This window comes from Bradyrhizobium sp. NBAIM03 (assembly GCF_020194055.1).
In the GTDB taxonomy this organism is placed as follows: domain Bacteria; phylum Pseudomonadota; class Alphaproteobacteria; order Rhizobiales; family Xanthobacteraceae; genus Bradyrhizobium; species Bradyrhizobium yuanmingense.
Window position 1 is genome coordinate 1 of record NZ_JADYVS010000009.1, and the last position, 110891, is coordinate 110891.

Consider the following 110891-nt stretch of genomic DNA (forward strand, 5'->3'; position numbering starts at 1 on the left):
GCATCACCGGCGTGACCTACAATTCCAAGGGTCTGGGCCTCGCCTCGCTGACCAGCGGTGTCGACTTCATCGATAACGCTGCCACCAACAAGGTGCTGACCAACCTCAACGCCGCCTCGAGCACGCTCCGCTCGCAGGCCTCGAGCCTCGGCTCGAACCTGACGATTGTGCAGGTCCGTCAGGACTTCAACAAGAACCTGATCAACGTGCTGCAGACCGGCTCGTCCAACCTGACCCTGGCCGACACCAACGTCGAGGCGGCCAACAGCCAGGCGCTGTCGACCCGCCAGTCGATCGCGGTCTCCGCGCTGTCGCTGGCCAACCAGTCGCAGCAGAGCGTGCTCCAGCTGCTCCGCTAAGGCGCGGACGACGTCGCAAAGACGATCATGGCGGCGGGGCTTCGGTCCCGCCGCTTTCTTTTTGCGCACGGCTCGGAGATTTCGAGAGGGTAGGCGGTGCTCCGAAAAGTAACCAGCGGTTATGGTTAATGGATCGTAGTCGCCAGGAATTGCCAATGATTTCAGATGGATTGCGCGCCGTGCGCGCACGGTCCGCTCGCTTATGGTGAACCGGCGCTTATGCGGGCTTCATGCGTTTCACCCTTTGTTAGCCATGTCACGGCACGCTGGCCCCGTCACTCGATCCGGAAGCGATCGAACGAAGACGCGTAAGCCAGAAGGGTAAGAGTCATGTCCGGTATTGTTCTCTCTGCGTCGGTTCGTCAGAACCTCCTGTCTCTCCAGTCCACCGCCGATCTTCTCGCCACCACACAGAACCGTCTGTCGACCGGCAAGAGCGTCAACTCGGCCCTGGACAATCCCACCAACTTCTTCACGGCCCAGTCGCTCGACAACCGCGCCAGCGACATCAACAACCTGCTCGACGGCATCGCCAACGGCGTGCAGGTGCTGCAGGCTGCCAACACCGGCCTGACCTCGCTGCAGAAGCTGATCGACAGCGCCAAGTCGATCGCCAACCAGGCGCTGCAGACCACGGTCGGCTATTCCACCAAGTCGAACGTTTCGACCACGATCGCCGGTGCGACGGCGGCGGACCTGCGCGGCACGACTTCGTTCGCCAGCGCGACGGCGAGCAGCAACGTGCTGTATAACGGCACCGCCGGCGGCACCACGGCGGCGAACGGCACCAGCACGCTCGGCGCCACCATCGGCGTCTTCGCCAGCACGGGCGCAACGGCCGGTGACGGCACCACGGCGCTGGGCGGCACCATGACCCTGATCGCCACCAACGGCACGACCGCGACCGGCCTCGCCGGCAACGCCCAGCCTGCCGACGGTGACACGCTGACCGTGAACGGCAAGACCATCACCTTCCGCAGCGGCTCGGCTCCGGGCGCGTCCTCCGTTCCGGCCGGCTCGGGCGTCAGCGGCAACATCGTCACCGACGGCAACGGCAACAGCACCGTCTATCTCGGCACCGCCGGCACTCCGGCCGCGACCGTCAACGACCTGTTGAGCGCGATCGATCTCGCCAGCGGCGTCAAGACGGTCTCGATCAGCTCGGGTGCGGCGACGATCGCCACGAGCAACGGCCAGACCGCTTCGACCGTCGCTGCGGGCGCCGTCACGCTGAGGAGCTCGACAGGCGCGGATCTGAGCGTCACCGGCAAGGCCGACCTGCTCAAGGCTCTCGCCCTGACGACGTCGACAGGTGCAGGCAACGCCACTGTCAACGTCAACCGGACCACGAGCGCGGCCTCGCTGGGTGCGACGATCACCGACGGTTCGACGCTGAACGTCAACGGTCACGTCATCACCTTCAAGAACGCGCCGGTTCCGGGCTCGACCGGTGCTCCCAGCGTTCCGAGCGGCTTCGGTGTCAACGGCAACGTCGTCACCGACGGCAACGGCAACTCGACCGTCTATCTGCAGGCCGGTACGGTCAACGACGTGCTGAAGGCGATCGACCTCGCCACCGGCGTGCAGACCGCGACCATCAGCGCCGCCGGCGTTGCCACGCTTGCGACGGCCACCGGCCAGTCCAACTCGACGATCAATACGTCCGGTCAGCTCAAGATCTCGACCGGCGTCAACGCTGATCTGTCGATCACCGGCACCGGCAATGCGCTGAACGTGTTCGGCCTCGCCGGCAACACCGGTAATGCGACCGCGTTCACCGCGGCACGCACCTCCGGTATCGGCGGCATCGCCGGCAAGACCCTGACCTTCACCTCCTTCAACGGCGGCACGGCGGTCAACGTCACCTTCGGCGACGGCACCAACGGCACGATCAAGACGCTCGATCAACTCAACACCAAGCTGCAGGCCAACAACCTGTCCGCAACGATCGACGCCAACGGCCTGCTGACCATCACCGCCTCCAACGACTATGCGTCCTCGACGCTCGGCTCGACGGCTGCCGGCGGTGCGATCGGCGGCACGCTCACCTCGGCCCTGACCTTCTCGACCGCTTCCACGCCTGTCCAGGATGGCGTTGCCCAGACGGCGCGTGCCAATCTGGTGACTCAGTTCAACAATATCCTCAACCAGATCGACACCACCGCGCAGGACTCCTCGTTCAACGGCGTCAACCTCTTGAACGGCGACCAGCTCAAGCTGGTGTTCGACGAGACCGCCAAGTCGAGCCTGAACATCACGGGCGTGACCTACAATTCCAAGGGTCTCGGCCTCGCCTCGCTGACGGTCGGCGTCGACTTCATCGACAACGCCGCCGCCAACCGGGTGCTGACCAACCTCAACGCCGCCTCGAGCACGCTCCGCTCGCAGGCCTCGAGCCTCGGCTCGAACCTCTCGGTGGTGCAGATCCGTCAGGACTTCAACAAGAACCTGATCAACGTGCTGCAGACCGGCTCGTCCAACCTCACCCTGGCCGACACCAACGTCGAGGCGGCCAACAGCCAGGCACTGTCGACCCGGCAGTCGATCGCGGTCTCGGCGCTGTCGCTGGCCAACACGTCGCAGCAGAGCGTGCTGCAGCTGCTCCGCTAACAAGCGGCTGAAATCACTGACTAAAATCGAGCGGCGGGGCCTTGGCTCCGCCGCTTTTTCTTTGCGTCCGGGGGCGGGCAGGGGCGTTCATCGGCGGTTAACCCTATCCCTTAAACCGCCGTTAACCATACTTTAAAGGACACCTCCTAAAACTGGACAAAAGGCCGGCTTTCCAGTCCGCGCGGCCGATTCGTATCCGGTTCAAGAGGAAGACTCGCCAATGTCCAACATCGTTCTCTCGGCGTCAGTTCGCCAGAACCTGTTGTCGCTGCAGTCGACGGCCGACTTGCTGGCCACGACGCAGGAGCGGCTGTCGACCGGCAAGAAGGTCAACACGGCGCTCGACAATCCCACCAACTTCTTCACGGCCCAGGGGCTGGACAACCGGGCGAGCGACATCAGCAACCTGCTCGACGGCATCAATAACGGCGTCCAGGTGTTGCAGGCCGCCAACACAGGCATCACCTCGCTGCAGAAACTGATCGACAGCGCCAAGTCGATCGCCAACCAGGCGCTGCAGACCACGGTCGGCTATTCAACCAAGTCGAACGTCTCCACCACGATTCCCGGCGCGACCCCGGCCGACCTGCGCGGCACGACCTCCTATGCGAGTGCGACCGCGAAGAGCAACGTGCTCTATACCGGCGCGGCCGGCGGCGTGACCCCGGTCACGGGAACTGCCGCACTCGGCGCCTCGCTCGGTTCGAGCGCCGGCACCTTCACAGGTACGGCCGCGCTCGCGGCCGACGGCACCACCGCGCTGTCCGGCACGGCGACGCTGGTCGGCACCACGGCATCGACCACCTTCGGCACGCCGCCCGCGGACGGCGACACCATCACGGTGAACGGCAAGACCATCACCTTCCGCACCGGCGTTGCTCCGAGCGCCCAGCCGACCGGCTGGGGCCTCGACGCCAGCGGGCACATCGCCACCGATGGCAACGGCAATTCGATCATTTATCAGGGAACGGCGGCGGCGCCCCTAGCGACCGTCAACGACGTCCTCACCGCCATCGACCTCGCCAGCGGCGTCAAGACCGCAACCATCAGCGCAGGCGCGGCGACATTCGCGGTCAGCGGCTCGGCCGGCCCTGTCGGCACGCTTCAGGTAGCATCGTCCATCTCGGGCGGCGGCGCGGTGACGCTGAAGAGTTCGACCGGCGCCGATCTGAGCGTGACGGGCAAGGCCGACTTCCTCCAAGCACTCGGCCTGACGTCCGCGACCGGCGCGGGCAACGCGAACGTGACCGCGAACCGCTCGACGACCGCGGGTTCGCTCGGCACCCTGGTCCAGGACGGCTCGACGCTGAACATCGGCGGCAAGACCATCACCTTCAAGAACGCGCAGACGCCGCAATCGACAGCGAGCGTGGCCACCGGCTATGGCGTCAGCGGCAACGTCGTCACAGACGGCAACGGTAACTCGACGGTCTACATCCAGAGCGCGACGCTGACCGATCTGCTTAACGCGGTCGACCTCGCCACCGGCGTCAAGACCGCCAGCATCTTCAACGGCGCGGCAACCATCTCGACCACCGCGGGCCAGATCCCGTCGTCGGTCAACAGCAGCGGTCAGCTTGCGCTCTCGACCGGCATCAATGCCGACCTGTCGATCACCGGCACCGGCAATGCGCTCAGCGCCTTCGGCCTCAGCGGCAACACGGGAACGGCGACGGCCTTTACCGCGGCGCGCACTTCGGGCGTCGGCGGCATCAGCGGCAAGACCCTGACCTTCACCTCCTTCAACGGCGGCACGCCTGTCAACGTCACCTTCGGCGACGGCACCAACGGCACCGTCAAGACGCTTGACCAACTCAACGCGCAGCTTCAGGCCAATCACCTGACGGCCACGATCGATGCCAACGGCGTGCTCACGGTGACCACCGTCAATGAATACGCCTCTTCGACGCTCGGCTCGACGATCGCGGGCGGCGCGGTCGGCGGCACGATCACCGGCGTTCTCGCCTTCACCACCGCGCAGCCGCCGGTCCAGGATCCCGTGGCGCAGACCGCGCGCTCCAACCTGGTCAACCAGTTCAACAACATTCTGGCCCAGATCGACACGACCTCGCAGGACTCCTCCTTCAACGGCGTCAACCTGCTCAATGGCGACACGCTGAAGCTGGTCTTCAACGAGACCGGCAGCTCCACGCTGAGCATCAACGGCGTGGTGTTCAATGCGGCGGGCCTCGGTCTCAGCAATCTCGTCAACGGCGTCGATTTCATCGACAACGGTGCCACCAACAGGGTGCTGGCCAGCCTGAACGCGGCCTCGAGCACGTTGCGTTCGCAAGGCTCCACGCTCGGTTCGAACCTGTCGATCGTGCAGGTGCGTCAGGACTTCTCCAAGAACCTGATCAACGTGCTGCAGACCGGCTCAGCCAACCTGACGCTTGCCGACACCAATGAGGAAGCGGCGAACAGCCAGGCGCTGTCGACGCGCCAGTCGATCGCGGTCTCCGCGCTGTCGCTGGCCAACCAGTCGCAACAGAGCGTGCTGCAGCTGCTCCGCTAATTCCGCAGCGCAACTTCGCTATTCGAGATGACGCGGCGGAGCTGATGCTCCGCCGTTCTTTTGAGGAAGATCGCTAAGTCGAGATTAGCCGAGATCGACGCGGATCACGCCAGGCGAGTTTACATCGTGCGTGCGTAGATCTAGCGTTGCGCTGACGAAGGACTCCGTGCCCCGTAATTCTGCGGAGTACTTCCAAGCACGATACGTAAGCAAATCTTAAGCGGTGCTGCCTAGGGTTGGGAAAGAAATCCTTAAGCGCGTACAACGCGCTAGGTAACCTCCAGGGTGTGATTGATGTCGAATTCCGCTGCCTCGGCTTATGCGCGTGTTGCAACCACCACCGCATCTCCTCGCGACATCGAGGCGCAGACTCTGCTCAAGGCCGCCAACAAGCTCCAGGACGCGGTGAACAACGCCGATCCGCTCAGCGAGCAGACCATGCAGGCCCTGATGTTCAACCGCAAGCTCTGGACCATCTTCCTGAGCGAGGCGATGCGCGACAGCAATCCGCAGCCGATCGACGTCCGGCAGAAGATCGCCAACATCAGCGTGTTCGTGTTGAGCCAGACCGCAGCGCTGCAGATGAGCCCGCAGTTCGATCACTTCCGTCCGCTGATCGAGATCAACCGCAATATCGCGGCAGGGCTGTCCGGACGGCCGTGACGGAATTCGTGATGGTCGCATCACGAGCACATCGGCGAAACTCGCAATTTAGGCAGGAGCTGATCGCGGCCAGTGGTCTTGCCTCGGCACGCGAACTCCGCGCTGACCGATGACGGCCAGACGCAGAGCAGAAACATCGGCATCGATCGCGTGATCGTTAGGCGCTGAGATCCGTGCTGAGCGGACGCGAGGGCTCGGACTTCATGTCCAGTGCGTGGAAATAGGCACGCCGGCGGAGCATCGCCTCGTCAGGGAACTGGTTCACCACCGTGTCGGTCTTGTCGTTGACGACCTGAAAGACGAAGGACGCGGCCGCCTGGTCGAACACGACCTGGCGCGAGATGTTCTCGTGGTTCGGCAAATCATTGCGCACCGGCGCGCTCGTATCGCTCGCGGCGACCGTTTGCCTCACCGGAAGATCAGTTTGCACAGCATCGTTCGCCGCCGAATTCGACGTCGGTACGATCTGCACGGGGGCCGGGATCCCCACCGGCCTGATGCTGAAATCTGTACTCATGGCAGCCTCCTGGTTGCCTTACGTGAGTCAAATCCCAACCCCTCTAATCACGCAAGCATGGAACACCAGGACTGAACACCCGGTAAGGAAACGTGCCTAACCGCGCGACGCCATCGCCGCGCGGTTTTTCTTAAAATTGTCGGTTGTTCTCGTGCTGCTCAGAGCGAGCGGCTGACCGCAAGCGGCGTGATATGGCGCGGACCTGGCGCTGCGCTGCGCCCGGCGGCCGTATAGGTGTTCGGCACGTTGCGCTTCTGGATCTCGGCGTTGACGCCGCGCACGACGCTTTCGGAAACCGCGTGCGCGGTCGCGAGCACGGTGAGATTGACCTGGAGCATCGCGCGGAACGCATCGTGATGGCGATGCAGCGTCGAGAGCAGCTCCGGCGCGGACTTCGCGAGCTGGTCCTGGTTTGCCTTCAGCTGGCCGACTGCGCTGACGTAGCTGCGCGACAATTCCTGCTTCTTGCCCTCGAGCGTCATCGCCTCGCGGACCTTGCCGGCGCGGACGAGCTCTGTCTCGCGCTCGATCAATCCGAGCAGGGCGCTCATCGCGTCCATTAGGCCTTCGGCGAGCTTGCGCGCCTCGCTGCTGACGGGCGCGCTGCCCGGGCGCTGGGCCTGCATCGGCTGACGTGAGGCGTTGAAATGGTTCATCTCGTTTGACCTTATGCCGTGCGGATCGTTTTCGCCTGCTGCAGGATGAGGGTACGGTAGACGTCGCTGGCGATGCCGACGCCGCCGGCCTGGGCGAAGTTCTTGGAATATTGCTCGGTCAGCATCGAGCGCCATACGCCGGTGCCGGGCGTGTCGCCGAACGGGCCTTCGCCTTTCAGGCCCGAGGTCATCTGCGCGAACATGCTGTTGAGGAACATTGCCTCGAAGTCGGTGGCAGTCTTCTGCGCCTTGGCCTGTTGCTGCGGCGAGACCTTTTGCAGCGCGGCGGCGAGCTCGAAGTCCGGCCGGCCGTTCCGGCTCTCGACCGAGAAGGCCGAATTGGTGGCGAGGCGAGGGGTGTTGATCGCGCTGGTCTGCATCACATCACCTCGATGTCGGCTTCGATGGCGCCGGCGGCCTTGATCGCCTGGAGGATGCTGATCATGTCGCGGGGGCCGATGCCGAGGCCGTTGAGGCCGTCGACGAGCTGCTGGAGCGAGACGCCGTCCTTGACGAGCGCCAGCTTCTTGCCGTCCTCGGTGACGGTGACGCTGCTGCGCGGCGCGACCACGGTGCGGCCGCGTGACAGCGGATTGGGCTGGCTCACTTGCGGGCTCTCGGAGATGGTGACCGTGAGGTTGCCCTGCGCCACCGCGACGGTGGCGACGCGGACGTCGCGGCCCATCACGATGATGCCGCTGCGTTCGTCGATGACGATCTTGGCGGCGAGATCAGGGTCGACCTGGAGCTGCTCGATCTCGGTGAGGAAAGCGACGACGTTGCCCTTGAACTCGGGCGGGATCGACAGCTGCACCGTCGAGGGATCGATCGGCTCGGCGGTCTTGACGCCGAGATAGTCGTTGATTGCGGCCGCGATGCGCTTGGCGGTGGTGAAGTCGGGGTTGCGCAGCGCCAGGCGGACGTTCGGCAGCCGGTTGAGCGCGAACTCGATCTCGCGCTCGATGATGGCGCCGTTGGCGATGCGTCCCACCGTCGGCACGCCGCGTACGATCTTGGCGGCCTCGCCCTCGGCCTGGAAGCCGGAGATCGCGAGCGAGCCCTGCGCCACCGCATAGACGTTGCCGTCGGCGCCGAGCAGGGGGGTGACCAGCAGGGTGCCGCCCTGGAGGTTCTTGGCGTCGCCGAGCGCGGACACCGTGACGTCCATGCGCGTGCCCTGAGTGGCGAAGGCCGGCAGGTTGCCCGTGACCATGACGGCGGCGACGTTGCCGGTGCGGATGGTGGCGCCGCGGATATTGACGCCCATGCGCTCGAGCATCGCCTGCAGCGACTGCTTGGTGAAGGGGATGTTGTTGAGCGTGTCGCCGGTGCCGTTGAGGCCGACGACGAGGCCATAACCGATGAGCTGGTTCTGCCGCACGCCCTCGATATTGGCGAGGTCCTTGATGCGCGAGGTCGCCGCCGCCGAGGTGACCGACAGCGCCAGCGCCGACAGCGCGGCGCAGGCCAACCCAACAATCCTCACCCAACGAACGCCTGGCATCTCTGCTCCCCAAGGCCCCTAGAAAAGGCTCCTCAAATCGGACAGGACTTGCACGACACTCCCATGACGAGCTGGTCCGGCGCTTTCCTTGCGAGCGCTGTGCCAACGCCTGGTGGCGAGCTAGGTGGCTGAATAGCTTGAATAAATCTGTTGCGTCCGCTGTCAGCACTCGTTCGCCCTGGGGAGCGAAACTGCCGCCTGTCGGCAGATTTTGCCGGGCCGTTTACGCACCGTTAACCATAAGACAGCGAAGGTGAGGCATCGATCACCCGGATTCTTTCCGATGCGCATCTACGGACCGAACGGTACGACGCTTGGCACGCCGGCCAGCCAGGCCAAGCGGACGGGCTGCGGCAGTTTCGTGCTGCCCGACACCTCATCTGCGCAGGAGACGCGGAGCGCTGCCGCACCGAAGGCGGCCGCCAACATCGATGCGCTGCTAGCGTTGCAGGGTGTCGAGGAGGATCCGGTCGAGCGCCGCAAGCGCTCGGTCGCCCGCGGCAGGACTGCGCTCGACGTGCTCGACGATCTCAAGATGGGCCTGTTGTCCGGCAATCTCGACGCCTCGACCGTGATGCGGCTGCGTGATGCGGCGGCCCACCTGAAATCGTCCTCAGGCGATGCCGGTCTCGATGCGGTGCTCTCCGAGATCGAGCTGCGGGTCGAGGTCGAACTGGCGAAGGCCGGGCAGGCGTAGTCACGGAGGCTCTTACGCCGCTTCCTCCTTCAACTGCGCATCATAGCGGCGCTGGGCGGCGAGCACGTCTTTCAGATTTTGCTCGGCCCAATCGCGTAAGGGATCCACAGCCGCCGCCAGTGTCAGGCCGAGCTGGGTGATCGAATATTCCACCGTCACTGGCACGGTCGCGATGGCGCGGCGCCTGATCAGGCCGTCGCGTTCGAGCGACTTGAGCACCTGGCTCAGCATCTTCTGCGAGATGCCTTCAATCGTGCGGCGCAATTGATTGAAGCGCATCGGCTCCTCGCGCAAGAGCAAGAGGATCAGCACCGCCCATTTGTCGCCGACGCGATCGAGGATTTGGCGGGTGGGGCAGTTCGCTGCGTAGACGTCGGGTTTCATCGTCGGTTCTCGGAAATCCATACCGTTGCTTGGCATCCGCGTGCCGGTTGTACGCGATCAGTTACCTCAGCGTAATCAGGTAAGCACAAAGTGCTCTCTTAACACCAGCATTCTTTGCGATATCTAGTCTCTGTCAGTTACCATAGAAGCAAAGGAGCCTTCCATGAAAATCGCAGTCGCCGGTGCCTCGGGCCGGGCTGGGTCGGAGATCACCAGGGAACTGTCCCGCCGCGGCCACACGGTCACGGCCATCGCCCGGAACCCGGAAAAGATTGCGGCCCTGCCGAACGTCACGCCAACCAAGGGGGATGTGCTCGACCAGGCGGGCCTCGCCAAGCTGTGGGCCGGTCACGACGTCGCCGTGAGTTCCGTGCACTTCCTGGCCAGTGATCCGCTCAAGCTGATCGGTGCGGCGAAGGACTCCAAGGTCGGTCGCTACCTCGTGGTGGGCGGCGCCGGGAGCCTCGAGGTTGCCCCGGGCGTGAAGCTGGTCACGACTCCCAATTTTCCGGCCCAATACAAGGCCGAAGCGGAGGCGGGCTCGGCCTTCCTGGACCTGCTGCGGCAGGAAAAGGACCTGAACTGGACCTTCATCTCGCCCTCGGCGCTGTTCGAGGAGGGGGAGCGCACCGGCAAGTTCCGGCTCGGGACCGACCAGCTTCTCGCAGATGCGAACGGCAAGAGCTGGATCACCTTCGCCGACTACGCCATTGCGCTCGCCGACGAGATCGAAAAGCCGGCCCACCTGAAGCAGCGCTTCACGGTCGGCTATTAAGGGCGGCCAGCCGCCTCCAAGCCCTCAAGGATAAACCTTCCTGTGCAAGGGCTTGGGGGCGCGGACCGGGCGGTGAGGGAAATATTGTCTGTCACGGGAGGCCACTATATAAGGCCCGGCTCAACGGACCCCGGTCCGTCCGCGAGTCGTTGCTTAAGAAGATAGGCCTCCCTTGGAAAAGTTGAAAAACTACCGACCGACCGACAAAGAGCCTTTCATGAACGACCGGCAGAAGGAGTACTTCCGTTTGAAGCTCCTCGCCTGGAAGGATGAGATCCTCAAAGAATCCAAGCTCACCCTGCAGGCTCTGCAGGAGGAGAACGTGAACCACCCCGATCTCGCTGATCGGGCCTCGTCCGAAACCGACCGTGCCATCGAACTCCGCGCCCGCGACCGCCAGCGCAAATTGATCGCCAAGATCGATGCCGCGCTCCAGCGTATCGAGGACAACACCTACGGCTATTGCGAGGAAACCGGCGAGCCGATCTCGTTGAAGCGGCTCGAGGCCCGGCCCATCGCGACGCTCTCGGTGGAAGCGCAGGAGCGCCACGAGAAACGCGAGAAGGTCTATCGCGACGAATAAGGTCCGAGCCGCAGAGATGCGGCTCTTTGTTTTTGGACGCAGGGCGCCATTTCGCGCCATGCTCCGCATATTGCCCATAGCTTGCCGGTCGCGCCCACCATGGCGACAGCGCGATCGCGAAAAGTGAATCGCGATCAACGGGCTAGACCGGATTGCTCCGAGCTCACGTGAGTTCGGATGAGAAACAGCCTTCACTTCAGGTGCGGGAGATTTTGCGAGTCGCATCAACGAGATCGACTCTGAAGTTGAGACGCTGATCCAGCTGCATCAAGCATCGCTGCAATCAGGCCTGCTGCGACGTCTCGAGACGGGCATTCCCATAAAGCCTGGACCAGCTCAATATTTCCTTAAACGCCAACAACAGGCCGTGGGCCGCATCGGTCAGCTCGTACTCGACCCTCAACGGCTTTTCCGCGAAGACAGTGCGCGACACGAGGCCGTCCTGCTCGAGCTCGCGCAGCTGCGTGGTCAGCATGTGCTGGGTGATGCCGCCGATCGACGCAAGGCGCCGAAACGAACCGCGCCGTTCATCAGCGCAAACAGGATCTCCAGTTTGAGGGGAATGCGGGTCATGAGCACTGTTCTGGTCACCGGCGGGTCGGGCTTCGTCGGCATCCATGTCGTCCTGCAACTTCTGGCCGCCGGCCATGCCGTGCGGACGACGGTGCGACGGCCGGAGCGCCAAGCCGATGTGCTCGCCATGCTGCGCGAGGGCGGGGCGGCGACGCCCGAGAGCGTGGCCTTCGTCACCGCCGATCTGACCCGGGACGACGGCTGGGAGGCGGCGGTCGCGGGCTGCGACTACGTTCTCCACGTGGCGTCCCCGCTCTCGACCACCGTCCCGACGGACGAGAACGAGATGATCATCCCCGCCCGCGACGGAACGATCCGGGTGCTCCGGGCCGCGCGCGCGGCCGGTGTCAAGAGAGTCGTCATCACCTCGTCGCTGGGCGCGATCGGCTATGGCCATCCGCCGCGCGACAAGCCGTTCGATGAGACCGAATGGACCAATCTCGCCGGTGTCGACGGCCAACCCTACGTCAAGTCCAAGACGCTGGCCGAGCGGGCGGCTTGGGATTTCGTCGCGGGCCAGGGGAATGGGCTGGAGCTGTCGGTGATCAACCCTGCCGGTATTTTCGGGCCGGTGCTGGGGCCGGACTTTTCCGGCTCGATCGAGATCGTCAGATCTCTGCTCGACGGTGCCATGCCGGCGGTGCCGCGGGTCTATTTCGGCGTGGTCGACGTCCGCGACGTCGCCGAGCTGCATCTGCGGGCGATGATTGCTCCGGAGGCGAAGGGCGAGCGTTTCATCGCGGTCTCCGGCGAGACGATGTCGATCCTCGACATCGCCCGCGTGCTGCGGCGGGAACTCGGGCCCCGGGCGCGCCGGGTTCCGCGGCTCCAGGCGCCGGACTGGCTGGTGCGGCTGGCCGCCCGCCGGATTCCGCTGCTGCGTGCGGTCGTGCCGATGCTCGGAATGATCAGGCATTCCACCAGCGCCAAGGCCAAGTCGCTGCTCGGCTGGCAGGCGCGCTCCAATGAGGAGGCGATCCTTGCGACCGCCGAGAGCCTGATCCGGCTCGGCCTCGTGAAGGGGTGAGGGCACGCCAGCCGCGCTTGTCAGGCCGGGGCGGGGATGCTGAAGTGCCGCCTTGGACTGCGTAGCGTGGGAGGCGGCGCCGATGGACAAGATTCTCGAAGCCGCAAAGGCGATCGCGCTGGCGCGCCGCAACCACGCCCCGCTCGCGGCGCTGGAGCGGCCCCCTGCGGACGAAGCCGAGGGCTATCAGATCCAGGGCACCCTGCACGATCTGCTGCTGCCGCATGTCGGTCCGCTCGTCGGCTACAAGATCGGCTGCACCAGCCAGGTGATGCAGGACTATATCGGTATCCCGCACCCTTGCGGCGGCGGCGTGTTCCAGAAGGGCGTCCATGACAGCGGCGCCAAGCTCGCCGCCTCCAATTATGTCCGCGTCGGCGTCGAATGCGAGATCGCGGCGCGGCTGAAGCGGGACCTTGCCGCCGGCGAAGCGCCCTTCACGGCCGAATGGGTCGGCGAGGCGGTCGAGTCCTATCACCCCGCGATCGAGATCGTCGACGATCGCTACGTGAAATGGGAGACGATGGGCGCGCCGACCTTGATCGCCGACGATTTCTTTGCCGCCGGCTGCGTGCTGGGCCCATCGGTCCCGCGCTCGTCGGTGCCGGACCTCAAGGCGGTCAAGGGCCGCGCCATCGTCAACGGCGAGGAGGTCAGCCACGGCACCGGCGCCGACGTGCTCGGCCATCCCCACAACGCGCTCGCCTGGCTCGCCAACCATCTCGCCGCCGAAGGCAAGGGGCTGCACGCCGGGCAGCTCGTGCTCACCGGCAGCCTGGTGAAGACGCTGTGGCTGAAGGCCGGCGACAAGGTGCGGATGGAGCTGGACGGGCTCGGCGTGGTGGAGGCGGAGTTTACGTGAGGGGGCAGGGGGCACATCGGCACTCTCCGTCATTGCGAGGAGCTCCTGCGACGAAGCAATCCAGAATCCTGTTGAGGAGACAGACTGGATTGCTTCGCTGCGCTCGCAATGACTGAGTTTGGGGCAACAGCGTTGCTAAAATGTCGCGAGCTCTCTCGCTGTGCGCAGTTTCTGAATTTTAGATGGGACGCATCTTGCGCCCGCCGGCAATCGGGTCTATGAGCCCCGTCCCATTCAACCTGCGCGTTCAAAATTGAGGAGACCAGCCGTGAGTACTTTGTGGCGATCGACACATTCCGTGCCGACGCTCTCAGTGCGTCCGGCTGACAGTCATCCAATCATGTTGAACGACAATGGCACAGTCATTGACTCAGCGCCGGCGGGAGGCCGAGCGCACGCGGGTTGAAGCCTACGAGCTGTCGCTGCGGCACGTGTCGCAGCGGACGCGTCCTCCACCGGATTTCGAGAACGCGATCAAAGAGGCCAGGCGTGGCTTCGAGGCGAACGTCCTTCGCGATGCTTCGGCATGGAAGCCGCAGCTGAAAACTCGCGACGCGGCGCGTCTTCGTCTTGGCGCCGCCCGCTATCTCTTTGCGCGCTATCCTGTCGCTGAGCATCTGGAGCAGATCTGGATCGACAGCGCGGGACTGAGCCGCGACGAGATCATGTTGCGCAAGCGATGGTATGTCGTGGCTGCCGGCGGCGGTTCGCTCTACGCCGCCGGTGCGGCCGAATGGCTGTCTCGCAAGGAGGTCCATGCCTTCCTCAATCCGTTGGGGAAGGTCGGCTTCGAGGCTGCGATCTGGCAGGCGATTGCGCGTTCCTATGCGACCGATCCCGCTGTTGCGATGCGGATCGCGCGCACCAGGATCACGCAGACGCAGCGCGCTCAGCATCGCTTCTGGCGCGAGGTGGTGCGCTTCTTCTGCGCGCAACCCACCACGGTCGAGGACATGGATGACTTCCATGACTACCTCGCCGATTGCCACCGGCGTGATCCAGAGTACACCCTCAAGGGGCGTTCACTGGTCTCGCTTGGGCGGCAGATGCGCGAATGGCATCGCGATCTCGATGCGATTGCTCGTATCGAGGCCGCACGCCGTCGCGCCGAGGCGGCGCGAAACCGTGCGGGGGGGCTGGCAGCAGGCCCCGAGCAGAGCGAGGACCGTTGGCCCGGTGCAGCGATCGCGGACTGGTCATGGACCAAGTCGTCCAAGGACCGCGCCAAGCGCGAAGAATATGTCGTGGTCCAGTTGCGGACCGCAGCCGATCTCGTGGCTGAGACGCGGGGCATGCGTCACTGCGTCGCCACTTACGCGACAAAGTGCATTGCCGGGCATGCCTCGATCTGGTCGCTCCGTCGCCGTGCCTCGGGTGACGTCCAGCGGCTACTGACCATCGAGCTTGATACCCGTTCCAGGGCGGTTCAGGTTCGCGGGTTTGCGAACCGTCCGCCGTTTGCCGAGGAGTGCAAGATCCTCCAGCGATGGGCGCAAGCACGCGGGATCATGCTGCTGTGAGAGAAGCCTGCGCCGCTTCGGCGGCGCAGGCAAAATACATGCGGCCCTCGCCAGGGGAGCTAGCGAGGGCCGCGTAGTACATCGTCGTTCGCGCCTTTAGTTCGCGAGCACGATGTGGGAGCTCTTGAAGGCGCTTAGAAGGGCAGCAGCACGTCCATGACCTGCTGGCCGTAGCGCGGCTGCTGCACGTCGGTGATCTGGCCGCGGCCGCCATAGGCGATGCGGGCCTGGGCGATCTTGGTGGAGTCGATGGTGTTGTCGCTCTGGATGTCTTCGGGGCGGACGATGCCGGCGACGATCAGCTCGCGAATTTCGAAGTTGACGCGGATCTCCTGCTTGCCTTCGACCACCAAATTGCCGTTCGGCAGCACCTGGGTCACCACCGCGGCGACGTTGGTCTGCAGGGCTTCCTTGCGGTCGACGCTGCCCTTGCCCTCGCTCGAGGAGGTCGAGTCGGCGGTCAGGACGCGGCCCGGCAGGATCTTGTTGGCCTGGGTGATGGTTTGGGCGCCAATGAAGTTGGTGATTCCCGAATCTTCCTTGTTGCTGCGGCTGCGCGAGGTGTCGTTCTCGATGTTGGCCTTGTCGGTGATGTTCACGGCTACGGTCAGGAGATCGCCGACCTGGCGGGCGCGCTGGTCCTTGAAGAAGGCGCGGCTGCCGTTGCGCCACAGTGAGTTCGGATTGTAGGAGGCGACCTCGGGCTTGGGCATCGGCATCTGCACCGGCTTGTAGCCGGGCTGCGTCGTCGGATTGTCGATCGCCGACAGCTTCGGCTGCTCGCCGATCTGCGACAGGCGGTCGATCGAGGAGCAGCCGCTCGCCAAGGTGCAAGTCGCCAGCAACAGGGCAGAGATCGCGATGCGACGAAGGCGGGAGGCCGAACTAAACGTGGACATGAATTTACTCTGACTTGGCTGGAGCTTGCGAGAGGCGGGCTTGCGAAAGCTGGGCTTGGGCGATCTGGGCCGGGTTTGCCGGCTGGATCAGGTTCTGTGCGAGGGCTGCGGCGGCGGGCACCTCGTCACGCTTGATCGACGAGGTCTGCTCGACCGCCGGCGCCATCGGCGCGGACTGGCTGGCGCCCTGCACCGTGACCTGGCCACGGCCGGTGACGATGCCAGTCAGCGTGCGCTTGGAGTGCAGATTGAGCACGCTGACGGTGTCGCCCTCGGCGCCGCTCTCGATCGCCTTGCCGCGCGTGGTGAGATAAAGGCCGGGCACCTGGTAGATGATGGTGACCGCCTGGTCGCGCACCACGAAGTCGGGCCTGACGAGGTCGGCAGCGCGGATCGGCGTGCCCGCGCGCATTCCTCGGCGCAGCTGCATGCCGATGCTGCGATCGCGCGAGGCAGGCTCGCCGGCGACCTCGGCCTTCGGCCGGCGCTCCAACGACAGGTCGGAGGATTTCAGCAGATCGGCGCGGTCGATGTCGCGGGTCAGCACGGCCACCTCAACCGTCTCGATCGCGGTGCCGGTGAAGCGCAGCTTGGTCGGCGCGGCATTGCCGTCGTTGGCGATCTCGAAGGCGATGTCGAAACGGCCGCTGCGGGCATCATAGCGGGTTGCGACCGGCTGCAGCGCGCCGCTGTTGGAGGCGTCCAGCCGCATCTCGGCGACGCTGCGGTCGAACGTGATGGTGATGTTGGCGGCGTCTCCGAGGCCGAAGCGGCGCTCGAGCGCCGCGGCGACGGCGTTCTCGATATCCTTGCTCGCGAGCGTGCGGGCGAGGCGGGTGACCTGGACCTCCTTGATGTCCCCGGTCATGACGCCGATCACCTGTTTGGCCCGCAGCACCGACAGGACCTGGCCGACCGTCAGCGTGCCGGTGGTGCCGAGATCGGGCGAGCGGTAGACCGGGATCAGCGCGGCCGATCCGGCGTTGTCGATGAGATCGCCGATCCGCACCACGTCCGAGGTCACCGTGACGCTTGCGCGCAGCGTCGGCGCGGCGATGAAATCGTTGGCGGCCGCTGCCGGGAAAGCCAGCGCGACAAGAGTGGAGATGGCGGCGAGGGTGGCGCGGATCATCGTCATCACCTCAGCGGAACAGCGCCGTGGTCGATTGCATCATCTGGTCGGCGGCGCTGATCACCTTGGCGTTCATCTCGTAGGCGCGCTGGGCGGCGATCAGGTCGCTCATCTCCGAGACGACGTCGACATTGGCCTGCTCCAGGCTGCCTTGCGTGAGCTTGCCGTAACCTTCGGTGTTCGCGGTGCCGTCCTGCGGCGCACCGGACGAGGGCGTCTCGGTGAACTGGTTGTTGCCGACCGGCTGCAGGCCCGCCTTGTTGATGAAGCGCGTGACGCCGATCTGGCCGACGATCGAGGAGGTGGTTGAGCCCGGCAACGTCACCGAGACCTGGCCCTGCTCGCTCACGGAGATGCCCGAGGCGTTGTTGGGAATGGTGATGGTGGGCTGCACCGGATTGCCTTGCGCGGTGACGACGCGGCCCTGATTGTCCATCTGGAAGGTGCCGTCGCGGGTGTACTGGAAGGTGCCGTCGGGCATCAGGATCTTGAAGAAGCCCTCGCCCGAGATGGCGAGATCGAGGTCGTTGCCGGTCTGCGACAGCGTGCCTTGCGTCATGCTGCGCGGCGTGCCGACGGTCTTGACGCCGCCGCCGATGTCGACGCCGACCGGCAGGATGGTGCCCTGGTCCGACGACTGGGCGCCGACGCGGCGGACGTGCTCGTAGATAAGATCCTGGAACGCCGCCGTCTGCTTCTTGAAGCCGGTGGTGCGGAGGTTGGCGATGTTGTTGGAGATCACCTGAACGTTGAGTTCCTGTGCCGCCATTCCGGTCGCTGCGGTGTGAAGCGCCTGCATCTCAGTTCTCCTTCAATCAGGCCGGAACGTCGGCGAGCTTCTCGATCGCCGATTTATGGAGGTCGCTCTGCTGCTGCAGCAGGTTGGCGACCGCGGCGTAGCTGCGCATCACCTCGACCATGCGGGTCATCTCGCCGACCGCATTCACGTTCGACTTCTCGACATAGCCCTGCTGCAGGGTGGACTTGGTGTCGGGCTGCTGGTTCGCCGAGCCGGCGGCATAGAGATTGGCGCCGAGCTTGGTCAGCTTGGCCGGATCGTCGAACGAGACCATGCGGATCTTGCCGCGGATCGAGTCGGTCCGCGCCGTGCCCTCGAGCACCGTGACGGTGCCGTCGGGCGCGACGTTGATGTCGTGGTCGGTCGGCTGAAAGGTGATCGGGCCGGCATTGCCAAGCACGAGATTGCCGTCGGCGGTGACGAGCTGGCCGGTGCTGTTGAGCGAGAACTTGCCGTCGCGGGTATAGAACTCGCCGCCATTGGCCTGCACTGCGAAATAGGCGCCGCCGTTGATCGCCATGTCGAGCGGATTGTTGGTCGGCTCCAGCGGCCCCTGGCTGATGTTGCGGAAGGTGCCGCGGTCCTGGACATAGGAGACCCGGCGGTCGCGGCCGATGAAATTGTCCTCGCGCGCGTTCGAGTTCAGATATTCCTCGAACAGCGAATGGTCGGACTTGAAGCCGTTGGTGTTGGCATTGGCGACGTTGTTGGCGATGACATCCATCTGCCGTTCCAACGTCATCTGCCGTGACAAGCCGATCAGACGCGCGTTCTGCATCGGAAATCTCCCCTGAGCGGATCTGCCATTTCGCTCTCCCAAGCGCCTTTGGCGGACCCCGTGACCGAGACCGTCGGGCTCTCCCAAGCCGTGCGGTCTCGGGCCTGTCTCAGCGAAAGCCGTGCCAATCAGGAAAATCACGTAACTTCAATGTGTTGGCGACTTTCGAGGGGCGCGAGCAGGCGGCAGAAAGGTTCTGTTAGCCATGTTTGCCCGGCAGATTTTTCCTAGCGGCGGCCCAATCGAAAGATTCCGTTAACCATTATTACCGTAGCGTTTGCGCATCAGAGGAGCGCATTGCGCTGGGGCATTCGTATCGCGTCATTGTCTGCCAGGAGGCTTCGCTCTTTCGACCCCTTTGAGAGATGAACGGGCGCGGCAACCATGGCAGAGAACGAGGAAGGCGGCGCAGCCGCCGAGGGCGCGGAAGCCGCTCCGCCGAAGAACAAGCTCAAGCTCATCATCATGGTCGTCGGCGTGCTCGCCGTGCTCGGCGGCGGTGCTGCGACCTGGTTCTTCTTCTTCCGTCATAGCGGCGATGAGCATCATGCCGAGGCCGCGCCGCCGCCGAAGCCGCCGGCCTTCGTCGACGTTCCCGACCTGATGGTCAACCTCGCCGGTTCGCCCGGCGAGCGCGTGCAATATCTGCGGTTGAAGATCGTGCTGGAGCTGAAGGAAGAGAAGCAGATCGAGGCGATCAAGCCGACGATGCCGCGCGTCACCGACATCTTCCAGACCTATGTGCGCGAGCTGCGCCCGTCCGACCTCAACGGTTCGGCCGGCATCTTCCGCCTCAAGGAGGAGCTGACCAAGCGCGTCAACGCGGCGGTCGCCCCGATCCAGGTCAGCGCCGTGCTGTTCAAGGAAGTCGTGGTCCAGTGAGCATGACGGACTAGGGATCATGGCGGGCAACGACCAAGTCGACCAGGATGCAATTGCCGCCCAGTGGGAGGCCTCGCTCGATAGCGAGGATCCCGCCGAGGCGGCAAAGGCTGCCGCCGAGAACGAGCTATCGGAGACGATGGCCCTGCAATGGGCCGCCATGGTCGAGGACGGCAGCCGCGATCTCGGCACCGGCAAGAATTCCGGCGAGCGGGTGTTGTCCCAGGAGGAGATCGACAATCTCCTCGGCTTCACCGTCGGTGACGTCACGCTCGACGACCATTCCGGCATTCGCGCGATCATCGATTCGGCGATGGTCTCCTACGAGCGCCTGCCGATGCTCGAAATCGTCTTCGACCGCCTGGTGCGGTTGATGACGACCTCCTTGCGCAATTTCACCTCTGACAACGTCGAAGTCTCGCTCGACCGGATCACCTCGGTGCGCTTCGGCGATTACATGAACTCGATCCCGCTGCCCGCCGTCCTCACCGTCTTCAAGGCCGAGGAGTGGGAAAACTTCGGCATGGCGACGGTCGATTCCAACCTGATCTATTCGATGATCGACGTGCTGCTCGGCGGCCGCCGCGGCACCAGCCAGCTGCGCATCGAGGGCCGGCCCTACACCACGATCGAGACCGAGCTGGTCAAGCGGCTGGTCGAGGTGGTGCTGGCCGACGCCGAGCAGGCGTTCCGGCCGCTGTCGCCGGTGACCTTCTCGATCGACCGGCTCGAGACCAATCCGCGTTTCGCCGCGATCAGCCGTCCCGCCAACGCCGCGATCCTGGTGCGCCTGCGCATCGACATGGAAGACCGCGGCGGCAACATCGAGCTGCTGCTGCCTTACGCGACCATCGAGCCGATCCGGGGCGTCCTGCTCCAGATGTTCATGGGCGAAAAGTTCGGCCGCGACCCGGTCTGGGAGGGCCACTTCGCCACCGAGATCGTGCAGGCCGAGATCGCCGTCGACGCCGTGCTCTACGAGGCCGACATTCCGCTCAAGCAGCTGATGCGGCTCAAGGTGGGCGACACGCTGCCGCTCGACATGCGCGCCGACGCCAACGTCACCGTGCGTTGCGGCGACGTCACGCTGACCGAGGGGCGGATGGGCCGGGTCGGCGACCGCGTCGCGATCCGTGTGACGAAACCCTTGCGCAAGCCAAGTACGACACTTGCGATGTTCGAGAAGGTGGACGAGCAGAACAAGATGATGGAGGCCCCATGAACCACTCCCTGGGAATGGCGATCGAGACGCTGGTGGCTATCCTGCTGATGCTGACGATCGTCTACTGCGTCACGCTCAACAAGCGCTTGAGGCGGCTGAAGGCGGACGAGCATTCGCTGAAGGCCGTCATCGCCGAGCTGATCACCGCGACCGAGATTGCCGAGCGCGCGATCGGTGGGCTGAAGCTCGCCGTGCGCGACGTCAACGAGAACCTCGGCAGCCAGCTCGCCGCCGCGACGCAGATGTCGGATCAGCTCTACAAGCAGCTCGGCGAGGCCGACAACGTGGTGCGGCGCCTGTCCAAGATCGCGATCGCCGCGCGTCCCGTCACCAATCCGGAGACGGTCGCCGCGCCCGCGGCCAAGCCGTCGTCCGCGAAGGCAGTGGCGGCGGCCGCCGAAGCCTTCTCCGAGCGCCGACGATCCAACGGCCTTGCCGCATGAAGCCTGGGTATGAAGTCCTTTCGTAACATCCGCGTCATTCCCGTCGTCCTGGTCGCCGTCGCCGGCCTCGCCACGCTGAAGGTGGCGGGCCTTGCGATCAACGGCGGCTATGTCTTCGACTACAAGCCGAACCAGGGCAAGAAATCCTGGGCGGAAGAGAACCTGAATTTCCCGACCGGCCGCGAGGATCCCGACATCACCGGCTCGACCCCTGCGCCGAAGGAAGCACCTAAGCCGGCAGCGCCCGAGACCAAGATGGAGGGTGGCACCGTCGTCAAGATCGACGAGGGGCAGCCGCAGGTCTCGGCCGCGGAGCGCGCGATCCTGGAACGGTTGCAGGCGCGGCGTCAGGAGATCGAGGCGCGCCAGCGCGAGATCGACATCCGCGAAAGCCTGCTCAAGTCGGCCGAGAAGCGCATCGAGACCAAGGTCGAGGAGATGAAGGCGGTGGAAACCCGCATCTCCGCGACCCAGGCCGAGCAAAAGGCCGCCGAAGCCCAGCGCATGAAGGGCCTCGTGACCATGTACGAGGGCATGAAGCCCAAGGATGCCGCGCGGGTGTTCGACCGGCTCGAAATGGGCGTGCTGATCGAGATCGCCTCGGCGATCGCGCCGCGCAAGATGTCGGACATCCTGGGCCTGATGTCATCGGAAGCCGCCGAGCGGCTGACCGTCGAGATGGCCCGCCGCGCCAATGGCGGCGGCGATCAGTCCGCCTCGGCCGGCGAATTGCCCAAGATCGACGGCAAGCCGACGCAAAAGCCGAATTGAGGGCTCGAGGAGAAGCGCGCTTTCAATCCGCGCGCTGTCGACTGAAGCCCAGAGAAATGCCTCGTGCGCCTAATTCGCGAAGGCCTGTTGCACCCTGCGAACAGGCGGGCGCAACTGCTGCTCCATCTGGGCGAGGATATTGACCTGCTGCTTGATCAGCGCCGCCTTTGAGACGCGGGTCACGAGCTGCAGGGTGCTGTGGCAACAGGCACATTCATATGTCTTCAGGGCATATCCTCTTGCAATCGGGACGATCGCGACGACCGCTCTTGCTCTGCTACACACAATGCAACCGGCTTCTCCGCTCATTGATTACCCCCAGAGCTAACCAATGCGATTTGCATCGCCGAGATTCACATCTGATTCAGAGTCGCGCGCGAACCGCAACGAGCCGAAGGTTGTGAGTGCGCGCGCTCAGCAACCCGTCAAGGTGGAAATCAGAATCCCGTGGCGGATGCAGCCGGGGCAGGCGGCATCCTCCGGGACTGCGATGACTTGACGCGCGCAGGTGTGAAGTGGCGTACAGTGGTGCTCAAGGCGCCGTCCTACGCTTCGGTCATTCGCAGTCGGCAGCGCAGGAGGAGGCCATGAACTACTCGTCCGCAGCAGAACGCGTCATCGAGGCCGTCAACCGGATGCTCATAGCGGCGATGACATCCGCATGGACATCCGCGCTAAGCCATCAGCATGCCGCGCCGCCGGATGGCGAGGCCGGCAACGATGATCAATCTTCTCTTGGCGAAGAGAGCTCCTCGGCGCCCGATGGCGCCGGGACGCAACACTGAAGAGCCCATTGGCTCGGGGCGTCACAAGATCAGATCGTGCAAGCCGTGGCCGTGAGCCGGACTTGGGCCATGAGGCGGATCAACATCGGGCGGAGATGGTTCAGGCGTGAACGCCAGTTCGAGCCCGTGGAATCCTCCAGCGTGGCCGGGATGACCGGCGAGGTCTAGATGATCCGGCACCACGCTGTGCTGTGAGCCCTGCGAAGCGTTATCCTTGAACTTGAACGACTCGCCGAGCTGCTGCGTCTCGCTTGCAAGCGAATGGTTGGCGCCTCCGCTCGACGACTTCAGAAGGCTCGGATTGAGCGTCGCCTCTGCCATTCCATCGTTGGCACGACCGTGGGCATGCGCCGCCTCGTCGGCGTTTCCTTGAGGCGAGGCGCCGTGATTCCCGGCATTGTTCCCCGGTGCAAGCCCGCGCCCGGCGTGCTGTTCGGCGGCATTCTGGTCAAAATTCAGCGCGGCGATGGCAATGTCAGGCATGTGGCCGCTTCCAGCAATCGCGCCACTTTTGGCCAGCAATGCTGTGTCGGGACCGGCCAGGTGGTCGAAGACAAAACTGGCCTCCGTCGGTGCGGCGACGTATTGCGACATCGTAGACGGTCCGCTGCCCGAAGGAGCTACCGCAACAATAGCGAGTGTTTCGGTCGAGGGCGTTTGCATCGGGTCCGAACTGGAGATGCTCGAATATTCAGTTTGTTCGATCTGGTCCGAAGGCGTATCCAGGTTGTGGAGCGGCTCGCTTGACTGGATGTCCGGACTCTCTGCGAGGAGCGTGCCGTCGCCGCTTCCGGAGTCGGACGAGATTTCGGAAGTGATCGTCATTAGCCCGGCCGCATCACTCTGCAGGGTTGCGGTGAGGTCGGTCAGCTCGCTGGCGACCGCCACTACAGGCGCCGCTGGCGCCAGGATGAAGTCCGAGGCATCGACGGTTGCAATCCCCTGCAAATGGATTTCGAGCAGACTGGAATCGCCGATGTGCAGGGTCTGGTCCGTTGAGTTGACGTACACGATGGTTTCGTTCGACGCGCTGTCATAGATCCAGGCGATCGTATGTGGCGGCACCGTCGTGTTGGTTGAGCTCAACGCCAGGATGGCAAACCCGAGCGCGCCAAAGGCGGTCAGGTCGATCCTGTCCGCTCCCGATGCGAAGTCGGTGATGGTGTCGAACTGACCGGCACGGGAATCGGCAACGAACAAATATGCGAAACGATCGTTGCCATTGCTGCCGGTGAGTTGGTCCGCACCAAATCCGCCGGTTATGGTATCGGCGCCGTTGTTGCCGTTTACCGTATCGTTTCCCGAGCCGCCGTAGATGGCATCATTGCCATCGTTGCCCTTGATCGTGTCATTGCCTGAGCCGCCATAGAGAACGTCCGTCTTGCCGGTCCCATTGACCGTATCACTGCCGGCTCCCGCATAGATGAGCTGACCTGTGTCGCCGCCGCCGGCGATGGTTTCGCTCCCCGGCGTTCCGTACACGTTCGGAGGATCGGAGATCACGACGGATCCGGTGGCCAGGTTGTCAAAATCGTTGGGGTCGGCATCGCTGGCGCCATGAATGGCGACGGTCACCGTCTGCGTGGTACCGTCGATCGCGGTCACCGTGAATGTGTCGGTCAGGGTGTCGCCGGAATCGAGAGCCTCAACCACGCTGTTGTTGTTGTCGAGGGTGTACGTCCATGCGCCGGCTGCGGTCATCGTGAAGGTGCCGTATCCGTCGTCGCTCGCGGTCGGTGAAGAGATCGCGGTGAACGTATTCGGCGCGTTGTCGACGTCGGTATCGGTCAGCGTGCCAGTCGCGATGGGAGCGCCGGGCGAGAAGGTTCCTGCCTCGGTCACTGAGCCGGTCGTGGTGCCGGAAATGAGGGCCGCGTCGTTGCTGCCGTGAATGGTGATCGTCACCACTTGTAGCGTGCCGTCGAGGGTCGTGACAGTAAAACTGTCGGTGAGTGTGTCCCCGACATTCAGCGCCTGCACCGCGCCGCTCGCATTGTCGAGCATGTAGGTCCACGCGCCGGCGGCGGTTAGCGTAAAGGTGCCATAACCATTCGTGCTTGCCTTGGGCGAACTCACCGCAGTGAAGGTATTGGACGCATTGTCGACGTCGGCGGCAAACAGCGTGCCGGTTGCGCTCGGGCTGCCCGGTGTCGCATTGGCAACGCCGCCGGCCTCGGTCACCGCACCGGTCGTGGTGCCGGAAACGATGGCGGCATCGTTGGTGCCATGGATGGTGACCGTCACCACTTGGGCGGTTCCATCCAGAGTGGTCACCGTGAACGTGTCGGTCAGCGTTTCGCCGGTATTGAGCGCCTGCACCGCAGCGTTGGCGTTGTCGAGCGTGTAGGTCCACACGCCGGCAGCCGTCATGGTGAAGGTGCCGTAGCCGGCGGCGCTCTGCGTCGGCGAGCCGACGGCCGTGAATGCATTTGCGATCGTGTCCACGTCGGTATCGGTGAGGGTGCCGGTCGCGATGGGCGTGCCGGGGTTAGCACTGGCGACGCCGCCAGCCTCGATGACGGCGCCGGTCGTGTCGCCGGAGATGACCGCTGCATCACTGGCTCCCTGGATGGTGATCGTCACCACCTGGGGCGTGCCTCCGATCGTGGTCACCGTGAAGCTGTCGGTTAGCGTTTGGCCGGCATTGAGCCTCTGCACTGCGAGGTTCGAATTGTCCACGGTGTAGGTCCACACGCCGGCAGCCGTCATCGTGAAGGTGCCATAGCCGCCGGTGCTCGTCGTTGGCGAACTCACGGCCGTGAACGTATTTGGTGGGTCGTCGACGTCGGTATCGGAAAGCGTGCCGGTCGCAATCGGCGTGCCGGGCGTTCCATTGGCAATGCCGCCAGCCTCGACGATCGAGCCAGTCGTGGTGCCGGAGATGATTGCAGCGTCGTCGACACCGTTGATGGTGACTGTGAACGTCTGACTCGCAGAACTGAGGCCGTCGGAAACCGTGATGACGAAACTGTCGGTCGTGGGCGCCTTCAGCGCGTTGATCGCGATGCTGTCAGGCACGAACGTGTAGGCGCCGCTCGTACTGTTGACGTAGAGCGTTCCGTACGGACCGGGCTTTGACAGGTCGTATGTCACTCCGCCGAGGACCGTCTCGCCGGCGGTCGCCCCTATGACGCCAAAGGTCAGCTTGGCGCTGCCGCTGGTGCTGCTGGCAGCGAAGATTCCGCTCGTCGCAGTGAACGTATCAAACACCACCGTATCGAGCTCGGTCGGCCCCGCTCCGGTGCTGAGTGTCGGCGGTATGGGGTCGAAAACGGGAATGGCGAATGGCGACACAGGCGCCAGCAAATTCTGCAGCGAGGGCGCGTCGGGCTGAATGAAATTGATCGGCTGCAGCGATTGGGTTTTGACGAAGGGAGGCGTGCTCGAGCCATGCGGCCCCTGTCCGTCCAGATTGGCGAGCACGTCCTGCTGTGCGGCGCGCAACTCGTCCATGCGAGCGGCCGAGTTCGCGACCTGATTGACACTGATGGTGGATCCCACTTTCTTGACGATGATCGTTTCGCCGGGATCATCGACGATGATGTGCCGTGGGATTGGCTCCTTGGTCACGAGCTCAAATGCGCCGTGCGCAAGGTCCTTGTAAGTGATGGAGTCGTCATCCAGGAATGTGACGTCCGGGTCCGCGGCCTCGGCATTTTCCGCAACCGAGAAAGTCAATGCTGCAAGCGTCAGCATTCCGAAACCGCCCGCGTGACTTCGGGCGCGAATGCCTGCAATTGGCGTATTCAGCTGGAGAGACCCGGTTTCTGCCAGCCGACCTGGTACGAAACTGAAGCTGCCTCGGGTCACGTCGAACAGGGCTGTAGGTGGCGTGCCTTCGACGTCGAAGACGAATTCGCTCAGCGCGAGGCGAGTGTCGCAGGAGATGTTGAAGAAAGTACCGTCGATAAAGCGAATCGTGATCTGTCCGTCGGCGTCAGTCTCTATCACGTCAGCCCGGTAGACAGGCGCGCCGGCTACGGCCTGTGTGGCGACGCCACTGGCTCGCGTGAGCGTACCGCGGCCGATCGCTGTATGAATATGGCCAATGATTTGGACTGGCAGGGCCGCGGCGGCCCTATTGCCAACCGGGACATCGGATGCAACCAACATGGCTCGACCTCGCCTGGGTGATCAATTCAGGCTCGGCGTGCTGCCATGGTCTTTCGGGGCGGCCCTCGCCAAGGGACAAATGTCCTGGGCGCCGGCAGCCGAAGGCTTGCCCGCCGAAATCATCAAGTCTGGTCCAGAGAGACGCATGGCGCGGGGACGGCGGCGCGTAATGCCATTCCCGGCGCGTATCCCTCCCGCTAAAGTGATTAAATTGACAAACGAGAGCTTATTTAATTTGTGGCGCTTCCGTAGCGTTACGGTAAATTAGGACGATTAAAATTATTAAACAAGAAGTTTATTTATTGCGACCGCGCTTCGCGGTTCAAGAGCGGTTCAAGAAATGAGCCGCCGCTAGTCGATAGGATCTTCTCGGAAAGGGCGGATCATGTGCAGACCTACGACAGCCGCTTTGGCGACCGGCTTGGTCTTGGCGCTAGCCAATTTCTCGCCGAGTGCGGCTCAAGCGCAAGTCGATTCCACCGGGCCCGCCGTCGCCAGCTCGTCTTCCAAACCGATCGGGAAGGTGGCGACGGCCACAGGCTCCGTCACGATCGAACATGCGGGCGCAGTGATCGTTCAAGCGAATGTCTCAAGTGAGCCCGGCCAGGCCAAGAGGGGTGATCCCGTATATCTTGGTGACGTGGTGCTGACCGGAGACGACGGCCGGGTCGGAATAAATCTTAGCGACGGCAGCTCGTTCAATTTATCGAGCAACGCCCGTATGGTGCTGGATCACTATGTGTATGAGCCGGCCGGCAAGTCCAACGCGACCCTGTTCAGTCTTGCCAAGGGAACGTTCACTTTTGTTGCGGGCAATGTTGCGAAGACCGGCGATATGAAGGTCGATACGCCCGTTGCCACGTTGGGGATCCGAGGTACGACGCCGCACATCGAGATTTCTGATGACGGGTCAGCCAAATTTTCGACGCTGATCGAAGAGGGCAAAAGCAAGGTCCTGAAGAAGCCGCCGGCCGGCGCGGCGCCGGAGCCCGATCGAAGCGCCAATCGCAGGCTCATTATCTGTCGGGGATGCTGAGAAGTTTGCTCGGCCGAAGCCGCCGTGATGCCGGCGCAGCGTCCGGCCCGGCAGAGAGACGCAACATGAGTGCTTCGTTTCGCTCGCGGAGTTCGGCGCTTGGTGTGAAAATCGCACGGGCCAGTGTCATCAGGGCAGGGATGCTCATTCTGATCGTTGGACTCTCCGGTTCGTCAGGCTTGGCGCAGACGTCGAAGAAGAGCAGCTCACTCAAGAATATCGAGCTATGTAACGGGTCAGATCGGGTCTCGCCCGAAGCTCGCATCGAGGCCTGCACGGCCTTTATCGATGCGGGCGAGGGGAGCACAAATGGCTTTGCCGTCGCCCACAACAACAGGGGCAATGCCCATAGCGCCAAAGCCGACTACGAAGGCGCGATCAAGGATTTCGTCGCAGCGACCCGGCATAACCCGAATTATGCGAAGGCCTTCAACAACCTCGGAGTGGCCTATCTGAGGACGGGCTCGCACGACCTTGCCCTTGGCGCTTTTCAGGAGGCGCTGAAGCTCAACCCCAACTATGCCACTGCCTTTGCCAACCGTGCGGCAGCGTTCTTGAAGAGGAATGCGTACGACCGTGCAGCGCAGGACTATGACGAAGCAATTCGCCTTGACCCGAAGCTGGAGGCGGCCTGGAGCGGACGCTGTTGGGCCCGGGCCATCCTCGGCGCCTTGCAGGCCGCGATGGAGGATTGCGAGATGGTGCTTCGATCGGGAGCAGGTAACGCCGCGACATACGATTCGCGAGCCCTGATAAATCTGAAAATGGGACAACTCTCCGCGGCTATCGACGACTACAACGCGGCGCTGCGGTACGCCCCCAAGCTGGCGAGCGCGCTGTACGGTCGCGGGGTCGCCAGATTCAAGCTCGGCGACACAGACGGCGGCAATAGCGATATCTCGGCGGCCAGAAGGATCGAGGCCCGAATCGCCGAAGATTTTGTCCGCTATGGGGTGCCGCAAAGGGACTGACAGGCCGCGACATCGTGCAGCCGTTAACAACTGCTTAACCGCCTGCGTCTCAAATTCAAACTCGCGGAACGGCCCCCGCTCCATCCGGCACGGCATGCTGTTCCCGCAAATCAAGACATAGCATTAACAAGTCCTTAATTGGCCAGACCTACAGTCGACGGCACGGGCCGGCGCCAGTGCCGGCATGCCCGCCGAACCGGAAGAAATGCCGCCAATGGCGCGAGAGGCTGCCGCTGGATTTGTGTCGCGAGCCCGCGCATCGGCGCGGAGCTTGTCGCGTCACGCCCGCGCCGCGGCCTTGCTGGCGGCCTGTCTCCTGCTTGGCCTTGCGGCGCCCGGCCGGGCGGCCGATCCGATCAGGGGCGAGGCGACGTTTTCAGCCGGTGGCGGCTTTGCCCGTCTCGTCATCAAGCTCGGCGAGGACGTTCCCTCCGAGGTGACGACCGCGGGCTCAATCCTCGTCATCCGCTTCGACCGGCCCGTCGATGTGCCCGTCGAGCGCATTCCAGAAGGCGCGCCCGATTACGTCAATTCCGCCCGCCGCGACCCTGACGGCGGCGCCATCCGCCTGTCGCTGGCGCGGCGCGTCACCGTGAACACCATGAACGCCGGCGAGCGCACCTTCATCGACCTGCTGCCCGAGGGTTGGAAGGGGCCGCCGCCGAGCCTGCCCATGGACGTGGTCAAGGAGCTTGCCGAGCGGGCACGCGCGGCCGAGCGTGCGCTGCGCGCCCAGCGTGCCGCCGCGGAGTCCAGGAAGCGTCCGCCGATCCGCGTGCGCGCCTCGGTGCAGCCGACCTTCGTGCGCTTCGTGTTCGAGATGCCCGACGGGGTCGGCGTCTCCTCCGTGCTCAACGAGCAGAAGCTGACGCTCGTCTTCAACGCCAATCTCAATTTCGACCTGGCGGACGCGGTTCTCGCCGCGCCGCCGAACGTCGCCTCGATCAAGCAGAAGTCCGATATCGACAAGACCAATGTCGAGATCGCGCTGATCGGCGATGCCGACGTGCATTCGTTCCGCGACGAGAAGAACTACGTCGTCGACGTCTCCTTCCAGCCCGACAAGGGGAAGTTGGCGGCAACGCCCGAGGCGACGATCGCGCAGATGAAGCCGGTCGGTCGCGGGCCGGCGGCTGCCGCTGCCGCTGCACCTGCACCGGAAAAGCCCGCCGCCGAGAAGAAGGACGCCCATCGCGAGATCGCGCCGCCGACCTCCGAGACGATCGCGCGCGAGGCCAGGATCGACATCAAGCCCGAGGTGAAGGTGGAAGCGCCCGCCGCGCTGCCGCCCGCCGAAGCGCCGAAACCGGCAGCCTCTCCCGCGGCCGAAGCGGCCCAACCGCCCAAGGAAGCTGCGAAGCCGGCGGCTGCGCCTGCGCCCGTCGAAGCGCCCAGGGAGGTCGCGAAGGAACCGGTCAAGGATGCCGCCAAGGATGCCGCCAAGGACGCCGTCAAGGCTGCGCCGGCCGAGGTGCCGGTCGCGCCCGCGATTGCCAGCGTCGATGCGCGCCGCGACAGCGACGGCTTGCGCGTGACGTTCCCGTTTCAGGTCGCAACGCCGGCGGCGGCGTTCCGCCGCGGCGACACCGTGTGGCTGGTGTTCGATACGCCGAAGCCCGTCGATGTCGAGGCGATCCGCACCAAGGGCGGCGCGATGATCGGCGAGGTCGGCCGCGTCCCGCTCGACAAGGCGCAGGCGGTGCGCATCCGTCTCACCCGTCCCCTGGTCTATTCGCTGACGAGCGAGGAGGTCGGCAAGGAGACCAACTGGATGTTGACGCTCGCCGACAAGATCCAGGCGACGCCGCTGCCGCTGATGATGTCGCGCAACATCACCGATCCCGCGCTCGCCAATATCGCGATCCCCTTCGCCAATCCGGGCCAGCTGCACAAGCTCACCGATCCCGATGCCGGCGACACGCTCTATGTCGTCACCGCGCTGCGGCCGGTGCGCGGCTTCATCAAGCGGCAGGACCTCGTCGATCTCTCGCTGCTGGAATCCGCGCACGGCATCGCGATCCGGCCGAACTCCGACGAGATCGGCGTCGAGGTCGGCTCCGACAAGGTCATTCTCGGCAAGAAGGGCGGCTTGACCCTGTCGCCGGTCGACATCTCGGCCGAGCGGGCGCCGACCGCCGTGCGCCCGATCTTCAGTCCCGAAGGCTGGCGCAAGGGCCAGTCGGAAAACTTCATGGCGCGCCAGGGCGAACTGATGACGGCGATCTCGGCGGTCGAGCCGGCGCTGCGTTCGCTGCCGCGGCTCGATCTTGCGCAATTCTACATGTCGCGCGCCATGTATCACGAGGCCAAGGCCGTGACCGACGTGATGCTGAGCGATCCGCTCATCAAGGAGGAGAGCGGCGCGCTGATCATGCATGCGATCGCCAACATCCTGATCGGCCGGCCGGCGCAGGGCCTGAAGGATCTCGCCAATCCTGTGATCGGCAACAGCCACGATGCCCAGCTTTGGAAGGCGCTCGCTTATGCGCGCCAAGGCAAATGGGCCGATGCACGCGAGAAGTTCAAGAACGTCGAATTTGCGATCGCCTCGCTGCCGCTCGACATCCAGCGCATCGTGACGATGGACGCGATGCGCGCATCCCTCGAGGTGAAGGACTATGCCGGCGCCTCCAAGCGCCGCAGCGAGATCGAGGTGGTCGGCGTTCCGCCCGAGGCCGCGCCAGGCTTCGCCGTGCTGCGCGGCCGGCTCGCCGAGGCGCTCGGCCACGACAAGGATGCCCTCGACGATTACAAGCTCGCGGTCGCCTCGAATGACCGTCCGGCTGCGGCCGAGGCCAAGCAGCTCGAGATCGCGCTGCGTCAGAAGCGCGACGAGATCGGCAAGGAAGAGGCGCTGCGCGAGCTCGAGACGCTGTCGATGACCTGGCGCGGCGATGCGATCGAGGTCAAGACGCTGCAGATGCTGTCGCGCCTCTATGCCGAGAACGGGCGCTACCGCGATGCGCTCACCGCCGCGCGCACCGCGACGCGGCTGCAGCCGAACGCCGAAGCCTCGCGTCAGGCGCAGGATCTCGCCTCCGAGCTGTTCACGCAGCTCTTCCTCGGGCCGAAGGGCGACGAGCTGCCGCCGGTCGAGGCGCTCGGGATGTTCTACGAGTTCCGCGAGCTGACGCCGATCGGCCGCCGCGGCGACGAGCTGATCCGCCGTCTCGCCGACCGTCTCGCCTCGATCGATCTGCTCGATCAGGCCGCCGAGCTCCTGCAATACCAGATCGATCATCGCCTCGAAGGCGCCGCGCGCGCCCAGGTCGCCGCGCGCCTCGCCATGATCTATCTCGCCAACCGCAAGCCCGACTTGGCCATCACCGCGCTGCGCGCGAGCCGCATCAGCGATCTCTCCGGGGAGCTCCGGCAGCAGCGCCTGCTGCTGGAGGCGCGTGCGCAGAGCGACGTCGGCCGTCACGATCTTGCGCTCGACATCGTCTCCAACGTCGCCGGGCGGGAAGTGCTCCGCCTGCGTTCCGACATCTTCTGGGCGGCGCGGCGCTGGCGCGAATCCGCCGAGCAGATCGAGCTCTATTACGGAGACCGCTTCCGCGACTTCAAGCCGCTCAATGCGGTCGAGAAGAGCGACATCATCCGCGCCGCCGTCGGCTACGCCCTCGCCGACGACTCGATCGGCCTGTCGCGCTTCCGCGAGAAATACGCCCCGCTGATGAGCGAGAGCGCCGACCGTCTCGCCTTCGACATTGCGAGCAAGCCGGCCGCAGCCTCCAGCGCCGAATTCGCCGAGATCGCCAAGCTCGCTGCCAGCGTCGACACGCTCGACGGCTTCCTGCGCGAGATGAAGCAGCGCTTCCCCGACGCCACCGCCCGCGCGCCCGGCGCGCCGCAGGCCAAAGATACGAGCGACCACACCGGCTCGCTGCCCACGATCCCGGTCGTGCGGCAGATCAAGATGACGCGGTAGAGCTCGGTGCCGCGCGAAGCGCGGCCCGTGACCGCGCCACAAACTCGTCATTGCGAGCGCAGCGAAGCAATCCAGACTCTTTCCGCGGCGGCAGTCTGGATTGCTTCGTCGCAAGGGCTCCTCGCAATGACGAGGAGGGAGCGGGGGCTGCCGCTGAGAGCGGAAAGGACGCAGCAGCGAACGAAGCCTTACCCCCCGTAACTCTGCACCAGGCTCCCCGCCACCAGCGACCAGCCGTCGACCAGCACGAAGAAGATCAGCTTGAACGGCAGCGAGATCGTCGCCGGCGGCAGCATCATCATGCCCATCGACATCAGCACGGAGGCGACGACGAGGTCAATGATCAGGAACGGCAGGAATAACAGGAAGCCGATCTCGAAGGCGCGCTTCAGCTCGGAGATCATGAAGGCGGGGACGAGAATGCGTAAGGCGAGATCGTCGGGCGTGGCCGGCGGCGGCTCGCCGGAGAGGTCCAGGAACAGCTTCAGGTCCTTTTCGCGCACGTTCTTCTGCATGAAGCCGCGCAGCGGCACGGAGGCGCGCTGGAACGCGTCCTCGACGCCGATCTGGTTGGCGACGAGCGGGCGGATGCCCTCGTCGTAGGATTTCTGCAGCACCGGGCCCATCACGAAGAAGGTGAGGAACATCGCGAGCGCGATGATCACCGAGTTCGGCGGGGCGGTCGCAGTGCCCATCGCGGTGCGCAGCAGCGACAGCACCACCACGATGCGGGTGAACGACGTCATCATGATCAGGATCGACGGGGCGATCGAGAGCACCGTGAGCAGCGCGATCAGCTGGATCGCGCGCTCGGTGACGCCGCCGCCACCGGCGCCGCCGCCGAGATTGATGCTGATGTCCTGGGCATGCGACGGCATTGCGAGCGAAGCCGCGCCGACCAGGACAGAAAGGAAAAGAACTCTACGCGGGAGGGCCGGCAACCTCACGAAGACGGCTTCGGACGGCCGAGCAGGGAGGCCATCTCGTCTTCGAGATTTTCAAAGCTGGTTTTTTCCGCGGCCGGCTTCGCCGGCGCGGCGGGCGGTGCCGGCGGCTCGCTGCGGGCGGCGCGCGCCGGAGCGGGCGGCGGCTCCGGCGCAACCGGAGGCGCGACCGTTTCGCCGGCCGGGCGGCGCAGGGCAGCCTCGAGCCGCTGCGCCATTTCGGCGAGATTCTGCTCGGCGCTCGAGGGCGCGGCAGCCGCTGCCGGCGGCGGAACGGGCGCAGCCTGCGGCACGGGCGGAGGAGGAGGAGGTGGTGCAGCGGCGCGCTCGGCCCGCACCGGCGGCATCTTCATCGGCTCACTGCCGCGCGGCGGACGCGGCATCAGCGGCGGCTCGCCGCGGGCGATGCGCGGCGGCAGCGGCTCGGGCCGCGGTTCGCGCTCGGGACGTGGCGCGATCGGCTCCGGCGTAAAGCCGCCCAGAGCCGGCTCGCTGCGGCGTTCGGCCAGTGCAGGCGCAGGCCGGCGCACCTCGTCGGCGAAGGATGGCCGCGCGGGCCGCGGCGGCGGCTCGGGCATTTGCGGCTCGGGATGATCGAGCAGCTCGGGCCGCGGCGCTTCGTCGGACCAGCCGCCGGCATCGGGCATGGGGGCAAGGCGCGGCGGTTCGGCGGCACTCGGACGTTGCGGGATCTGGTCGCGGCTGGGCGCGGCGCGAACGATGTTGGGCTCGACGACGATGTCGGTCGGGCCGCCGATCATCAGCAGATGCTCGACATTGTCGCGCCGGACCAGGACCAGCCGGCGCCGGCCATCGACCGCAGCGGCGTCGATCACGGCGAGGCGGGGCATCCGGCCGCGCTGAGTGTTGGCGCCGATGCGGCTACCGGCGAATCGGCGAACCAGCCATGCAGCGACGCCGATCAACGCCAGAACGACGATGAACGCGACGATGAAGGTGATAGGGCTGCCTTGCATACTTGTCCCCGACAAATGGCGCTTTTTTCGTGCCCATGGTCAGTCGAATCGACCACCGGCGGACGATGCCCCAAACTGCGATTTCTTAACGTTCCACGGCAAGTTTTGCCGTCCCCAACTCTTAATAACCCATGAATCGCCCGATCCAAAACGACTTCTTGCCCTGTGCACGTCTCGCCAAACGGCTGGGTTAATGCCACTTTTCGCGGCGTCGAATGGCGGGGCGCAAGAATCAGTTTCGGCTGGGGACATGCATCACGACCGGTCCTTAACCAGCTGTTAACCATACAGGCGGCAAATTCTGCCTAGCGGCGGTCCCTAGGGCCGTCGGGGCGGAGGGAGCCGCGACGATGTCCATCAACGATATTCCGGAACTGTCGGTGCTTCGCACCAAGATGCAGTGGCATCAGGAGCGCCAGCGCGTCCTGTCCGAGAACGTCTCCAATTCCGACACGCCGAAATTCCGGCCGCGCGACCTGGTCGAGCCGAAGTTCGACAAGGCCGGCGCCGTCACGGGGTCCATGGGGCCCTTGGTCCTGACCCGGACCAGCGCCTCGCATTTGGCGCCGTCGGGGGCCCCTTCCGCCTTCGACCAGAACAAGAACGCGGGTTTCGAGACCCGCCCCGCCGGCAATGCCGTCAATCTCGAGGAGGAGATGATGAAGGCCGCCAGCAACCAGATGGACTACGCCGCGGTGACCTCGCTCTATTCGAAGAGCCTGCGCCTGCTCAAGACCGCGATCGGCAAAGGTTAGGCCCTAAAGGAGGCGGATCATGGCAAATGACAGCAGCGACTTCGCCCGCTCCATGGCCATCGCGACCTCGGGCCTGCGCGCGCAGGCCGGCCGCATGCGGGTGATCTCGGAGAACATCGCGAATGCGGACTCGACGGCGCAGACTGCCGGCGGCGATCCCTACCGGCGCAAGGTGCCGACCTTCTCATCCGCGCTCGACCGCACGCTCGACGCGCAGGTCGTCACCCTCGGCAGGATCAAGCCCGACCAGTCCGCCTTCCGCGTCAGATACGAGCCGAACAATCCGGCGGCGGATGCCAGCGGCAACGTCAAATATCCCAACGTGAACTCGGTGGTCGAGATGACCGACATGCGCGACGCACAGCGGTCCTACGAAGCCAACCTCAACATCATCAGTGCGACGCGCCGGATGATCCAGCGCACGCTCGACATCCTCAAGAGCTGAACAGGACATTTGAGCCATGGCATCACCGACAATTGCCGCCAATGCTTACGCCAGCCTCGCCCGCGTGCTGGAGAACACCGGCACCGGCGCCGGCAAGGGCAGCGAACCGAACGGGCAATCCTTCGCCGCGCTGCTGAAGGACGCCGTCGGCAGCGTCGTGGAATCCGGCCGCAAGTCCGACGCGCAGACGGTCGCAATGGCCGCCGGCAAGGCCAACGTGATGGACGTGGTTACGGCGGTCGCAGACACCGATGTCGCGGTGTCCACGCTGGTCTCGGTCCGCGACCGCGTCATCGCGGCCTATGAAGACATTATGAAGATGCCGATCTGATGCGCGCCGTCATTCCGGGGCGCGACGAAGTCGCGAGCCCGGAATCCATGGTGCGACCAACGCTGCGGCTAAATGGATTCCGGGTTCTCGCTTCGCGAGCCCCGAATGACGACAAACAATTTCAGAGTGAGAACTCCCAAATGACCGGACCCGAGACCCTCGACGTCGCGCGCGATGCGATCTGGACCATCGTGATCGTGTCGTCGCCGCTGATGGTGGTCGGCCTCGTGGTCGGCGTCATCGTGTCGCTGTTCCAGGCGCTGACGCAGATCCAGGAGCAGACGCTGATCTACGTGCCGAAGATCCTCGCGATCTTTGCCACGATGCTGTTGGCGCTGCCGTTCATGGCCGATTCGATGCACGCCCACATGCTGCGGATATCGTCGCGAATCATAGGCGGCTGAGGCACTATGCGTGAATTATGCGCATCGACGTCTCGCTGCTGCCGGCGCTCGCCGCTTCCTTCATGCTCGCCTTCGCCCGGGTCGGCGCGATGGTGATGCTGCTGCCCGGCCTCGGCGAGACCAACATCCCGACGCGGATCAAGCTGTCGATCGCGCTGCTGCTCACGCTCATCATCCTGCCGCTGCATCGCAACGCCTATCAGGTCGACATGGGCTCGCTGGCGCCGCTGCTGGTGCTGATGCTGCATGAGATCGCGATCGGCATCGTCCTGGGTGCGACCGCGCGCGTGACATTGTCGGCGCTCCAGGTCGCGGGATCCGTGATCGCGCAGCAGATGGGGCTCGGCTTCGTCACCTCGGTCGATCCGACGCAGGGCCAGCAGGGCGTGCTGGTCGGCAACTTCCTGACCATGCTGGGGGTGACGCTGCTGTTCGCCACCGACAGCCATCATCTCGTCATTGCGGCGCTGAACGACAGCTACAAGATCTTCTCGCCGGGCGAGACCGTGTCGAGCGGCGACGTCGCCTCGCTTGCGACGCGTGCCTTCGCCGCCGCGTTCCGCCTCGGCTTGCAGCTTTCCGGGCCGTTCCTGGTGTTCGGCCTCGTCTTCAATATCGGACTGGGCGTGCTGGCGCGGCTGATGCCGCAGATGCAGGTCTATTTCGTCGGCGTGCCGCTGTCGATCTTCGCGGGCTTCCTGGTGCTTGCCGTGGTGCTCACCGCGATGATGGGCACCTTTCTCGACTACTTCATCGGTGTCATGCACCAGATGATGCCGCTCAAGTGAGGGGGATCGATCGGTGGCGGAAGACAACGATCCCGAAAGTCAAACAGAAGACCCGACGCAAAAGCGCCTCGACGATGCGCTCGAACGCGGCGACGTCGCCAAGAGCCAGGAGATCAACACCTGGTTCATGATGGCAGGCGGCACGCTCGTCGTCTCCACCTTCTCGGGCTCGGTCGGCAGCGGGCTGCTGACGCCGATGCGCAACCTGCTTGCCAATTCCTGGATGATCAAGACCGACGGCAAGGCCCTGCTCGCGCTGATGGAGCAGATCGAGCTCGCCGTGCTTGCCGCGATCGGCGTGCCCCTGTTGATGCTGGTGCTGGCGGCCATCGCCGGCAACATGCTGCAGCACCGGCTGGTTTGGTCGGCCGAATCCCTGAAACCCAAGTTCAACAAGATTTCGCCGGGCGCCGGCTTCAAACGCATCTTCGGCAAACAGGCGGCGGCCAATTTTCTCAAGGGCATCGGCAAGCTGGTCGCCTTGGCCGTGGTCATGACCATGATCCTGTGGCCGGAGCGGCACCGCATGGAGGCGATGGTCAGGCTCGATCCGGCCGCCATGCTCGGCGCCAGCACCAGCATGACCATCCAACTGCTCGGCGCGGTCGTCGCCGCGCTCGCGATCGTCGCCATCGCCGACTATTTCTTCCAGTACCGAAGTTGGTTCCAGCGGCAGAAGATGTCGCTCCAGGAGATCAAGGAAGAGTACAAGCAGTCCGAAGGCGACCCCCACATCAAAGGCAAGATCAGGCAGCTGCGGCAGCAGCGCGCCAAGAAACGCATGATGGCGGCGGTTCCCAAGGCCTCCGTGATCATCACCAACCCAACCCACTATTCGGTAGCGCTGTCCTACGAGCGCGGCATGACCGCGCCGATCTGCGTCGCCAAGGGCGTCGACAATCTCGCCTTCAAGATCCGGGAGATCGCGCGCCAGCACGACATCCCGATCGTGGAGAACGTGCCGCTGGCCCGCGCGCTCTACGCCACGGTGGACATCGACCAGGAGATCCCGACCGAGCACTACCATGCCGTCGCCGAAGTCATCGGCTACGTCATGCGCCTGAAGCGCGGATTCAGCGCCGGGCGGGGATAAGATGCCCGAAAAGTACCGGAAATGGCCGTAATCTGGGAATCAGCGTACCTTTTGCCGCTGCTGCCCTTGCACCTCAGGGTCCGATTCAGGCAGGGAGGACCCCACGCGCCCGGTGGCGCGTTGATTCTCTGCCGACAGGCTGCGCCAGCTCGAGAATGACCGCCGAGACCGACCACGACCTCACACGCGAGCCCGTTGCGGCGCACGAGCCGTCGCCGCGCTCGGGCAGCATTGCGCTGGTGCTGCTGGTGGCCGCCGGCCTCGTCGCCGTGGCCGTCGGGCTGATGACGCTCGGGCGCGCGCAGGCGCAGCCCTATATCCTCGGTATCCTCGCCGTGCTGGCGATGGTCGGCCTGTTCAACCTGTTCGCCTTCGCCGCCGGCATCATCCGCTTCGCCGACCGCAATCTCGACGATCCCATCATCGGCCGCATCTCCGATCACGCCTTCGACGGGCTCGCGGTCACCGACGCGCGCGGACACGTGGTCTATTCCAATGCTGCCTATCTGACGCTGACCGGCGCCACCGGCCCGCAGGACGTGCGCCCGGTCGAGCGCGTCTTCATCGGCAATCCCGACGTCTCGGAAGCCGTGTTCCGGCTGCTCAAGGCCGCCCGCGAGGGCAAGCGGCAGCAGGAAGAGGTGCGCATCTCCGGCCATGACGGCAATCAGGGCCGCTGGCTGCGCATGCGCGTGCGCCCGCTCGGCACCGGCAAGCGCGAGGCGAAATACGCGGTGTGGTCGATCGCCGACATCACGCGCGACCGCGAACGCCAGGAGGACGTGTTCCAGGAGCTCCAGCACGCGATCGAATATCTCGATCACGCCCCGTGCGGCTTCTTCTCGGTCAATCCGGCCGGCGAGCTCGCCTATGTCAACGCGACATTGGCGAACTGGCTCGACTACGACCTCGCCGAGATCGGCTCCGGCGGCCTGAAGCTTACCGATATCGTCTCCGGCGACGGCGCTTCGCTCTTGACCTCGATCGTGGCGGTGCCGGGCGAGGTGAAGACCGAGGTGTTCGACATCGACCTGCGCATGCGCACCGGCAAGACCATGCCGGTGCGGCTCTATCACAAGCTCGCCTTCGGCGCCGACGGCGCGCCGGGGCCCTCGCGCACGCTCGTGATCAGCCGCGCCCGCGACGAGCGCAGCGACCCTGATCGTGCCGCCGAAGTGCGCTTCATGCGCTTCTTCGACCACACGCCGATGGCGATCGCGACCGTCGATCGCGCCGGCAACGTGGTGCGCGCCAATGCGCGCTACGCCAAGCTCAGTCAGGCGCTGGGGCTCGACACCTCCTCCAAGTCGATCTTCCGCGCGGTCAATTCGCGCGACCGGCACCTCCTGATCGCGGCCATCAACCAGGCCGCCGAAGGCAAGGCCGATATCGCGCCGGTCGAGGTGGCGCTGGAAGGGGCCAAGGAACGCTGGGGCCAGTTCTTCGTGACGCCGGTCGATTCGGCCGAGACCGAGGCGGAAGCCGCCATCGTGCACATGCTCGAGACCACCGAGCGGCGCGCGCTGGAAAACCAGATCAACCAGTCGCAGAAGATGGAGACGGTCGGCCAGCTCGCCGGCGGCATCGCCCACGACTTCAACAACGTGCTGTCCGCCATCATGATGGCGAACGACTTCCTGCTGAACGCGCACAAGCCGACCGACCCGTCGTTCCAGGACATCATGCAGATCAAGCAGAACGCAACGCGCGCCGCCACCCTGGTGCGGCAGTTGCTGGCGTTCTCGCGGCGGCAGACGCTGCGGCCGCAGGTGCTCGATCTCGGCGACGCGCTGTCCGATCTCACCATGCTGCTGCGCCGGCTGATCGGCGAGAAGGTCAAGCTCGACCTCGTCCACGGCCGCGACCTCTGGCCGGTGAAGGTCGACGTCTCCCAGTTCGAGCAGGTGATCGTCAACCTCGCGGTGAACGCGCGCGACGCCATGCCTGACGGCGGCAAGCTGATCATCCGCACCGCCAACGTCACCAGCGACGATTCGGGCAAGCTCGCCTACAAGGGTATGCCCGCCGCGGATTATGTCCGCATCGAGGTCGCCGACACCGGCACCGGCATCCCCGCCGACATCCGCGACAAGATCTTCGAGCCGTTCTTCTCGACGAAAGAGGTCGGCAAGGGCACGGGCCTCGGGCTCTCCACCGTCTACGGCATCGTCAAGCAGACCGGCGGCTTCATCTACGTCGATTCCGAGCCGGGGCAGGGCACCTCGTTCCACATCTTCCTGCCGCGCCACATCGCCGAACCGGAGGTGCAGGTCGAGCAGCCCGCAGTCGCAATCGGCGCGACCAGCGACGCCGCGAAGGAAGCCGCGCCCCCCGCGGCGGCAGAGGCGAAGCCGCGTACCGACCTCACCGGGCAGGGCACCATCCTGCTGGTCGAGGACGAGGAGGGCCTGCGCGCGCTCAATGCCCGCGGCCTGCGCTCGCGTGGCTACACCGTGGTCGAGGCCGAGAACGGCGTCGAGGCCATGGAGGTGCTGGACGAGCAAAGTGGCGCGATCGATCTCGTCGTCTCCGACGTCGTCATGCCGGAGATGGACGGCCCGACGCTGTTGAAGGCAATGCGCGAGAAGAACCCCGACATCAAGTTCATCTTCGTCTCCGGCTATGCCGAGGATGCCTTCGAGAAGAGCCTGCCCGAAGGCCAGCAGTTCGACTTCCTGCCAAAGCCCTTCACGCTCAGCCAGCTGGTCGCGGCGGTGAAGGAGACGATGACGAAGCAGGGGTGAGACCTGCCGCTCTCCTCGCAATGACGGCTGCTGGGCCAGCTCGGCTCGCGGACCCGGGGAAAAGCGGAAATCGGGTCGTAAACCCGGCGGTAAGCATCCTCCAATGGTTCCCGTAAAACCCCTGTCATATATGGGCTTTTGCCACATCCCCGCGACTGAGGGCCGCAGCCGCAAGTTCCGAAACCGGCTTCACTTTTCGGGAAGTCTGACCATCTTAGGGGCACGTCCCCATGCCGGGGATTTGGGAAACGCACATGACTTTCTCGCTTCGCTCCCGGAAATTCTTCAACACGATCGCCGTCGTGCTGGCGCTTGCGCTGCCGACCGCGCTGACGATCTCGTCGGCCGACGCCCGCGCGGGTGGCGGCATGTCGTCCGGTTCGCGCGGTACGCGCTCCTATTCGGCGCCGCCGCCGACCACGACCGCACCCGGCTCGGCCTCGCAGTTCAACCGCACCTACACCCAGCCGGGCGCAGGCATGAACTCGGCCGCGACCGCGCCGGCGCGCGGCGGCCTGTTTGGCCGCGCCGGCGGCTTCATGGGCGGCCTTGCGGCCGGCTTCCTCGGCGCCGGCCTGCTCGGCATGCTGTTCGGTGGCGGCCTGTTCGGCGGCCTCGGCGGCCTGTCCTCGATCATCGGCCTGATCATCCAGATCGCGCTGGTGGTGCTCGTGGTCCGGCTGGCAATGTCCTGGTGGCAGCGCCGTCACACTCCGCGGGCGGCTTACGCCAATGTTGAGGCCGGCGCAGCGCCCGGACCGCAGACGAACTATCGCAGCGGTCTCGGTGGTGGCCTTGGTGGCGGCCTCGGTGGCTTCGGCTTCGGCGCCAACAACGCGCCGCTCGAGATCAAGCCGGACGACTATGAGGCGTTCGAGCGCCTGCTCGGCGACGTCCAGGCCGCCTGGTCGAACGAGGACGTGGCCAAGCTGCACACGCTCGCGACGCCGGAAATGGTCTCCTATTTCGAGCAGGACCTCGCCCAGAACCGCGCCCGCAACGTGGTCAACAAGGTCACGGAAGTGAAGCTGTTGCAGGGCGACCTCGCGGAAGCCTGGCGCGAAGGCGAGACCGACTATGCCACGGTGGCGCTGCGCTTCGCGCTCACCGACAAGACGGTGGATCGCAACACCGGCGCAATCGTCGCCGGCAGCGAGCAGCCGGGCGAGGCGACCGAGATCTGGACCTTCGCCCGCCGGCCGGGCACAGGCTGGGAATTGTCAGCGATTCAGCAGACCAACTGATCGCGGACGAGATGAGGAACCAGGGCGTCGTGCTTCGGCACGGCGCCCTTTTCTTTTGGGCCTCTCGCAGCACGGCATCGGAATAAGCGGGGGCGCCTCGGGTTGAAGTCAGGCGGCGAACAAAAACAACGTTGGGAGGACAGGATGATCCGTATCGAGAAATCCATGACGATTTCCGGTGTTGCGCTGGCCATGGTCTTGCTTGCTGCCCCATCGGCGCAAGCGCAGTCGGCCGACATGACCTTCTTCGTGACCTCCAACGGCCCCGGCAAGGGCGCCGATCTCGGCGGTCTCGAAGGAGCCGACGCGCAATGCCAGAAGCTTGCACAAGCCGCTGGCGCCGGCACAAAGACCTGGCGCGCCTATCTGTCGACGCAGGCCGCCGACGGCAAACTTGCCGTCAACGCTAAGGATCGCATCGGCAAGGGGCCGTGGCAGAACGCCAAGGGCACGGTGATCGCCAAGGACGTCGCCGAGCTGCACGGCGCGACGAACAATCTCACCAAGCAGACCGCGCTCAGCGAAAAGGGTGAGGTCATCAATGGTGCCGGCGACCAGCCGAACCGGCACGACATCCTCACGGGATCGCAACCGGACGGCACCGCGTTCGCCGGGCCGGACGATCGCACCTGCAAGAACTGGACGTCGAGCACGCAAGGCGCCGCGATGGTCGGCCATTTCGATCGCCGGGGTCTGCGCGACGACGAACCCTCGAAATCCTGGAATAGCTCTCACCCCTCGCGCGGTCCCGACGGCGGCTGCTCGCAGGCCGATTTGAAGGCCACCGGCGGCGACGGGCTGCTGTACTGCTTCGCGGCGAATTGAGGCGCTGAGTTCTCTCCACCGTCGCGGAGCTCTCTCCATTCGTCATTGCGAGGAGCTCTTGCGACGAAGCAATCCAGAGTGTCTCCGCGGAGGCATTTCAGGATTGCTTCCGCCTTCGCCAAGGCTTCGGCGGACAAGTCGCTTGCGCTCGCAATGACGGCGTATGTTGAACCGCCGTTCCGCCTCATTCTGACGGAACCTTCAGCCACGTGCTACATTGGTCCGATCGCCTCCACGCTCACGGACCTCCCCCATGAAATACGAGCTCTACTACTGGCCCGAGATCCAGGGCCGCGGCGAATATGTGCGGCTGGCGCTGGAGGAGGCGGGCGCCGCTTACGTCGATGTCGCGCGCGGTCCGCGCGGATCGGCTGTGATGATGAAGATGATGGACGCGCAGAAGGGCACGCCGCCCTTTGCGCCGCCGTTCCTGAAAGCGGGCAAGCTCGTCATCGGCCAGACCGCCAACATCCTGTTCTATCTCGGTTCCCGCCATGGGCTTGCGCCGAAGACGGAAGCCGGCAGGCTCTGGGTGCACCAGCTTCAGCTCACGATCACGGACTTCGTCGTCGAGATCCACGACACCCATCATCCGCTCGGACCCTCGCTCTATTATGAGGACCAGAAGGCGCCGGCGAAGAAGCGCACGGCCGACTTCTGGGACGAGCGCGTGCCGAAATATCTCGGCTATTTCGAGCGGCTTCTCGCCGGGAGCGGCGGCACTTACGTGACGGGCCGGCGCCTGACCTATGTCGACCTCTCGCTGTTCCAGCTCGTCGATGGGCTGCGTTATGCTTTCCCCAAGCGCATGAAGGCGTTCGAGAAGGATGTCCCGGGCCTCGTCGGCCTGCACGACCGCATCGCCGCACGGCCCAATATCCAGGCCTATCTCGCAAGCGAGCGCCGCATTCCCTTCAACGAGCAGGGCATCTTCCGCCGCTATCGCGAGCTGGACCGATAGCGGCTTCGTGCAGTTGGCGCGTTCACCAGACGCCGGGGATGAGGCGATGGCGCACCCGCGCCGTGTAATCGGTGTAACCGGGCAGACCCTCGCGCAGCGTGCGCTCCTCGATCGGAATGCGGACCGCGAGCAAGGCGAGGAGGAGCGGCATCATCGCAAGTCCCCACCACGATCCCAGCAGCAACGGCACGCCGGTGAAGAACAGGATCATGCCGCTGTACATGGGATGACGGACATAGGCATAGGGTCCGGTCGAGATCACGTGCTGCGCGCGCTCGGCTTGCAGCTTCACCACGGGCGCGGCGAACGAGTTCTCGCGGAACACCCACATGGTGAACAGTGTCGAGCCCAGGAACAGCCCGAGTCCGAGCACCTGCAACGCCGTCGACATGTCAGAGGATCGAACACGCCGGTCGAGCCCCATCAGGACAAGCCAGGCCAGGATGGCGACGATGAACAGCGCCATGAACATCTTGTCGGCGGCGGGCTGATCCTTTTGCAGCACCGGCCGCAGGCGTTCGGCGAGCAGCGCCGGATCGGTCCGGTAGAGCCACCAGCCGCAGAGTGGGCCGAGCAGGGCTGAGGTTGCGAGGAAGGCCCAGGCCGACGGCCAATGCAGCGTCCCCGCGCACGCGAACAGCAGCGCGCCCATGCCGACGACGAACACCGTGTTCCGCAATAGCAGCCGTGCGAACATGCGCAGGTCCCGAGTGAACGGCGCATGATCCTGGTGCAGCTATCCGGCAAAGATGCGGCCGGACACGCCAAAAGCCCGATCGACCGGATCGGGCGCTTCGGTCTCGGGACGCCTGATCAGGCGAGCTGATCGATCCGCGTGCCCTGACCCGGCGGCAGCGGCGCCGGCGGCTGCGGCTTGAAGGTCGGATTCTCGTCCTTGACCTTGGTCTGATCGTCCTGCGGCTTGGTCGTGTCGTAGTTCGGAACCACGATCGCGATCGGCGGGGGCGCAACGGTAGAAACCTTCATCCGCAAATCCTCACACATGGAAACAATCAAGCCTGCCCTGCGAGGAGCGAAATTTCCTTCAAGCCAATCGTTAAAATGTGAGGGAATTGGCGCGGTGAAGGCTGTGCACGCGTGGCATCCGCAAACCGAGACGACGAGGCCTCTCCCCGTCATTGCGAGGAGCCCTTGTGACGAAGCAATCCAGACTGCTTCCGCGGATACAGACTGGATTGCTTCGCTGCGCTCGCAATGACGGAGTATGCGGCGGACGCCATCGCGCGATACGCACCCCGCAAGGGTGCGGAAAGAGCTGGCGCGTGCCCTATTCGTCCTTGCCGCGCGTGATGGCGATGGACGCCTCTGTCTTGGTGCGGGTGCATTCCATGTTGAGCCGGCGGTAGCGCATGGTGACCTTGTCGCCGCGCAATAGACCCATCCGCTTCAGGCAGCGCGTCGCGCCCGTCGTGGTGTCGTCCTTGGTCACGGTGAAGACGATCGCCGCCATCGAGCCGACCAGCGCGTAGAATTCCGGCTTCGGCTTGCGATCGCCCTTGGCGTAGAGCTCGATGGAATATTTGTCGCCGCGGCAACCCACGGACAGCTCCTTGGCCGCCGGGTGCGTCAGGTAAACGACATTGGCGGCGCGAAAATTCACCTTGAGGCGATCGACCTGGCTCGCCAGCTCCTTGGCGCTGTCGTCGCAGCGATCCGCGCGGGCAGGCGAAGCGAGAGCCACAAGGCCGGTGAAGGCGGCGGCGACCAGGATCGCGCCGCGGACGTTCAGTTTCAATGTCATGATGAAAAGCCCCTTAGGGCACGCATTCAAGCGTCGGCGGACGCGAATCGCAAGGGTGGGCAGAGGCATTTCCACGAGCTGTGCCAATGCCTTCCCGTGCCGAACCTACCCCTTCCATGCGCACCGCTCCCTTTCTTTTCTGGCTAGAATGCGCTTAGAACGCTTCTATGCTGAGAGGCCCGCCAGGGCCGCAAAACCCCGAGATTTGCCCCATGAACGCTCCCACCGCCTTCCCCGACCAGTCCAAGCCCGTTCCGCCCTACAAGCACACCCCGCTGTTCCCGCTGGGCAAGGACGAGACGCCCTACAAGAAGATTTCGTCCGAGGGCGTCAGGGTCGAGAAGGTGCTCGGCAAGGACATGCTGGTGGTGTCGCGCGAGGCGCTGCGGGCGCTGTCGGAGGCGGCCTTTGGCGACATCAACCACTATCTGCGCCCCGGCCATCTGAAGCAGCTCCGCGCGATCCTGGAGGACGGCGAGGCGAGCCCGAACGACAAGTTTGTCGCGCTGGACTTCTTGAAGAACGCCAATATCGCGGCCGGCGGCGTGCTGCCGATGTGTCAGGACACCGGCACCGCGATCATCATGGGCAAGAAGGGCTGCAACGTCATCACCGACGGTGACGACGAGGCGGCGCTGTCCGAAGGCGCGCGTGACGCCTACCTGCGCCGCAATTTGCGCTACTCGCAGGTCGCGCCGCTCTCGATGTACGAGGAGAAGAACACCGCCAACAACATGCCGGCGCAGTGCGAGATCTACGCCGAGGGTGACGACGCCTACAAGTTCATGTTCATGGCCAAGGGCGGCGGCTCCGCCAACAAGAGCTTCCTGTTCCAGGCCACGCCCTCGGTGCTGACCAAGGACCGGCTGCTCGCGTTCCTGAAGGAAAAGATCCTCACACTCGGCACCGCCGCGTGCCCGCCTTATCACCTCGCCATCGTGATCGGCGGCACCTCGGCCGAGCTGTGCATGAAGACGGTGAAGCTCGCTTCGGCGCGCTATCTCGATGCGTTGCCGACGCACGGCTCGCCCGACGGCAACGCCTTCCGCGACGTCGAGATGGAGAAGGAAATCCATAAGATGACGCAGAGCCTGGGAGTGGGCGCGCAGTTCGGCGGCAAGTATTTCTGCCACGACGTGCGCGTGATCCGCATGCCGCGCCACGGCGCCTCGCTGCCGATCGGGCTTGGCGTGTCCTGCTCGGCCGACCGCCAGGTGCTCGGCAAGATCACCAGGGACGGCGTCTATCTCGAGGAGCTCGAGCACAATCCGGCGCAATACCTGCCGCAGGTCGAAGAGTCGCTCGGCGGTGAGGTCGTCAAGATCGACCTCAACCAGCCGATGAAGGACATCCTGGCGACCTTCTCGAAATATCCGATCAAGACGCGGGTCTCGATGACGGGCACCATGATCGTCGCGCGCGATAGCGCCCACGCCAAGCTGCGCGAACGGCTGGAGAAGGGCGAGCCGCTGCCGGATTATTTCAAGAACCATCCGGTCTATTATGCCGGTCCCGCCAAGACGCCCGAGGGCTACGCCTCCGGCGCGTTCGGTCCGACCACCGCGGGCCGCATGGATTCCTTCGTCGACCAGTTCCAGGCTGCCGGCGGCTCGATGGTGATGGTCGCCAAGGGCAACCGCGCCCCTAGCGTGCGGGAGGCCTGCAAGAAATACGGCGGCTTCTATCTCGGCTCGATCGGCGGCGCCGCGGCGAACCTCGCCGAGCACTGCATCAAGAAGGTCGAGGTGCTCGAATATCCCGAGCTCGGCATGGAAGCGATCTGGCGCATCGAGGTCGTCGATTTTCCGGCGTTCATCATCATCGACGACAAGGGCAACGACTTCTTCAAGGAGTTGAATTTGGGCTAGTTGCTTCACCCGCACGCGCGCGGGGGAAGATGCTCGTGCCGTAACAATGATCGTCATGCCCGGGCTTGTCCCGGGCATCCACGTTCTTAGTGCCGCAAAGAAGCCGTGGATGGCTGAACAACAGGCCCGGCCATGACGAAGCCAATGCTTCAGCGCCTCAACTGCAATTCGTGACCTGGTTGGAGCACAGCGCGCGCCACCAGCCGCGGACGCCGTCGTGGCTCTCGACCAGACCCCAGAGCCCACTGCAGGCGAAGATGCGCTTCGGGCCGCCGTCGGTGTCGAGCGGCCCGCCGAGCTCGCGCTGGGCCGGCATCCATTTGGCATCGATGAAGGGCGCCTGAAACAGCCCGCCCATGCGCGTGGCGCCATTGGCATAGTTCGCGCCGACCTTGTTCGAGGCGACCCAGCCGCGCCCGGCATAGGGCCTCGGCGCGCTGCGCGGATATCGCGTCTCGTCCTCATAGTCCTTGCCCGGCGGCCTCGCGTCTTCGATCAGGAACCAGCCGTCCCTGAAGCCGATGATGCGGAATTCGGTCAGCCAGCCGCCCTCGGGCGTGTTCTCGGCGCCGCCGAGCCTCAGCCGGTAGGGCGGCGGCAATGTGCCAAGCACGCGCGCCTTGATCGACGGCTCGGCGCGCACGTTGAGGCCGCTGGAATCCTTGTCGATGGACCAGGCGCCGAGATCGCAGGGCTCGGTGCCAGCAGGCAGCTTTGCGCGCTTGGCGGCGAGCTCGGCGTGCATCCGGCGAAATCATTGTCGTCGTTATCAGGGGCCGGCCCGGTGCGCGGCTTCAGCTCGGCTGACGTCGCCCGCGTCGCGTCCGCAGTCAGCGTGACGACCAGAACCTGGCGCGCCGCAAAGACGCTCCCCGGTGTCTTCGGATCGTTCGATGTCGCGGGATAGACCGCGAGATAACCGGTCGACCCCTCGGTTCGATAAGCGGTGCCGGCAACATAGCCTGCCGGCACCAGAGCGAGCGCGCTCGCGCGCCACGCCGGTTCGCTGTCACCTGCGCGCGCGGCCTGTGCTACGGCAGACAGGACTGCCGCCGCGATGAGGAGGAGCGCACGCATCGGTGCAGCGCGCGGTTTACGCCCGCGCGCCCGTGAAGGGGAAGCTGCCCATCGGGCCGATGCCCATCTCGCCGCTGATGCTGTCGCCGGAGACCGTGCCGGTGAATTCGAGCGTGAGCGGCATCGGCTTGTCGATCGAGACCTTCCAGGAGACGTTGTCGCCGGAGACGGTGCCGTCGAAGATCTCGGTGGTATTGCCTTCCGCGCCCTGCGTGCCCGTGAGCGTGCCGCCCGCAGCCTTCAGGCTCAGCGTCGCCTGGCGCTCGCCCATCGGCGTCGTCATGGTCAGATTCCAGTTGCCGTCTACGGCCATTCCCGTCTCCCGAACAGATTGCGGCGGTCCGCGACGATCCGCGGCCGTCCCTGGCCGAGCCTATAGCCCAACTCGCAGCTCCTGCCTAACGCTCCGGTAGGGCATTTAGGCGCGGGCAGCGGCACGTCGGCGGTTGGTTACGATCAGCCGCAGAACGAAGTACTGCACGGCAAAAGCCAGGATCTTGGCGCCGCCTGCGACCACCATAAGATAGAACGCCCAGAGCTTCAGATCGCCGGTGGCGGCGACTGCCATCATGCCGGCGCCGATCACGAACATCAGCGCCGCCCAGGCATAGCCCGCGATGGTGACATATTCCGGGACGGTCTCGACGATGACGGGCGGCATGTAGCGCAGCATCCAGCCGCGCTTGAGCATGATCGCGCCGATCGCGAAATGTGCGATCGAGGGTTTTGCCAGCATGAAGCGCGGATCATTGGTCAGCAGCGTGATACCGCCGAGCACGATGACCAGAGCGAGGCTCGCATAGGTCATGTAGTGGAGCGGCTGTCCCTTGAGGCGCGCATAGACCACTTGCACGATCGCGCCAGCAATCGCCACCGCCGTTGCGAGGATCACGTTGTCTGTGAGGAGATAGACGGCCAGGAAGATGATAACGGAGAGGAGGTCGGAGGTGAGGCGGGCGAATACGTCCTTCATCGTCATTCCTGTTTAGCGGTCGTGGGCAGGGCGCAGACTGCCGCACCCTACTTGATCCGGCGATGCCCGGCATATCACTTTGTGAAGACAACCGCGCCGCTGCGACATGGCGCATGGCACCCCTCAAACCGACCAGAATGCCAGGCTAGGACCAGCAGCGCAGGATTCGGAACCGCAATAGGCAGACCGCGATGGTCGAGACAGGGAGCCGCGCCGGCTCAACCACATCACAACGTCAAGACGACGTAAACGAGCTCCAGAAAATGAAATGCTGCAACGAGCTGGCCGGTCATCTCGTCGACCAGCCCCGTCCAGGGCAGGCGCGACACCATGGGGAGTGCGGCGGCGAGCAGAAGGCCGGCCGCGAGCAGGGCGCCGCCTTCGAAGAACGTGAGGCTGCGCCGGCGCAGTCGCATCGCCAGGAATGCAAGTGCGGCGCCGGCCGGGGCGAGGACAGCGATGGAGTCCGCGGTGATCGAGAGCATGTGCATCGGCCTTCTTTGACCACGCAATATCCACGTGGATTCCGGGATCGCGATCTCCTCGCGCCCGTTGACGAGGGCTACGCCGCGCCGACCCAATTGCCGTGGAAGCCGTCGGGGACGCGATGTCCGAGCTGCACCAGGGCGGCAGGACCCGCCTCGATATCGGTGGCGTTGAACACGGCGAGATCGCTGCGGTTCTCCCGCGCACGCCAGACCACCGCGAGCAGCCAGCCGTCGCCTTCGGCGGCATCCCTGGATCGCTCGACGAAAACAGGCTCGGAGATGGTGTCGCCGGCCGGCAGCAGATATTGGCCGAGCCGCCTGCCGTTGCCGTCGACATGGACGATGCCCGACAGCGCGCCGAACATCGGCAGTTTCGGATTGGCGCAGGCGTACCAGCCGTGACGGCTCTTCAGCCCGGCGCGGCGATCGTCGATGCGCGGGAATTCTCCGGTGAGGTCGTCCAGGTAGGTCTGCTGGAAGCGGTCGGTATTGCCTGCGAGATCGAAGGTCCAGCGGCAATGGCGGGCGCGCGATTTCTCGGGATCGGTGGGGCGGCCGTCCGGATGCGGAAACAGCGGCGCTTCCTCGAACTGCATGACGTCGGCGACGATGCGGTTTTCGTCCTCCCACGCATTCATGACATGGAAGACGTAGCACGCTTCGGCACGAAACCAGACAATGTCCTTGGCCGTGCCGCTGCGCTTCATCACCCCGACATAGGCGCCCTTGTCCGGCTCCCAGGCATAAGGCGGCCGTCCGCTCATCGCGCGCCCGATGCTGCCGGTGATCGGCAGGATCGGAAACAGCACATGGTTCGCGGTGACGATGAAGTCGTGCACCATGCTGGCGTAGGGCGCCTCGAACCGCTCGAATCGCGTCGCCTTGCCTGTTGCGTCGATCGATCCGTAGGAGAGGGCCGGCGTCAGCGGGCCCGCAGCGTTGTAGCCGAAGAACACCAGTTCGCCGGTGACGGGATCGATCTTGGGATGCGCGGTGAAGCTGCCGGCGATGCGGCCCTGGTAATCGTGATAGCCGCGCGTCGCCAGCGTGCCCGGCTCGATCTCCGTCGGAAGATGCGCTTCTTCCAGCGCAAGCAACTTGCCGGCGTGAAAGATGATGTTGGTGTTGGCGACGCCGCCGTCGGTCAGGTTCGCCGGTGCATCCCGCAGCTTGCGGCCGAAGCCGCCGAACAGCGCGCGGCCGGCGTCGTGCTCGGCCAGCCATTTCGGCGTGCGGACCCAGCGGTTGCGGTAGCTGGCGCGGCCGTTCTCGAGGTGGAAGGCGTGCAGCATTCCGTCGCCGACGAACCAGTGCGCGCCGGGCGAATCGAACTGCGGATTGGGGCCGTTGCGGTACAGCGTGCCGTTCAGCTCACGCGGCAATTCGCCGACGATCTTCAGGAAGGGCGCGTCGGCCTCGAATGGGATCGGCGCGATATTGTTGCTGCGCTCGGCCATGGCGTCGTGCTGCACGGCGAATCTCCCTTATCTTTACATCGTAAAGATTGAGTAGACCCGATCGCAGCTTTCGTCAAGCGAAATCTTTACACTGTCAATATTGCGTCATATAGCTTGCAAATGGCCAAGACAGACACCAAGGGCGACGCGGCGCGCAGCCCGCGTGCCCTAAGAAAAACCACCTCGACCGCGGCATCGCGCGCCTCGCGGCGCGCCAGAACCGCCAAGACCGAGACGCCGTATCATCACGGCGCGCTCCGCGAGGCGCTGCTCCAGGCCGCCGAACGGGTGCTGGAGCGCGACGGGCTCGCTGGCCTGACGTTGCGCGCGGTGGCGCGCGAGGCCGGCGTCTCGCATGCCGCTCCCACCCATCATTTCGGCGACCTGACGGGCCTGCTCAGCGAGCTCGCGGCCGTCGGCTTCCGCCAGTTCAACGCGGTCATGAACGCTTCGTGCGATGCCGCCACCACGCCGCTCGAAGCCGCGCTGGCGCGGCCGAAAGCCTACATCGCCTATGCGCAGGCCCATCCTGGCATGTACGGCATCATGTTCCGCACCGAGCGGCTGGATTATTCGAGGCCGTCGCTGCACGAGGCGGCCGAGGCATCCTTCGCGGGCCTTACCAATGCGATCGGCATGATGCGGCAGGAGCAGATCAGCGGCGACGCGCTGACGCTGAACCAGGGCGCGGCAATCGCGCGGGCCTGGTCGCTGGTGCACGGCTTCACCATGCTGCTGCTCGACGGACGGCTGAAGGACATCCTCGCGCGGCTGCCGGAGGGAACGACGGCGGAGCGGCTGCTCGAGACGATGCTGACGGTGCCAGTGACGCCGAAGCTTCCCGCGCCCTGATCAACAACGACGCACGCAACCCTCGTCGTGGTCATGCGTTGACGCTGCATGGCAAAGACAGCACGCACGCCCTGGAAACGCACAAATCCCCGCAAGCGGGCCGGCAAGGCATCCAAGCACCTCAGCGCCGCGCAGAAGTCGGCGGCGAAAGCGCGCGCCCGCCGCGCTGGCCGCCGCTATCCCAACCTTGTGGACAACATGCGCATGGCAGCGACGAAGAAGACCGCCAAGACGAAGAGCTCCAAGAAGACCTCAAAGTCGAAGGCGTCGAAAGCAAAGTCGAAAACGTCAGCCAAGAAGACCCGTAAGCGCACCGCGAAGAAGGCCAAATCCCGCAAACGCAGCGCATCCGCCCGTGAACAGGATCCGCGCGGCGGCCTGACGGCGGCGGGCCGCAAAGCGTTCGCGCGCAAACAGGGCGCCCATTTGCGCCCTGGCGTGACAAAGAGGGAATCGGAGATGACGCCGCAGGAGATGCGGCGGAAGGGTAGCTGGGCCGTGCGCTTCTATGGCCGCGCGAAGCTGCCGCCGCTGGTCGATGGCACGGGCCGGCCGACGCGGCACGCATTGTCAGCGCATGCCTGGGGCGAGCCAGTTCCGAGGACGGTGGCAGAGGCGCGGCGTATCGCCGCCAAGGGCGAGCGGCTGCTTGCGCGCTATCGGCGCGTCAAGGCGAGGGGCTAGTTTAGCGCATCGTGGCGAGCTCGACGGCGCGGCCGCGCGCGCCGATGATCTTGACCTCGTCCTTGCCGCAAGCGAAACCGCGGGCGAGATCGTCGGCGGCCTTGCGCGCGAGCTCGTTGGCGTTCGGGTTGGCGATCCCATCGACATAGGCGACGTGGCAGACCGGGCCCGGCGGCAGCCGGGTCACCACCAGCATGGCCTTGGTGTTCGGCCGACCCTGCTTGTCGGGATCGGAATTGTCGGCGATGTGCCAGCGCTGGATGATCGCAAACGGCTTTGCGCCGGCCGCGCGCCATTCGATAGTCGTCTCGGATGAATTGAACGGGGCGAACCAGAGGTTGGCCGCGGGTTCCTCGCTTGCTGCCTTGCGGTTGCGCCCGACCGAGACGATCTCGCGAAGATCGTCCTCGGCGATCAGCACGATCAGCCCGTCCTTGCCCGGACAAACCCGCGTGCTGCTGCCGTCGAGCGCGCTGGGCTTGCCGATCTGCCGGCAATCTTTTGGTGCCGCCGAGGTGTAGCTGCTGGCCACGGATTGAGCCTCGGCGCCGCTCAGGCCAATGCAAGTCATCAGGACGGCGAAGCCAATAGTAGTGATACGGTTCATATGAGGCTTTGGTGGAGTGGGAACTCTTCATCCCATCAGACGTCTTGATTGTGGGCAAGGTTCAAACAGGGTTGGGATATACCTGACAGCAGCACGGAATCGTTCTACAAGAGCGGCTTCGCTTGGGCTCCTCCTGCCTGGTTCGCGTTCTCATTTTCTCGATCATGCCAGCCATCTCGAACAAACCTTATCGCGTCGGCCGCTCCAAGACCGGACTCGGCCTTTTCGCCACCAAGCCGATCAAGAAGGGTACCCGGATCATCCGCTATTTCGGACCGATCCTGGATTCCAGGATTCCCGAGCAGGACGAGATCGAGAACAAATATCTGTTCGAGCTCAACGGGCGCTGGACCATCGACGGCTCGGTGCGCAAGAACCTCGCCCGCTACATCAACCATTCCTGCCGGCCCAACGCCGAGTCCGACGTCCGCCCGCGCGAGCGCAAGGTGTTCATCCGCGCCATCAGGAACATCGAGCCGGGCGACGAGATCAATTACGATTACGGCACCGACTATTTCAAAGCCTATCTGAAGCCGATCGGTTGCAAGTGCGACTCCTGCGAGAAGAAGCGCAAGAAGCTGCGCGCCGAGGCGCGGGCGGAAGCCGCCAAGGTGAAGGCGCGGGCCGAACGTAAGGCGCAGAAGGCGGGGGCGAAAACCACCGCTACGAAAAAGAAGAAGCTGAACGGTAAGCACTTCCCCGGCAAGGTCGGCCGCGCCAAGACGTAGCCTCGCGCAGCACCCACCGGCTTTCACGAGTCCCCCTGATTGATCCTCAGGCTGCCGGCTGAAATGCAGCGGAGTCTCCACCACTCCATCATTGCGAGCGAAAGCGACTTGTCCGCCGAAGCCTTGGCGAAGGCGGAAGCAATCCAGAATCCCACCGCGGAAAGACTCTGGATTGCTTCGCTGCGCTCGCAATGACGCTGTTGATACAGCGCGTTCAGATGTCGCACCGTCGCCCTGAGGCGGCCGCCTCTTCGACGGTTCTCGAAGGGCGACGGCCCGCGTGCATCGGGATCGTTCATCCTTCGAGGCTCGCTGCCCGTGCGCCTCAGGCCCCGTAGATGAATTGAGTCTTGCGAAACCCATCGCTTTTCCGCGCCACTCGCCGTACTCGCTGCCTACCGGCGAGGCGTCGGGCAAAACACCCAAAATCTGTCAATCTCGGCGCGCAAAGATATATCGCTTTTCCGAATTTCGGATTTGTGGCATGTGTTGCCTATTCCGGCCCCTGCCAGAGGGGCGCTTCGCGATCGTCACGAGATGCGGGCCGGGGTGCGGTGGACGCGGTAGCGCCGGCGCGATTTGCTTGAGGACAGGGCGGGCAACCGTGAGTCTCAGGCGATGCGCATACGACACGGCGCGGTCACAGCGGTTTGGTCGATGGTCTGGGGTGCGCACACTAAGCCCCGGGCGCTGAGGCCAAATCGTCCGCGGACGGAGAAGTCGTGTGGTCCTGACGCCCGGGGTCTGTGCGTCAAGGCTTGCGGTGATGCGGCGGCCCGACCGGGTGCGCGCATCAGAAGCCGCGAGGCGACGGGGGCAATAGTGCATCGCTCCCCGGGGAGAGCACGAAGGACACCGTTAAAACCATCCGCGCAGGGAAGGCCGGGCGACCGGCAACACCTGTGGTCCACCCCGTGTGCATTTCCATTGCGCACGGACTCGGGTGCCGCCGGCGCCCGGCCTTCCCTGCGCCCTCCGGCAACCGAAGGGCGCAAGCAACGAAGCAAAGCTCGGGCGAAATCCGCTGCGAGAACGCGAGGTCATGCATGCATCCGGGTACGATCCGATATGACGAAGCCTTCGCGTTCCCCGGTCTGCGCCGCGGAGCTGGCACGCAAGGATCACGCCGCCACGGCGCGCCCGCTCTTCTTCAAGCCCACATATTGCAGCTCGGCGAACACGCCGGTGGCGATGGCTTGCGCGACGACCATGAGCTGGCCGGCGAGGTTCGGCGACACCGCGCCCGAGAGCAGCAGCGCGATGCTGCCGACGGTCCAGGCGGCGTTGCCGATCACGACCAGCAGGACCAGCGATTTCGCGACCGTGGCCCGCGAGGCGAGCCAGCCGACCAAGGCGGTGTAGGCGATCAGGAACAGGCCGGTCTCGCGCAGCAGCGCTTCGGGCAGGTTGAACAGCGCTGCGAACGCGGTCGCGCCGAAGGTGAAGCCGAGTGCGGCGACGCCGCTGAAGACGGCGTCGGCGAAGAGGGCGCGGCGCAGGAAGGTCGATGCATCGATCATCTCAGGTCTCCTTGGTTGGGCTGGGGTGGAACTTTAGCGCCGACCGCGCCACCAGGCGCGGAGGAGACGGGCGAGCCGGAACGGGCAGAGGCTCCTGCCGACGCCGTGCTCGAAGGCGATGACCTGCGCGAGGACATAGTCGCCGGTCGAATGCAGCAGCGGCTCCGGCATGTTGAGGCTGCGCGCCAGCATCCGGGTTGCGAATGCCATGGCCCAGGGCAAGAGGTGGTCTGCGACGGTCCGGTAGAGCAGCAACGCGATCATGGTCATCTCCTGTTGCGACCAAAGATGCGCGTGCTCGTCCCCCATTTCGATTACCTCGGTGGTAATGGAAGCGCCTAAATTCGCGTGCTAGCTTTTGACCATGAACGCACACGCTTCCACCGCACGCACCGAACGCAGCCAACCGGTCCATATCGGCGACCATTTGCGCGAATGGCGGCAGCGCCGCCGCATGAGCCAGCTCGATCTCGCCGGCGAAGCCGAGATCTCGGCGCGGCATTTGAGCTTCGTCGAGACCGGTCGCGCCGCGCCCTCGCGCGACATGGTGCTCAGGCTCGCCGAGCGGCTCGACGTGCCCTTGCGCGAACGCAACGTGCTGCTGGTCGCAGCCGGTTTCGCTCCGGCCTTTCCGCAGCGCCCGCTGGAGGATCCCGCCTTGAAATCAGCCCGTGCGGCGATCGACCTCGTCTTGAAAGCACATGAGCCCAATCCGGCGCTCGCGGTGGACCGGCACTGGAACCTGGTCTCCGCCAACCGCATGGTGGCGCCGCTGCTCGACGGCATCCCGCAGCATCTGCTCGGCCAGCCCGTCAACGTGCTGAGGCTGGCTTTCCATCCCGAGGCGCTGGCACCGCGCACGGTCAATCTCGCGGAATGGTGCGGGCATCTCCTGGAGCGGCTGCACCGGCAGTGCGAGGCGACAGCGGATCCGGAGCTGATCAAGCTTTACAATGATCTGAAGAGCTATCCGATTCCAGCGCGCTCGGCCCCGCTGCCAGCCGACAACGTCGCGATCCCGTTCAAGCTGCGGCATGGCGGGGAGATCTTCAGCTTCTTCTCCACCACCATGGTGTTCGGCACGCCGGTCGACATCACCCTGTCGGAGTTGGCGCTGGAGACGTTCTTTCCGGCGGACGAGAGCACCGCCGAACGGCTGAAGCAGATGGCGGCCGGGCTGCGCTAGCGCCGTTTACAGGACGGAGCAGCGCTCGCATAATCGGCGGATGGACACACGCGCGCTCCGGCGATTGCGGCCGGCCAATCCCGTCGGTGATCTCCTGCGCGGCTGGCGCACCCGTCGTGCATTGAGCCAGGCGGAGCTGGCGTTCGAGGCCGGCATTTCGATCAAGCATCTGAGCTATGTCGAGACCGGGAAGGCGGCGGCAAGCCGGGACATCCTGCTGCAGCTCGCGTCGGCGCTCGATCTGTCGTTGCGTGATCGCAATGCACTGCTCGAGGCCGGCGGCTTCGCGCGGCAATATGGCGAGCGCGATCTGTCGGCGCCGGAGCTTGCCGAGGCGCGGCGTGCCATCGATCTTCTGCTTCTCCGTCACGAGCCGTTCCCGGCAATCGTCACCGACCGGCGCTGGAACGTGATGCAGGCCAATCGCGCCGCCTCGCGCCTGATGACCATGCTGCTTGGCCCTCTACGCATGCAGCGGCCGCTCAACCACATGCGCATGTTCCTCGCTCCCGACGAGCTCAAGCCGTTCGTCGAGAACTGGCCGATTGTTGCGGCCGCGCTGCTGGCACGGGCGCGGCATGAGGCGATGGCCGCGCCGCTCGATGAGGCCCTGCAATCGACCTGGCGCGAATTGATGCGGCTGCCGCAGCTGCCTGAGGCGACCGAGGACAACGCGGCCCCGGGGCCGCTCTGCGAGGTTCGCCTGCGCAAGGGCGATATCGGCGTTGGTTTGATCGGTGCGGTGCTGACGCTCGGCACCCCGCAGGACGTCACGCTGCAGGAGCTTCGCGTCGAGATGTTCATGCCTGTTGATGCCGCCTCCGAGGCCGCCTTGGTCGCGCTTGCAGATCAGGACGCTTGAGCCTGCGCGGCTTCGCGCCGCTCGAAGCTCATGGCCTGCATCACCTCCGCGAACGGCCCGTTGCGGTCACTCAGTGTCGCCGTGGTGAGGCCCGCGCCATGGGCGCCGACGCGCGTCGCGGCGCGGATCAGGATCCATTCGCCCTCGGGCGGACGGAAGAAATAGAGGCTGATCTCCGGGTTGATGAAGGTCCATTGGCGCATGTCGACGATCTGCGCGACGCCGCTGGAGAAGTCCGCCGCCTGCACCGCCTGGAGCAGCGGCGTGTTCGGCTCGCCCTCGACCAGCGGCGCATCGAGCCGCATCCAGGCCGCGGCCGGGCCCGGCTTCTCCAGCGCGCCCTCAATGAGCCGCACCGACACGTTCTGGAAATAACGGCTCCATTTCTGCGCGAAGGCGGGCGGCGGGCTGCCGGCCTCGGGGCCCTTGTCGACGGGCGTGGGCCTCGCGAACGGATCGATGGGCGACTCGCCGCTCGGCGCCGTCAGCAGCGCCGTGCAGCGGCCGATCTCGGTCTCGCCGTCCATCAGCCGCACCTGCAGGGTCTTGGCCTTGCGACCGTCGCGCAGCAGCTCGCTGACCGCCCTGAACAGGCGCAGGCCCGCCGGCCGCCACAGATCGAAGGTCAGGCGCCGCACAGCAAAGCCGGATCTGGCGGCGAGGCGCTCGACCTCACGGGTCATCAGCGCGGTGGTGGCGCTTCCCTGCAGCATGTCCGGCGACCACGGCCCGCCGGCATGCTCGGTGGCCCGGAACAGTTCGCCGTCCGGCTTGAAAATGGCGCTCATCGCGGTCTCCCCTTTGGGCTTGATTGTGGCCGTAAGTATCGTGGCCGTAAGTATCGGGGCGGGGAGAACCGGTCACAATAACCGCAGAGGTGAAGTCGTGAGCCATGCAGGACGGGTGCCTTGCGCCGCCCCCGGTTCGGCTTATGTTCGGGCGGACCCTCGAAGTGCCCGAAGGAGGCGCCTGACATGAGCACGCTGAAACCGCTCCAGATCGACGTCGTCTCAGATGTGGTCTGCCCCTGGTGCTATATCGGCAAGCATCGCATCGAGAGCGCGCTGGCGCTGGTGCCTGACGTTCCGGTCAAGCTCAATTTCCGTCCCTTCTTCCTCAATCCCTGGGTGCCGCGCGAGGGCATCAGCCGCGAGGCCTATCTCACCCAGAAGTTCGGCTCGGTCGAAGCCTATAAGGGCATTGCGGGACGCGTCGTCGCGGCCGCGAGCGAGGAGGGGCTCGTCTACAAGCCGGAGCTCGTGGCGCGCCAGCCCAACACGACCGACTGCCACCGCCTGATCCTCTGGGCGGAAGCGATCGGCAAGGCGCCTGAGATGAAGCAGCGCCTGATGGAGCTGTACTTCCGCGACGGCGGTGATCTCACCGATGTGAACGTGCTGGTGCAGGCGGCAGCCGACATCGGCCTCGACGCCGACGACGTGCGCAAGCGCCTCGCCACCGACGAAGACGTCGCGCGCGTCTCGGCAGATGCGCAGGAAGCCGCCGACAAGGGCATCTCCGGCGTGCCGACCTACGTCTTTGCGCAGAAGTACGCCGTCTCCGGCGCGCAGGATCCGAACCTGCTTGCCCGCGCCATCCGCCAGGTCTCCGAGGAGATCAACGCGCAGGCGGCGGAGTAACTTTTTATTTTCGGAGCCGGCGAACCACGCCGCGCGCGGCCTCGTGCGCGGCGTTGAGGCCGACCAGCGCGCCGTGAATGAGCGCCACGACCGGGTCGTGCCGCCGCAGCGGGATCAGCACATCGCCAATCGCGAGGCGTCCGCGCCAGATCGGGTTGATCATGGGGTGATCGGCATTCGCCGTCGAGTCCGCGCTGGCGACGGCGGGGTCGGCGCAGAGATGGCGGGTGAGGTCGAGCGTGAGCTGCACGCCCGGCGAATATTTTGCAAAGCGCTCGTCGATCCCGAGCTTGAAGAAGAAGGCACGATCCTGATGGCGCAACACGATGCCGGCGGCAATCGGCGTCGCGCCGGCGCGAAGGGTGACGATCTCGCACTGCGCGGTCTCTGCCAGCGCGGGAACTGCGCGGCGGATGAACGTTGCGTCGCCCGGATGCTGGACCAGCGCGGTGCCGCGCTTGCCCTTCCAGCCGCTGGCTTCGAGCTGCAGAAAGGTTTCGAGCGCACGTCCGATCTGGTCGGTGCTGCGCGCAACCTCGAACACGACGGGGCCGTGCTCCTCGAGACGGTGACGCTGGCGCCGCAGCTCCTTGAGCTTCTTGGCGCCGAGCGCCTCGCGCAACAGCGTGTCGCCATCCTGCGTCGCATCGAGGCTGGCGCGGATGTAGGAGCTGAGGATTCTCGGCTTCAGGCCGTCGCGCTTCAGCACCTGGTTGAGTGATGCCATGGCTGCGCCGTCGAGCGCGACGTCGGTCAGCACGAGCGCATGCGCGCCGGCCTCGCGCGCCTGCTGCAGCAGACGCTTGGCGGCTTCGAGCGGAGCGTCGCGGTCGAGCAGCGGGCTGCACAGCGTGCCATAGGGATGCGCGCTCACCAGGGCGGGCAGGGGAATCTTCAAAGCGCGCCAGAGTGAGACCACCGGCATCAGGCCGATCAGCCGGGCCGAAGTGCCGTCAAATGCGGCTAGCGCCAAGGCATCCGTGCGACCGCGCGCAGTTGCGCTGACGGCGAGCTCCCAGGCAGGCAGGTAATATCCGTTCGGCTCGATCGCCCGCTGCGCCAGCGCGCGCCATTGGCCGGTGTCGACGGCGGCAAGCGGGACAGGCGCGCGCGCCGTCACGGCATCCCTTGCCGATGCCGGATTGATCGCAGCCTGATGCGCGATGTCGACCACGTCCCGTCGTCCCCGTTCACGCGAGCTGAGCCCGTGCCACCGGTTATGCTTAGCGCAAAGATTGGAAAATACCGTTGGCACGCCGCCGCAATTCGAGCGGTGGTGTTAACATTCCATTCAGCATCCGGCCGCGGCTTGACCCTGAGGAATCGTGGCTAGTCTCCCGGCACGAAATGATCGCGGGTGCTCGCGCGGCCGCCGCTGGTGGTATCGGTGATGGTGATCTCGATGTCGCGGGAGGTCTTCGGCAAGTCGCTGGGCCCAACCTGTACCGACAGCCTGACCTCGCGGGTCTGATCCTGCCCGACCTCGATGATGGGCTTGCCGCCAGGTTCCGCCTCGATGCCGGCGACGCGAATGGTCGCGCCCGGCAGACCGGAGACTTCGAGCGCAAACGATCCCTGTGCACTCTTGTTGAGGATACGCACGGTGTAGTCGTTGCGCACGCCGCCGTCCGAAAGCTGGACGAAGAGGGGATTGCGCTCGTGCAGTACGTTGACGTCCATCGTCGCGCGAGTGGCGAGAGTGTACAGCATGATGCTGCCCACAATGGCGATGGCCGCGGCATAGATCAGCGTGCGCGGACGGATGATGCGGTAGATCGGCGGCTTGCCCTCGCGTCGGCGCTGCATGTTGATGTCGGTGTCGTAGCCGATCAGGCCCTGGGGCCGGCCGATGTCGCGCATGACGTTATCGCAGGCGTCGATGCACAGGCCGCACTGGATGCAGCCGAGCTGGATGCCGTGGCGGATGTCGATGCCGGTGGGGCAGACATTGATGCACTGATGGCAGTCGACGCAATCGCCGGCGGGATCGCCATGGGCGCGCGCGGCATCCGCCTTCTTCACCGACATGCGCGGCTCGCCGCGGTCACGCCGATAGGTGACGTTGAGCGCCCATTCGTCGGTCAGCGCTGCCTGGATCCGCGGCCACGGGCACATGTAGATGCACATCTGCTCGCGGGCGTGACCGGCAAAGACATAGGTCGTAGCGGTGAGGATGCCGATCCAGAGATAGGCGATGAACGGGGCCTGGAAGGTCGCGAGCTCCTTCACCAGCGTCGGCGCGTCGGAAAAGTAGAGCACCCAGGCGCCGCCGGTCCACCAGGCGATCATGATCCAGAGGAAGTGCTTGAGCGCGACCTTGCGAAGGTGGTCGAACGTCCAGTAGCGCTTGTCGCCCTGCATGCGCTCGCGCCGGTCGCCCTCGACCCAACGCTCGACCGCGTAGAACAGGTCGGTCCACACGGTCTGCGGGCACATGTAGCCGCACCACAGCCGTCCCGCGACCGCGTTCATCAGGAACAGAATCATCGCCGCGATGATGAGGAGACCGGTGAAATAATAGACCTCCTGCGGCCACAACTCGATGAAGAAGAAATAGAAGCGCCGATGCGGGAAGTCGATCAGCACGGCCTGGTCGGGCAGGCCGGGTCCGCGATTCCAGCGCACGAACGGCAGCAGGTAATAGGTTCCGAGCGTGACGCACAGGATCGCCCATTTGATGCGGCGGAAAGGGCCATTGACCGACTGCGGGTAGACCTTCTTCCGCTTCTCGTAGAGAGGCCCCTCGATGAAGGTGTCGTCATTCATCCCATGCTCCCCGCGTTTTGCGAAGGCGAGAGTCCGACTTGCCGGCGCAGAAGAGCCGGCAAAGAATCTCCAGCACTGCGCGGACTTTCGGGCTCGCGGTGTTGTAGTATATCGTTTGGCCGTCCCGCTTTGGTTTGACCAAGCTCAATGCGCGCATCTTTCCGAGATGCTGGGATAGCGCGCCCATGGTATTTGCGCCCTACGCAAGGGCGCTCTCGCTCAGGAGAGGTCATGGTCACGACGTCTTTTACGCCGATCGCGTCGCTCGTTGGCGGTGCGATGATTGGCCTCGCGGCCGTTCTGCTGATGTGGGCAACGGGTCGGATCGCCGGCGTCAGCGGCATCGCGGCGCGGCTGTTTCCGCCCTATGAGGACAGCGAACTCGCTGGGCGCCTTGCCTTCGTCGCCGGTCTTGCTGCTGCGCCCGTGCTGGTCCGGCTCGTCACCGGAGGTCTGCCGGAGCAGACGATCGCGGCGGGGCCGGCCCTCCTGATCATCGGCGGATTGCTCACGGGTTTCGGTTCGGTGTGGGGCAGCGGCTGCACCTCGGGCCACGGCGTTTGCGGCCTGTCGCGGCTGTCGGTGCGCTCGCTGGTTGCGACCATCACCTTCATGGCCGCCGGCATGGCGACCGTGTTCTTGATGCGGCACTGGAACTGACGGCGATGGCAATCCTGGTTCAATTCGCGATTGGGCTGATCTTCGGCCTCGGCCTCATCGTCTCCGGCATGTCGAACCCCGCAAAGGTGCTGAACTTCCTGGACGTCGCCGGCATTCAGGCAGGGACATGGGATGCAAGCCTCGCCTTCGTGATGGCGGGCGCGGTGGCCGTGACCTTCGTCGGCTTCAGCCGCGTTCTCAAGCTTCCGCGTCCATTCTTCGCTGATCGATTCTATTTGCCGACGCGGCGAGACATCGATCCCAGGATCGTCGCAGGTCCGGCGATCTTCGGCATCGGCTGGGGGCTGGTAGGCTTTTGCCCGGGGCCGGCGCTGACCGCGCTCGGATTTGGCTCGCTCTCCGCCGTCATCTTTGTCGTGGCGATGTGCGCCGGCATGGTGCTCGCCCGCTTCATCGCTCAGCTGCCGTCATCGACGCGCTACATCACGCCGGCCGATCCACTCGAAACCTGAGGTCACGGGACCGGGCGAATAGTCTCGCCCGGTCTCCGACCATCAAGCCTTCATCGCTCACCAGCTACCGACGCCGACGCTGACGCCGGGCGCGCGAATGCCGACGCCGGCGCGCGGGCCGTCATCGTAGTGGCGATGATAGCTCCGGCGCTCATAGTAGCGGTCGCGCGGCATGTAATTGTAGGAATCGCGCACGATCACGCGCGACCCGCCGCGCGTGCGATAGCAGCGACCATCCTCGTCGCAGACGAGTCGCACCTGCTGCACGAGATCCGGATTGGTGTATTCGCTGGTCGTATAGATATCGGAAGCCTTGGCCCCCGAGGCGGCGGCCAAGGCCCCCACGCCTGCCAGCAGCGCAATAGTCAACGTCCTCATCATGTCCTCCTCGAAACTGCCCTCGGCGGTAACAAGAAGGGGAGGCGGTGATCGTTCCGGGTCATCTACAGGTTTTTCCCGGAACCTGTCGTCAGGGGCGGGTTCCTAGATCGGCTCGTAAGTCTCCGTGCCGCAGATGTCGTCGGCGTCGGCGCGCCGGCGGTCCACGACCCTGCCGTCGTTGATCGTCACGATGTAGGTCTGGGCGCCGAGCGACGTACCGGTCGCCGAGGTGAGCTGCGCGCGGACGCACGCGGTCCAGCCCGGTCCTCGCAGCTCACGATGCGGCGGGGCGACGTGAACCTCGCGCGGATAGGACGTTGCGAGAAAGACGACGTCGATCTGCTCGCGCACCACGCGCTTGACGTCGGGCGGCGCTTCCGGCGGCTGCTCGGGCTCCTTCATGCGCATGAATTCCGGCACCGGTGCGCGGCTGTCGGCAAAGCCGCAGGCACCGAGCGCAAGCGCGCCAATGAGCAGCGCCGCATGAGCAATGATCCGCAACATCCGTGAAAGGTCCCCTGCGGGCCGACAGATAGGCACGAATGCGATCGGACGAAGTCAAGGCCGATCAAGATTTGCTGAGGTCCCGGAACCCGGACATCGCTATTCCGCGATTGGGGGCTGGCTTGTACCCCAGAGGTGGGGGATTGCGGTAATGCGGATTCTGGTCATCACGCCGCCGTGCTGGCGCTGAGGGCCGCCTCAGCGCAGGCGCAGTGCCCGCCCAATGACCGCGTCGAGTCGATCGACGTTGCGGGGCTCATCATCGCTCGCGGGTGTTACGCGCGTGATTGCGAGCCAGTCATGATGGTGGTGTGCACGCGATGCGAACCTTCGTTCACATCGCGCCCGCTATTGCACGAAAGCGAGGCCGACGCGCTTGTCGCTGCGCCAAACTGTGCGACAATGCCGTACGAAATGGTCACAGGCGATCGAGAGCGTGACCGATTGCGGCAACATGACGGGAGTGTCGAGGTCGATCGCCGCGCCGCCCGCCGACATGTTTCGCACCGTGCAAGGAATGCCGCTGTTTTCGAACGTGATCTTTCCGCCCTTGAAAACACGGTGACGTTGCGATGTGCGCTTCTCAATCATCCGCGTTAGTCCTGCCGATGAGTATGAAGTAGTGCATAGAAATTACGTTGAACTAAACTCAATACTGGCGCTACTTGCACGGCGTTTCAGACTTTGTTTACGACGTTAGAGCGGCGAGCCGCTCCCACGAACCTGCCCAAAGAGCCTACCCAAAGAGCCTACACAAGTGCCTTTCCTTTATGGCGTGACACGCCGATGGAGATATTGATGAAGACTTCGCTTTCGCTTTTGTTCGCCGCAGCGCTCTCGCTGGCCTCGATACCCGCCCACGCCGTCAAGTGGGACCTCTCGACCATGACCTGCAAGCAGTTCCTCGAGAGCGGCGAGGACAACATCGGCGTCGTGCTGACCTGGATGGACGGCTGGTACAAGGGCGACGAAGACAACGCGATCATCGACACCGACATCTTCATCGAGAATGCCAAGAAGTTCGGCGCCTATTGCGGAAAGAATCCGACCGTCAGCGTCGTCACCGCGGCCGACGAGATCCTCGGCAAGTGACATTGCCGGCGCAATGACGGCAAGCGCGATCGCGCTTGCTGTCCCGACCCGATTTCCATCGAGAGCCGCGTCGAGCCTTGCGCTTCGCGCGGCTCTCTTGTTTTCAGGGCGCGTTCACCCCGGCAGCATCGCGAACGCGCTCGACACCATCGCGGTCGGCTTGCCGTCGGCGGCCGAGAGCAGCGTGACGCGGCCAAAGCTCATGGTGCGCCCGAGCCGCACCACGCGCGCATCCGCCAGCACGTCGGACGCGGCGATCGCGCGCATGAAATGCGTGGTCTGATCGACCGTGGTCATGGGACGGTAGCCGCGATTGGCCGCGAGGATCGCGATCACCATTGCGGTATCGGCGAGCGCCATCAGGGCCTGGCCGCAGACCACGCCGCCATTGCGGCACAGCCGCTCCGAAAACGGCATGCGCAGCAGCGCGCCGGGCTGCCAATCCGGGACGTCCGCGCGCGGCACATGCTCGATGCGCTCGACCGCGAGGTTGAGGTCCTGGACCCAGGGCGCAAAGACCTCGCCGAGGATGCGTCTGGCGTCGGCGAGGCCGAACTCGGCTTCTGGCTGCGTTTGCATTGCTGTCGCGCTCTCCTGTGTTGCCGGATGTTTCACCGCATTGTGCGCGCATCCGCGAGGCAAAGTCACCCGGTCTGGCGCCGGCCGCCTCGGCTTGAAAATGCCTGACTTGGCCCGATATGATGCCTGGCTTGGGTAGGGGTGGATGATGTTGCGTCGCTGTATCCTCGTCTTTTGCATGGGCCTGCTCGGTCTCGCGCTGAGCGGGTGCACCAAATGCGGTCCGATCTGGGACGATTGGCTGCAGACGCCCAAATCATGCCGATCGGATCGGCACTAGCGGCCACCGGTCGTGACCGGGCTGACGAGGATGACAGGGCACGGGCGATCCGCGCCTCATGGAAGACTTAAGGAGTGAATGATGAAGCTTTTCCGTTTGGCCGCGGTGCTGGCCGTGCTGGCGGGACCTGCCTACGCGCAAATGCCCAACATCAACTTGATGCAGGATGCCCCGAGCAAGTCGCCGGAGGAGAAGGCCATCGAGGCCGAACGTGAGAAGGCCTACAAGGAAACACTGAAGAAGATTCCGGATACCAAGGCGTCCAGCGATCCCTGGGGTGGCATGCGTGCCGAACAGCCGAAGCAGCCGGCGGCGCCGAAGGCGTCGTCGGCCGCAACCAGTGCGCCGAAGAAGGCCAAGAGCGGGACGGCCGCCAATTGACCCGTTCCGGGGAGGCACAATGCTCCTCGGAAGGACTCCTCTTGATCCGGCCCGCGCCCTACATTGTCGGTAGCGTAGTGCGCAGAGGAAGGCAGGACATGGCCGATCGTCCGCGGGATCTCGCCGAGCGGATGGCGCGCCGGCGCAAGGCGGCCGGCAAGCCCGGCCAGTCCGCCGGCGATGGCTATCTGCGCGAGACCTTCACGCTGCCGCGGGCGGCGGCACGGGAGCGGGCGCAGGCCTTCTTCGCCCGCTACCCCAAGGCCGGCTATATGAGCGAGGTCGAGACCTGGCGCGAATTGCCCGGCGGCGATATCGAGTTCACCATGCGTCGGCTGCCCAGCGCCGACTGACGCGCGCTATGGCGCAGAGGGCGAAACGGTTCAGGCCGTCTTTCGCCCGATCGCCTTCAGCTCGCGGTCGATGCGCAGCTGCACGCGCCGGATCGCCAGCAGGTCGATCCGGGTCTCGGTCTTGCCGGTCTTGATCCGGTCGCCGATGCGAAACTGCCATTGCCAGATTCCGGGAATCGCCGTCTTGGCGATGGTGAACTCGACGCCCCTGTGATTCATGGTCACCTCCCACGATTCACCCTCATGCCTGCAAACATGTTGGTCGTCGCAATATTCCGCAGAAAGCAAAATGTCGCCCACGGCCTCCGTGGTTCTCCGACCATGAACAAAGTTCCTGGAGCCCGGACGCGATGCGTTCGGCAGGCCGCGGTTCCAACCTGCGGCGCCGGATCCGCTTTAGGTTAACGGCATGTGCCTTGCTTGCCCGACTCGCGGGCAAGCAACCATGGGCGCCTCATGCTCGGCATTCCCCGCCGCTACTCGCATTTCGTCTTCGGCATCATCCAGTCCGGGCTGACCTCGCTGATCGCGGCGGGGATCGCCAGCTTTCCCGCCGGCAGCCCGATGCTCTTCGTGCGGCACTGGATGGTGTCCTGGCTGATCGCATGGGCCGCGATGCTGCCGGTCGTGCTGCTGGCGGCGCCCGCGATCCGCGCCTTCTCGCTGCGCCTGACGCAGGAGGAGCAGGAGCCCCGCCCTGGCCGGTAGCCGGGCGACCCTAGCCGGCTGGCTGACGACAGCCTGACAGGCGGACCGCCGGCAGGTGCGCGATCGAAAGGCCGCACACTGGCCCCGTACCGGTCCCAATTTCGACATCCGTCCGCACCACTGCGGACACACCCGTCGGCAAGATTTTATCCGTTCGGCGCAGCCATGGGGGAAACGTGGCGCGCCGGAAACGGGGTGGCATCATATGGATAACGTAGAGCGGTCATTCGCCGCCGCGACGGCGGCTGGCTTCGTCGTGCTGGTGATAGGTCTGGTTTTGCTGGCGGTGCTCTAGCAGGCGCTGCTGCAGACGGAACTGACGTGCTGGGCCGTCCTATCGAAGGCGCCGGCGCGCCTTGCCTCTCAAAAGTGGCAAAACAACCCCATGCACAGTAGGGGTCCTGGCGATTTCATCGCTTCGCCAATGGGTTGCTGGTAGTATTTAGCTACCTGGTGCATCCGCGGTCGCGGCGCCCCGACCGGCGATGCCGATCGGAGGTTCCGGGCAAGGAACAGAGCGGAGTGCCGCATCGCGGGCGGGCCTGGCCCGCTCCGGACGGCGGTCCTGGCAGTGCCTAATGAACCTTGATCTCGTTCAGCGGCAGACGGAGCTCGGCGGCGCGCTCTTCGCGGTCCTTCTTGCGGAACTCGTTTTCCTTGCGCTCGAACTTCACCATCTCCTCGTGGGCGGCGTCCAGCAGCGGCTTTCGCCTCAGCGTATCGTGCTGCGTGTCGTTGTTCGTCATGACCAGAGATCCCCAAAAGTTGCGGTCCCATCCCCACAGAAGGCCCGAGACCGCGAAAAGGTTCGGTGCCGCAGGATTACGGAAACATGACGGCGCCCTGGTCGCGCGTCGTTGATCCCGGTCATGGTCGCGTCGAGGAACCCGGCGTAGGCGACTATTCCGGCGGCTGCAGCCCCGGCGATTTGACCCAATCGTTCAGATGATTGGCAACGTCGGCCTGGCGCGCCTTCTTGAGCAGCGCGTCCCGCTCCGGCCCGGGAGGTAGCTTGGACGCCTGCTCGCGGACCTGCTTCACCCATGCCGACAGCCGGTCCTGAAGGGTCAGTTGCTGCTTGAAACGTCGTCGCTTCAACATGGCGCGCTCTTTCCGTGCGAGGAGGTGGGAGCGCGAGGTCAGCGTTCTCATCACCGATAGTGGCCAGGGTCCGCGCGGTGTGATGCATTAGGATCCAGAAATGGATCCGCGTCTGTTCAGTTGTGCACAGTGCGGACGGCGTGACGATCCAGCATGGCCGGTTCGACCAGCTCCGTTGTCTCCTGGTCCAGTCAGAAAGACAAAATCCGCAAAAGAACATATTGCGAACTGAGAACAAATGGGGTACATTGCTTTTATCGCCGAGCTGCCTCGCAACCGTTTGTCCCTCACGCGAATCCTCGCCATAAGGAGCACGACCCAATGTCCGCAACTGCCCTGCGTATCGTCGAAGGATCTTCCATGGACAAGAGTAAAGCTCTGGCCGCCGCGCTCTCCCAGATCGAGCGGCAGTTCGGCAAGGGCTCGGTGATGAAGCTCGGCAAGAACGACCGCTCCATGGACATCGAGGCGGTGTCCTCCGGGTCGCTCGGGCTCGATATCGCGCTCGGCATCGGCGGCCTGCCCAAGGGACGCATCGTCGAGATCTACGGGCCGGAATCCTCGGGCAAGACCACGCTGGCGCTGCATACGGTGGCGGAAGCGCAGAAGAAGGGCGGCATCTGCGCCTTCATCGACGCCGAGCACGCGCTCGATCCGGTCTATGCCCGCAAGCTCGGCGTCAACATCGACGAGCTCCTGATCTCGCAGCCCGACACCGGCGAGCAGGCGCTGGAGATTTGCGACACCCTGGTGCGCTCGGGCGCCGTCGACGTTCTCGTGGTCGATTCGGTGGCGGCGCTGGTGCCGAAGGCCGAGCTCGAGGGCGAGATGGGCGATGCGCTGCCGGGACTTCAAGCGCGGTTGATGAGCCAGGCGCTGCGCAAGCTGACGGCCTCCATCAACAAGTCCAACACCATGGTGATCTTCATCAACCAGATCCGCATGAAGATCGGTGTGATGTACGGCTCGCCGGAAACCACCACCGGCGGCAATGCGCTGAAATTCTACGCCTCCGTCCGCCTCGACATCCGCCGCATCGGCGCGATCAAGGAGCGCGACGAGGTGGTCGGCAACACCACGCGCGTCAAGGTGGTCAAGAACAAGCTGGCCCCGCCCTTCAAGCAGGTCGAGTTCGACATCATGTACGGCGAGGGCGTCTCCAAGATGGGCGAGATCCTCGATCTCGGCGTCAAGGCCGGTATCGTCGAGAAGTCCGGCGCCTGGTTCTCCTATGACAGCCAGCGCCTCGGCCAGGGCCGCGAGAACGCCAAAGCGTTCCTCAAGGGCAACCCCGACATCACCGCCAAGATCGAGACCGCGATCCGCCAGAATTCCGGTTTGATCGCCGAGCAGATTCTGGCCGGCACGCCGGAGCGCGACGCCGACGGCGAGGAGCCGGCGGACGAGTAAGACCTAACGCGAAAATTTTTCGCGAGGAGCGGGCACTGAGGACGTTGAGTTGCCGACGTCTTCGGTGCCCGTTTCGTTTTGCGTGAGGGCGCGTCGACGATGAAGCGTGTGATTCTGACTAGTTCGTCCGGCGTTGGTCTCACCTATGCCGGTCGTGCTGACATGGTCGTCCCGTTGATCTTTCGGTTCGTTTGGGGGCCGTTGCCTACGTCGCACCACCTCGAGGACTATCTTACGGGAGGCTATTACAGGGGCGATCCGGAGGTGCGGTGGTCCGATCTTGTTGGCCGGTTGCCTCAGACCGGTCTCGCACACAAGGAGACTGGCCTGGTTTGGTTTTGCGAGACCTATGGCGTCGAGTTCATCGAGCTGTGGTTCGACCCTGAGCCTAACAGTCAATTGCAACTGATCTGGATCCTGGACTATTTGCGGTCCCATCCATCGATCACCCATTGTCTGAGACTGCGACGGGTCAATTTCGATCTGCGCGAAGCGGACGGCCCGCAACTTCGCGATCGTACGGTGCGGGAATCGGAGATCGCAGAGTGCGACTTCGAGATAGCCAACATGGCCTGGGAGGCGTATCGGGCGCCGACGCCTGAACTTTGCTTCGGGTTGCTGACAAGGGATTTACCCAGGCTACCTTTCCTGAAGCCGGCTCTGGAAGCGTTGCTAGCTGAACTGCCGTCACCAATCACCGGATTGGGCGCGACGGAGGCGCGGCTTATCGAGCTGATTGCAAGGGGGCACAACCGTACAAAAGAACTGTTTCAGCCGGGCGGGCTGCTCGAAACGCGCGTGTTCGACCAGTGGGAGCTGGGTCCGTTGCTCGAAGGGCTTGCGTCGGGCCCGATGCCGGCGGTCGCAGGTCTCGATCCGAAACTCGCGACGCTCGCCCCGCACGATGCGCGAGGTCGCAACGCCGCCTATCGTCGGAGCCGGTTGTCGCTGACCGAATTTGGCAAAGCGGTTCTGGAAGGCCGCGAAGATTTCCGTCGCCACAATCCGATTCGACGTTGGTGGGGCGGCACGCTTCTCACCAATGAACGGCTTTGGCGGTGGGATGGCGAGCGCCGGTTGTTGATTGCGCCCTAGCGGCGCACGCAGTGCCGTAGGGCCGAAGGCGTAATCCACCACCGTTCGGTTCAGCGGACGCAGAAGTGGTGGGTTACGCGTCGCGGACTGCGCTTTGCGCAGCCGCGAGGCTAACCCACCCTACACATCCTACTCCGCAGCTTCTGCGTAATCGCTCACCGGCGGGCAGGAGCACACCAGGTTGCGGTCGCCGTAGACGTTGTCGACGCGGCCGACGGGGCACCAATATTTGTCGGTGCGCGAGACGCCGTCGGGGAAGCAACCTTCGCTGCGGGTGTAGGCGCGCTTCCAATCGTCGTCGGCGATGTCGTGCACGGTGTGCGGGGCGTGGCGCAAGGGCGAGGCTGCGATCTCAAAGCGACCGGCCTCGACCTCGGCGATTTCCTTGCGGATCGCGATCATGGCGTCGCAAAAACGATCCAGCTCGGCCTTGGATTCCGATTCGGTCGGCTCGATCATCAGCGTGCCCGGTACCGGGAAGCTCATGGTCGGGGCGTGGAAGCCGTAATCGATCAGGCGCTTTGCGATGTCGTCGACGGTGACGCCACTCGTCGTCTTCAGCGGACGCGGATCGACGATGCACTCATGCGCGACGCGTCCCTTCTCGTTCTTGTAGAGCACCGGGAAATGCGGATCGAGGCGCGCTGCGATGTAATTGGCGTTGAGGATCGCGATCTCGGTGGCGCGCTTCAGGCCTTCACCGCCCATCATCAGGATGTAGATGTAGGAGATGGTAAGGATCGACGCCGAACCGAACGACGCGGCCGAGACCGGACCGACCGGCGCGTCTGCCTTCGTCGCGGGGTGGCCGGGGAGGAACGGGGCGAGATGCGCCTTGACGCCGATCGGGCCCATGCCGGGGCCGCCGCCGCCATGCGGGATGCAGAAGGTCTTGTGCAGGTTGAGATGGCTGACGTCGGCGCCGTAATCGCCGGGCCTGGAAAGGCCGACCTGCGCATTGAGGTTGGCGCCGTCGAGATACACCTGGCCGCCATGGCCGTGCACGATGTCGCAGATCTCGCGGATGTGCTCCTCGAACACGCCGTGGGTCGAGGGATAGGTGATCATGACAGCTGCGAGGTCGTTCGCGTGCTTCTCCGCCTTGGCGCGGAGATCATTGACGTCGACGTCGCCGTTCTTCTCGCAAGACACCACCACCACGTCCATGCCGACCATCGCGGCCGATGCCGGATTGGTGCCGTGGGCGGAGGAGGGGATCAGGCAGATCTTGCGATGGCCCTGTCCGCGCGCGGCATGATAGCCGCGGATCGCGAGCAGCCCGGCATATTCGCCCTGCGCGCCCGAGTTCGGCTGCAGCGAGATCGCGTCATAGCCGGTGATGTCGCAGAGCCATTTCTCCAGGCGTGCGAACAGCGCGTGATAGCCTTGAGCTTGCTCGCGCGGGGCGAACGGATGCAGCGAGCCGAATTCCGGCCAGGTCAGCGGCATCATCTCGGTGGTCGCGTTCAGCTTCATGGTGCAGGATCCAAGCGGGATCATGGCGCGGTCGAGCGCGAGGTCGCGATCACTGAGCTTGCGCATGTAGCGCAGCATCTCGGTCTCCGAGCGGTGCGCATGGAACACCGGATGGGTCAGGAACGCGGTGCCGCGCTTCAAGTCGTCCGGCAGCGCCTCGCGCGTCTCGGCGTCGATCTCGGCATAGGCAAGCTTGCCGCCGAAGGCGCGCCAGACGGCTTCGACCGTCGCGGGCGTCGTGGTCTCGTCGAGCGCGATGCGAAGGGCGGTATCACTGATGCCGAGATTGATCTTCTCGGCCAAAGCGCGCGCGACGATCTCCTCGCGCTTGCCGCTGCAATCGACGCTGAGCGTGTCGAAGAAGCTTTCGCTGGCAGGCGCAAAGCCGAGCTTGCGCAAGCCGGTCGCGAGCACGGCGGCGCGGCGATGCACGTTGCGTGCGATCTGGGCCAGGCCCTCGGGACCGTGATAGACCGCATACATCGAGGCGATCACGGCGAGCAGCACCTGCGCGGTGCAGATGTTGGAGGTCGCCTTCTCGCGGCGGATGTGCTGCTCGCGGGTCTGCAGCGCGAGCCGATAGGCCGGCGCACCGCGGGAATCGATGGAGAGGCCGACGATGCGGCCGGGCAGCGAACGCTTCAGCGCATCGTGCACCGCCATATAGGCGGCGTGCGGCCCGCCATAGCCCATCGGCACGCCGAAGCGCTGGGCCGAGCCGATGGCGATGTCGGCCCCGAGCTCGCCGGGCGAGGCGAGCAGCGTCAGCGCGAGGAGGTCGGCGGCTAGAATCGCGAGTGCGCCCTTGGCCTTCAGCGCGGCGATCGCGGGCCTGAGGTCGCGCAACGCGCCCGAAGAACCGGGGTATTGCAGCAGCGCACCGAGCACGTCCGCTTTGTCGAGATCGGTGAGGGGATCGCCGACGACCAGAGTCCACCCCAGCGGCTCGGCGCGGGTGCGCATCACCGCCAGCGTCTGCGGATGCACGTCCTTGTCGACGAAGAAGGCCCTTGCCTTGACCTGCGAGTGGCGCTCGGCGAGCGCCATGGCTTCGGCCGCCGCGGTGGCTTCATCGAGCAGCGAGGCGTTGGCGACGTCGAGCCCGGTGAGGTCGCAGATCATGGTCTGGAAGTTGAGCAGCGCTTCCAGCCGGCCCTGGCTGATCTCCGGCTGGTAGGGCGTATAGGCCGTGTACCAGGCCGGGTTCTCCAGGATGTTGCGCTGGATCACCGCAGGCAGGATGGTGCCTGAATAGCCCTGGCCGATCAGCGAGGTGAACACCTGGTTTTGACGCGCAAGCTCGGTCATGTGCGCGATCGCCTCGGTCTCGCTCAAGGGCTTGCCCAGATCGAGCGGGGCGGCCTGCCGGATCGAGGCCGGCAAGGTCTCCGCGATCAGCGCATCGACGCTCTTGGCGCCGACTGTCTCGAGCATGGCGGTGACATCGCGCGCCGATGGGCCGATGTGGCGGCGGACGAAGGAGGTGGCGGTGTCGCCGTTGGACTTGCGGTGCGCGGTCATCATTGGGTCCTCGCTTCAGATTTCGCTGTCAGTGTCATGCCCCGCGAAGGCGGGGCATCCAGTACTCTCCAGCAGCGCGGATTGAACCGAGGGGCCGCGGCGTACTGGATCACCCGCCTTCGCGGGTGATGACACTGAGCATGAGGTTAGACTTCGCTTCATCTCACGCCGTATGCGCCTTGTAGGCGGCTTCATCCATGAGGCCGCCGAGCTCGCTTCTGTCGGCCATCTTGATCTTGAAGAACCAGGCCTTGCCTTGCGCGTCCGAGTTCACCAGCGCCGGCTCGGCCGCGAGCTCGGCATTGGTCTCGAGCACTTCGCCGGTAACGGGCGCGTAGACGTCCGAGGCAGCCTTGACGGATTCGACGACGGCGGCGGCTTCGGCCTTCTTCAGCGCGCGGCCGACCTTGGGCAGCTCGACGAACACGACGTCGCCGAGCTGCTGCTGCGCGTAATCGGTGATGCCGACGGTGGCGACATCGCCGTCGATCGCCAGCCATTCGTGATCAGAGGTGTACAGCGTCGTGGTCATTTCGAATCCTCAGCGTTTGTAGGTGTTCTTGACGAAGGGCATGGCGGCGACCTGCAAGGGCAGTCGCTGGCCGCGCACCTCGGCGAAGAGTTTTGTGCCAAGCGCGCTCAGATTCGTGGGCACGTAGCCCATCGCAACCGGCGCATTCAGGCTCGGGCCGAAGCCGCCCGAGGTGACTTTTCCGATCGGCTCGCCGCCCGCGTCATTCGCAAACAGCAGCGCGCCCTCGCGCACCGGCGCGCGGCCTTCGGCGCGCAAGCCGACGCGGCGGCGGGATGCGCCGCCATCGAAATGGGCGAGGATCTTCGCAGCGCCGGGAAAGCCGCCGGCGCGTGCACCGCCGGTGCGGCGGCTCTTCTGCACCGACCATTCTAGCGCGGCCTCGGCCGGAGTGGTCGTGGCGTCGATGTCGTGGCCGTACAGGCAGAGCCCGGCTTCCAGCCGCAGGCTGTCGCGGGCCCCGAGGCCGATCGGCAGCACGTCGGGATTTTCCAGCAGCATCTTTGCGAGGCGTTCGGCATCGCCTGCTGGAACCGAGATCTCGAAGCCGTCCTCGCCGGTGTAGCCGGAGCGCGAGACGAAGCACTTGATGCCGGCAACCTCGTGCGGGCCGGCGTCCATGAACTTCATGCCTGATACCTCTGCACAGAATTTCGCCAGCGCCGCTTCCGCCTTCGGGCCCTGCAACGCGATCAGCGCGCGGTTGGCAAGCTGCTCGATCACGCAGGCGTCGGACAGGTTCGCGCCCAGATGCGCCTCGTCCTGGGCTTTGCAGGCGGCGTTGACGACCAGGAACAGGTGATCGCCGAAATTGGCGACCATCAGGTCGTCGAGAATGCCGCCGTCGTCATTGGTGAACTGGGCGTAGCGCTGCCGCCCTGCGGCGATCGCCACGATGTCCTGCGGCACCAGCCGCTCCAGCGCGCGGGCGGCGTCCTCCACATTGCCGGATTTCGGCCGGAGCGCGAGCTGGCCCATGTGGGAGACGTCGAACAGGCCCGCTTTGGTGCGGGTATGGAGGTGCTCTTTCAAGACGCCCGCGGGGTACTGCACGGGCATGTCATAGCCCGCGAACGGCACCATCTTGCCGCCCAGGGACACGTGAAGGTCGTAGAGGGGGGTACGTTTCAGTGAGTCTTGATCGTGCGCTAGCATCTTGAGGGCCCTCGGCGGTTCCCCGGGGAGGATTCCCCGATGGACACCAGTCGAAGCCCCATCTGTCGCTGTGCCTGAGAGTATTATCCCGTCGGCGGACGCTGTCCGGGCCTAGACCCGTCGGCGACTCTTTCCAGATGCTGTCAAAGCCACGCGGTCCTTTTGCCTGAGAGTTTCCGGGGCGGTTGCTCCTTCGGCGCCGGCACCCAATGCCGGTCTCTCCCGACGTGGCCGTACGATACAGATGGGTAGAGACCACAGCGGAGCCAAGCCTGTCAACGCGTCCGCGCGCCCTATCCAACGAGATTGCGCGCCTGCGGCAACCCTCTGATCTCCCTGCACAGTTTCTGGACAGCGAAGCTGGCCTTGTCTAAAAGCGCTTTGGCCCGCAGATATCAGCCTTAACGGTCCGGTTTGGACCGCGAAAAGCGGGCCCAAGCATACCCGATTGGATGAACATGAGCGGCGTCAACGAGATCAGGTCGACCTTTCTGAACTTCTTTGCCGAGAACGGCCACGAGATCGTGCCGTCCTCGCCACTCGTGCCGCGCAACGACCCGACGTTGATGTTCACCAATGCCGGCATGGTGCAGTTCAAGAACGTCTTCACCGGCGTCGAGAAGCGGCCCTATCAGCGCGCCACCACCTCGCAGAAATGCGTGCGCGCCGGCGGCAAGCACAACGACCTCGACAATGTCGGCTACACCGCGCGCCATCTCACCTTCTTCGAGATGCTCGGCAATTTCTCGTTCGGCGATTACTTCAAGGAGCGCGCGATCGAGCTCGCCTGGAAGCTGATCACGAGCGAGTTCGGGCTGAAGAAGGACAAGCTGCTCGTCACCGTCTACCACACCGACGACGAGGCGGCCGGTCTGTGGAAGAAGATCGCCGGCTTCTCCGACGACCGCATCATCCGCATCCCGACCTCGGACAATTTCTGGGCGATGGGCGACACCGGGCCGTGCGGCCCGTGCTCGGAGATCTTCATCGACCGCGGCGAGCACATCTGGGGCGGTCCTCCCGGCTCGCCGGAAGAGGACGGCGACCGCTTCCTCGAATTCTGGAATCTCGTGTTCATGCAATACGAGCAGGTGACGAAGGAGGAGCGCGTGAATCTGCCGCGTCCCTCGATCGACACCGGCATGGGCCTGGAGCGCATGGCCTGCATCCTCCAGGGCGTCGAGAGCGTGTTCGAGACCGACCTGTTCAAGAACCTGATCGACGCGGCCGCGTCCGCGCTCGGCAGCGGCCCGAACGAGCAGAACGTCGCCTCGTTCCGCGTCATTGCCGACCACTTGCGCTCCTCGGCCTTCCTGGTCTCCGACGGCGTGCTGCCCTCGAACGAGGGCCGCGGCTATGTGCTGCGCCGGATCATGCGCCGGGCGATGCGCCATGCGCAGCTCTTGGGTGCCAAGGAGCCGCTGATGCACCGGCTGGTCTGGGCGCTGGTGCGCGAGATGGGCCAGGCCTATCCGGAATTGATGCGCGCGGAAAAGCTGATCGAGGAAACGCTGCGGCTGGAAGAGACCCGCTTCCGCAAGACTCTGTCACGCGGCTTGGCCATTCTCGACGAGAAGAGCGCCGGTCTGAAGAAGGGCGACATGTTCGACGGCGACGTCGCCTTCACGCTCTACGACACCTACGGCTTCCCGCTCGACCTGACGCAGGACGCGCTGAAGTCGCGCGGCATTGGCGTCGACCAGGCCGCGTTCACCGACGCGATGGAGCGCCAGAAGGCCAAGGCGCGCGAGTCCTGGAAGGGCTCGGGTGAGGCGGCCTCCGAGGCGATCTGGTTCCCGCTGCGCGAGAAGCTCGGGGCGACCGAATTCCTGGGGTACGAGACCGAGAGTGCCGAAGGCGTGGTCTCGGCGCTGGTCAAGGATGGCGCCGAGGTGACGAGCCTCAAGGCCGGCGAGACCGGTGCGATCGTGCTGAACCAGACGCCGTTCTATGCGGAGTCCGGCGGCCAGGTCGGCGACACCGGCGTGCTCTCGGGCGAGGGCGGCATCAAGGTCCGCGTCACTGATACGCAGAAGAAGCTCGGCGATCTCTTCGTCCATATCGGCACGGTCGAGAGCGGCGAACTGAAGCTCGGCACGGCGCTGCAGCTCGAGGTCGATCATTCCAGGCGCTCGACCATCCGCGCCCATCACTCCGCGACCCACATCATCCACGAGGCGCTGCGCCAGGTGCTCGGCGATCACATCGCCCAGCGCGGCTCGATGGTCGCGCCGGACCGGCTGCGCTTCGACTTCGTGCATCCGAAGCCGATCACGGCGGAGGAACTCGCCCGGGTCGAGGACATCGCCAACGACGTGGTGCTGGAGAACGACGAGGTCACCACGCGCGTCATGGGCGTCGACGAGGCCCGTGAGGCCGGGGCGCGCGCGCTGTTCGGCGAGAAATACGGCGACGAGGTCCGCGTCGTTTCGATGGGCAGGACCGCGCGCGAGCGCGGCGCCAATTCGCTCGGCTGGTCGGTCGAGCTCTGCGGCGGCACCCATGTGAAGCGCACCGGCGATATCGGCCTGATCACGGTCACGAGCGAGAGCGCGGTCGCCTCCGGCGTGCGCCGCATCGAGGCGCTGACGGGCAACTACGCGCGAAAACATGCCAACGACACCATGGCGCTGGCGAAGATCGCGGCGAACGAGCTGCGCACCTCGCTCGACGACGTGCCGGCGCGCATCTCGGCGCTGATGGAGGAGCGCAAGAAGCTCGAGCGCGAACTCTCCGATGCCCGCAAGAAGCTGGCGATGGGCGGCGGCGCCGCAGCCGGCAACAACGGCGCAGCGTCGGGCGTGCGCGAGGCCGGCGGCGTCAAGCTGATGGCGCGTGCGGTCGAAGGCATCGAGATGAAGGATCTCAAGAGTCTCGCCGACGACGGCAAGAAGCAGATCGGCTCCGGCGTCGTCGCCATCGTCGGCGTCACCGGGGACGGCAAGGCCGGAATCGTGGTTGGCGTCACGCAGGACCTCACCGCGCGCTTCAATGCCGTGAATCTCGTGCGCATCGCCTCCGAGGCGCTCGGCGGCAAGGGCGGCGGCGGCCGGCCCGACATGGCCCAGGCCGGCGGCCCCGATGGCGCCAAGGCGTCCGAGGCCCTGAGCGCGATCGAAAAAGCGATGGCGGGCGCGTAAGGCGCGCGTCGCCAGGGTCGTCTCACCTGCTTCAATGGCATCGGCGTGGCGCCTTGATCGCGCCGCGCGGTTCGGCCCGTAAAGCGGTCAGCCCTTCTTCAGGAAGACGTAGTCAGCCGAGTAGGGCACGCTCCTGAATTCGCCGGCCTTGTCGCAGGCACCGTCGAGCTTGCCGCCATGGGTGTTGATGCGCTGGACCGTGGTCTCGGGCGTGAGTGCGCCGCTGCCGCGATGCGAGGTGACGTCCAGTTTCAGCCAGGGAATGTCGGCTGCGGTCGCGCCCGGCGCATTGCCGGCGGCTTTACCCGTCACCGCGCTGCCGTCGGCGAGCCCCCAGTTCGGCCCGGCACAGTGTGATCGGCATGGCGCATCTCCGCGCGAGGGCCACAGAATTGAAAAAGGGCCGCGCTTTGGCGCGGCCCTTGATCATGTCTGGCCCAGTCGGGCGAAATTGCAGACAGCTTATGCCGCCAGCTCTTTCGTGAGGTTCTCGGCGACCTTGTCGAGGAAGCCGGTGGTCGAGAGCCAGCGCTGGTCGGCGCCGACCAGCAGCGCAAGGTCCTTGGTCATATAGCCGGCCTCGACGGTGTCGACGCAGACCTTCTCCAGCGTGGCCGCGAACTTGGCGAGCTCGGGGTTGTTGTCGAGCTTGGCGCGGTGCGACAGGCCTCTCGTCCAGGCGAAGATCGACGCGATCGAGTTGGTCGAGGTCTCCTTGCCCTTCTGGTGCTCGCGGTAGTGGCGGGTCACGGTGCCGTGTGCAGCTTCCGCCTCGACAGTCTTGCCGTCGGGGGTGAGCAGCACCGAGGTCATCAGGCCGAGCGAGCCGTAGCCCTGCGCGACCGTGTCGGACTGCACGTCGCCGTCGTAGTTCTTGCAGGCCCAGACATAGCCGCCGGACCATTTCAGCGCCGAAGCGACCATGTCGTCGATCAGGCGGTGCTCGTAGGTCAGGCCCTTGGCGTCGAACTCCTTCTTGAACTCGCGGTCGAAGATATCCTGGAAGATGTCCTTGAAGCGCCCGTCATAGACCTTGAGGATCGTGTTCTTGGTCGACAGGTACACCGGATAATTGCGCAGCAGGCCGTAATTGAAGGAGGCGCGGGCGAAGTCGATGATGGAATCGTCGAGATTGTACATCTCCATGGCGACGCCGGCGCCGGGCGCCTTGAACACTTCCTTCTCGATCACGGTGCCGTCCTCGCCGACGAACTTCAGCGAGAGGGTGCCCTTGCCGGGGAACTTGATGTCGGTGGCGCGGTACTGGTCGCCATAGGCGTGGCGGCCGATGATGATCGGCTTGGTCCAGCCCGGAACCAGGCGTGGCACGTTCTTGCAGATGATCGGCTCGCGGAAGATCACGCCGCCGAGGATGTTGCGGATGGTGCCGTTCGGCGACTTCCACATCTGCTTGAGATTGAACTCCTTCACCCGAGCTTCATCCGGGGTGATGGTGGCGCACTTGACGCCGACGCCGACCTTCTTGATCGCCTCGGCGGCGTCGATCGTCACCTGATCATTGGTGTGATCGCGGTATTCCATGCCCAGGTCGAAATAGAGCAGCTCGACATCCAGGAACGGGTTGATCAGCTTGTCCTTGATGTACTGCCAGATGATCCGGGTCATCTCGTCGCCATCGAGCTCGACGACGGGATTGGATACCTTGATTTTTGCCATGATCGGGGAAGCCTCTTGGGAACGGCGCTTTCGGCGCGCCACGGGAATATCCGCCGCCTCTTAGCACCTGATAGCAGCGGGCGAAAGCCAAGGGATTATGCACTTTTAGCTCATCCAGCTTGCGCAGGCGAGGAGCGGCCGGCCGGGCCTCGGCCCGGCCTTCGGGCCCGTTTCGGGCGAGATTCAAAAGTCGAATCCAAGTCGTTATTTCCCTTGAGAATTTTGTCAGGACAGGCAAACGACAGGCGGGCAGCGCCCGAGCCGGCCGGTCGCCGACTTGAATCGATTCCTAAAAACGGCCTCGCCAAAGCCCTTTAGAGCAAGGCCCTGAGAGACAGTGTGAAAGCAAAGCGAGATGTCGGGGACTGACAAGAGCAAGGCCGGCCTTACCCTCGACGGTCCCATCGTGATCCTGGTCGAACCGCAGCTCGGCGAGAACATCGGCATGGCCGCGCGCGCCATGGGCAACTTCGCCCTCGACCGGTTGCGCATCGTCAACCCCCGGGACGGCTGGCCCAACATCGCGGCCCAGCGGGCCGCGGCCGGCGCCGACCACATCCTGGAAAAGGTCGAATTGTTCGGCACGGTGGCAGAGGCGGTCGCCGATCTCGACCTCCTGTTCGCCACCACCGCACGCCCCCACGACCAGGCCAAGCCCGTGGTCGGGCCGGAGGCGGCTGCCACCGAGATCGCAGGTTACGTCGCCTCTGGTGGAAAGGCCGGCATCCTGTTCGGCCGCGAGCGCTGGGGTCTGACCAACGAGGAGGTCGGGCTCTCCAACCGCATCATCACCTTCCCGGTCAATCCGGGCTTTGCCTCGCTCAACCTCGCCCAGGCCGTGCTGCTGGTCGGCTATGAATGGTTCAAGCGTGCGACGTCGGGCGCGTTGCCGCACGCCATGCCTGAAAGATCCGAGCGCGCCTCGCAGCACCAGATGCAGGCCTTCTTCGAGAACCTCGTGCGCGAGCTCGACAAGGTCGAGTTCCTGCGCCCGGCCGAGAAGCGCGACACCATGCTGGTGAACCTGCGCAACATCTTCACCCGGATGGAGCCGACCAAGCAGGACATGCACACCCTGCACGGCGTGATCATGGCAATTGCCGAGGGGCGCAAGGGTCCGGCCAAGGGCGGCGTACTCGACGGCGAGCAGGCCACGCGCCTGCGCGCGCTGCTGGCCGAGCACGGGCAGGGCCGCGGCGTCCCCGACAGCGGCTCGACCGTGCGCGGCCTTGCCCGCCTGCTCCGCCGCAACCCGACCGACGCCGAACGCCTGCTCTGGCAGGCGCTGACGCGTGATCGCCGCTTCGCAGGTGGGTTCAAGCGCCAGACTCCCGTGGGGCGCCACATCCCGGACTTCGTCTCCTTCCCGCACCGGATCGCGATCGAGCTGGTGAACCCGGGCGAGGGGGAGGCGATTGCGGCCGATCGCGCGGCGCGGCGGGCGTGGCTGGAGGCGCGAGATTATCGCGTGCTCGACATTCGGGCCGTGGATGTGGAGCGCGATCTCGAGGCGGAGCTGGTGCGGCTTGCCGAGATGTTGGGACAGTAGGTTCAGTGGGCCGCGCTGTCATCGAAGCGGGCGGATGCGGCGATGATGGCGGCAAGCAGCGCGGCGATCAGGATGATGGCCAGTGCGGCTGTCCACCCATAGGCCTCAACGGCACTTCCGACCGCGACAGGTCCGGCCACCTGGCCGAGATTGCTGCCCTGCATCACCAGTCCGGTGACCACAGGAATGAGTGCGGCGGATGGCGCGAGCAAGGGGATCGATGAGATCAGGACGGCCGGCATCAGGCCACCGACCGCAGCGAACAGGATGCACAGCAGAAGCGTGGGCGTATCGCCGAAGATCTGCAGGAAGATGCCAGGAGCTGAAAAGCCCATGGCCAGACAGGCCGCGAAGATCAGCACTGAACGCCGGGCACCGCGCGCGAGCAGGTAGCCGGCAGCGACATTGCCGATGATGTTGCTTGCGGTGGCGAGGGCACTGAGCATGCCGGCCGTGCCATGGGGGATGTTCATCCGTTCCATCAGCAGCACCGGGAGGAAGCTGAACAGCGCGAAGAACATCAGGCTGTAGAGGACAAAACATCCGGCCAGCAGAAGCGGGCCCTTGCTTGCCGCCACGTACACGGCATCGGACATCGTCCGTCGCCACGATGCCGGGGTGCGCTTCGGAGCGGCCGGAATACTCATCCACGCGGCCACGATGGCGATCGCTGCAGGACCGGCGCTGCCCCACCACAGTGCGCGCCAGTCGCTGAAGAACGTCCCGACGAGCATCGCGAGCGCAATGCCGGCCGGCATGAAGCAGCTCCACAGGGCAAGCGGAACGTCCTGTTGCCCGGACGGGACTGCTCTGTTCAGGATCGCCGGACCCGCAACAATGATCAGAAGAAATCCTGAGCCTTCTACGATGCGCGATGCGAGAAGCACCGCATAGTCGGTTGCGAGCGCGCCGATGATGGCGCCAAGGATGAGCAGCCCGAGGCCGACAATGAGACTTCGCCGATCTCCGGCGCGAGCCACGAGGGAGCCGGCGGGGATACCGCCCAACAGGCCGAGAACAGCGATGATCCCGGTCAGCCAGCCGGCAGCGGCGAGGTCAAGGCCCAGATCCTTTTGCAGCATGGGCGTGGCGATCGCAGCCTTCCCCACCTGGATCGCGGCGACGGCGCCGGAGCCCACGACGATGCTCACCACATGCCAATGCCGATCTCGCAAGGACGAGGCAGGTGCTGCCGCCGCCATCAGGCCGCCTCCGTGAGCCGCCCAGCGGCCAGGGCGCGAGCGATCTCGGCGACATGGCGTCCCTGAAAGCGTGCCCCGGCCAGTTCGTTGGCGCTTGGACGACGATCCCCGCCGCTGCCGTCGTCGGCGAGGGTCGATGCGCCGTAGGGCGAGCATCCGGTGACCTCGTCCATGCGCATCTGTCCCTTGAATGTGTAGGGCAGCCCGACCACGACCATGCCGAGGTGCAGCAGCACGCTGTGCACGGACAGAATGGTGCTTTCCTGGCCGCCATGCTGGCTGCCCGTCGATGTGAAGACGCTGCCGACCTTGCCCACGAGCTTGTTCTCGAACCACAGGCCGCCGCACTGGTCGAGGAAGTTCTTCATCTGCGCGGCCATGTTCCCGAAACGCGTCGGGGTGCCAAGGATGATCGCGTCGTAGTCCGGCAATTCGGCCACGGCGGCGGTGTCGGCGCGTTGATCGACCTTGTATCCGGCCCTCTGCGCGACGTGGTCGGGAACAATTTCCGGCACGCGCTTGATGGCGACTTCGGCTTCGGCCTCCCGTGCACCCCGGGCCATCTCTTCAGCCATCGTCTCGATGTGACCGTAGGACGAGTAGTACAGCACCAGGACCTTCGTCATTTTGCTTCCTCGCTCTCAGGTGGGGGCTAGCAGCCAAAATAGGTCTGTGCTTGATCAGCGGTAGCGCGATAAGATCGATGAGTTCGATCGATTGGATAGATCATGCTGGATGTGCTGACGCTTGATCAGTTGCGAACATTCGTGACGGTGTCGGAAAGCGGGAGCTTTCGCTCGGCGGCCGCTCGGCTGTCCCGTGTTCAGTCCGCCATCAGCCATGCCATCGCCAATCTGGAGGCCGAGCTGGGTCTTGCGCTGTTCGATCGCACGGGTCATCGGCCCGTCCTGACGCCTGAGGGACAGTCACTGCTCGCGAACGCACGTGACATTCTTCTCAGAGTGGATGCGATGCGGGCGAGAGCCCGGGGCCTTGGCGAGGGAGTCGAGCTCGAGCTTTCCTTGACAATCGACACATTGTTTCCGATCGGCATGGTCGGTGCGGCATTGACGAAGATGCGCGCTGCCTATCCCTCGGTTTCGATCAGGCTTGCGGTCGAGCCGCTGGGTGGACCGATCGCCTCGCTGATCGACAAGCGCAGTTCGCTCGCGATCGTGGTCGGCGAGGATTTCCGCGACCCGCGGATCGCAGTCGAGGCGGTCTCGTCGGTCGAGCAGGTTGCCGTCGTTTCCGTTGAGCACCCATTGGCGAGGCGGCAATCGCGCAACAGGATCAGCCTTCAGGATCTGGCCGATCATCTGCAGATCGTTCTGTCCGATCCGACGCCGCTGACGGAAGGGCGCATGTTCGGTGTGCTTTCGCCCCAGACCTGCCGGGTCACCAATCAGGACACCAAGCATGCGATGATTCTCGCCGGTCTCGGCTGGGGCCGCCTGCCGTTCTGGCTGGTGGAGCGCGATCTGAGGGAAAGGCGCCTCGTGCGCCTTGCCACCACCGCCCTCGGACGGCGCAGCCAGGTTGCCGCAGAAGCCTATCTCGCGCACCGGCTGGACCAGCCGCTCGGACCAGCCGCGCTGGCTTTTCGCGAGGCCTTGTTGCAGATCGCCGAGGCGTAGGCGGACACGGCTCGAGGCGCGTCGCGTGCTCGACATTAGGGCAGTGGATGTGGAGCGGTGATCTGGAGGCGGAACTGGTGCGGCTTCAGGGGATGATGGCCAAGTCGGCCTGAGCATCGGGCCGCACGGACCCGTCGCCTGCAAGTGCGCAACCAAGGGCTGTGCATAGACAAGATTGGTTGCTATGAAGTCTCTGGAAATTGAGTGGGGACTGCATGTTTGGAAGGATCGGCCGCGCAGGAGTTCGTGCGGCAGCAAGCTTCGGTGTTGTGGCGCTGACGGCCTTGCTCGAAATGTCAGGCGCTCGCGCGGAAATGCCGTTGGCTTCCAAGTGTAACGCGGTCGGCAATTTCAGCCTCGATGACAGGATCGCAGGCTGCACCGCCATCATTCAGGCGGCGGGGACGGGCATGCAGCAAGGTGTGGTCATGGCGCGCTTCCGCCGCGCCATGTTCTACCGCCAGAAGGGCGAGATCGACCTTGCGATAGCGGACTACAACGAGATCATTGAGCGCGATCCGGGCAATCTGAACTCCCGCATCGCGAGGGCTTCTGCGCTGATCCAAAAGCGAGAGCCCGAGGCTGCGCTGCTTGATTATGCCAAGGTGATCGAGCTCGATCCGAAGAATACCTACGCCTATATCGGACGTGCTCACGTCTATTCGGCGAGACGCGACTTCGTCCGTGCCATCGCCGATTATGATCAGGCCCTTCTGATTCATCCGGACAATGTCATAGCGCATGTCGAACGAGGCCTCTCTTACGTCCGGAATGGGGATCCCGATCGGGCCATGGCTGACTGCGATCGTGCGGTCGAGATCAGCCCGCAAAACGGTGGAGGCCAATTGTGCCGCGGTCGAGTTTACTTCGCAAAGGGTAAGAGAGAGCTCGCGTTGGCCGCACTGGATCAAACCATCCAGATCAAACCCAGAAGCGAGAATTTTTACTACTTCCGAGCCGAATCCTTTTCTCAACTGGGTGAACTCGACCGCGCGATCGCCGACTATGACCGGATCATCGAGCTAAACCCACAGAGCCGGTCTGCCTATGGTTGCCGGGGCGTCGCCTATTTTCAAAAGGGTGATTACGATCGCGCCATTGCCGATTACAATCAGGTGATCCAGCTGGCACATAAGGGTCAAGGAAACACCGGCGATCGGCAGAGTCAGCTTCAAGGTCAGGATGCAGATCCCATTTCTGCGTCCGTCGCAGGTGAATCGATTGCGCTCGCGTCCACGGATGGCCCCGTGCTCCGCGCTCGGGGTGGGGCCTACCACGCGAAAGGGGAGCTTGACCGCGCTATCGCAGACTTCGATGACGCGATACGCCTCAACCCCAAGGATAAGGATGCATTCGGGCTCCGCGCCAACGCGTACAAGGCCAAGGGGGACTTCGGCCGCTCGCTCGAGGACTACGATCAACTCGTGCAGCTCGATCCCAAGGATGCGCGCGCCTACTTTCATCGTGCGAGGCTCTATTGGCAGACCGCTTCCTTCGCCCAATCGTTGACCGATCTGAATCAGGCGATCGAGCTCGATCCGAAAGGTGCCTATCCAGTCATCTGGCGCGAAATTGTTGCAAGGCGCAGCGACCAACCGAGCCGGCTGAGCGAGGCTGCAAAGCGGCTCGACGCGACGAAATGGCCCGCGCCGGTCGTCAACCTCTTCCTGGGTACGACGACGCCGGAGCAAGTGCGCAGCGCAGCGGACGATGCCGACCCGGCGAAGAAGAAGGGGCAGGTCTGCGAGGCGAATTTCTATATTGCCGAGCGAGCCCTGCAGAGCGGCTCCAGGGAAGAGGCGTTAAAACTGTTCGAGCAGGCGGCTGCCGATTGCCCGAGGACCTTTATCGAGAAGTCGGCCGCCGACGTCGAGCTTGCCGCGCTGCGAGCGAGCCGCTGATCGAGCGGACGGGTCCGTAGGCGGGCAAATCAAAGCTTACAGTTGAGACGGAATGGTGGGCACGGCGCGTCGCGCCTTTGCCCACCCTACGAAGTCATCGTAGCCCGGATGGAGCGCAGCGCAATCCGGGACAGTGTCCCCGTTACGAAGCAAGAACCGTCACACGGCCTCCAACTGCTCCGCCGCGCGCTTCTTCTTCGCCTTGGCCTGGCCGAGCAGGGGGCCTGCCGTAAGCGCCGCGGTATCCGCGACGGCCGGGTCGCGCGAGATCATCGCGGCGACGATGGCGCCGTCGATGATGAGGCCGAGCTGGTGCGCCAGCACTGCAGGCTCGGCCGAGCCGAGCTCGCCGGCGAGCTTCTCGATGTGGCCGAGCACGATCCTCTTGTGCTTCAGCGCGATGTTGCGGAATTGCTTGGCATCCTTGTCGTGCTCGCCGACGGCGTTGATGAAGGGGCAGCCGTAGAAGCGCTCTTCGGCGAACCAGCTCTTCAGCGCGGGGAAGATGCGCGTGAGTTTCGCCTGCGCATCGCCGCCGCCTTGCTCCATGGCGCCGATGAACCATTCGCGCCATTGCTTGCCTTCGCTCTCCAGCACGGCGTTGACGAGGTTGGTCTTGGAGCCGAATAATTTGTAGAGCGTGGTCTTGGCGGTACCGGCCTCTTCGATGATCGCATCGATGCCGGTGGCGTTGATGCCGTTCTTGCAGAACAGATGCGTCGCCGCGTTGAGAAGGCGACCGCGTGCGGATTCGTCGTCGCCGGCAGCGGCGTGGGGCGGATTCTTCTTCGATGACGGCTTTGCCATGAGCGACAACTTAATCGCAGCCGCCTCGCATCAGCAAGCCGCATCTGTTCGGCGCCGAAAAGATTCGCATCCGCGCGCGCGGCTGCTCCGCCTTTGAGCAGGAGTGGGCTGACCAATCTGCAGGCAGCGACGTTTAAGCGGCTCCAAAGCCTCGCCTTTTGTTTTTCGCGAGATCTGGCACGCTCCATGCAAGGAAACAGACCGTTCGGTATCCTGCCGATTTCCACTTCTGCCAGGGAGAAGATTGATGACTGCCGTCGTTCAGAAGACAGTGCTGACGGGGTGCCTCGCGCCCATCGACAAGAACGGGCTCGAGCAACTGATTGCCAACGGCAAGGCAAACCCGAAGGTCATCAAGACCTTGAAGTGCAAGACGGTCGCGGAGGGCAAATTCCGCCACGCCAATTATATCCGCAACCTGCCGCCCTACATCGTCGACGAGCCGCCGGGGCTTTTGGGTGACGACACCGCGCCCAATCCGTCGGAAGCCTCGCTCGCCGCGCTCGGCTCGTGCCTTGCGGTCGGCCTGCATGCCAACGCCGTGCACCGCGGCTGGATCGTCAACAAGCTCGAGCTCGAGCTCGAAGGCGATCTCAACATCACCGCGGTCTGGGGCACCGGTGACACCTCCGACAAGCCGGTCGGCTTCACCGATGTGCGCGTCAAGGTGGACATGGAATGCGAGGGCATCTCGCCGGACGAGATCAACGCGCTGGTCACCCATGTGAAGAAATGGTCGCCGGTCGCCAACACCTTCACGCGGCCGGTCAATCTCGAGGTCGGCATCTAGCAGACGGCAATCAGGACAGGGTGCGGGAGACGATCATGGGTTCACTGGCTTTATCGCGGGCCGACGTTCTGGATCAGCCCGCACCGTCCATTGCGGACGAGGTGGCGCGGATCGCGCGCCAAGAGCTCGCGCCGCTGGCCGCCGGCATCGACGACGGTTCGGTCTATCCAGCCGAGGTGCTGCGCAAGTTCGGCGCGGTCGGAGCGTGGGGCAGCCATGTGCCGCACGAAGGCCCCGCCGATCTGCGCTGCGCGATCCAGGCGATGGCGGCGATCGGCGAGGTCTGCGGTGCCACGGCCTTCATGGCGTGGTGCCAGAACACGCTGGTCTGGTACGCGGCGAACTCCACCAATGTGAAGCTCGCAAAGCGCTTCGGAGATGCCTTCTCGACCGGCCGCGTGCTTGGCGGCACCGGGCTCTCCAATCCCATGAAGAGCTTCTTCGGCATCGAGAAGCTCAAGCTAAAGGGCCGCAAGGTCGAGGGCGGCTATATCGTGCGCGGTGCGTTGCCCTGGGTCTCCAACCTCGGGCCTGATCACTACTTCGGCACCATCTTCGAGCGCGAGGACGAGCCGGGCATCGCAAGTGGCGAGCCCGGCACTGTCATGTTCCTGGCCGATTGCTCCGACCCCGCGATCACGCTGACGCCCTGCAAGCCGTTCCTCGCGATGGACGGCACCGGCACCTATGGCGTGCAGTTCCGCGACGCTTTCGTGCCCGATGAGCTGATCCTGGCCGATCCCGCCGCGCCCTTCGTCAAGAAGATCCGCGCCGGCTTCATCCTGCTGCAGGCCGGCATGGCGCTGGGGGTGATCAAGGATTGCATCAACATCATGGACGAGGTCGACAATCCCCTCGGCCATATCAACCGCTATTTGCCGCAGCAGCCGGTGCATTTCCGCGAGCTCGCCGCCGAGCTCGAGGCCGAGACCATGGCGCTGGCGCGCGATCCCTACAACGAGGAGGAGACCTACTGGCGCAAGGTGATTGCGCTGCGGCTGCGCGCCGGCGAAGCCAGTGTCGCGGCGGCGCATGCGGCGATGCTGCATTGTGGCGCACGCGGTTATCTCAAAAGCCACCGCGCGCAGCGACGCCTGCGCGAGGCCTATTTCGTCGCGATCGTCACGCCGGCCACCAAGCAGCTGCGCAAGATGCTGGCCGAGTCCTGAGTTCTACGAGTCCACCCGAAGACCCCCAACCTCAACGGAGAGGCTGCCATGACTGACGTTCTGATCACTGCCGTCGAACTCGCCGATCTCTTGAAGACCGAGCCGTGTGTCGTCATCGACACCCGCAATCCCGACGCCTACGCCGCCGGCCATCTGCCGGGCGCCGTCAACGTGCATGAGATCTTCACGTTCCTCGCGACCTCCACGCCCGAGGGCATGGCCGAGCTCAAGACCAAGTTCGCCGATGCGTTCGGCAGCGCCGGCCTTTCCGGCAAGGAGACGGCGGTGATCTACGAACAGTCGATGAACTCCGGCTTCGGCCAGTCCTGCCGCGGCTATTACCTGCTCACCATGCTCGGCTATCCCAAGGTGAAGGTGCTGCATGGCGGCTTCGACGCCTGGTCGGCCGCGGGCTTCCCGGTGACCAAGGATGTGCCCGCGCCTGAGAAGGCCTCGTTCTCGATCGTGCCTGAAGCGGGCGAGATCCTGATCGACGCCAAGACCATGCTCGCCGCCGTCGGCAAGCCGGGCATCGCGATCCTCGACGTGCGCGACGTCGACGAGTGGATCGGCGACAGCTCGTCCCCGTACGGCAAGGATTTCTGCCCGCGCAAGGGCCGCATCCCGGGCGCGGTGTGGCTGGAATGGTATCGCATGATGAAGCCGACCGTCGAAGGCCCGCGCTTCAAATCCAAGGACGAGATTCTGGCGGAATGCGCCACGGTCGGCATCTCGCAGACTACGCCGGTCTATCTCTACTGCTTCAAGGGCGCTCGCGCCTCGAACACGTTCCTGGCGCTGAAGAACGCCGGCGTGAAGGACGTGCGGATGTATTTCGGCTCCTGGAACGAATGGTCGCGCGATCCCTCGCTGCCGATCGAGCAGGGCCTGCCGATCGCATCGGACGTCACCACCAAGGCAGCCTGAGCGCGCGCCTCGTCCTTCGAGACGACCGCTTCGCGGTCTCCTCAGGATGAGGCTAAGCGGCACCGGTGTCTGTTGATACTGTTGCCGCGCCCTCCGACCTCATCCTGAGGAGCCCGCCTAAAGCGGGCGTCTCGAAGGATGGGCCCCTTGCGGACGAGGCGCGATTCCCAGCGCCTTGATCCGTGAGGCCAGCGTGGTCGGCTTGATGTCGAGCATCTCGGCGGCGCCGCCGGGGCCGAAGACTTTTCCGGCGCAGGCCTCAAGCGCGGCGAGAATGTTGGCGCGCTCGTGGTCGCGCATTTCCGACGACGTCATGATTGCGGGGCGCGCGTCGGGCCTCTGGCGGGTGGCGCCGCTGGGCGCTTGTTCACCTGAAGGATCGGGCAGATCGATGCGCAGGCGGCCGTTCTGCGACAGAATCGCAGCGCGCTCGATCACGTTCTGGAGTTCGCGGACATTGCCGGGCCAGTTGTAGCGGGTCAGCCGCCGCGCATCGCCCTCCGACAGACGGAGGTTCGATTTCAGCGCCTTGCTCTCGCGCGTCAGGAAATGCTGGGCCAGCAGGGGAATGTCCTCGCGGCGTTCGCGCAAGGGAACGGTCTCGATCGGAAACACGTTGAGGCGGAAATAGAGGTCTTCGCGAAAGCGGCCGCGCTGGACCTCCTGCTTGAGATCGCGATTGGTCGCGGCGATGACGCGAACGTCGACGGCGCGGGTGCGCGCCTCGCCGACGCGCTCGAAATGGCCTTCCTGCAAGACGCGCAGCAGCTTGCCTTGCAGCTCGAGCGGGATCTCGCCGACCTCGTCGAGGAATAGCGTGCCGCCGTCGGCGAGCTCGAAGCGGCCGATGCGGTCGCGCGTTGCGCCGGTGAAGGCGCCGCGGACATGGCCGAAGAACTCGCTCTCGAACAATTCGCGCGGGATCGCGGCGCAGTTGACGCGGATCAGCGGCCGGTCGCTGCGGGTGGAATCCTCGTGGATGGCGCGCGCGATCAGCTCCTTGCCGGTGCCGGATTCGCCGGTGATCATCACCGCCGCGGCGGTCGGCGCCACCAGCTTGACCTGGCGCAGCGTCTTCTGGATCGCCTCGCTGCCCCCGATGATGCCGCGCGGGTTGGTCTCGATGCGGATTTCCTCCTGGAGATAGGCGTTCTCCAGCTCGAGCCGCTCGCGCAGACGGTCGACCTCGGCAAGCGCCGCGTGCAGCTTCTCGGCGGCCTCGCGGCGCTGGCTGACGTCACGAAACACCACGACGGCGCCGACCACGACGCCGCGATCGCGGATCGGCGTCGATGTGTATTCGACCCAGGCGGGCGAGCCGTCCTTGCGCCAAAACACCTCGCCGTCGACCTGGTGCACGGCGCCGTCGCGGAATGCCGCGTAGATCGGGCAGTCGTGATTGTGATAGTGCCGGCCGTCGTGGTGGGTGTGGTGGACGATCGGGTGGATCTCCTTGCCGACCAGCTCCTCGGCGGTCCAGCCCAGCATGCGCTCGGCCGCGGGATTGACGAAGGTGGTCTTGCCTTCGGCGTTGACGCCATAGATGCCTTCGCCGGCGGCGCGCAGGATCAACTGGTTCTCGCGCTCGATGTCCTGGAACACGCGCTCGACCCGCTGCCAAGTCGAGATGCCGCCGCGCATATGGTCCTCGGCGGCGGCATCGACATTGCGCCGGCGGCGGGCTTCGAGATCGGTCAACCTCAGCAGCAGCAGCGTGCGGCCGTCATGCGGCAGCAGGCAGCCGGCATATTCGAGCTTGAGATCTTGCCCGGTCGCGTGGCGTGGATTGAGCGCCGTGGTCCAGTAGGCGCCCTTGTGCAGCACGGCCTGGGTGAAGACGGTGAGGGCGGCAAGCTCGCCGGCGTGGAGCGTGCTGGCCCTGGTCTGCCGCAGCAAAGCGCGGTCGTAGCCGAGCAGGGCACAGGCGGCGGGATTGGCATCGACGATCTGGTCGCCATAGGGATCGACCAGCAGCATCGCCTCGACCGAGGATTCGAAGGCCGCGATGCGCGGGTCGATGACGGGCGCCACCTCGTCGTGGGCGGGCATTGGCGTCGTTGCCATTGCGAAATCTCGTAATTGAACTACGAAATCTCGTTTATCACGAGTTTTCGTAGCGGCCAAGCGCGGGGGAAAATGCTGCGTCATCAAGGCAATGTCCGCTTCTTCGTCGGTGGCATGCTCCTTGCGTAATTCCTTCTCGCATTGACGCGCAGGAGGGCCGATGTCCACGTTCGACAATCCGTTTGATCCCGATCGCAAGCTTCGAGCCGGCTGTGTTTGCGGCCAGCATCGTTCCGCAGCTGAGCATGAGCAGGCGACGGCGCTGCATTGCGAGCCGGTCGCAAGCGAAGAGCAGCGCTACGAGGGCGTGGTCGCCTCCGCATTGATGCGCGCGATGTTTCCGCAGGACGTGGCGCGGCGTGCTTTTCTGAAGTCGGTCGGAGCATCGACCGCGCTCGCGGCGCTGTCGCAATTCTTCCCGATGAAGACGGCGACCGAGGTGTTCGCGCAAGCCGGCGCGCCCGAGAAGAAGGACCTCAAGGTCGGCTTCATCCCGATCACCTGCGCGACGCCGATCATCATGGCAGCGCCAATGGGCTTCTATGCCAAGCACGGCCTCAACGTCGAAGTGGTGAAGACCGCCGGCTGGGCCGTGATCCGCGACAAGACCATCAACAAGGAATACGACGCCGCGCACATGCTGGCACCGATGCCGATCGCGATCTCGCTCGGCCTTGGCGCCAACGCCATTCCGTTCACCGTCCCGGCCATCGAGAACATCAACGGGCAGGGCATCGTGCTGGCGAGCAAGCACAAGGACAAGCGCGATCCGAAGGACTGGAAGGGGCTGAAATTCGCCATCCCCTTCGACTATTCCATGCACAATTATCTCTTGCGCTATTACCTCGCCGAGCACGGTCTCGATCCCGATACCGACGTGCAGTTGCGCTCGGTGCCGCCGCCGGAGATGGTCGCGAATTTGCGTGCCGACAACATCGACGGCTTCCTCGCGCCCGACAACATCTGCCAGCGCGCGATCTATGACGGCGTCGGCTTCATGCATCTGCTCTCCAAGGAGATCTGGGATGGCCATCCCTGCTGCAGCTTTGCTGCGAGCCGCGAGTTCATCACGTCAGCGCCGAACAGCTTCGCGGCGCTGACGCGGGCGATCGTCGATGCCACCGCCTTCGCCTCGAAGGCCGAGAACCGCAAGCAGATCGCCGAGGCGATCGCGCCTGCGAACTACATCAACGCGCCTGTCACCGTGCTGGAGCAGGTCCTGACCGGCACCTATGCCGACGGCCTCGGCGGGGTGAAGACCGATCCCAAGCGCGTCGATTTCGATCCATTCCCCTGGCAGTCCTTTGCGGTTTGGATGCTGACGCAGATGAAGCGCTGGGGCCAGATCAAGGGCGACGTCGACTACAAGGCGGTGGCCGAGCAGGTGTATCTGGCAACCGATACCAAGAAGCTGATGACCGAGATGGGCCTCACGCCGCCGGCGAGTGCCTACAAGTCGTTCGCGGTGATGGGGAAGAATTTCGATCCGGCCAAGCCCGAGGATTATCTGGCGAGCTTCAAGATCAGGAAGGCGTCGTGATGGCCCGCGCTCTATCTTCACCTCGCCCAGCTTGCGGGGAGAGGTCGGGGGTACAGGTCCCTCGACAATCTCACGTGTCGAGGGAGGCCCCTCAGAGATGACCGCCTCCCTCCGTCTCCGCGCCGGCCTCGTCTCCCTCGTGCTGCTCGCCGCCTTTCTCGGCATCTGGCATCTCGCCACGCGCTCCACCGCACAGGTGGCAACGATGAGCCCGGAATATGCCAAGCTGATGGGCCTCACGGCGACGCAGGGCAAATCGGCGATGCCCGGGCCGCTCGATGTCGGCGCAAAGCTCTGGGAGCATCTGAAGCGGCCGTTCTACGACAACGGGCCGAACGACAAGGGGCTCGGCATCCAGCTCGGCTATTCCATTGCGCGCGTCGGCACCGGCTATCTGCTGGCCGTGCTGGTGGCGATCCCGCTCGGCTTTCTGATCGGCATGTCGCCGCTGCTGAGCAAGGCGCTCGATCCGTTCATCCAGGTCTTGAAGCCGATCTCGCCTTTGGCCTGGATGCCGCTCGCGCTCTACACAATTAAGGATTCCTCGGTCTCCGCGATCTTCGTCATCTTCATCTGCTCGATTTGGCCGATGCTGCTCAACACGGTGTTCGGCGTCGCGACCGTGCGCAAGGAATGGATCAACGTCGCGCGGACGCTCGAGGTCGGCACCGTCAGGCGGGCCTTCACCGTGATCCTGCCCGCAGCGGCGCCGACGATCCTGACCGGCATGCGCATCTCGATCGGCATCGCTTGGCTCGTGATCGTCGCTGCCGAGATGCTCGTCGGCGGCACCGGCATCGGCTACTTCGTCTGGAACGAGTGGAATAATTTGTCGATCACCAACGTCATCATCGCGATCCTCTTGATCGGGATCGTCGGCATGCTGCTCGACCAGATCCTCGCGCGCTTCACGCGCATGGTCACGTTTCCGGAGTAGAGGCGATGACCGACAAGTTCATCTCGATCGAAGGCATCGCCAAGCGCTATTCCGGCGCGGGCGGAGCGACGACCACCATCTTCGAGAACCTCTGGCTCTCGATGGCGCGCGGCGAGTTCGCTTGCGTGATCGGCCATTCCGGCTGCGGCAAGACCACGGTGCTCAACATCCTCGCCGGGCTGGATGCGCCGAGCGAGGGCGCGGTCATCGTCGACGGCCAGGCGATCTCGGGCACCAGCCTCGACCGCGCCGTGATCTTCCAGAGCCATGCGCTGCTGCCCTGGCGCACGGTGCTCGGCAACGTCGCCTATGCCGTCAGCTCGAAATGGCGCAGCTGGGACCGCGCCAAGGTCAAGGCGCATGCGCAGAAGTTCATCGATCTGGTCGGCCTCTCCGGCGCCGAGCACAAGCGTCCCTCGGAACTGTCGGGCGGCATGAAGCAACGCGTTGGCATCGCACGGGCGCTGTCGATCACGCCGAAGATGATGCTGATGGACGAGCCGTTCTCGGCGCTGGACGCGCTGACGCGCGGCACGCTGCAGGACGAGGTGCGGCGGATTTGCCTGGAGACCGGGCAGACCGCGTTCATGATCACCCACGACGTCGACGAGGCGATCTATCTCGCCGACAAGATCTTCCTGATGACCAACGGTCCCGGCGCGGTGCTGGCGGAGGTGGTCGAGAATCCGCTGCCGCGCGATCGCGGCCGCACCGACCTGCACCGCCATCCGCTGTACTACGCGCTGCGCAACCACATCATCGATTTCCTGGTGACGCGCAGCAAGACTTTTACCACTGAAAAGCCGGATCACGATCCGCGCAATGTGCCGACGGTGCAGATCGGCAAGCCCGGGCTCTCGATCGCATCAAGCGGCGAAGAGCCGCGACAGACCTGGATGCCGGGGACAAACCCCGGATTGAGCGCCTAGCAAGGAGACCCTAATGAAACGCGAAGACCTCACCGAAAAACTGCTCGACATCAAGCGCGAGAAGGGGTGGAGCTGGAAGCACATCTGCGAAAAGATCGGCGGCTATTCCGAGGTGCTGATCGTCGGTGCGATCATGGGCCAGATGAAGCTGACGAAGCCGCAGGCTGCCAATGCCGGCGAGCTGTTCGGCCTGTCGAAGGCGGAAGTTGCGATGCTCAACGAGGTGCCGATGCGCGGCACCGGCACGCCGATGCCGCCGACCGACCCGCTGATCTACCGCTTCTACGAGATGGTGATGGTGAACGGTCCGGCCTGGAAGGCGCTGATAGAGGAGGAGTTCGGCGACGGCATCATGTCGGCGATCGACTTCGACATGGGCATCGAACGCGTCGCCAACCCCAAGGGCGACCGCGTCAAGATCACCATGAGCGGCAAGTTCCTGCCGTATAAATATTACGGCGCCAGCGGCAACGTGCCGGAGTACGGCTTCAAGGAGGAGTGACCGCGGCGAAGGCGGCGCGCAGCTCGCCGACCGGCGCCATCTCGCGGATGTAGGTGAAGGACCCCTTGTCCTTCATCTCGCGCGCGCAGTTCAGGAACGCTGCGAGCGCGTAGCGCGACATGGCTCCGCCGACGCTGATGCGCTTGACGCCAGCGGCGGACAATTGCTCGACGGTTAGCGTCGGGTCGGCAAAGCCCATCACGTGGTTGAAGGGCTTGCCCAGCGAGGACACCACCGTCCTGATCGTGGCGAGATCGTACAGGCCCGGCGCGTAGAGGACGTCGGCGCCGGCGGCCTCGAAGGCCTGCAGGCGGCGGATCGTATCGTCGATGTCCTTGCGGCCGTGCAGGAAGTTCTCGGCCCGCGCTGTCAGCGTGAACGGAATGGGCAGCGCGCGTGCCACCTCCACCGCGGCCTGGACGCGCTCGACGGCGTGGGAGAAGTCGTAGATCGGGCGATCGCGATCGCCGCTGAAATCCTCGATCGAGCCGCCCACCGCGCCAGTGTCTGCGGCACGCCGAATAGCTTCGGCGGCGCGTCTCGGCTCATGTGCGCCGCAATTCTCGAGGTCGACGCTGACGGGCAGGTCGGTCGCTTCCACGATCGTGCGTGCGTTGGCGAGGATGACGTCGAGGCTGACGCCGCTGCTGCCGAGCATGTTGGCGACTCCGAGGCTCGTAGTGGCCAGGGCTTCGAAGCCCATCGCCGCGAGCAGCTTCGCGGTGCCGGCATCCCATGGATTGGGAATGATGAAGGCACCGGGCCGCTCGTGCAACGCGCGAAACGCTCTCGCCTTGTCCAACTGGCTCGTCATGGCTCGTCTCCATTGTCTGTCCCAACGAGCTTTAGGCGCACTTTCGTCATCCGCCAAATTTGTTATTCTGTCAGATATCATCAGCTTTTTGCATGAGGTCGCGATGGACAGTGACGCCCTCAACACCTTCCTGGTGGTTCATCGCAGAGGCGGGATTTCGCATGCCGCGAAATTCCTGCACCGCTCGCAGCCGGCGATTTCGCGCCGTATCGCTCTATTGGAGCAGGAGCTCGGCGTTCCCCTGTTCGAGCGGGTGGCAGGCCGCACGCGACTCAGCGATGCCGGGCGCGTGCTGATCCCCTATGCCGAGCGCGCAGTGGCCGCGGCGCAGGATGCCGAACAGGCGATCCGCGCACTGACCAAGCAGAATGCAGGGCCGGTTTCGCTGGCCGTGACCGGGACGCTCGCTGACAGCCGCCTCTCGACCATCATGAAGCGGTTTACCAAGGAGCATCCCGCCGTCGTGCTGAGCTTGCGGACGGCGACCAGCGCGGAGGTCAGCGATCTCATCCGGCGCGGCGAGGCCACGATAGGCCTGCGCTACAACGCCGACGGCTCGGGCGATCTCGCCTGCGAGCAGATCCTGCGCGAATCGTTGCAAGCGGTCTGTGCGCCCGACCATCCTCGCGCCGGACAGCGGGTGAAACGCCTCGCCGAGCTTGGTGGCGAGCGCTGGATCGCATTCCCCGAGATTCGCGGGCGCCGCGAGATTGCCGCGGCTCACGTGTTCGCGCTGTTTCTGACGCGGGGACTTGGCGAGGTGGAATGGACGGCCGTGGACAGCCTCACTGCGCAGAAGCGGCTGGTGGAATCGGGCTTCGGTCTTGCACTGCTGGCAAAAAGCCATGTGGCGGAGGAGCTGCGTGCGGGCTCGATCGCGACGATCGCCGTGGGCGACCTTGGTGCGCACCAGGATATCATCCTCGTCACGCGTCGTGACGGGTTTTTGAGCGCTGCCGCAGAGCGCCTGCTCGAAACCATCCGCCGCAACTATGCCGGGCCGAATGGCTCGACCACGCGGGAAGGCAGAAGAAGAACGCCGGCGCGCAAGGCTATTGCGCGCCGGCGGGTCGGTTGACTCGATTATTTCCCCGCCTTCACCTCGGCGGCGGCAACCGCGAGCAACTCGCTCATCTTGGCGCGAATCGCCTGCTCCGTGACGACAACGTTCTTGGCGGCGAAATCGGCCGTCAGCTTGCGCAGGACGTCGGCATCGCCGGCCTCCTCGAAATCGGCCGCGACCACCTCCTTGGCATACGCGGTGGCGGCATCACCCGTGATTCCGAGCTTCTCAGCTGCCCACAGGCCGAGCAGCCGGTTGCGGCGGGCCTCCGCCTTGAACTTCTGCTCCTCGTCGAGGGCGTACTTCTTCTCAAAGCCTTCCTGGCGTTTGTCGAACTCGCTCATGCCTGTTCCAAATCCTCGCTGAATGGAGCGGGAGCCTTCCGTTGCGGCGACCCGGCTGCATGCCTACATAGATAGCACGAATCGGCAAAACAACGGGCCGTTAAGCCGCAGGCAAGACGGTATAAGTTGGTGCCGGACGGCCGGATCGATTGTGCTCGGACAGCCAATCGGATAGGTTGCCTAAGGCTTGGTTCCCGTTCTGTTTCCAACGGGTTATAGATGGGTTCCTGGCCGTTCACGGCAGCTCCGCTGTGGGTCGTAATCCTAGTCAACCGGAGCACACCAAATTCATGGATTTCAACAAAACACGGTACATCCCCATGAGCCGTCGGCGTCGCATTTATGAAGGCAAGGCAAAGGTTCTTTACGAAGGCCCCGAGCCCGGTACCCTGATCCAGCACTTCAAGGACGACGCCACCGCGTTCAATGCGAAAAAGCATCAGGTGATCGAGGGCAAGGGCGTCCTCAACAACCGGATCTCGGAGTACCTGTTTCAGCACCTCAACGACATCGGGGTGCCGACCCATTTCATCCGCCGCCTCAACATGCGCGAGCAGTTGATTCGCGAGGTCGAGATCGTGCCGCTCGAGGTGGTGGTGCGGAACGTCGCCGCCGGCTCGCTGTCGCAGCGCCTCGGCATCGAGGAGGGCACGCAGCTGCCGCGCTCGATCATCGAGTTCTATTACAAGAACGACCAGCTCAACGACCCCATGGTGTCGGAAGAGCACATCACAGCCTTCGGCTGGGCGACGCCGCAGGAGATCGACGACATCATGGCGCTCGCCATCCGCGTCAACGACTTCCTCACCGGCCTCTTCCTCGGCATCGGCATCCGCCTCGTCGACTTCAAGATGGAGTGCGGGCGCCTGTTCGAGAACGAGATGATGCGCATCATCGTCGCCGACGAGATCTCGCCGGACAGCTGCCGGCTGTGGGACATCAAGTCGAACGAGAAGCTCGACAAGGATCGTTTCCGCAGGGATCTCGGCGGTCTGCTCGAGGCCTACACCGAAGTTGCAAAGCGTCTCGGCATCCTCATGGAGAACGAGCGTCCCCAGGGCACCGGCCCGGTGCTGGTGAAGAGCTGAAGAGGACCTTTGACGTGAAGGCACGTGTCACCGTTACCCTGAAGACGGGCATCCTCGACCCGCAGGGCAAGGCCATCGAAGGCGCGTTGAAGTCGCTCGGCGTCGACGGCGTCGCCAGCGTCCGCCAGGGCAAGGTGTTCGACATCGAGCTCGCCGGCGCCGACCAGGCCAAGGCGGAGGCGGCGCTGAAGGAAGCCGCGGACAAGCTCTTGGCGAACACCGTGATCGAGAATTATGCGATCGAGATGAAAGCCTGAGCGGAGTGGCGGATATCGGCAAAGAGCTGATTTTCGAGCTGCTGAAGCAGGTCGAGCTCGGTGATGTCGAATACAAGATCGACGAAATCAGGTCTGAGCTGAGCGCCTGCCGAGAAGAGCAGCTTCTCATGCTGCACGACCTTCAGGTGGCGCAGAGCACGTGGTCTGGCAGACGAGGCATGTAACCAGTCTGAGCGTCTGGACTCACAGCCATCCCGCCCGCCGAAAGCGCCAGTACAGCGACCCGCATGCCGCCAGCATCACGCCGAGCAGCATGAAATAGCCGTACTCCCATTCCAGCTCCGGCATGTGCTTGAAGTTCATGCCGTAGATGCCGGCGAGCGCGGTCGGGACCGCGATGATGGCGAGCCAGGATGCGAGCTTCTTGGACACCGCCGTCTCCTGGGCCTGGCCGACCAAAAGGCTCGCCTCGAAGGCGAAGGCCAGCACCTCGCGCATGGAATCGATGCGCTCCTGGATGTTGCGGACGTGGTCGGTGACGTCGCGGAACAGCGGCTGCATGGCCTGCCGCACCATCGACAGGTCGTCATGCTCCAGCCGGCGGCAGACCTCCACCAGCGGGCCGATCGCGGTCCTCAGCCGCAACAGGTCGCGGCGCAGCATGTAGAGCCGCTCGATCTGCGCCTTGCTGATCTGCTTGGAGAGCACGTCATCCTCGATGCTCTCGATCTCGTCGTGGATGCTCTCCAGCACGGGCGAGTAATTGTCGACGATGAAATCGAGGATGGCATAGAGGATGTAGTCCTCGCCGCGCGCGAGCGCCCGCGGACAGCTCTCGCAGCGCTCGCGCACCGGCGTGTACGAGGTCGAGGCGCCGTGGCGCACCGAGACCAGATAGCCTTCGCCGACGAAGATGTGGGTCTCGCCGAAGGCAATGCGTCCCTCGATCAATTGCGCGGTGCGCGCGACGATGAACAGGGCCTCGCCATATTGCTCGATCTTCGGCCGCTGATGGGCGTGGTTGGCGTCCTCGATGGCGAGGTCGTGCAGGTCGAACTGCTTCTGCACCGCGCCGAGCAGCGCCATGTCGGGCTCGTGCAGTCCGATCCACACGACATGGCCGGGCTTGGCTCGCCAGCTCGAGGCCTCGCTGATGGCGATATTGGCGACCCGGCGGCCGTCGACATAAGCGCCGGCGGCGACGACGCCCTCGGCGGATACCGGTTCGGAGAGGGATGCGGGCAGCGACGGGACGTTCATGGCTTCAATCCCGGGCAAATCGAGCGGCCAAAGGCGCGTGGCTATGGCCTGTGTACAAGGGCGCTCCGCAACGCTAGCACTGGTAAAATCCCCGTCAAATGGTTATGTCTGTTCGCGAATTGGCCCGTTGGCCAGCTTCGATTCCCAGCCGCGTCGGAACCTCTGCCATGAAAGCCGCCATCCTCGTCTTTCCCGGAATCAACCGCGAGCGCGACATGGCGCGCGCGTTGAGGCTGATCTCCGGCAGCGAGCCCGCGATGGTCTGGCACGCCGAGACCGCGCTGCCTGCGGGCACCGATCTCGTCGTCGTGCCCGGCGGCTTCTCCTACGGCGATTACCTGCGCTGCGGCGCGATTGCGGCGCGTGCGCCGGTGATGGATGCGGTGCGCGACTATGCGGCCAAGGGCGGCCTCGTGCTCGGTGTCTGCAACGGTTTTCAGATCCTCTGCGAGTCCGGCCTCTTGCCGGGCGTGTTGATGCGCAATGCGCGGCTGAAATTCATCTGCCGCGACGTGCATCTGCGCGTCGAGCGCTCCGACACGCCATTCACCCGCGGCTACAATGCCGGCCAGGTGATCCGCGTGCCGGTCGCCCATGGCGAGGGCAATTACGAGGCGGACGAAGAGACCATCAAGCGGCTCGAAGGCGAGGGGCGGGTGCTCTATCGCTATTGCTCCGCTGCCGGCGAAGTCGACGATTTCAACAACATCAACGGCGCCGCGCATTCGATCGCCGGCATCGTCAACGACCGGGGCAACGTGCTCGGCATGATGCCGCATCCGGAAAACCACGTCGAAGACATCATGGGCTGCACCGATGGTCGCGGCTTGTTCGCCGGTCTCGCCCAGCATCTGGAAAAAGCCGCGTGATCTCGTTCGTGGTGAAGCGTGCGCTCGCCGCGATCGCGGCGCTAGCGTTCGCGACATTTTCGATCGCCACTTGCGCATCCGCGCAGGATTATCCCAAGCGTCCCATCACCATGATCGTGCCGTTCGCGGCCGGCGGCACCTCAGACGTGATCGCGCGCGCGGTGGCCGAGCAGATGGGCATCGCGCTCGGCCAGACCATCGTGATCGAGAATGTTGCGGGGGCCGGCGGCTCGACCGCGCTGGCGCGGGCCTCCCGCGCCGAGCCGGATGGTTATACGATTGCGATCGGCAATGCCGGCACCAATGCCGCGACCTACACGATCTATCCAAAACTGTCGTTCACGCCTGATTCCTTCGTGCCGATCGCGATGGTGGCGAAGACGTTCGGCATCATCGCGCTGCGCAAGGACTTTCCAGCGAAGGACCTGAAAGAGTTCATCGCCTATGCCAAGGCGAATCCGGGCAAGATCAATTTCGGCCATGCCGGCGTCGGCTCCTCGAACTATCTGATCTGCAAAAGCTTCGTCACAGCAGCCGGGATCGACGCGACGCTGATCGGCTATCGCGGCGCCGCGCCGGCGCTGACCGACGCGGTCGGCGGCCAGATCGACGGCGTCTGCGACGCGGCCGCCTCGGTGTCGCAGTCGATTAACGACAAGCTGGTGAAGGGCCTCGTGGTCGGCTCGACCGTTCGGCTCGCCACGCTGCCGGATCTGCCGACCTCGGCGGAAGCGGGCCTGCCCGAGTTCGAGGCACAAGGCTGGAACGGCCTGTTCGCGCCCAAGGGCACGCCGCCGGCCGTGATCGCCAAGCTGAATGCCGCGGCGCGCACGGCCGTCGAGACCGAAGCGGTGAAGAAGCGCTTCGCCGACCTGTCGACCGTCGCGCCCGATGCCGACGAGCACGCGCCCGACGTGCTGCAAAAGCTCGTGACGCGCGACGTCGAAAAGTACCGCAAGATGCTGGCGGACGACGCCAACAAGTAGCCCGGCCAAGTTGTCTGCTGGCGGCCGGCGTATGGCCGCCCGGAAGCTTACTGGAGCACAGGAATGCGGGCGATGACCTTGATCTCGAAGTCGAAGCCGGCAAGCCAGTTCACGCCGACAGCCGTCCAGTTCGGATAGGGAGGATCGCCGATCTCCTCGGCGCGAACGGCCATCACCGTCTCGATCTGGCTCGCCGGATCGGTGTGGAACGTGGTGACATCGACGACATCGTCCAGCGTGCATCCACCAGCGGCGAGCACGGCACGCAAATTGGCGAACGCGCGCCGGACCTGGTCCTCGAATACCGGTTCGGGCGAGCCGTCCTCGCGGCTGCCGACCTGCCCCGACACGAACAGCAGGTCACCGGAGCGGATCGCTGCCGAGTAGCGATGCACTTGATAGAGCGCGTGGCGGTTGGCGGGGAAGATTGCCTCTCGCTGGGGCATGGCAGGGCCTTTCGGTTGATGGGCGTGAGCGGATCGTGGGTGTTCCATGGCTGGCGCGTCACGGCAATTTCAGATACGTTTCGTATGTGAGATATCGCTCACATACGAGGCGTATGTCAAGGGGGAGGGCATGGCAAAGGGGAAGCGCGCCGCGGCCATGGCGGAAAACCGGGCCAGGCTCATCCGCGCCGCACGCGCGGCATTTGCCACGCAGGGCTATGCAGACGCGTCGATGGACGAGCTCACTGCGGCCGTCGGTCTGACGCGGGGCGCGCTGTATCACAACTTCGAAGACAAGAAGGGGCTGCTCTGGGCCGTCGTCGAGCAGATCGACGGTGAAATGGCGGAGCGGCTCCGCATCGCTCGGGAGCAAGCGCCCAGTCCGTGGCTGGGCCTGCTGGCGGAGGGAAGTGCTTATATCGAGATGGCGCTCGAACCCGAGATCCAGCGCATCATGCTTCTGGATGGACCTGCGGTGCTCGGCGATCCCTCCAAATGGCCCGGCGAGAACGCCTGTCTCGATATCACCATGCGGACGATCCGTGCGCTGATCGAGCAGGGAATCGTGAAGCCGGTCGACGTCGAAGCGGCGGGGCGGTTGCTGAACGGGGCTGCGCTCAGCGCCGCCTTGTGGGTCGCGGCCGCCGACGATCCCAAGAGCGTGCTGAGCAAGGCTGTTGATGCGTTTCGAGTGCTGGCGAGTGGATTGCTACGCGAGGCGCGTGAACCTGCATAGGTTTTGCGGCGACTGACTCCTCGTCACCATTACGGCGCGCGTTCGGGTTCGCTGATTTTGCCGGCTGACGCAACTCAAAGTTGTTTCATCGGTTCGATTGCGATATCAGGAGGCCGGCTGTCGTTGTGCTTTCCGGATGTCACATGCCCGTTGCTTTGGTCGTTCTGCTGCTCGATATCACGCTGATCTATCACGCCTCGCGAACCGGACGGTTGCGGCCCTGGGCCTTCATCATCCTGCTGGTGCCGATGATGGGCGCGATCGCCTATATCGCGGTCGAGCTCATTCCTGAATGGTTTTCCAGCCCCGGTGCCCGGCAGGCGCGCCAGCGTGTCGCCAATCGCCTCGATCCCGAGAAGCGCTATCGCGAGCTGTCCGACCAACTCGCCGGCACCGACACCATCGCCAACCGTGCGGCGCTGGCGGACGAGTGCGCGAATATCGGCCGGTTTGGCGAAGCGGAAGCGCACTATGATCACATCCTGAAGCTGCCGATGGGCAACGATCCCGCCTATGTGCTGCGCAAGGCGCAGGCGCAATTTGCCGCCAGCCGCCCGGCCGAGGCGCTTGCGACGCTCGACGATCTGCAGAAGCAATGGCCCGATTTCGATTCCGCCGACGCGCATCTGCTCTATGCCCGCGCGCTCGCCGAGGTCGGACGTGTCGACGAGGCGCTGGAGGAATATCACGCGCTCGCCGGTTACTTCCCCGGCGCCGAGGCGCGGGTGCGCTACGGCATGCTGCTGCAAACGGTGGGGCGCACCGCAGAGGCACGCATGGTCTTCAACGAGCTGCTGATCCAGATGCGCCGCGCGCCGAAATATCTGCGCAAGGCGCAGGCCGAGTGGCTGTCGATCGCGGAGAAGCAGTTGTCGGCGTGAGGAAACAGGCCCGCGTGAGTTGTTCTGATGCCTTGGGCGATTCCTTTTGATTGTTCGGCCCACATTTGAGAGAACGTTCCTGCCCGTTGACGTCGCCGAGCGGCGTCGTCATTCGCAGCAACGCCAGGAAGCATGCAACATGGTGAGTGATACAAACGTCCGGGCTGGTCAGTGCCATTGTGGAGCGGTGCGTTTCGAGGCGACGCTGAGCGACGGTTTCAATTCGATCCGCCGCTGCACCTGCTCTTACTGCCGGATGCGCGGTGCGGTCGTCGTCATGGCGGAGATGGGCGGCATAAAGTTCCTGAAGGGCGAGGATGCGCTGACGAGCTACCGCTTCCATACCGGATCAGCGCAGCATTTCTTCTGTTCTCGCTGCGGAATCTACACGCATCATCAGCGTCGATCGGACCAGAATCTGTATGCTGTCAACGTGGCTTGCCTCGACGGGGTAAGTCCGTTCGATTTTCCTGAGGTGCCCGTCATGGACGGTGTCAATCACACCAACGACACAGGAAAACCGACGCGCCGTGCAGGTACCCTCCGCTTTATTTCGGCGGATTGACCATCGCCGTCGGCTACCGCCACTTCAACCGCTCCGCCGGCACCGTCATCGCCGCAACACCGGCCATCACCAGCAATAACCCCAGTGCGAGGTTCGACGGCACGCTCTCGCCGAGCAGCAGCACCGAGAGGCCGACGCCGATCGGAATGCGCAGATAGCCTTGGGCGTTGGTCGTCAGCGTGCCGAGCCGGCCGAGGCAGACGTAGAACAGCAACAGGCCCAATGCGCTGGAAACGATGCCCATGACGATGGTGGCGACGATCGCGGTCGGAGTCGGTTGCAGCGTCCAGGGCTGGTCGATGATCAGCGCGGGCGGCAGCAGCACGAGACCGCCGAACAGCAGAGAGCCGGTTGCCACCACCATCGGATCGTACTCGGAGAGACGGAGGCCGAAGATGGTCGCGCAGGCAAAGGAAATGGTGGCAAGCAGGATCGCGATCTCCGCTACGATCTCGCTGCCAAGGCCATGCAAAGCATCGAGCCCGACGATCGCGACGGTGCCGGCCAGTCCCAGGATCGCGCCCGCGAGCTTGAGCAGCGTCGCCGGCTCGTGCCGCGTGATCAGCGAGGTGATCAGGAAGGCGAAGATCGGCGTCGTCGAAGCCAGCACCACCGTGTTCGACGCCGGCACGTATTGCTGCGACCAGGTGATGACCAGAAACGGAAAGGTCGAGTTGATCAGCTGCTGGGTCGCAAACAGCTTCCACGCCTTCACGTCGGTCGGCAGCTTGACGCCGCGCATCCGCAGGATCGCGAACAGAAAGAGGAACGCGATCAGCGAGCGCGCCGAGATGAAGGTGATCGGCGGAATGGTGGGAAGCGCTAGCTTGGTCAGCGGATAGGTCGAACTCCAGCAGCAGGCGAGCGCCAGCAGCAGCGCATAATCGCGCCAGTTGCGTGCGCCGGTGGCGATGGACGGCAACGGCGTTGATGCGGCCGCCGTCGCGCGACCCGCCTCGGATGTGCTCTGCGGCACCTTGTTCTTGCTCCCCGGCTCCAAAGCGCTTGGTGGGAAGTCTGGGCGAGGGCGCGCGAAAAGGGAAGGCGTCGAGCTATGCGTTTGGCTGAGGGAGTGCCTTCCGCTTCATCCGCTTGATCGTTCCGGAAAAGGTCAGCAGCAGCCGCTCGCCCGACACCATCTTGCCGCGCAGGAAGATCAGCGAGCCGCCGGCGCGGGTGACCTCGCCGGTGCATTCGATCAGCTCGCCCTCGCGTGCCGCATCGAGGAATTCGCAGGCGAAATTGGTCGTCACCGCCCGGCTGTCCAGGACATGGGTGGCGATCGCAAACAGCGAATAGTCGGCAAGGGCCATGTAGCAGCCGCCATGGACGTTGCCGGAGCCGTTGAGGTGCTTCTTCTCGACCCGGAAGGCGCTGCGGACGCTGCCGTCGGCCTCGATCCGGTGCCAGAACGGGCCGACATGGGACTCAAAACTGTCGCGAATCCAGGTCCGCCAACCCACAAATTCGCCCTCGGTGGCGACGTGGAGGTCGGGGCGGCGGGGCGGGGGCGCTTTGGTCAATTCGTGCAAGGAAATAGGCCTTCAATTGCGGGTCTTTAGACCTTAAATCCGATCCGACCGCGCCGTGCAATTCCCGTTCCCGCCGGCCCTGCCGGCGCAAAACGTGGGACAGCGGGAAAATGCGCCATAAAGGGCTTTTCGAAGCCGTCCGATGTTCCTAAGAACGGCCAAACCGCCGCCGAAAGCCTCGAATCCATGAAGAACGAACCCAAGATCACCCCGGAACTGGTTGCCGCCCACGGGCTCAAGCCCGACGAGTATGAGCGCATCCTGAAGCTGATTGGGCGGGAGCCGACCTTCACCGAGCTCGGCATCTTCTCGGCGATGTGGAACGAGCATTGCTCCTACAAATCCTCGCGCATCCATCTGCGCGGCCTGCCAACCAAGGCGCCCTGGGTGATCCAGGGCCCCGGCGAGAATGCCGGCGTGATCGACATCGGCGACGGCCAGGCTGTGGTCTTCAAGATGGAGAGCCACAACCACCCGAGCTATATCGAGCCATACCAGGGTGCGACCACCGGCGTCGGCGGCATTTTGCGCGACGTCTTCACCATGGGCGCGCGCCCGATCGCCTGCCTCAATGCGCTGAGCTTCGGCGCGCCCGAGCATCCGAAGACGCGGCATCTCGTCTCCGGCGTGGTGGCGGGCGTCGGCGGCTACGGCAATTCCTTCGGCGTGCCGACGGTGGGCGGCCAGGTGCGCTTCCACACCCGCTACGACGGCAACATCCTCGTCAATGCCATGGCGGTGGGCCTCGCCGATGCCGACAAGATCTTCTATGCGGCAGCCTCCGGCGTGAACATGCCGATCGTCTATTTGGGCTCCAAGACCGGCCGCGACGGCATCCACGGCGCCTCGATGGCATCGGCCGAGTTCGACGACAAGTCCGAGGAGAAGCGCCCGACCGTGCAGGTCGGCGATCCCTTCGCCGAGAAGCTGCTGTTAGAGGCCTGCCTCGAGATCATGGAGAAGGGCTGCGTCATCGCGATCCAGGACATGGGCGCGGCGGGCCTGACCTGCTCGGCGGTGGAGATGGGCGCCAAGGGCGACCTCGGCGTCGACCTCGACCTCGATGCGGTGCCGACCCGCGAGGCCGGCATGAGCGCCTACGAGATGATGCTCTCGGAGAGCCAGGAGCGCATGCTCATGGTGCTCAAGCCCGAGAAGGAGAAGGAAGCCGAGGCGATCTTCACGAAGTGGGGGCTCGATTTTGCGATTGTCGGCTACACCACGCCGAGCAAGCGCTTCGTGGTCAAGCATGGCGGCGACGTCATGGCCGATTTGCCGATCAAGGAGCTCGGCGACGAGGCGCCGGTCTATGATCGCCCGCACGTTCCGTCCACAGCGCTGCCGGTCGTGCATGCCCGCGACGTGCCGGCGCCGATGGGCCTTGGAGCTGCGCTGGAGAAGCTGATCGGCACGCCGGACATGTGCTCCAAGCGCTGGGTGTGGGAGCAGTACGATCACGTCATTCTCGGCAACACCATGCAGCGTCCCGGCGGCGATGCCGCCGTCGTGCGCGTGCAGGACGGGCCGAAGGGCCTGGCGCTCACCGTCGACGTCACGCCGCGCTATTGCGAGGCCGATCCCTATCAAGGCGGGATGCAGGCGGTCGCGGAAGCCTGGCGCAACATCACCGCGGTCGGCGGCAAGCCGCTCGCGATCACCGACAATCTCAACTTCGGCAACCCTGAAAGGCCCGAGATCATGGGCCAGTTCGTCGGCTGCCTCAAGGGCATCTCGGAAGCCTGCCGCACGCTGGACTTCCCGGTCGTGTCCGGCAACGTCTCGCTCTACAACGAGACCAACGGCCGCGCGATCCTGCCGACGCCCTCGATCGGCGGTGTCGGCCTGCTCGACGATTTCACCAAGTCGGCGTCGCTCGCCTTCAAGGCCGAGGGCGAGGCGATCCTCTTAATCGGCGAGACCCATGGCTGGCTCGGCCAATCCGTCTATCTGCGCGACATCTGCGGCCGCGAGGAGGGCGCGCCGCCGCCGGTCGATCTCGCGGCCGAGAAGCGCAACGGCGATTGCGTGCGCGGCATGATCCATGCGGGCACCGCGACCGCCGTGCATGATTTGTCGGACGGCGGCCTCCTGATCGCGCTGGCCGAGATGGCGATGGCGGGCGGCATCGGCGCCAAGCTGCTGGCGGCACCGACTGCGCTGGTGCCGCAGGCCTATTGGTTCGGCGAGGACCAGGCGCGCTATCTCGTCACCGTGCCGGAAACCGAAGCCGGCCGCGTGCTCGCCAAGATGCGCGGCTGCGAGGTGCCCTGCGTGCGGATCGGCACCACCGGCGGCGATGCCATCGCGATCGCGGGCGAGACGCCGGTTACGATCGACAGCTTGCGCAAGTCGTTCGAGCGCTGGCTGCCGGAATATATGAGCGGCAAGGCGGCGTAAGGCGCTGCCACAAATCAGATCTGTAGCCCGGATGGAGCGTAAGCGTAATCCGGGACCGCTATCACTTGTGGCGAGGTCCCGGATTGCGCTGCGCTCCATCCGGGCTACGGACCGAGAGACCGTGCCTCACAACACGCGTGACGCGCCCGGGATCTGCCGCAACGCGCGCGTCAGCGCCCAGCTCGCCGCGACAGTCAGGACGAACCCGACCGTGGCCTTGACGATCGCCGGC

General features: G+C 64.8%; 112 protein-coding genes, 4 pseudogenes and 1 riboswitch (1 of these 117 running past the window's edge). Of the genes and pseudogenes, 64 read left to right on the plus strand and 52 right to left on the minus strand.

The features are described from left to right. The 4 genes from I6F21_RS15365 to flaF all read left to right on the plus strand — a co-directional run. Positions 1–359, plus strand: a 359-nt coding sequence (locus I6F21_RS15365; protein WP_276573620.1) for a flagellin, incomplete at its 5' end; no start/stop codon positions are given. Positions 360–689: 330 nt separating this feature from the next. Beyond that, complete coding sequence (locus tag I6F21_RS15370) at positions 690–2969, plus strand: DUF1522 domain-containing protein (RefSeq protein ID WP_225183305.1); 2280 nt, start codon at positions 690–692, stop codon at positions 2967–2969. Between the two features lie 220 nt (positions 2970–3189). Next, positions 3190–5484, plus strand: coding sequence for a DUF1522 domain-containing protein (locus I6F21_RS15375; protein WP_225183306.1), 2295 nt, complete (start codon positions 3190–3192; stop codon positions 5482–5484). A 294-nt stretch (positions 5485–5778) separates the two neighbouring features. Beyond that, positions 5779–6147 (plus strand): flagellar biosynthesis regulator FlaF, encoded by a 369-nt coding sequence (gene flaF, locus I6F21_RS15380; RefSeq protein ID WP_018642830.1) that lies wholly within the window; start codon positions 5779–5781, stop codon positions 6145–6147. Between the two features lie 157 nt (positions 6148–6304). On the opposite strand, the gene I6F21_RS15385 is transcribed toward flaF, so the two are convergent. From I6F21_RS15385 to I6F21_RS15400, 4 genes are all read right to left on the minus strand, one after another. After that, positions 6305–6664, minus strand: a complete 360-nt coding sequence (locus tag I6F21_RS15385; RefSeq protein ID WP_036013119.1) for a hypothetical protein — start codon at positions 6662–6664, stop codon at positions 6305–6307. A 158-nt stretch (positions 6665–6822) separates the two neighbouring features. After that, entirely contained in the window at positions 6823–7320 is a 498-nt protein-coding gene (locus I6F21_RS15390) for a hypothetical protein (protein WP_036013118.1), read from the minus strand. An 11-nt stretch (positions 7321–7331) separates the two neighbouring features. Then, a complete protein-coding gene (gene flgJ, locus I6F21_RS15395) occupies positions 7332–7700 on the minus strand; it encodes a flagellar assembly peptidoglycan hydrolase FlgJ (protein ID WP_225183307.1) in 369 nt (122 codons plus the stop codon). Continuing rightward, a complete protein-coding gene (locus I6F21_RS15400) occupies positions 7700–8824 on the minus strand; it encodes a flagellar basal body P-ring protein FlgI (RefSeq protein ID WP_036027924.1) in 1125 nt (374 codons plus the stop codon). Before I6F21_RS15400 ends, flgJ begins: the two co-directional genes overlap by 1 nt. Positions 8825–9107: 283 nt before the next feature. Between I6F21_RS15400 and I6F21_RS15405 the strand changes: the two genes are divergently transcribed. Next, positions 9108–9521, plus strand: coding sequence for a flagellar assembly protein FliX (locus I6F21_RS15405; protein ID WP_225183308.1), 414 nt, complete (start codon positions 9108–9110; stop codon positions 9519–9521). A 12-nt stretch (positions 9522–9533) separates the two neighbouring features. Here I6F21_RS15405 and I6F21_RS15410 read toward each other — a convergent pair whose 3' ends face one another. Continuing rightward, positions 9534–9905 carry a helix-turn-helix domain-containing protein gene (locus I6F21_RS15410; RefSeq protein ID WP_025037390.1) on the minus strand — a complete coding sequence of 124 codons (372 nt, stop codon included), beginning with the start codon at positions 9903–9905 and terminating at the stop codon, positions 9534–9536. Between the two features lie 163 nt (positions 9906–10068). On the opposite strand from I6F21_RS15410, the gene I6F21_RS15415 reads away from it, so the two are divergent. Both I6F21_RS15415 and dksA read left to right on the plus strand, forming a co-directional pair. After that, positions 10069–10680: an NAD(P)-dependent oxidoreductase gene (locus tag I6F21_RS15415; protein ID WP_036013109.1), complete on the plus strand. Its 612-nt coding sequence runs from the start codon at positions 10069–10071 to the stop codon at positions 10678–10680. A 217-nt stretch (positions 10681–10897) separates the two neighbouring features. After that, positions 10898–11263 (plus strand): RNA polymerase-binding protein DksA, encoded by a 366-nt coding sequence (dksA, locus tag I6F21_RS15420; protein WP_085966600.1) that lies wholly within the window; start codon positions 10898–10900, stop codon positions 11261–11263. 283 nt (positions 11264–11546) lie between these two features. Here the strand turns inward: dksA and I6F21_RS15425 are convergent. Next, a pseudogene (locus I6F21_RS15425) lies at positions 11547–11818 on the minus strand (helix-turn-helix domain-containing protein); the annotation flags it as partial. A 16-nt stretch (positions 11819–11834) separates the two neighbouring features. On the opposite strand from I6F21_RS15425, the gene I6F21_RS15430 reads away from it, so the two are divergent. The 3 genes from I6F21_RS15430 (at position 11835) to I6F21_RS15440 (ending at position 15245) form a co-directional block, all read left to right on the plus strand. Further along, positions 11835–12863 (plus strand): aldehyde reductase, encoded by a 1029-nt coding sequence (locus tag I6F21_RS15430; protein WP_225183309.1) that lies wholly within the window; start codon positions 11835–11837, stop codon positions 12861–12863. Positions 12864–12945: 82 nt separating this feature from the next. Next, positions 12946–13725 (plus strand): fumarylacetoacetate hydrolase family protein, encoded by a 780-nt coding sequence (locus tag I6F21_RS15435; protein WP_225183310.1) that lies wholly within the window; start codon positions 12946–12948, stop codon positions 13723–13725. A gap of 353 nt (positions 13726–14078) precedes the next feature. Then, positions 14079–15245 carry a PcfJ domain-containing protein gene (locus tag I6F21_RS15440; protein ID WP_225183311.1) on the plus strand — a complete coding sequence of 389 codons (1167 nt, stop codon included), beginning with the start codon at positions 14079–14081 and terminating at the stop codon, positions 15243–15245. 134 nt (positions 15246–15379) lie between these two features. On the opposite strand, the gene flgH is transcribed toward I6F21_RS15440, so the two are convergent. The 4 genes from flgH to flgF are packed head-to-tail and all read right to left on the minus strand — an operon-like array spanning position 15380 to position 18853. Further along, positions 15380–16144, minus strand: a complete 765-nt coding sequence (gene flgH, locus I6F21_RS15445) for a flagellar basal body L-ring protein FlgH (RefSeq protein ID WP_225183312.1) — start codon at positions 16142–16144, stop codon at positions 15380–15382. Positions 16145–16148: 4 nt separating this feature from the next. Then, positions 16149–17276: a flagellar basal body P-ring formation chaperone FlgA gene (gene flgA / locus I6F21_RS15450; RefSeq protein ID WP_225183313.1), complete on the minus strand. Its 1128-nt coding sequence runs from the start codon at positions 17274–17276 to the stop codon at positions 16149–16151. Between the two features lie 10 nt (positions 17277–17286). Continuing rightward, positions 17287–18075, minus strand: a complete 789-nt coding sequence (gene flgG, locus I6F21_RS15455) for a flagellar basal-body rod protein FlgG (RefSeq protein ID WP_036013098.1) — start codon at positions 18073–18075, stop codon at positions 17287–17289. A 16-nt stretch (positions 18076–18091) separates the two neighbouring features. Then, complete coding sequence (gene flgF / locus I6F21_RS15460) at positions 18092–18853, minus strand: flagellar basal-body rod protein FlgF (protein WP_128264476.1); 762 nt, start codon at positions 18851–18853, stop codon at positions 18092–18094. A 384-nt stretch (positions 18854–19237) separates the two neighbouring features. On the opposite strand from flgF, the gene fliL reads away from it, so the two are divergent. The 5 genes from fliL (at position 19238) to I6F21_RS15485 (ending at position 22956) form a co-directional block, all read left to right on the plus strand. Continuing rightward, entirely contained in the window at positions 19238–19735 is a 498-nt protein-coding gene (fliL, locus tag I6F21_RS15465; protein WP_225183314.1) for a flagellar basal body-associated protein FliL, read from the plus strand. Positions 19736–19754: 19 nt separating this feature from the next. Further along, the gene (gene fliM, locus I6F21_RS15470; RefSeq protein ID WP_036027916.1) at positions 19755–20957 is read left to right on the plus strand and encodes a flagellar motor switch protein FliM; all 1203 of its coding nucleotides are present in this window, start codon (positions 19755–19757) and stop codon (positions 20955–20957) included. Further along, positions 20954–21400 (plus strand): DUF6468 domain-containing protein, encoded by a 447-nt coding sequence (locus I6F21_RS15475; RefSeq protein WP_057030304.1) that lies wholly within the window; start codon positions 20954–20956, stop codon positions 21398–21400. The genes fliM and I6F21_RS15475 overlap by 4 nt, the downstream gene beginning before the upstream one ends. Before the next feature lie 9 nt (positions 21401–21409). Continuing rightward, on the plus strand, positions 21410–22171 hold the full coding sequence (locus I6F21_RS15480) for a flagellar protein FlbB (RefSeq protein WP_036013086.1): 762 nt from the start codon (positions 21410–21412) through the stop codon (positions 22169–22171). A 587-nt stretch (positions 22172–22758) separates the two neighbouring features. Next, positions 22759–22956 (plus strand): hypothetical protein, encoded by a 198-nt coding sequence (locus tag I6F21_RS15485; RefSeq protein ID WP_074448248.1) that lies wholly within the window; start codon positions 22759–22761, stop codon positions 22954–22956. A gap of 21 nt (positions 22957–22977) precedes the next feature. Here the strand turns inward: I6F21_RS15485 and I6F21_RS15490 are convergent, their stop codons facing one another. Further along, the gene (locus I6F21_RS15490) at positions 22978–27069 is read right to left on the minus strand and encodes a VCBS domain-containing protein (protein ID WP_225183315.1); all 4092 of its coding nucleotides are present in this window, start codon (positions 27067–27069) and stop codon (positions 22978–22980) included. A gap of 409 nt (positions 27070–27478) precedes the next feature. On the opposite strand from I6F21_RS15490, the gene I6F21_RS15495 reads away from it, so the two are divergent. From I6F21_RS15495 to I6F21_RS15505, 3 genes are all read left to right on the plus strand, one after another. Beyond that, the gene (locus I6F21_RS15495; protein ID WP_306469098.1) at positions 27479–28105 is read left to right on the plus strand and encodes a FecR family protein; all 627 of its coding nucleotides are present in this window, start codon (positions 27479–27481) and stop codon (positions 28103–28105) included. A gap of 65 nt (positions 28106–28170) precedes the next feature. Further along, complete coding sequence (locus I6F21_RS15500; protein ID WP_192893148.1) at positions 28171–29076, plus strand: tetratricopeptide repeat protein; 906 nt, start codon at positions 28171–28173, stop codon at positions 29074–29076. 214 nt (positions 29077–29290) lie between these two features. Further along, complete coding sequence (locus tag I6F21_RS15505) at positions 29291–33007, plus strand: tetratricopeptide repeat protein (protein ID WP_225183316.1); 3717 nt, start codon at positions 29291–29293, stop codon at positions 33005–33007. A gap of 188 nt (positions 33008–33195) precedes the next feature. Here the strand turns inward: I6F21_RS15505 and fliP are convergent, their stop codons facing one another. Together fliP and I6F21_RS15515 are read right to left on the minus strand one after the other, a co-directional pair. Beyond that, on the minus strand, positions 33196–33954 hold the full coding sequence (gene fliP, locus I6F21_RS15510) for a flagellar type III secretion system pore protein FliP (protein ID WP_036013079.1): 759 nt from the start codon (positions 33952–33954) through the stop codon (positions 33196–33198). After that, a complete protein-coding gene (locus I6F21_RS15515) occupies positions 33951–34928 on the minus strand; it encodes a flagellar biosynthetic protein FliO (RefSeq protein WP_225183317.1) in 978 nt (325 codons plus the stop codon). The genes fliP and I6F21_RS15515 overlap by 4 nt, the downstream gene beginning before the upstream one ends. Before the next feature lie 350 nt (positions 34929–35278). Between I6F21_RS15515 and flgB the strand changes: the two genes are divergently transcribed. From flgB to I6F21_RS15565, 10 genes are all read left to right on the plus strand, one after another. Beyond that, positions 35279–35683, plus strand: a complete 405-nt coding sequence (gene flgB / locus I6F21_RS15520) for a flagellar basal body rod protein FlgB (RefSeq protein WP_036013075.1) — start codon at positions 35279–35281, stop codon at positions 35681–35683. Positions 35684–35702: 19 nt separating this feature from the next. Further along, the gene (flgC, locus tag I6F21_RS15525) at positions 35703–36128 is read left to right on the plus strand and encodes a flagellar basal body rod protein FlgC (protein ID WP_036013073.1); all 426 of its coding nucleotides are present in this window, start codon (positions 35703–35705) and stop codon (positions 36126–36128) included. Between the two features lie 16 nt (positions 36129–36144). Then, positions 36145–36459 (plus strand): flagellar hook-basal body complex protein FliE, encoded by a 315-nt coding sequence (gene fliE, locus I6F21_RS15530; protein ID WP_036027907.1) that lies wholly within the window; start codon positions 36145–36147, stop codon positions 36457–36459. A gap of 140 nt (positions 36460–36599) precedes the next feature. After that, positions 36600–36863 (plus strand): flagellar biosynthesis protein FliQ, encoded by a 264-nt coding sequence (gene fliQ, locus I6F21_RS15535; RefSeq protein ID WP_025037372.1) that lies wholly within the window; start codon positions 36600–36602, stop codon positions 36861–36863. A gap of 17 nt (positions 36864–36880) precedes the next feature. Further along, positions 36881–37651: a flagellar biosynthetic protein FliR gene (fliR, locus tag I6F21_RS15540; protein ID WP_225183318.1), complete on the plus strand. Its 771-nt coding sequence runs from the start codon at positions 36881–36883 to the stop codon at positions 37649–37651. A gap of 13 nt (positions 37652–37664) precedes the next feature. Beyond that, entirely contained in the window at positions 37665–38744 is a 1080-nt protein-coding gene (flhB, locus tag I6F21_RS15545) for a flagellar biosynthesis protein FlhB (protein ID WP_225183319.1), read from the plus strand. A 155-nt stretch (positions 38745–38899) separates the two neighbouring features. Continuing rightward, positions 38900–41488 (plus strand): PAS domain-containing protein, encoded by a 2589-nt coding sequence (locus tag I6F21_RS15550; RefSeq protein ID WP_225183320.1) that lies wholly within the window; start codon positions 38900–38902, stop codon positions 41486–41488. Positions 41489–41718: 230 nt separating this feature from the next. Next, the gene (locus I6F21_RS15555; protein ID WP_225183321.1) at positions 41719–42732 is read left to right on the plus strand and encodes a TIM44-like domain-containing protein; all 1014 of its coding nucleotides are present in this window, start codon (positions 41719–41721) and stop codon (positions 42730–42732) included. Positions 42733–42876: 144 nt separating this feature from the next. Further along, entirely contained in the window at positions 42877–43557 is a 681-nt protein-coding gene (locus I6F21_RS15560; RefSeq protein ID WP_225183322.1) for a lectin, read from the plus strand. A gap of 253 nt (positions 43558–43810) precedes the next feature. After that, the gene (locus I6F21_RS15565; RefSeq protein WP_225183323.1) at positions 43811–44518 is read left to right on the plus strand and encodes a glutathione S-transferase; all 708 of its coding nucleotides are present in this window, start codon (positions 43811–43813) and stop codon (positions 44516–44518) included. A 22-nt stretch (positions 44519–44540) separates the two neighbouring features. Here the strand turns inward: I6F21_RS15565 and I6F21_RS15570 are convergent, their stop codons facing one another. From I6F21_RS15570 to I6F21_RS15580, 3 genes are all read right to left on the minus strand, one after another. Next, positions 44541–45215, minus strand: a complete 675-nt coding sequence (locus I6F21_RS15570) for an isoprenylcysteine carboxylmethyltransferase family protein (protein ID WP_036027901.1) — start codon at positions 45213–45215, stop codon at positions 44541–44543. A gap of 116 nt (positions 45216–45331) precedes the next feature. Then, the gene (locus I6F21_RS15575) at positions 45332–45505 is read right to left on the minus strand and encodes a hypothetical protein (protein WP_167361693.1); all 174 of its coding nucleotides are present in this window, start codon (positions 45503–45505) and stop codon (positions 45332–45334) included. 301 nt (positions 45506–45806) lie between these two features. Continuing rightward, positions 45807–46280, minus strand: a complete 474-nt coding sequence (locus tag I6F21_RS15580; protein WP_036013057.1) for a hypothetical protein — start codon at positions 46278–46280, stop codon at positions 45807–45809. Between the two features lie 212 nt (positions 46281–46492). Between I6F21_RS15580 and I6F21_RS15585 the strand changes: the two genes are divergently transcribed. After that, complete coding sequence (locus I6F21_RS15585) at positions 46493–48148, plus strand: fumarate hydratase (protein ID WP_036027899.1); 1656 nt, start codon at positions 46493–46495, stop codon at positions 48146–48148. 157 nt (positions 48149–48305) lie between these two features. On the opposite strand, the pseudogene I6F21_RS39035 reads toward I6F21_RS15585, so the two are convergent. The 5 genes and pseudogenes from I6F21_RS39035 to I6F21_RS15610 all read right to left on the minus strand — a co-directional run bounded on the left by I6F21_RS39035 (position 48306) and on the right by I6F21_RS15610 (position 52158). Next, positions 48306–49225, minus strand: a pseudogene (locus I6F21_RS39035) (SH3 domain-containing protein). Positions 49226–49241: 16 nt separating this feature from the next. Continuing rightward, a complete protein-coding gene (locus I6F21_RS15595) occupies positions 49242–49538 on the minus strand; it encodes a hypothetical protein (protein ID WP_036013050.1) in 297 nt (98 codons plus the stop codon). Between the two features lie 105 nt (positions 49539–49643). Continuing rightward, the gene (locus tag I6F21_RS15600; RefSeq protein ID WP_225183325.1) at positions 49644–50198 is read right to left on the minus strand and encodes a septation protein IspZ; all 555 of its coding nucleotides are present in this window, start codon (positions 50196–50198) and stop codon (positions 49644–49646) included. A 227-nt stretch (positions 50199–50425) separates the two neighbouring features. Continuing rightward, the gene (locus I6F21_RS15605; protein WP_346656819.1) at positions 50426–50683 is read right to left on the minus strand and encodes a hypothetical protein; all 258 of its coding nucleotides are present in this window, start codon (positions 50681–50683) and stop codon (positions 50426–50428) included. Positions 50684–50760: 77 nt separating this feature from the next. Then, complete coding sequence (locus tag I6F21_RS15610; RefSeq protein WP_225183327.1) at positions 50761–52158, minus strand: carotenoid oxygenase family protein; 1398 nt, start codon at positions 52156–52158, stop codon at positions 50761–50763. Between the two features lie 105 nt (positions 52159–52263). Between I6F21_RS15610 and I6F21_RS15615 the strand changes: the two genes are divergently transcribed. After that, positions 52264–52995: a TetR/AcrR family transcriptional regulator gene (locus tag I6F21_RS15615; protein ID WP_225183328.1), complete on the plus strand. Its 732-nt coding sequence runs from the start codon at positions 52264–52266 to the stop codon at positions 52993–52995. A 48-nt stretch (positions 52996–53043) separates the two neighbouring features. Then, complete coding sequence (locus I6F21_RS15620; protein ID WP_225183329.1) at positions 53044–53679, plus strand: DUF6321 domain-containing protein; 636 nt, start codon at positions 53044–53046, stop codon at positions 53677–53679. A 1-nt stretch (position 53680) separates the two neighbouring features. Here the strand turns inward: I6F21_RS15620 and I6F21_RS15625 are convergent, their stop codons facing one another. After that, the gene (locus I6F21_RS15625; RefSeq protein WP_225183330.1) at positions 53681–54286 is read right to left on the minus strand and encodes a hypothetical protein; all 606 of its coding nucleotides are present in this window, start codon (positions 54284–54286) and stop codon (positions 53681–53683) included. A 164-nt stretch (positions 54287–54450) separates the two neighbouring features. On the opposite strand from I6F21_RS15625, the gene I6F21_RS15630 reads away from it, so the two are divergent. Further along, a complete protein-coding gene (locus I6F21_RS15630) occupies positions 54451–55014 on the plus strand; it encodes an SET domain-containing protein (RefSeq protein ID WP_225183331.1) in 564 nt (187 codons plus the stop codon). Positions 55015–55037: 23 nt separating this feature from the next. On the opposite strand, the gene I6F21_RS15635 is transcribed toward I6F21_RS15630, so the two are convergent. The 3 genes from I6F21_RS15635 to I6F21_RS15645 form a co-directional block, all read right to left on the minus strand. Next, on the minus strand, positions 55038–55313 hold the full coding sequence (locus I6F21_RS15635) for a hypothetical protein (RefSeq protein ID WP_141697703.1): 276 nt from the start codon (positions 55311–55313) through the stop codon (positions 55038–55040). Positions 55314–56135: 822 nt separating this feature from the next. Next, complete coding sequence (locus tag I6F21_RS15640) at positions 56136–56534, minus strand: hypothetical protein (RefSeq protein WP_036013040.1); 399 nt, start codon at positions 56532–56534, stop codon at positions 56136–56138. A gap of 33 nt (positions 56535–56567) precedes the next feature. Next, positions 56568–56798 carry a hypothetical protein gene (locus tag I6F21_RS15645; protein ID WP_225183332.1) on the minus strand — a complete coding sequence of 77 codons (231 nt, stop codon included), beginning with the start codon at positions 56796–56798 and terminating at the stop codon, positions 56568–56570. 100 nt (positions 56799–56898) lie between these two features. Between I6F21_RS15645 and I6F21_RS15650 the strand changes: the two genes are divergently transcribed. Both I6F21_RS15650 and I6F21_RS15655 read left to right on the plus strand, forming a co-directional pair. Continuing rightward, positions 56899–57720 (plus strand): helix-turn-helix transcriptional regulator, encoded by an 822-nt coding sequence (locus tag I6F21_RS15650; protein WP_225183333.1) that lies wholly within the window; start codon positions 56899–56901, stop codon positions 57718–57720. A gap of 40 nt (positions 57721–57760) precedes the next feature. Continuing rightward, complete coding sequence (locus tag I6F21_RS15655) at positions 57761–58582, plus strand: helix-turn-helix transcriptional regulator (protein ID WP_225183334.1); 822 nt, start codon at positions 57761–57763, stop codon at positions 58580–58582. Here the strand turns inward: I6F21_RS15655 and I6F21_RS15660 are convergent. Then, the gene (locus I6F21_RS15660; protein ID WP_225183335.1) at positions 58570–59370 is read right to left on the minus strand and encodes a thioesterase family protein; all 801 of its coding nucleotides are present in this window, start codon (positions 59368–59370) and stop codon (positions 58570–58572) included. The two genes, I6F21_RS15655 and I6F21_RS15660, sit on opposite strands and share 13 nt — an antisense overlap. A gap of 186 nt (positions 59371–59556) precedes the next feature. Between I6F21_RS15660 and I6F21_RS15665 the strand changes: the two genes are divergently transcribed. Next, positions 59557–60222 (plus strand): DsbA family oxidoreductase, encoded by a 666-nt coding sequence (locus I6F21_RS15665; RefSeq protein WP_036043828.1) that lies wholly within the window; start codon positions 59557–59559, stop codon positions 60220–60222. A 4-nt stretch (positions 60223–60226) separates the two neighbouring features. On the opposite strand, the gene I6F21_RS15670 is transcribed toward I6F21_RS15665, so the two are convergent. The 3 genes and pseudogenes from I6F21_RS15670 to I6F21_RS15680 form a co-directional block, all read right to left on the minus strand. Beyond that, positions 60227–61396, minus strand: coding sequence for a GNAT family N-acetyltransferase (locus I6F21_RS15670; protein WP_057030320.1), 1170 nt, complete (start codon positions 61394–61396; stop codon positions 60227–60229). A 155-nt stretch (positions 61397–61551) separates the two neighbouring features. Further along, a complete protein-coding gene (gene ccoG / locus I6F21_RS15675; RefSeq protein WP_225139747.1) occupies positions 61552–62988 on the minus strand; it encodes a cytochrome c oxidase accessory protein CcoG in 1437 nt (478 codons plus the stop codon). Further along, positions 62981–63169, minus strand: a pseudogene (locus I6F21_RS15680) (hypothetical protein); the annotation flags it as partial. The pseudogene I6F21_RS15680 and the gene ccoG, both read right to left, overlap by 8 nt. A 50-nt stretch (positions 63170–63219) precedes the next feature. On the opposite strand from I6F21_RS15680, the gene I6F21_RS15685 reads away from it, so the two are divergent. Together I6F21_RS15685 and I6F21_RS15690 are read left to right on the plus strand one after the other, a co-directional pair. Next, complete coding sequence (locus I6F21_RS15685; RefSeq protein WP_036013017.1) at positions 63220–63648, plus strand: YeeE/YedE family protein; 429 nt, start codon at positions 63220–63222, stop codon at positions 63646–63648. A gap of 5 nt (positions 63649–63653) precedes the next feature. Further along, positions 63654–64121, plus strand: a complete 468-nt coding sequence (locus I6F21_RS15690) for a DUF6691 family protein (RefSeq protein ID WP_036013015.1) — start codon at positions 63654–63656, stop codon at positions 64119–64121. Between the two features lie 57 nt (positions 64122–64178). Here I6F21_RS15690 and I6F21_RS15695 read toward each other — a convergent pair whose 3' ends face one another. The 3 genes from I6F21_RS15695 to I6F21_RS15705 all read right to left on the minus strand — a co-directional run bounded on the left by I6F21_RS15695 (position 64179) and on the right by I6F21_RS15705 (position 65597). Further along, positions 64179–64502 carry a hypothetical protein gene (locus I6F21_RS15695; protein ID WP_036013014.1) on the minus strand — a complete coding sequence of 108 codons (324 nt, stop codon included), beginning with the start codon at positions 64500–64502 and terminating at the stop codon, positions 64179–64181. A gap of 102 nt (positions 64503–64604) precedes the next feature. Beyond that, complete coding sequence (locus tag I6F21_RS15700; protein ID WP_036027875.1) at positions 64605–65006, minus strand: hypothetical protein; 402 nt, start codon at positions 65004–65006, stop codon at positions 64605–64607. A gap of 348 nt (positions 65007–65354) precedes the next feature. Continuing rightward, on the minus strand, positions 65355–65597 hold the full coding sequence (locus I6F21_RS15705) for a PilZ domain-containing protein (RefSeq protein ID WP_036013011.1): 243 nt from the start codon (positions 65595–65597) through the stop codon (positions 65355–65357). 207 nt (positions 65598–65804) lie between these two features. Here I6F21_RS15705 and I6F21_RS15710 point away from each other — a divergent pair, with 207 nt between their 5' ends. Beyond that, on the plus strand, positions 65805–66098 hold the full coding sequence (locus tag I6F21_RS15710) for an HdeA/HdeB family chaperone (protein WP_225139748.1): 294 nt from the start codon (positions 65805–65807) through the stop codon (positions 66096–66098). A 114-nt stretch (positions 66099–66212) separates the two neighbouring features. Here the strand turns inward: I6F21_RS15710 and I6F21_RS15715 are convergent, their stop codons facing one another. Then, complete coding sequence (locus I6F21_RS15715; RefSeq protein WP_225124725.1) at positions 66213–66677, minus strand: PaaI family thioesterase; 465 nt, start codon at positions 66675–66677, stop codon at positions 66213–66215. A gap of 361 nt (positions 66678–67038) precedes the next feature. On the opposite strand from I6F21_RS15715, the gene I6F21_RS15720 reads away from it, so the two are divergent. Continuing rightward, positions 67039–67338, plus strand: coding sequence for a hypothetical protein (locus I6F21_RS15720; RefSeq protein ID WP_128264514.1), 300 nt, complete (start codon positions 67039–67041; stop codon positions 67336–67338). 98 nt (positions 67339–67436) lie between these two features. Continuing rightward, on the plus strand, positions 67437–67691 hold the full coding sequence (locus I6F21_RS15725) for a hypothetical protein (RefSeq protein ID WP_036013009.1): 255 nt from the start codon (positions 67437–67439) through the stop codon (positions 67689–67691). Positions 67692–67721: 30 nt separating this feature from the next. Here the strand turns inward: I6F21_RS15725 and I6F21_RS15730 are convergent, their stop codons facing one another. Then, entirely contained in the window at positions 67722–67910 is a 189-nt protein-coding gene (locus I6F21_RS15730) for a hypothetical protein (RefSeq protein WP_109143203.1), read from the minus strand. Positions 67911–68147: 237 nt separating this feature from the next. Here I6F21_RS15730 and I6F21_RS15735 point away from each other — a divergent pair, with 237 nt between their 5' ends. Beyond that, positions 68148–68399, plus strand: coding sequence for a DUF2798 domain-containing protein (locus I6F21_RS15735; RefSeq protein WP_225183336.1), 252 nt, complete (start codon positions 68148–68150; stop codon positions 68397–68399). 575 nt (positions 68400–68974) lie between these two features. Here I6F21_RS15735 and I6F21_RS15740 read toward each other — a convergent pair. Together I6F21_RS15740 and I6F21_RS15745 are read right to left on the minus strand one after the other, a co-directional pair. Then, positions 68975–69145 (minus strand): hypothetical protein, encoded by a 171-nt coding sequence (locus I6F21_RS15740; RefSeq protein WP_225114240.1) that lies wholly within the window; start codon positions 69143–69145, stop codon positions 68975–68977. 154 nt (positions 69146–69299) lie between these two features. Beyond that, entirely contained in the window at positions 69300–69500 is a 201-nt protein-coding gene (locus tag I6F21_RS15745; protein ID WP_036043863.1) for a hypothetical protein, read from the minus strand. A gap of 321 nt (positions 69501–69821) precedes the next feature. Here I6F21_RS15745 and recA point away from each other — a divergent pair, with 321 nt between their 5' ends. Continuing rightward, positions 69822–70910 carry a recombinase RecA gene (gene recA, locus I6F21_RS15750; RefSeq protein ID WP_027577058.1) on the plus strand — a complete coding sequence of 363 codons (1089 nt, stop codon included), beginning with the start codon at positions 69822–69824 and terminating at the stop codon, positions 70908–70910. A gap of 99 nt (positions 70911–71009) precedes the next feature. Beyond that, positions 71010–72005 carry a hypothetical protein gene (locus I6F21_RS15755; RefSeq protein ID WP_036012995.1) on the plus strand — a complete coding sequence of 332 codons (996 nt, stop codon included), beginning with the start codon at positions 71010–71012 and terminating at the stop codon, positions 72003–72005. A 129-nt stretch (positions 72006–72134) separates the two neighbouring features. Here I6F21_RS15755 and gcvP read toward each other — a convergent pair whose 3' ends face one another. The 3 genes from gcvP to gcvT all read right to left on the minus strand — a co-directional run bounded on the left by gcvP (position 72135) and on the right by gcvT (position 76689). After that, a complete protein-coding gene (gene gcvP / locus I6F21_RS15760) occupies positions 72135–75002 on the minus strand; it encodes an aminomethyl-transferring glycine dehydrogenase (RefSeq protein WP_225139947.1) in 2868 nt (955 codons plus the stop codon). 163 nt (positions 75003–75165) lie between these two features. After that, positions 75166–75534: a glycine cleavage system protein GcvH gene (gene gcvH, locus I6F21_RS15765; protein ID WP_225139749.1), complete on the minus strand. Its 369-nt coding sequence runs from the start codon at positions 75532–75534 to the stop codon at positions 75166–75168. Positions 75535–75543: 9 nt separating this feature from the next. Then, positions 75544–76689: a glycine cleavage system aminomethyltransferase GcvT gene (gene gcvT / locus I6F21_RS15770; protein ID WP_225139750.1), complete on the minus strand. Its 1146-nt coding sequence runs from the start codon at positions 76687–76689 to the stop codon at positions 75544–75546. A 145-nt stretch (positions 76690–76834) separates the two neighbouring features. After that, a riboswitch (glycine riboswitch) is annotated at positions 76835–76924 on the minus strand. A 223-nt stretch (positions 76925–77147) separates the two neighbouring features. On the opposite strand from gcvT, the gene alaS reads away from it, so the two are divergent. Further along, on the plus strand, positions 77148–79829 hold the full coding sequence (gene alaS / locus I6F21_RS15775; RefSeq protein ID WP_225139751.1) for an alanine--tRNA ligase: 2682 nt from the start codon (positions 77148–77150) through the stop codon (positions 79827–79829). Positions 79830–79916: 87 nt separating this feature from the next. Here the strand turns inward: alaS and I6F21_RS15780 are convergent. Continuing rightward, positions 79917–80189: pseudogene (locus tag I6F21_RS15780) on the minus strand (DUF3455 domain-containing protein); the annotation flags it as partial. A gap of 102 nt (positions 80190–80291) precedes the next feature. Continuing rightward, complete coding sequence (locus I6F21_RS15785; RefSeq protein ID WP_036043844.1) at positions 80292–81506, minus strand: NADP-dependent isocitrate dehydrogenase; 1215 nt, start codon at positions 81504–81506, stop codon at positions 80292–80294. 355 nt (positions 81507–81861) lie between these two features. Here I6F21_RS15785 and I6F21_RS15790 point away from each other — a divergent pair, with 355 nt between their 5' ends. After that, positions 81862–83055: a TrmJ/YjtD family RNA methyltransferase gene (locus I6F21_RS15790; protein WP_225139753.1), complete on the plus strand. Its 1194-nt coding sequence runs from the start codon at positions 81862–81864 to the stop codon at positions 83053–83055. Between the two features lie 2 nt (positions 83056–83057). Here the strand turns inward: I6F21_RS15790 and I6F21_RS15795 are convergent, their stop codons facing one another. Next, positions 83058–84257 (minus strand): MFS transporter, encoded by a 1200-nt coding sequence (locus I6F21_RS15795; RefSeq protein WP_225139754.1) that lies wholly within the window; start codon positions 84255–84257, stop codon positions 83058–83060. Beyond that, positions 84257–84883 carry an NAD(P)H:quinone oxidoreductase gene (gene wrbA / locus I6F21_RS15800; protein WP_036012985.1) on the minus strand — a complete coding sequence of 209 codons (627 nt, stop codon included), beginning with the start codon at positions 84881–84883 and terminating at the stop codon, positions 84257–84259. Before wrbA ends, I6F21_RS15795 begins: the two co-directional genes overlap by 1 nt. 102 nt (positions 84884–84985) lie before the next feature. On the opposite strand from wrbA, the gene I6F21_RS15805 reads away from it, so the two are divergent. Both I6F21_RS15805 and I6F21_RS15810 read left to right on the plus strand, forming a co-directional pair. Continuing rightward, positions 84986–85894, plus strand: coding sequence for a LysR family transcriptional regulator (locus I6F21_RS15805; RefSeq protein ID WP_225139755.1), 909 nt, complete (start codon positions 84986–84988; stop codon positions 85892–85894). Positions 85895–86109: 215 nt separating this feature from the next. Next, a complete protein-coding gene (locus tag I6F21_RS15810) occupies positions 86110–87795 on the plus strand; it encodes a tetratricopeptide repeat protein (RefSeq protein WP_225183337.1) in 1686 nt (561 codons plus the stop codon). Positions 87796–87954: 159 nt separating this feature from the next. Here the strand turns inward: I6F21_RS15810 and I6F21_RS15815 are convergent, their stop codons facing one another. Beyond that, positions 87955–88602, minus strand: a complete 648-nt coding sequence (locus I6F21_RS15815; RefSeq protein ID WP_225139757.1) for a TetR/AcrR family transcriptional regulator — start codon at positions 88600–88602, stop codon at positions 87955–87957. 247 nt (positions 88603–88849) lie between these two features. Between I6F21_RS15815 and I6F21_RS15820 the strand changes: the two genes are divergently transcribed. The 3 genes from I6F21_RS15820 to I6F21_RS15830 are packed head-to-tail and all read left to right on the plus strand — an operon-like array spanning position 88850 to position 91488. Further along, on the plus strand, positions 88850–89392 hold the full coding sequence (locus tag I6F21_RS15820; protein WP_024340895.1) for an OsmC family protein: 543 nt from the start codon (positions 88850–88852) through the stop codon (positions 89390–89392). A 35-nt stretch (positions 89393–89427) separates the two neighbouring features. Continuing rightward, complete coding sequence (locus I6F21_RS15825) at positions 89428–90561, plus strand: acyl-CoA dehydrogenase family protein (RefSeq protein ID WP_225124737.1); 1134 nt, start codon at positions 89428–89430, stop codon at positions 90559–90561. A 48-nt stretch (positions 90562–90609) separates the two neighbouring features. Continuing rightward, positions 90610–91488, plus strand: coding sequence for a sulfurtransferase (locus tag I6F21_RS15830; RefSeq protein WP_036012962.1), 879 nt, complete (start codon positions 90610–90612; stop codon positions 91486–91488). A gap of 117 nt (positions 91489–91605) precedes the next feature. On the opposite strand, the gene I6F21_RS15835 is transcribed toward I6F21_RS15830, so the two are convergent. Further along, positions 91606–93552, minus strand: coding sequence for a sigma 54-interacting transcriptional regulator (locus I6F21_RS15835; protein ID WP_225114228.1), 1947 nt, complete (start codon positions 93550–93552; stop codon positions 91606–91608). A gap of 160 nt (positions 93553–93712) precedes the next feature. Between I6F21_RS15835 and I6F21_RS15840 the strand changes: the two genes are divergently transcribed. The 4 genes from I6F21_RS15840 (at position 93713) to cynS (ending at position 97460) form a co-directional block, all read left to right on the plus strand. Continuing rightward, positions 93713–95092, plus strand: a complete 1380-nt coding sequence (locus I6F21_RS15840) for a CmpA/NrtA family ABC transporter substrate-binding protein (RefSeq protein ID WP_225139758.1) — start codon at positions 93713–93715, stop codon at positions 95090–95092. 97 nt (positions 95093–95189) lie between these two features. Beyond that, on the plus strand, positions 95190–96029 hold the full coding sequence (gene ntrB / locus I6F21_RS15845) for a nitrate ABC transporter permease (protein ID WP_225139759.1): 840 nt from the start codon (positions 95190–95192) through the stop codon (positions 96027–96029). A 5-nt stretch (positions 96030–96034) separates the two neighbouring features. Then, positions 96035–96958 (plus strand): ABC transporter ATP-binding protein, encoded by a 924-nt coding sequence (locus I6F21_RS15850; protein ID WP_225139760.1) that lies wholly within the window; start codon positions 96035–96037, stop codon positions 96956–96958. A gap of 13 nt (positions 96959–96971) precedes the next feature. Then, positions 96972–97460: a cyanase gene (cynS, locus tag I6F21_RS15855; protein ID WP_025037304.1), complete on the plus strand. Its 489-nt coding sequence runs from the start codon at positions 96972–96974 to the stop codon at positions 97458–97460. Here cynS and I6F21_RS15860 read toward each other — a convergent pair. After that, positions 97447–98274, minus strand: a complete 828-nt coding sequence (locus tag I6F21_RS15860; RefSeq protein WP_036027851.1) for an isocitrate lyase/phosphoenolpyruvate mutase family protein — start codon at positions 98272–98274, stop codon at positions 97447–97449. The two genes, cynS and I6F21_RS15860, sit on opposite strands and share 14 nt — an antisense overlap. 103 nt (positions 98275–98377) lie before the next feature. On the opposite strand from I6F21_RS15860, the gene I6F21_RS15865 reads away from it, so the two are divergent. Then, positions 98378–99352 carry a LysR family transcriptional regulator gene (locus tag I6F21_RS15865; protein ID WP_225183338.1) on the plus strand — a complete coding sequence of 325 codons (975 nt, stop codon included), beginning with the start codon at positions 98378–98380 and terminating at the stop codon, positions 99350–99352. A 5-nt stretch (positions 99353–99357) separates the two neighbouring features. Here the strand turns inward: I6F21_RS15865 and I6F21_RS15870 are convergent, their stop codons facing one another. Continuing rightward, positions 99358–99681, minus strand: coding sequence for a DUF1476 domain-containing protein (locus tag I6F21_RS15870; RefSeq protein WP_057029475.1), 324 nt, complete (start codon positions 99679–99681; stop codon positions 99358–99360). Between the two features lie 320 nt (positions 99682–100001). Here I6F21_RS15870 and purC point away from each other — a divergent pair, with 320 nt between their 5' ends. From purC to I6F21_RS15885, 3 genes are read left to right on the plus strand one after another with little or no spacing between them, the layout of a single operon-like run. After that, a complete protein-coding gene (gene purC, locus I6F21_RS15875) occupies positions 100002–100769 on the plus strand; it encodes a phosphoribosylaminoimidazolesuccinocarboxamide synthase (protein ID WP_172782948.1) in 768 nt (255 codons plus the stop codon). Between the two features lie 14 nt (positions 100770–100783). Beyond that, positions 100784–101026, plus strand: a complete 243-nt coding sequence (gene purS / locus I6F21_RS15880; RefSeq protein WP_109143221.1) for a phosphoribosylformylglycinamidine synthase subunit PurS — start codon at positions 100784–100786, stop codon at positions 101024–101026. A 5-nt stretch (positions 101027–101031) separates the two neighbouring features. After that, positions 101032–101211, plus strand: a complete 180-nt coding sequence (locus I6F21_RS15885; protein ID WP_225139762.1) for a hypothetical protein — start codon at positions 101032–101034, stop codon at positions 101209–101211. A gap of 19 nt (positions 101212–101230) precedes the next feature. Here the strand turns inward: I6F21_RS15885 and I6F21_RS15890 are convergent, their stop codons facing one another. After that, entirely contained in the window at positions 101231–102247 is a 1017-nt protein-coding gene (locus I6F21_RS15890; RefSeq protein ID WP_225139763.1) for a magnesium and cobalt transport protein CorA, read from the minus strand. A 167-nt stretch (positions 102248–102414) separates the two neighbouring features. Between I6F21_RS15890 and purQ the strand changes: the two genes are divergently transcribed. Further along, positions 102415–103116 carry a phosphoribosylformylglycinamidine synthase subunit PurQ gene (purQ, locus tag I6F21_RS15895; RefSeq protein WP_036027846.1) on the plus strand — a complete coding sequence of 234 codons (702 nt, stop codon included), beginning with the start codon at positions 102415–102417 and terminating at the stop codon, positions 103114–103116. Further along, complete coding sequence (locus I6F21_RS15900) at positions 103113–104102, plus strand: tripartite tricarboxylate transporter substrate binding protein BugD (RefSeq protein ID WP_225139764.1); 990 nt, start codon at positions 103113–103115, stop codon at positions 104100–104102. Before purQ ends, I6F21_RS15900 begins: the two co-directional genes overlap by 4 nt. Positions 104103–104149: 47 nt before the next feature. Here I6F21_RS15900 and I6F21_RS15905 read toward each other — a convergent pair whose 3' ends face one another. Then, on the minus strand, positions 104150–104548 hold the full coding sequence (locus I6F21_RS15905; protein WP_074448244.1) for a RidA family protein: 399 nt from the start codon (positions 104546–104548) through the stop codon (positions 104150–104152). A 130-nt stretch (positions 104549–104678) separates the two neighbouring features. Here I6F21_RS15905 and I6F21_RS15910 point away from each other — a divergent pair, with 130 nt between their 5' ends. The 3 genes from I6F21_RS15910 (at position 104679) to I6F21_RS15920 (ending at position 106730) form a co-directional block, all read left to right on the plus strand. Beyond that, positions 104679–105284, plus strand: coding sequence for a TetR/AcrR family transcriptional regulator (locus tag I6F21_RS15910; RefSeq protein WP_225139765.1), 606 nt, complete (start codon positions 104679–104681; stop codon positions 105282–105284). Positions 105285–105427: 143 nt separating this feature from the next. Then, positions 105428–106165, plus strand: a complete 738-nt coding sequence (locus tag I6F21_RS15915; RefSeq protein WP_225139766.1) for a tetratricopeptide repeat protein — start codon at positions 105428–105430, stop codon at positions 106163–106165. 139 nt (positions 106166–106304) lie between these two features. Further along, positions 106305–106730: a GFA family protein gene (locus I6F21_RS15920; protein WP_036043496.1), complete on the plus strand. Its 426-nt coding sequence runs from the start codon at positions 106305–106307 to the stop codon at positions 106728–106730. A 13-nt stretch (positions 106731–106743) separates the two neighbouring features. Here I6F21_RS15920 and I6F21_RS15925 read toward each other — a convergent pair whose 3' ends face one another. Beyond that, on the minus strand, positions 106744–107706 hold the full coding sequence (locus I6F21_RS15925; RefSeq protein WP_225139767.1) for a DMT family transporter: 963 nt from the start codon (positions 107704–107706) through the stop codon (positions 106744–106746). 76 nt (positions 107707–107782) lie between these two features. After that, positions 107783–108262, minus strand: coding sequence for a PaaI family thioesterase (locus I6F21_RS15930; protein ID WP_225139768.1), 480 nt, complete (start codon positions 108260–108262; stop codon positions 107783–107785). 186 nt (positions 108263–108448) lie between these two features. On the opposite strand from I6F21_RS15930, the gene purL reads away from it, so the two are divergent. Continuing rightward, entirely contained in the window at positions 108449–110659 is a 2211-nt protein-coding gene (gene purL, locus I6F21_RS15935; protein WP_225139769.1) for a phosphoribosylformylglycinamidine synthase subunit PurL, read from the plus strand. A gap of 126 nt (positions 110660–110785) precedes the next feature. On the opposite strand, the gene I6F21_RS15940 is transcribed toward purL, so the two are convergent. Next, positions 110786–110891, minus strand: partial view of an acyltransferase gene (locus tag I6F21_RS15940; RefSeq protein WP_225139770.1) — the final stretch only. The gene runs 1082 nt beyond the window's last position; only the last 106 of its 1188 coding nucleotides appear in the window; its start codon lies off the right edge, out of view; it ends in the stop codon at positions 110786–110788.

Bases quoted from the DNA above. Each gene is read 5' to 3' on its own strand.
- I6F21_RS15370 (WP_225183305.1), top strand. From the start codon at position 690: ATGTCCGGTATTGTTCTCTCTGCGTCGGTTCGTCAGAACCTCCTGTCT.
- I6F21_RS15375 (WP_225183306.1), top strand. From the start codon at position 3,190: ATGTCCAACATCGTTCTCTCGGCGTCAGTTCGCCAGAACCTGTTGTCG.
- flaF (WP_018642830.1), top strand. From the start codon at position 5,779: ATGTCGAATTCCGCTGCCTCGGCTTATGCGCGTGTTGCAACCACCACC.
- I6F21_RS15385 (WP_036013119.1), bottom strand. From the start codon at position 6,664: ATGAGTACAGATTTCAGCATCAGGCCGGTGGGGATCCCGGCCCCCGTG.
- I6F21_RS15390 (WP_036013118.1), bottom strand. From the start codon at position 7,320: ATGAACCATTTCAACGCCTCACGTCAGCCGATGCAGGCCCAGCGCCCG.
- flgJ (WP_225183307.1), bottom strand. From the start codon at position 7,700: ATGCAGACCAGCGCGATCAACACCCCTCGCCTCGCCACCAATTCGGCC.
- I6F21_RS15400 (WP_036027924.1), bottom strand. From the start codon at position 8,824: ATGCCAGGCGTTCGTTGGGTGAGGATTGTTGGGTTGGCCTGCGCCGCG.
- I6F21_RS15405 (WP_225183308.1), top strand. From the start codon at position 9,108: ATGCGCATCTACGGACCGAACGGTACGACGCTTGGCACGCCGGCCAGC.
- I6F21_RS15410 (WP_025037390.1), bottom strand. From the start codon at position 9,905: ATGAAACCCGACGTCTACGCAGCGAACTGCCCCACCCGCCAAATCCTC.
- I6F21_RS15415 (WP_036013109.1), top strand. From the start codon at position 10,069: ATGAAAATCGCAGTCGCCGGTGCCTCGGGCCGGGCTGGGTCGGAGATC.
- dksA (WP_085966600.1), top strand. From the start codon at position 10,898: ATGAACGACCGGCAGAAGGAGTACTTCCGTTTGAAGCTCCTCGCCTGG.
- I6F21_RS15430 (WP_225183309.1), top strand. From the start codon at position 11,835: ATGAGCACTGTTCTGGTCACCGGCGGGTCGGGCTTCGTCGGCATCCAT.
- I6F21_RS15435 (WP_225183310.1), top strand. From the start codon at position 12,946: ATGGACAAGATTCTCGAAGCCGCAAAGGCGATCGCGCTGGCGCGCCGC.
- I6F21_RS15440 (WP_225183311.1), top strand. From the start codon at position 14,079: ATGGCACAGTCATTGACTCAGCGCCGGCGGGAGGCCGAGCGCACGCGG.
- flgH (WP_225183312.1), bottom strand. From the start codon at position 16,144: ATGTCCACGTTTAGTTCGGCCTCCCGCCTTCGTCGCATCGCGATCTCT.
- flgA (WP_225183313.1), bottom strand. From the start codon at position 17,276: ATGATCCGCGCCACCCTCGCCGCCATCTCCACTCTTGTCGCGCTGGCT.
- flgG (WP_036013098.1), bottom strand. From the start codon at position 18,075: ATGCAGGCGCTTCACACCGCAGCGACCGGAATGGCGGCACAGGAACTC.
- flgF (WP_128264476.1), bottom strand. From the start codon at position 18,853: ATGCAGAACGCGCGTCTGATCGGCTTGTCACGGCAGATGACGTTGGAA.
- fliL (WP_225183314.1), top strand. From the start codon at position 19,238: ATGGCAGAGAACGAGGAAGGCGGCGCAGCCGCCGAGGGCGCGGAAGCC.
- fliM (WP_036027916.1), top strand. From the start codon at position 19,755: ATGGCGGGCAACGACCAAGTCGACCAGGATGCAATTGCCGCCCAGTGG.
- I6F21_RS15475 (WP_057030304.1), top strand. From the start codon at position 20,954: ATGAACCACTCCCTGGGAATGGCGATCGAGACGCTGGTGGCTATCCTG.
- I6F21_RS15480 (WP_036013086.1), top strand. From the start codon at position 21,410: ATGAAGTCCTTTCGTAACATCCGCGTCATTCCCGTCGTCCTGGTCGCC.
- I6F21_RS15485 (WP_074448248.1), top strand. From the start codon at position 22,759: ATGAACTACTCGTCCGCAGCAGAACGCGTCATCGAGGCCGTCAACCGG.
- I6F21_RS15490 (WP_225183315.1), bottom strand. From the start codon at position 27,069: ATGTTGGTTGCATCCGATGTCCCGGTTGGCAATAGGGCCGCCGCGGCC.
- I6F21_RS15500 (WP_192893148.1), top strand. From the start codon at position 28,171: ATGAGTGCTTCGTTTCGCTCGCGGAGTTCGGCGCTTGGTGTGAAAATC.
- I6F21_RS15505 (WP_225183316.1), top strand. From the start codon at position 29,291: ATGGCGCGAGAGGCTGCCGCTGGATTTGTGTCGCGAGCCCGCGCATCG.
- I6F21_RS15515 (WP_225183317.1), bottom strand. From the start codon at position 34,928: ATGCAAGGCAGCCCTATCACCTTCATCGTCGCGTTCATCGTCGTTCTG.
- flgB (WP_036013075.1), top strand. From the start codon at position 35,279: ATGTCCATCAACGATATTCCGGAACTGTCGGTGCTTCGCACCAAGATG.
- flgC (WP_036013073.1), top strand. From the start codon at position 35,703: ATGGCAAATGACAGCAGCGACTTCGCCCGCTCCATGGCCATCGCGACC.
- fliE (WP_036027907.1), top strand. From the start codon at position 36,145: ATGGCATCACCGACAATTGCCGCCAATGCTTACGCCAGCCTCGCCCGC.
- fliQ (WP_025037372.1), top strand. From the start codon at position 36,600: ATGACCGGACCCGAGACCCTCGACGTCGCGCGCGATGCGATCTGGACC.
- fliR (WP_225183318.1), top strand. From the start codon at position 36,881: ATGCGCATCGACGTCTCGCTGCTGCCGGCGCTCGCCGCTTCCTTCATG.
- I6F21_RS15550 (WP_225183320.1), top strand. From the start codon at position 38,900: ATGACCGCCGAGACCGACCACGACCTCACACGCGAGCCCGTTGCGGCG.
- I6F21_RS15555 (WP_225183321.1), top strand. From the start codon at position 41,719: ATGCCGGGGATTTGGGAAACGCACATGACTTTCTCGCTTCGCTCCCGG.
- I6F21_RS15560 (WP_225183322.1), top strand. From the start codon at position 42,877: ATGATCCGTATCGAGAAATCCATGACGATTTCCGGTGTTGCGCTGGCC.
- I6F21_RS15565 (WP_225183323.1), top strand. From the start codon at position 43,811: ATGAAATACGAGCTCTACTACTGGCCCGAGATCCAGGGCCGCGGCGAA.
- I6F21_RS15570 (WP_036027901.1), bottom strand. From the start codon at position 45,215: ATGTTCGCACGGCTGCTATTGCGGAACACGGTGTTCGTCGTCGGCATG.
- I6F21_RS15575 (WP_167361693.1), bottom strand. From the start codon at position 45,505: ATGAAGGTTTCTACCGTTGCGCCCCCGCCGATCGCGATCGTGGTTCCG.
- I6F21_RS15580 (WP_036013057.1), bottom strand. From the start codon at position 46,280: ATGACATTGAAACTGAACGTCCGCGGCGCGATCCTGGTCGCCGCCGCC.
- I6F21_RS15585 (WP_036027899.1), top strand. From the start codon at position 46,493: ATGAACGCTCCCACCGCCTTCCCCGACCAGTCCAAGCCCGTTCCGCCC.
- I6F21_RS15595 (WP_036013050.1), bottom strand. From the start codon at position 49,538: ATGGCCGTAGACGGCAACTGGAATCTGACCATGACGACGCCGATGGGC.
- I6F21_RS15600 (WP_225183325.1), bottom strand. From the start codon at position 50,198: ATGAAGGACGTATTCGCCCGCCTCACCTCCGACCTCCTCTCCGTTATC.
- I6F21_RS15605 (WP_346656819.1), bottom strand. From the start codon at position 50,683: ATGCTCTCGATCACCGCGGACTCCATCGCTGTCCTCGCCCCGGCCGGC.
- I6F21_RS15615 (WP_225183328.1), top strand. From the start codon at position 52,264: ATGGCCAAGACAGACACCAAGGGCGACGCGGCGCGCAGCCCGCGTGCC.
- I6F21_RS15620 (WP_225183329.1), top strand. From the start codon at position 53,044: ATGGCAAAGACAGCACGCACGCCCTGGAAACGCACAAATCCCCGCAAG.
- I6F21_RS15625 (WP_225183330.1), bottom strand. From the start codon at position 54,286: ATGAACCGTATCACTACTATTGGCTTCGCCGTCCTGATGACTTGCATT.
- I6F21_RS15630 (WP_225183331.1), top strand. From the start codon at position 54,451: ATGCCAGCCATCTCGAACAAACCTTATCGCGTCGGCCGCTCCAAGACC.
- I6F21_RS15635 (WP_141697703.1), bottom strand. From the start codon at position 55,313: ATGAACGATCCCGATGCACGCGGGCCGTCGCCCTTCGAGAACCGTCGA.
- I6F21_RS15640 (WP_036013040.1), bottom strand. From the start codon at position 56,534: ATGATCGATGCATCGACCTTCCTGCGCCGCGCCCTCTTCGCCGACGCC.
- I6F21_RS15645 (WP_225183332.1), bottom strand. From the start codon at position 56,798: ATGATCGCGTTGCTGCTCTACCGGACCGTCGCAGACCACCTCTTGCCC.
- I6F21_RS15650 (WP_225183333.1), top strand. From the start codon at position 56,899: ATGAACGCACACGCTTCCACCGCACGCACCGAACGCAGCCAACCGGTC.
- I6F21_RS15655 (WP_225183334.1), top strand. From the start codon at position 57,761: ATGGACACACGCGCGCTCCGGCGATTGCGGCCGGCCAATCCCGTCGGT.
- I6F21_RS15660 (WP_225183335.1), bottom strand. From the start codon at position 59,370: ATGAGCGCCATTTTCAAGCCGGACGGCGAACTGTTCCGGGCCACCGAG.
- I6F21_RS15665 (WP_036043828.1), top strand. From the start codon at position 59,557: ATGAGCACGCTGAAACCGCTCCAGATCGACGTCGTCTCAGATGTGGTC.
- ccoG (WP_225139747.1), bottom strand. From the start codon at position 62,988: ATGAATGACGACACCTTCATCGAGGGGCCTCTCTACGAGAAGCGGAAG.
- I6F21_RS15685 (WP_036013017.1), top strand. From the start codon at position 63,220: ATGGTCACGACGTCTTTTACGCCGATCGCGTCGCTCGTTGGCGGTGCG.
- I6F21_RS15690 (WP_036013015.1), top strand. From the start codon at position 63,654: ATGGCAATCCTGGTTCAATTCGCGATTGGGCTGATCTTCGGCCTCGGC.
- I6F21_RS15695 (WP_036013014.1), bottom strand. From the start codon at position 64,502: ATGATGAGGACGTTGACTATTGCGCTGCTGGCAGGCGTGGGGGCCTTG.
- I6F21_RS15700 (WP_036027875.1), bottom strand. From the start codon at position 65,006: ATGTTGCGGATCATTGCTCATGCGGCGCTGCTCATTGGCGCGCTTGCG.
- I6F21_RS15705 (WP_036013011.1), bottom strand. From the start codon at position 65,597: ATGATTGAGAAGCGCACATCGCAACGTCACCGTGTTTTCAAGGGCGGA.
- I6F21_RS15710 (WP_225139748.1), top strand. From the start codon at position 65,805: ATGAAGACTTCGCTTTCGCTTTTGTTCGCCGCAGCGCTCTCGCTGGCC.
- I6F21_RS15715 (WP_225124725.1), bottom strand. From the start codon at position 66,677: ATGCAAACGCAGCCAGAAGCCGAGTTCGGCCTCGCCGACGCCAGACGC.
- I6F21_RS15720 (WP_128264514.1), top strand. From the start codon at position 67,039: ATGAAGCTTTTCCGTTTGGCCGCGGTGCTGGCCGTGCTGGCGGGACCT.
- I6F21_RS15725 (WP_036013009.1), top strand. From the start codon at position 67,437: ATGGCCGATCGTCCGCGGGATCTCGCCGAGCGGATGGCGCGCCGGCGC.
- I6F21_RS15730 (WP_109143203.1), bottom strand. From the start codon at position 67,910: ATGAATCACAGGGGCGTCGAGTTCACCATCGCCAAGACGGCGATTCCC.
- I6F21_RS15735 (WP_225183336.1), top strand. From the start codon at position 68,148: ATGCTCGGCATTCCCCGCCGCTACTCGCATTTCGTCTTCGGCATCATC.
- I6F21_RS15740 (WP_225114240.1), bottom strand. From the start codon at position 69,145: ATGACGAACAACGACACGCAGCACGATACGCTGAGGCGAAAGCCGCTG.
- I6F21_RS15745 (WP_036043863.1), bottom strand. From the start codon at position 69,500: ATGTTGAAGCGACGACGTTTCAAGCAGCAACTGACCCTTCAGGACCGG.
- recA (WP_027577058.1), top strand. From the start codon at position 69,822: ATGTCCGCAACTGCCCTGCGTATCGTCGAAGGATCTTCCATGGACAAG.
- I6F21_RS15755 (WP_036012995.1), top strand. From the start codon at position 71,010: ATGAAGCGTGTGATTCTGACTAGTTCGTCCGGCGTTGGTCTCACCTAT.
- gcvP (WP_225139947.1), bottom strand. From the start codon at position 75,002: ATGACCGCGCACCGCAAGTCCAACGGCGACACCGCCACCTCCTTCGTC.
- gcvH (WP_225139749.1), bottom strand. From the start codon at position 75,534: ATGACCACGACGCTGTACACCTCTGATCACGAATGGCTGGCGATCGAC.
- gcvT (WP_225139750.1), bottom strand. From the start codon at position 76,689: ATGCTAGCGCACGATCAAGACTCACTGAAACGTACCCCCCTCTACGAC.
- alaS (WP_225139751.1), top strand. From the start codon at position 77,148: ATGAGCGGCGTCAACGAGATCAGGTCGACCTTTCTGAACTTCTTTGCC.
- I6F21_RS15785 (WP_036043844.1), bottom strand. From the start codon at position 81,506: ATGGCAAAAATCAAGGTATCCAATCCCGTCGTCGAGCTCGATGGCGAC.
- I6F21_RS15790 (WP_225139753.1), top strand. From the start codon at position 81,862: ATGTCGGGGACTGACAAGAGCAAGGCCGGCCTTACCCTCGACGGTCCC.
- I6F21_RS15795 (WP_225139754.1), bottom strand. From the start codon at position 84,257: ATGGCGGCGGCAGCACCTGCCTCGTCCTTGCGAGATCGGCATTGGCAT.
- wrbA (WP_036012985.1), bottom strand. From the start codon at position 84,883: ATGACGAAGGTCCTGGTGCTGTACTACTCGTCCTACGGTCACATCGAG.
- I6F21_RS15805 (WP_225139755.1), top strand. From the start codon at position 84,986: ATGCTGGATGTGCTGACGCTTGATCAGTTGCGAACATTCGTGACGGTG.
- I6F21_RS15810 (WP_225183337.1), top strand. From the start codon at position 86,110: ATGTTTGGAAGGATCGGCCGCGCAGGAGTTCGTGCGGCAGCAAGCTTC.
- I6F21_RS15815 (WP_225139757.1), bottom strand. From the start codon at position 88,602: ATGGCAAAGCCGTCATCGAAGAAGAATCCGCCCCACGCCGCTGCCGGC.
- I6F21_RS15820 (WP_024340895.1), top strand. From the start codon at position 88,850: ATGACTGCCGTCGTTCAGAAGACAGTGCTGACGGGGTGCCTCGCGCCC.
- I6F21_RS15825 (WP_225124737.1), top strand. From the start codon at position 89,428: ATGGGTTCACTGGCTTTATCGCGGGCCGACGTTCTGGATCAGCCCGCA.
- I6F21_RS15830 (WP_036012962.1), top strand. From the start codon at position 90,610: ATGACTGACGTTCTGATCACTGCCGTCGAACTCGCCGATCTCTTGAAG.
- I6F21_RS15835 (WP_225114228.1), bottom strand. From the start codon at position 93,552: ATGGCAACGACGCCAATGCCCGCCCACGACGAGGTGGCGCCCGTCATC.
- I6F21_RS15840 (WP_225139758.1), top strand. From the start codon at position 93,713: ATGTCCACGTTCGACAATCCGTTTGATCCCGATCGCAAGCTTCGAGCC.
- ntrB (WP_225139759.1), top strand. From the start codon at position 95,190: ATGACCGCCTCCCTCCGTCTCCGCGCCGGCCTCGTCTCCCTCGTGCTG.
- I6F21_RS15850 (WP_225139760.1), top strand. From the start codon at position 96,035: ATGACCGACAAGTTCATCTCGATCGAAGGCATCGCCAAGCGCTATTCC.
- cynS (WP_025037304.1), top strand. From the start codon at position 96,972: ATGAAACGCGAAGACCTCACCGAAAAACTGCTCGACATCAAGCGCGAG.
- I6F21_RS15860 (WP_036027851.1), bottom strand. From the start codon at position 98,274: ATGACGAGCCAGTTGGACAAGGCGAGAGCGTTTCGCGCGTTGCACGAG.
- I6F21_RS15865 (WP_225183338.1), top strand. From the start codon at position 98,378: ATGGACAGTGACGCCCTCAACACCTTCCTGGTGGTTCATCGCAGAGGC.
- I6F21_RS15870 (WP_057029475.1), bottom strand. From the start codon at position 99,681: ATGAGCGAGTTCGACAAACGCCAGGAAGGCTTTGAGAAGAAGTACGCC.
- purC (WP_172782948.1), top strand. From the start codon at position 100,002: ATGAGCCGTCGGCGTCGCATTTATGAAGGCAAGGCAAAGGTTCTTTAC.
- I6F21_RS15890 (WP_225139763.1), bottom strand. From the start codon at position 102,247: ATGAACGTCCCGTCGCTGCCCGCATCCCTCTCCGAACCGGTATCCGCC.
- purQ (WP_036027846.1), top strand. From the start codon at position 102,415: ATGAAAGCCGCCATCCTCGTCTTTCCCGGAATCAACCGCGAGCGCGAC.
- I6F21_RS15905 (WP_074448244.1), bottom strand. From the start codon at position 104,548: ATGCCCCAGCGAGAGGCAATCTTCCCCGCCAACCGCCACGCGCTCTAT.
- I6F21_RS15910 (WP_225139765.1), top strand. From the start codon at position 104,679: ATGGCAAAGGGGAAGCGCGCCGCGGCCATGGCGGAAAACCGGGCCAGG.
- I6F21_RS15915 (WP_225139766.1), top strand. From the start codon at position 105,428: ATGCCCGTTGCTTTGGTCGTTCTGCTGCTCGATATCACGCTGATCTAT.
- I6F21_RS15920 (WP_036043496.1), top strand. From the start codon at position 106,305: ATGGTGAGTGATACAAACGTCCGGGCTGGTCAGTGCCATTGTGGAGCG.
- purL (WP_225139769.1), top strand. From the start codon at position 108,449: ATGAAGAACGAACCCAAGATCACCCCGGAACTGGTTGCCGCCCACGGG.